Source organism: Campylobacter lari (assembly GCF_004357905.1).
GTDB lineage: Bacteria > Campylobacterota > Campylobacteria > Campylobacterales > Campylobacteraceae > Campylobacter_D > Campylobacter_D lari_D.
Genome location: NZ_SMTT01000001.1, coordinates 57,672 through 173,014, shown reverse-complemented (window position 1 = coordinate 173,014; position 115,343 = coordinate 57,672). Strand labels below are relative to the sequence as shown.

The following is a 115,343-nucleotide window of genomic DNA, read 5'->3' as shown; positions in this document are numbered from 1 at the left end:
GTAAAATATAAATGCAATAAACCACCAAGTCCTGTAGCAATTAAAGAAAAAATCAATAACTTTTTTGGTGCAAAACGATCTGCTAAATAACCTCCTAAAGCATAAGAAAACAAACCAAGCAATCCATAAGCACTACCCAAAAGCCCCATTTCGAAATTATTTAAATGATAAAGACTCATATAATCATCATAATAATACTTTCTAAAATAAGGCAAACCATAAATAATAGATCCGCAAAAGGATAATAACAATAATGTTAAAAAATTATTTTTTAAACTTTGTCCTGTATTTTGTCCCATCAAAAACTCCTTTTGCATACTATATATAATTTTTATGTTTTTTTGCTTTTATATAAGTGATTTTATGCAAAAAATATTATAATAATATATTTTTTACACATTTTAATCTACTTTATTATAAAATTTTATTAATTTAATAATTTATAAGCATAAAAAATTTATTTACAAAATAAAAATAATTTCTGTTTTTTATTTTTTATTATTGTTTTTTTGATACATTTACATAAACTAAAAATTAAAAAAGGGAAATAATGAAAATTTTTGATATGGTAGTTATTGGTGCTGGCCCTGCAGGTATTGCAGCTGGAGTAGAAGCTAAAATAAAAAATAAAGAAGTTATTGTTTTAGAAAAAGCTGATGCGATTTGTCAAACCTTAGTAAAATTTTACAAAGAAGGTAAAAGAGTAGACAAAGCTTATAAAGGTTGTGATAGCACAAATCACGGGCATATAAATTTTGAAGATGGAACTAGAGAAAGCACAATAGAAACTTTCCAAAATGCCATTAAAGAGCATAATCTTGAAGTAAAGCTTTCTAGTGAAGTTGAAAGTATTAAAAAAGATGGAGAAAATTTCATAGTTAGCACTGCAAATGAAAATTATATTTGTAAAAATGCAGTTATTGCCATAGGTAGAATGGGTAAGCCAAATAAACCAAACTATACTTTACCTATAACTTTAACTAAAATCATCAATTTTAATGCAAATTCAACAAGCCAAGATGAAAAAATCTTAGTTGTAGGCGGTGGAAATTCAGCAGCAGAATACGCTATAGATTTAGCTAAAAATAACGATGTTACACTTTGCTATAGAAGAGAAACTTTCTCAAGATTAAATGATATTAATCTTGAAGATATTCAAAAAGCTTTTGAACAAGGCAGTGTAAAAGCAAAACTCGGCATAGATATAACTGGTATTGAAGATGAAAATGGTAAAGCTAAAGTAAATTTCACTAACAATACAAGTGAAATTTATGATCGCATTATTTATGCTATTGGTGGTTCAACCCCACTTGATTTCTTACAAAAATGCTCTATAGAAGTTGATGAAAAAGGTGTGCCAAGCTTTGATGAAAATAAAGAAAGCAATGTAAAAGGATTATTTGTAGCAGGTGATATAGCGAGTAAAAACGGAGCTTCTATTGTAGTGGGTTTAAATGATTCATTTAAAATCTGCGATCATCTTTATAAATGCTAAAACTCTTTCAATATTCAAAAGGCTATCGTTATAATAATGATAGCCTTTTACTTTTTGACTTTTTATCTAAAAATAACTTAAAAGGAAATATCCTTGATATAGGATGTGGATGTGGAATTTTAGGACTTTTAGTAAAGCAAAAATTTCCAAATTCAAAAGTTTATCTACTAGATATTCAAGAGCAAAATATCGAACTAAGTTATAAAAATGCTAAAGAAAATAAACTTGAAATTCAAAGCATTTGCGAAGACTTTTTAAACTATAAAAGTGATATAAAATTTGATTTTTTGATCTCTAATCCTCCATTTTATAAAAAAAATACACAAAAAAGCCAAGATTTGCATTTATGTATATCAAGATATCAAGAATTTATGCCACTTGAGAAGATGTTTGCTAAAATAAATACTTTAATCAAGCCAAATGGTAGTTTTTTTATGTGCTATGAGGCAAGTTTTTTAGATGAAATTTGTGCTTATTTAAAGCAATTTAAATTAAAGCTAGTTTCTCTTCAATGCATTCACACCAATACACAAACTAATGCAAGGCTTGTTTTAATGCATATTAAAAAAAATAGTAAAAGCTCTTGTGTGATAATGCCTACGCTTTTTATGTATGAAAATAATGTTTTAAATCCAAAAATTAGCGAAATTTATGAAAATACAGGAACTATAAGCTATGATATGTGAAAAAAACTTTGATTATTCTTTTGATGAAAATGCTTGTAAAATATGCGGTGGAAAATGCTGCATTGGAGAAAGTGGATATATCTATGCTAGCAAAGAAGAGCTAGAAGCTATTGCTGCTTTTTTAAATTTAAACTTTGAAGCCTTTAAAGAACAATACCTTATCAAAGTTGGATTTAAATATAGTTTTAAAGAAGTAAAGCATGAAAATGGCTATCGTTGTATTTTTTTTGATACAATGTATAAAAAATGTTTAATTTACAAGCATAGACCAAAACAATGTAAAACTTTTCCATTTTGGGAGTATTTTAAAACACACAAAGAGGAGTTGAAAGAAGAATGTATAGGGGTTTGCTTTCACTAATTATCGTTTTTATCCTAACAAACCTTGCTTTGGCTAAAAGCGAAGATAAAATCTTACAAGCACTCATTTATGAAGAACATGGACAGTTTCAAAAAGCATGTGATATTTATACAAATTTATTTCATGAAAATAATGAAAGTATCTATTTACAAAAAGCATTGCTTTTAGCTTTGGGTGCTAACTTAAAACAAAAAGATGAACTTTTAAAAGCCTCTAAAGAATTTTTAAATCATACAGCTATTGCAAGATTAAATGCTTTGCATTTTTCTGAAATAGGAGATTATAAACAAGCCGAAACTATACTTTATAAACTCATTAAAGAAGAGCAAGATTATAGAAACTATGAAATACTAGGTGATATTTTTGCTAAAAAAGCTTTATACACCAAAGCTTTAGAGCAATACAATCTTGCTTATAAGCTTTTTGAACATGAAAATTTATTACTTAAAATAGTTGAAATTAATATTAAAAATAAAAATATTGATCAAGCTAAAAAAGCTTTAGAAGAATTTGTAAAAAATTCACAATGCACTCTTAAAACATGCACCCTACTTTTAAAAATTTATCAAGAGCAAAAAAACAATAAGGCAAGCATTCAAACCCTTGAAAAACTATATAAACTCAACAATGATATTAAATATATATATGCTATGATAGAATTACTAGTGCAAGAAAAAAATTATAAACAAGCTCTAAATTTAGTCCAACAATACAACATAGATCCTGATACTAAAATTTTCTTATATACACAAACAAAAAATTATAAAAAAGCTTACGAAATAGCTTTAAAACATTATGAACTTAGCAAAGATAAAAAATACCTTTCTATGGCAGGGGTTTTAGAATTTGAAATTTATATGGATTCTAAAAGTAAAAAAATCACAGATCCAAAAATTCTAGCTTCTATTATGAAAAAATTTGAACAAAGTGTAGATGTGCGTAGCGATGCTTTATATCAAAACTACTATGGCTATGCCTTAATCGAATATGATATTGATATTGCAAAAGGCATAGAATTAGTAGGCTGGGCGCTTGAACAAGAACCACAAAATCTTTACTACCTAGACTCTTTAGCTTGGGGCTATTATAAACTTAAAAATTGCAAAAAAGCTTATGAAATTTTACAAAAAACATTCCACGATAAAAAATTTGCAAATTCCCAAGAAAGCAAAGATCACTTAAAGGCCATTGAAAAATGTTTAAAACAATAGATTTAAAAGATCATTTTTCAAAAACACAAAAAATTCTAGAAAATAAAAAAGAAATTTTTCCTTATGATATGCTAGGCAGAAGCCTAGCTTCTAATGCTTTTTATCCTAAAGATATTTACACACTTTTGCTTGAAAGAAAACTTTCGCATTTTTTATATTCTAAAGATTTAAATTTTAATCATGAAAATTTTGATGCTATCGTTTTACCAACAAGTCCTTTGCTTAATCAAGACATACAAAATTTAAGTCTTTTTAGACGCTATCATGAAAAACCCATTGTGCAATTTGACTTTATTTTTGATGAATATCAAATTTTAGAAAGCTTGGTATATGGAGCTGATGCGTTTATTGTATTTCCTAAAATGCTAAAAACTATGCAACTAAAAAAACTTTATAATTTTGCAATACATCTTGGCTTAGAGGCCATTTTTTATATTGAAAGCAAAAGCGATCTTAATAATGCTATTTTAGCAGGAGCTAGAATTTTTTTATTAGAAGATGAAAAGCTATTACCTTTGATACCAAAAAATAAAGCTCTTATAAGTAAAAATATCAAAAATCTGCATGCTTGCATAAAGGAGAGTTGATGGAGTATTTATACGCACCTTGGAGGGATGTTTATTTTAATAATAAAGATAAAAATTTTTGCCCTTTCTGTCATTGTAAGTATAAACTCAATGAAGATGAAAAACTTGGGGTAATTTTTAGAGCTAAAGAATGTTTTGGCATTATGAATAAATACCCTTATAGTCCGGGTCATTTCATGATTATCCCTTATGATCATTTAGAAAATATAGAAGATTTAAATAATGATACATGGCTAGAAATTAGCCATTTTGTGCGTATTGGAGTTAAAATTTTAAAAGAAAACTTTCATGCTAAGGGTGTTAATATAGGTATGAATTTAGGCAGTGCAGCAGGAGCTGGCATAGCGCCGCATTGTCATTATCATTTAATCCCAAGATGGCAAGGGGATACAAATTTTATCACTACCATAGGACAAACTAGAGTTTGTGGGAGTGATTTGGAAAAAGTTTATACCACTTTATGCAAAGCTTTTAAAGATTATGTATAAAGAAGTTGATTTTGAAAATTTTTTAAAATTTAATTTTGATCTTTTAATTGATGTAAGAAGTCCCAAAGAATACAAACTTGCTCATATAAAATCTGCGCAAAATTACTACGCACTAAATGATAATGAATTTGAAGAAATAGGCACACTTTATAAGAAAAATAAAGGCTTAGCTAAAGCAAAAGGTGCAAGTTATATTTGTAAAAATATGAGTGAACATATTAATAAACTTTATCAAAATTATAAAATAGGTTCTTTGGTGGGAATTTATTGTGCAAGAGGTGGTAAAAGATCAAAAGCTATTGCTTTAATCTTGGCTGAACTTGGTTATAGAGTTGTAAGATTAGAAGGTGGATACAAGGCCTATAGAAGTTATGTGAGTGAGTTTTTTAAGAAAGATTTAAATATTGAGTTTTTATGTCTTTGTGGTAATACAGCAAGTGGTAAAAGTGATTTAATCGAAACTTTAAATAATGCTTTAAATTTAGAAAAACTAGCTAACCACCAAGGATCAAGTTTTGGTAAAATTTATGGAGAACAACCAAGCCAAAAAGCCTTTGAAGATAAGTTGTTTTATTTTTTAAAAGATTATACTCACAAAACTTGTTTTATAGAAGCTGAAAGCAGACAAATTGGAAATTTAACTATCCCGCTAAATTTATATAATAGTATGCAAAAAGCTAAGAAAATTTGGTGCGAGTGTGATATAAATTTACGCATTCAAAGAGCTTTAAAAAACTATACTCCAATGGATAAAAAAGTATTTTATCAATGTGTTGAGAAAATCTCACCCTATATCAGTAAAGACTTCAAGATAAAACTTTGTAAAAATTATGAAGAGGATAATTTAGAACTTTGTGTAAAAATGCTTTTTGAATATTATGATAAAGTATATAAAAAACCTGCAAAAATTGATTATTTTATAAATAGCTCTAATTTAAATGAAGCTAAAAAATATCTTATGAGTTTAAACTCATAAGATTATATTTACAAAAATTACAAAAATAATACTTGAAAGAATTCCAGCAACTGGTAAAGTAATAACCCAAGCTAAGCCAATAGGTTTCATCATACCCCATTTAGCATCTTTATTAAACACCCCTATACCTAAAATAGCACCAATTAAAATATGGGTTGAGCTAACTGGAATTCCAAGTTGAGTTGCTAAAAGTATAACAATACTTGCACCAAGTTCAGCACTAAAGCCTGTTGTTGGCTTAATTTCTGCTAGTTTTGAACCAACAGTTTGAATAACTTCTTTACCTAAAAACCAAAGTCCAATAACCAAAGCTATACCAAACATAAGCATTACAGCAAATGGCACTGGCGAACTTGGATTAATGGTATTATTTTTAAGCACATCTAAAATCGCAGCAAATGGCCCAAGAGCATTAGCTATATCATTAGCTCCATGCGAAAAAGCAAAACTAGAAGCAGTAAAAATTTGAAACCACGAAAAAATCTTTTCTATAGTTTTATTTACTTCAGTTTTTTTCATCAATCTTACAACAGCCAAAGTAACTATATAAGCAAAAATAGAAATAATAGAAACTATCCATAAATTCTGCACCATATCTAAAGTAGAAACTTTATTTAAACCTTTAAATAAAAACATTGACGCTATTATTAAAGCAGCTATCCCTGCAACCAAAGGAACATGAAATTTCATTTTAGAAAAAACATCTATGTTTTTTTCTTTTTCTTTTAATTCTTTAATTTTTAACTTATATTCACTTCTTTTTTCATCATCATCTAAAACAATGGCACTTAATTCTTTAATTTGCTCTTCTTGACTTTTGTTTTTTAAATTGATAAAAAAATTTTCTTTAAACTCCTTTTTTTCTTTTTTAATTTCTTTTATTTGCATATTAATCAAAGCCGAAGGTTGAAGTATTTTTTTATAAATATAAGCATAAATTAAATACGCCACAAGTCCACCAAGTAAAGGAGAAATAACCCAACTCATAGCTATTTTATAAATACCATTCCAATTTACCATAGAAAAAGCTTGGTCTTGATCAAAAAATACAAACCCCATAGCTATACTTGAACCTACAATACCACCTATAATGCTATGAGTAGTAGAAACTGGAAGTCCTTTTTTTGTTGCTATAAATAACCAAATACCTGAACTTAGCAAAGCTGAAAGCATAACACATACAAACACCATAGGATCAACACTATCTGGTAAAACCACTATACCACTTCTTATAGTATTAGTTACTTCCCCACCTGCAAACACAGCCCCACTTAATTCAAATACTGCTGCAATAATTAAAGCTTGCTTGATAGTAACTGTCTTAGCTCCCACGCTAGTGCCAAATGAATTTGCAACATCATTACCGCCAACATTAAAGGCCATAAAAATTCCAAATACACTAGCAAGAATAAATAATATCATGGAATTATTAGGAATGTAATTATAACCCCAAACAAAAAAACACAAAACGCTTACAATAAAAATAAAAAATGCAATGGTATTGTCTTTACTCAAGCATTCTCCTTAAAAAATTATTTTAAGAATATTTTAGTAACTTTTACTTATTTTTTTCTTTGATTTGTAAAAATTGTAAAGCAGATTTTACTGCTTGCATATAACTTTGTAAGTTTATTTTTTCATTTTTATAAGCCCTATCATAAGCTGTTCCATGATCAACACTAGTTCGAATTATGGGTAAATTTAAACTCGCATTAATGCTTTTATCAAAATATAAAGCTTTTAAAGGTGCTAAAGCTAAATCATGATACATACTGACTAAATACTTGCATTTACTTAATGCAAAAGGAGTAAAAGCACTATCGGCCACTAAAGGCTCACTTAAAAAAATATTTTCCTTATAAGAAAACTCTTTTTCTTTTTGACTTAAAAAATATTCATTTTCTAAATTTTGTAAATTTAATGCATGATCTTTTAAAAATACATTTGCCATTCTTATGGCCTTTTTTATTTCTTGCTCTTCCTCTCCACCTATTACGCCATTATCGCTTGCATGAGGATTAAAACCCAAAACTCCAATTTTTTCAAATAAAGTGCATTGATAAAAATTAATTAAAAATTTCGCAAGCTTAAAAGCCTTAATCTCTTTATAAACATCTCTTAAAGGCATATGTTCAGTATATAAAGCCACAAAAAGCTCATCACATCCTAACATCATAATAGCATCTTGTTTGAAAAAATCTCTTAGTGCTTCAGTATGACCTTTATAGCTCACTCCCCCCATTTGCCAAGTTTTTTTATTAATCGGTAAAGTTACTAAAGCATCTAAAAATAAATGCGTGCAATAACTAGCTCCTTCAAAACTTAAAAAAGAATAAACTCCACTTTTAGCGTCTAAATTTGCAGGATTTAACTCAAAATCAAAATCAATAATTTTATTAGCTTGATATGAAAACTCATAAATTAAAAAATTTTCTTTTTCTTCTTTAAAGGTAAACTGTGGTTTTAAAGCATTAGAAATTTCAACTAAATTGATTTTAGATTTAGGATTTATTTTCAAAAGTTTATTTGCTTTTTGAAATAATTCATAATGCACAAAATAATAAGGATCACAAATTTTTACTAGCTCATCATGACAAGATAATAAAATTTGCATACCTATGCCATTTAAATCCCCTATGCTAATAGCAATTTTTTTCATCTTTTAATCAAAGCTTTCATTTGCAATATAGCTTTTTCTAAGCCCACAAAAACCGATCTTGCTACTATACTTTGGCCTATATTTAACTCTTCTATTTCTAAAATATCTACAATATTTTTTACATTTTTATAATTAAGCCCATGACCAGCTGCTACTCTTAAATTTAAACTCTTAGCCAAACTTGCACTTTGTCTTAATCTTTGGAGTTCATTTTCTAAAAGCTTTTTGAGTTCATTTTTACTTAAAATTAATTCAGGCAATGCATAAGAAGTTTGATTGATATTAGTATATAGTGCATTATAAATATTAGCATACAAGCCTGTATGAAGCTCTATAAAATCAGCATTTAAAGAAGATGATTTTTTGATATCTTCTAAATTAGGATCAATAAATAAAGAAACTTCGATTTGCTCTTGCTTTAAAACATTAATAGCTTCTTGTAGTTTTTCATTGTCTAAATTTAAACCACCTTCTGTTGTAAGCTCTTGTCTTTTTTCAGGTACTAAAGTAACGCGCGAGGGTTTGTATTTTAAAGCATATTCTATCATATCAATAGAGCATTCTAAATTCACTACACACTTGCAATATTTTAAGATATTTTCTAAATCAAACTCATTAGCATGACGACGATCTTCTCTTACATGGATAGTGATTTGATCAGCTAAATTTGCACTCAAAATAGCAGCTTCAAGTAAATCAGGATCATTTACTTTTCTAGCTTCTCTTAAAACTGCTATATGATCGATATTAACCCCTAAAAGCATAAGTTTTCCTTATAAGTTTTTTGCTATTATACTTTAAATTTTTTAAGGAGAGCTAGTGCTAGGTATTGATATGGGTTCAAATACATTGAGAGCTGTTTTGATGGATGAGAATTTTAATAAATTAAAAAGCGAAGAATTTATCATAGGAGCAGCTAAAAATATGCAAAATGACACCATTAGTGATGAAGCTATAGAAAGAATTTTTAGCGCTTTGAAAATCTTAAAAGAAAAAAATTATAACTTAAGTCAAGCTAAAGCAGTCGCCACAGCTGCTTTTAGAAAAGCAAAAAATACTAAGCTTATTTTTGAAAAAATTCAAAAAGAATTTAAACTTGATATAAAATTAATCGATGCAAAAACCGAAGCAAAACTAAGCGTTTTAGGTATGCAAGAGCGTCTTAAAGCTCTTAAACTTTTTAGAAAAGACTTAAGTTATTGTGATTTGGGCGGTGCTTCTTGTGAAATTTCAAATGATAAGTTTAGCAAAAGTTATGATTTTGGAATCATTAGTTTTTATGAAAGAATGCATTTTAAAGCCATAAAACCAAGTGTTTATGTAAGATTTTTTAAAAAATATCCACAAAATCTTGTGCGTATTAAAGATGAAAAATTAAAAATTCATCTAAGCCCCTACCCTGCGCATTTAAAGCAACTTGCCTTAAAAGCTTTTAATCTTAGTAAAGATATAAAATTAAAAGGAAATTTTTTCATACTAAATTCAGGAGTACCTACCACACTTTGTGCTTATAAACAAAACATAAAATACAAAGATTATCTAGAAGAAAGTGTAAATGGCAAAATACTCAAACGCAAAGATTTTTTTGATTTTGCATTAAAAATTTGGAATTTAGAACAAGAAAAAGCTAAAATTTATCTTGGAGAAAATAGAAAAAAATACCTCATAGCAGGCTCAATGATACTTTTTGCTTTATTTAATAAGCAAAAGCTCATTGTGATTGATGATGGTGTTAGAGAAGGTGTGTGTATAGCACATTTTAAAAATATCAAATTTTAAAGGAGAAAAAATGAGTTTAAAAGATCAAATTTTAGAAGATATCAAAGAAGCTATGCGTAATAAAGATGATTTTAAAAGAAATACTTTAAGAACGCTTAATGCTAGCTTTAAACAAATAGAAGTTGATGAGAGAATCACACTTAATGATGAAAGAATATATAAAATCATTGCGAGTGAGATTAAAAAACGAAATGAAGCTGCACTTGCTTTTAGCAAAGGTTCTAGAGAAGATTTAGCACAAAAGGAACTCCAAGAAGTAGCTATTTTAAGTGCTTATTTACCAAAACAACTTAGCGATGAGGAATTAGAAAGTGAGCTAAAAAAACTTATAGAAAAACTACAAATTAGCTCTTTAAAAGAACAAGGTATTTTGATGAAAGAAGCTAAAACAGCTTTTGGTGCAAGCGTTGATGGTAAAAGACTTAATAAAATGGTAAGAAAGCTTTTAGCATGAAAAAAGTTTTAACACTTTGTGTCTTAGCTTTAAGCTCTTTTGCTTATACTCAATATGAATTACATCCTAGCTTTAAAGCTTATTTTAAAGACTGCTCTTTATTGATGGATAAATATTATTATATTAATTGTTATGATTATAATTATAAAGGCACTAAGGCAATTGCTTATAAACTAGAAGCTAAAATTTTAAATCAAGGGCACATCAAAAAACGCCCAAAATTTAAAGATGATACCAATATTCCTAAAAAGTATAGAACTTATTGGGAGGATTATCTAAGAAGTGGTTATACAAGAGGGCATGTCGTACCAAATCAATCCATGAATGCAACCCCACAAGCCCAACTTAGTACTTTTTTAATGAGCAATATCACTCCGCAAAAAAAAGATATTAATGCAGAAATTTGGAATGAAATCGAACAAAGAGAAAGATATTTAGCAAAGAAAAATAAAGAATTGGAAGTCTTAAATTTAGTACTTTATGATGATAAGCCAAAACGCATTAAAAACAACATAGCCATTCCTAGTTTTTATATCAAAATTCTTAAGGCTAAAAATTTCACTGAATGTTATAAAGTGCCAAATAATGATAATTTTGCAAGATTTGATAGAAATTATTTTAAGGAAGATTGTAAAAAATATATTGATTAAACTAGAAGCAACAAGGCTTCTAGTTTAGTTTTTACTCAACTTCAGCATCGATTACATCATCGTCTTTTTTCTTTTGAGCATTTGGTTCTTCTTTTTTATACATATTTTCTGCTAATTTATGAGAAACTTCACTTAAAGCTTTCATTTTGCCTTCGATTTCTTCTTTAGAAGCATTAGCATTTTTCAATGTCTCTTTTAACTCATCTAAAGCTTTTTGAATATTTGCTTTATCATCATCGCCTACTTTATCTCCAAGCTCACTTAAAGATTTTTCTACTTGATGTACCAAGCTATCAGCAGCATTTCTAGCTTCTACTGCTTCTTTGCGTTTTCTATCTTCTTCTTTGTGAAGCTCTGCATCTTTTACCATATTGTTGATTTCTTCTTCACTTAGTCCGCTTGAACCTGTGATTTTAATCTCTTGAGCCTTACCTGTAGCTTTATCTTTTGCACTAACTGTTAAAATACCATTTGCATCAATATCAAAAGTTACTTCAATTTGTGGCATACCGCGAGGTGCTGGTGGAATTCCTTCAAGATTGAAATTTCCTAAAGATTTATTATCACGGCTAAATTCTCTCTCACCTTGTAAAACATTGATAGTAACTGCGCTTTGATTATCTTCAGCAGTTGAGAAAACTTGCTCTTTTTTAGTTGGTATAGTTGTACCTTTTTCGATGATTTTAGTCATCACACCACCTAAAGTTTCAATACCTAAAGAAAGCGGAGTAACATCAAGCAATAATACATCTTTAACATCACCTTTAATAACCGCACCTTGAATTGCCGCACCTATTGCAACAACTTCATCAGGATTTACTGATTTATTAAGCTCTTTTCCAAAGGCTTTTTTAACTTCTTCTTGTACTAGTGGAACACGAGTAGAACCACCCACCATAACGATTTCTTTTACTTCACTTTTATCAAGCCCTGCATCTTTTACTACTTCGTTAATCTTACTAATAGTTTCAGCAACTAAACCATCAATCATACTTTCAAATTTAGCTCTTGTTAGAGTTTTAGTTAAGTGTTTTGGACCACTTGCATCAGCTGTGATAAATGGTAAATTAATATTAGTTTCATTAGCTGAACTTAATTCTTTTTTAGCATTTTCAGCTGCTTCTTTTAATCTTTGTAAAGCCATTACATCGTTTTTAAGATCAATACCTGTTTCATCTTTAAACTCATTTGCTAAAAAGTCAATTAATTTATTATCAAAATCATCACCGCCTAAAAATGCATTACCGCCTGTTGCTAAAACTTCTACAACATTATCACCTGTTTCAAGCACAGTAACATCAAATGTACCACCACCTAAATCATAAACTACAATTTTTTCACTTTCTTTTTTATCAAGTCCATAAGCCAAAGCCGCTGCAGTTGGTTCGTTAATAATTCTTAATACATTCAATCCTGCAATTTGTCCTGCTTCTTTTGTAGCTTTTCTTTGTGCATCATTAAAATACGCAGGAACAGTAATAACCGCATCTTCTACTTTCTCGCCCAAGAAAGCTTCTGCATCTTCTTTTAATTTCATTAAAACTTTTGCTGAAATTTCTTGTGGAGTATAAATTTTACCTGCTATTTCAATCGCACAAGCCCCATTTCTCTCTGTGATATGATAAGGTAAGCGATTTTTAGCTTCTTTTGCTGCTTCTTCATTAATCATCAAACCCATGATTCTTTTTATGGAATAAATAGTTTTTTCAGGATTAGTCACAGCTTGACGCTTAGCGCTATCTCCAACTAAAACTTCACCTTTATCTGTAAAAGCAACTACTGAAGGGGTAGTGTTTTTACCTTCTTTATTTGGGATAACTTTACTCTCACCTCTTTCATATACACTCACACAAGAATTTGTTGTACCTAAATCTATACCTATAACTTTTGCCATTTTTTATCCTTTTTATTAAATTTTATTTTGCAACACTAACTTTTGCTGATCTAATTACTCTATCATTCATCATATAGCCCTTTTGTAAAAGTTGGACAATATGATTACTTTCATGATCGGCGCTTTCAACATGAAACATCGCTTCATGTAAATTTGGATCAAACTCACCATTTGCTTCTATTGCTTTAACCATATGTTTTTCAAGTTTTTTCAAAAGCAAGTCTAAAGTGTTTTGAACCCCTTCTTTTATTTTCAAACTTAATTCATCATTAGCTTCTACATTAATAGCCGCCTCTAATGCATCAACTACATCAAGCAAATCTTTAGCAAAACTTTCATTTGCATAAATTGTTGCTGAAATTTTTTCTTTTTCCATTCTTTTTTTGATATTTTCAAATTCAGCATTTGCTCTTAAATAAGTATCTTTTAACTCATTATACTCTGCTTGAAGTTTTTCTAATTCATTGTTTTGATTTTCTGAATTTTCCACTGCTTCTTCTTGCATTTGCTCATTTTGCTTTTCTTCGCTCACGCAGCCTCCTTTATAATATTTAACATTGTTTTAAAATCAGAATACACACTACCGGCAAAAACCACATTAGATTCTTTGCCTAAAAATGTACTCTTAAGCTTTAATCCCATAAAACCCTCTTCAAATAAAGGATCAAATTGCAATTTATCGTTAAAATAAAATCCAATTTGAGGAGATAAAAGCTTAGCAAATTCATCATTTTGATAAATTTGATAAGCTTTACTCTCATTATATCTATAATAAACCATAGCTTCTTTTAGCATAGTTATTTTTTCCAATAACTCTTTAAACTCAACTCTAAAAGCTAAATTTTCAATACTTTTTAGATCAAGCCCTATAAGTCTTTGTAAGAAAACCAGACTATCTTGGCTAAATCTTAAAACCAACTCATTTTGTCCAAAATCAAGTATGATAAATTTATCATTAACCTTGGTAATATCTTGCAAAATAAGCTCATCGCCACCATAAACTAAGGTATAAATTTCAAACTTATCAAGCAAAAACTCCAACAATGCAAGATCGTTAATCACAATCTCATCTTCGCAAAGTTGCTCATACCAATAAGCCTTCATAGCACTAAAAGTTGGTATGCGACCACTGCTAATATGAAGTTGCGTTAATACACCTTCATCACTTAATTTTTTAAAATAAACTCTTATGGTAGAAGCAGGTATGCTAACTTTATGATTTAACTCATTAGAACCCACAGGGTTATTATCCTCTAGATAGGTTTCAATGATAGTTTTTAAAATTAAATCTTTTTTACTATAAGACTTCACTATAAAACCTTAAATTTTTTATTTTAGCACTCAATGTTTTTAAGTGACAAGATAATTATACAACTTTAGTATAATAATGTCAAGTTATTTTTAAATAAAAATATTTAAAATTATTTAGTCTATATAACTAAAGTTTATTTAGCCATTTATATATAATATATAAAAACTTATTTTTCAGTTTTTTTAAAAGAAAAGATAATATAATTGCGTCTAGCAATATTTTTTAAAAGGTTTATAATAATGAAAAATCTTACTTTAAGAGAAAAGCAAGATCTTGAAGCTTATGTGTTTTCCAATATAGAAAGAAAAAAAATGGCTTTAAGTAGAATTTTAAAGTTATATTATTTAAGATTTTTTAGATTAGTTTTTTAATTTATATTTTCTCATACCCTCTTTTGTGAAAGATAAGTCTTTAAAATCAGGGGATGAGATTAACTCCATACAAGTTTTATCCAAATTTTCCATTCCACTTACTTGCATACTAGCTTGCAGATTTTCATCTAAATATAAATCAAAAATTACACAAGCTTGATTATTGACCTTGTAGAGAATTTTTCCACCTTTCTTCTCATCTAGTTCATACGCTTGTAATTTATCATTTTTACTCATTTTCTTAATTTCATTTGCAAAAGATTGATGTAAGGTATAATAAATCATAAAATCGCGCATAATATTTTTAATATCAGCAATTTCTTTTCTTAGTTTTGATAAATCTTTAGTGTATAAACTTATAAATTGCGTATTTAAGTATTCATTTAGATTTTTTTCGTTTAAATTTTCACACAGTGGATAAAATTTAACCACGAAAGCCTTATCTTTAGTAAGCACTATATCCGCGCAAGCTTGTTTGTTTTGTTTGTATTCTAACAATAAAGCTTGACTTGAGCTTAAATTTAGCGTGTTTTGCTTATTGTAAGCAAAATCACTTAAATCTTCATAGATATTTGCATAAGAAAAAATTCCTATAAAAAGCAATAATAAATTTTTCATTCAAATAAATCTTTATGATGAATTTTTAAGTACTCCACTACTTCTAAGATCTCATCAACTCCTTCTTTTTGGGTATTTTGACAAACTTCATCAATACAATCAATATAAACTCCAATTGCTTTTTCTAATTTTGCTCTTTTTACCCCAGCAAACAAGAGCATTGCTTCTAAAACTATGCTTAATTCATATTGTAAATTTTCTATTTCTTCTTTAAAATCATGATTTGTTTTCATTATTTTCCTTTAATTCTTTGCTTTTAATTAAATCTACAAATTGTGCTTTTATGAAATCATAGTTAGAGCTATCTTTATACGCAGCAAATAATCCTCCGCTAGCATTTTTATGCCCTCCCCCATTGACCAAGCTTTTAGCCATCAAACTCACATCGATTTTATTATTTGCTCTAAAACTTAAGGTTTTTCTCGAACTAAGATCAACAAAAAAATCAAAATCAGGATTTTGCATTAAAAAATCATTTCCAATTACGGAAGTATTGCCTATATTTGAAGTTAATAAACCTTTACTTCCTTTATAAAATACACTAAATTTTTCTTTATTTACACTTAGTCTTTCTACTATAAATTTAGAAATTAAATTGCTTAAAGTATCATCATTTTCTTTTTTAAAAAAAGATTTTTTTAAGCCATGTAAATCATCATCTAAATTAATATGAGCATTTTTTTGATGAATGTATTTTCTACAAACATCAAAAAGATAAAAAAGATATTTGATATTTTCTTGTGCAAACATTACTCTATTGATTTCTTTTGCTCCAGAAACCATACCAAGTAGTACTTTTCCAAGTTCAAAATTCTCATCTTCACTCAACCAAATATCTACTGCATTTACCACATCTACAAATTCTGACAAAGCCTTATTTTCGCCATAACATTTACTAAAAAAATCATAAACAATCTTAGTAGCACATCTTTTATCATCTAAAAAATACCAAGGATATTTTTGCATACATTCTAAGCCACTTTGATGATGATCTAAAAGTAAAAGCTTAATTTTTTTTCCTTCTATGGCTTTTTGAAAATCTTCACATTGACTTAATGTTAAATTTAAATCTGTGATTAAAATCACAAATTCTTCATTAGGACTTTGCTTTAAATCTTCCTCTATATTTTTAAAAATCACATTAAAATTTTCATTAATCTCTTTACCATAATTAGAATTATAAAAATAACAATTCTTAAAATAAAAATCTAGCACATACTGACAAGCATAGCCATCTAAATCCGTATGTGAAAGATGATAAATTTTCATATTTTTCCTTTATAAATTATCAACTTTTATGATACCTTCTGTTTCAAATTTAGTATTTTCTGCAATCTCAGCAAAACTTAAAACTGTAATATTAATACCAAAATTAGAACAAATATCAGCAATGAATTTTCTAAGTTGTGGCTCAACACAAAGCAAGAAAGGTTTAATTCTTGTATTTGCCACACTTGCAAGTTCAGCTTTTAAAGCTTCTACTAAAGCACCAGTTTGGGCTACATTTATCATTAAATGATACGAACCATCTTTAAACTGCACATGCTCCATTAATTTTGCAGCTGCAGCTGCATCAAAAATATAAAAGCTAATTTGCCCTTTTTCATCCACATATAAATTTGTAATTGCTCTTGCTAAAGAAGCCCTTACATGCTCAATAATCATATCCAAACTCTTGCTTACTTCAGCTATATCACTAATTGATTCTAAAATTGTAAGCATATCTTTAATAGGAATATGCTCTTTAAGTAAAGCTTTTAAAACTTTTTGAATTAAACCTATACTAGCAACCCTTAAACAATCATCTACCACGATAGGATAATCATTTTTGATTTTATCTAATAAATTTTGCACTTCTTGTTTAGTTAAAAGCTCTGAAGCATTAGCTTTTATAAGCTCACTCATATGGGTTGAAATCACACTTGCTGGATCAATTACAATATAACCATTCAGCGTTGCCTCGTCTTTTAAAGATGATTCTATCCACAAAGCATCAGAATTAAAAGCAGGTTCTTTAGTAGCTATACCTTCGATAGGTTCAGTGATAAAACCACTATCCATAGCTAGATATTTATCAGGATAAATTTCAGCACTAGCTATACCTACACCTTTGAGTTTAAAAGTATATTCATTTGGTTTTAATTGCAAATTATCTCTAATTCTAATTTTTGGCATTAAAAAACCTAAACTTTGAGCTATATTGCGTCTTGTTGATCTAATACGCTCTGTTAATTCACTTTCTGCTAGTTTGATAAGTCCATAACCTAATTCTAATTCTAAAATTTCTAATTTTAAAATATCTGTGATTTTATTCTCTTCTTCTTTTAAGATTTCTTCTTCGCTGCGTTTTTGAGGTTTAGCTTGTTCTTCTTCATGGGTTTCTTGAGACTTTTTAGCTGAAATTGCATTGATTTGAATTTTACCTTCTTGCACTTGCTTTATCATATAACCAAGTCCTAAAAACACCAAAGCCATAAAGCCCAAAGAAAAATGTGGCAAGCCTGGTACTAAAGCAAATATAAATAAAACAAAGCCTACAATTAATAAAGTTTTGTATTCCCCTAAAAGCTGATTGATAGAACCTTCAGCAAAATTATCCTCATCTTTACTAGCACGCGTGATGATAATTGCAGTTGCCGTTGAAGTTATAAGTCCAGGAATTTGAGAAACAAGTCCATCGCCTATTGTTAATATAGTATAAGTTGAAGCACATTCTCCAAGCTCCATATCATGCTGAAAATAACCTATCATAAACCCACCAATTAAATTTACAATGGTGATAATAATCCCAGCAACAGCATCCCCTTTTATAAATTTAGAAGAACCATCCATTGCTCCATAAAAATTTGCTTCAGCTATGATTTCTTGGCGTCTTGCGCGTGCAGTTTTTTCATCAATCAAACCTGCATTTAAATCCGCATCAATAGCCATTTGCTTACCTGGCATTGCATCAAGGGTAAATCTTGCTTGAACTTCAGAAACCCTTGTACTACCTTTAGTTACAACCATAAAATTGATTAAAACCAAAATACAAAAAACAACCATACCTATAACATAATTACCGCCAACAACAAATTCACCAAAACTTGCCACTATATCACTAACAGCAGCTGGTCCTTGATGACCCTCACTCAAAATCATACGCGTTGTAGCTATGTTAAGTGAAAGTCTAAAAAGCGTGATAATTAAAATCATAGTTGGAAAAGTTGTTAAATCCGTAGGCTTTGGTATATATAAAGAAATTAAAATAATTAAAACCGAAATTGCTATACTTAAAGCAAGAAAAAAATCTAAAACTATACTTGGTAAAGGTACTATAATAATAGCTAAAATTGCAATAATTACAGCTACTATAGTTAGACTCTTTGCCTTTAAAATAGGTGCAACAAGTGGAGCAATCCAAGGCAATACTAAGCTAAAAATATCCCTTTTAGCCATTATTTTGAATAATATCCTCTAGAGTAATAGAAACTAAAAAATCATCTATCTTATTTTGAAGCTTCACCAACACAGGCATAATTTTACAATTTTCTTCTTTTTGCGAAGGACAAATTCCATTACTGCACTCAAATACATTGATAGATTTTTTCTCTACACTATTAATAATTTCTTTTAAAGTGTATTCACTTGGCTTTTTAACAAGCATAAATCCACCTTTAGCACCCTTATAAGATTTCAAAAGTGCGTCTTTGGCAAGTACTTGTAAAATTTTCGCCAAAAAACTTTTTGGTATATCTAAAACACTTGACATAGTATCTACATCTTGTGGTTCTTGGGATTTTGCTATATGAATTAAAGACAATAAAGCATATTCGCTAGCTTTGGTAAATAACACTTTTTTCCTTTCATTAAAATATTAATAAACAATATCTATTTTTAACTTTAAATAAAAATTTTAATTATATCAAAAATATGTGTTGTTAAATATTAAATTTCTTATTTTTCAAATTTCAGCATTTTTTTTGTTTTTTTAGTTATAATTGCACTTTTTATTTTAAATACCGCTCAGGAGGTCTATTATGGCTTTAGATTCGGCTAAAAAAGCAGAAATAGTTGCAAAATTTGCTAGAAAAGAAGGAGATACTGGTTCTCCAGAAGTTCAAATCGCACTTTTAAGTGCAAGAATTTCAGATTTAACAGAACATTTAAAAATCTACAAAAAAGATTTTTCTTCTCGTTTAGGTCTTTTAAAGCTTGTTGGTCAAAGAAAAAGACTTTTATCTTATCTAAAAAGAAAAGATTATCAAGCTTATTCTAAATTAATCAGCGAATTAAATTTAAGAGATAAATAAGCCTCGTGCTTATTTATCTTTAATATATTTTATTTTAGTTATTTACCACTTCTTTAATTTAAGTTTTCAAAATTTCAATATTTTATTCACAAGAGTTTCACGATGTGATTTTAGCTTCTAAGTATCTAAAAATAGCACTTTAAGTTTTATGAGTAAAAATATTTTTCACATTTAATTTTATTGATTTTTAATATTTTTTCACTTTTGCTATAAAAAACCCATCTGCATAATTATCTGGTAAAACTCTTTTGGCAAATGACAAGTCAAAATCATCACTTTTTGCATTAATGAAGTTAACATTTAATAAATCAAAATCTAGTAATTCTAATTTAAAATTTTCACTTCTTAACGCATTTTCTAAAACAGCTTCATTTTCTTCTCTTAAAAATGTACAAGTACTATAAACCAATTCCCCACCATGTTTTAAGGCTAGTAATGCTGAATGTAAAAGTTTTTTTTGTAAATTTGCTATTTGCTTAATTTCTTTTGTGTTTTTTTGTATTTCAAAACCCATTTTTGCAAAAGTTGAACAAGGCGCATCAAGCAAAATTTTATCAAATTTCAAAGGACAAGCTTTACCTATAGTGCGTGCGTCTTTTAAAAAGCATTTTGCAATTTTAACTTGATAATTTTCCATAGTTTTTTTTAAGGTAAAAAAGCGTGTTTTAGATAATTCACAACTTGCTAAATAACCCTCATTTTGCATAAAATTGGCCAAATTTAAACTTTTTCCACCAGGAGCTGCACACATATCTAATACACTCTCACCAGCTTTAACACCCAAAGTTTTAGTACATAAATACGAAGAATAATTTTGTATATAAAACTTACCCTCATTAAAAGCATTCATTGAGCTTAATTTGCTTTTAAAAATACTAGGTATTTTATAACAATACAAATCAATTTTTTCAAATTTTATATTTTTTTCATTTAGAATTTCTTCTAGTTTTTCATTGTCAATAAGCAAAGAATTTCTAAAAATATTGACATATTTTTCTTGATTAAAACTTTGAAGGATTTGTTCTTTTTGCTCTTTTGTATAAATTTCATCTAAAGCTGTATTTAAATCAAGCAAGGCCATAAAAATCCTTTAAAAATAAATATGCAGCTAAAGAATCAAGTTTGCCATCTTTTTTCTTTAAATTCACTACACCAAGCTCTTGTGCGTTTTTAGAGCTAAAACTCTCATCAACAAAAAAAACTTCTTTATCAAAATCAAGTAAAGATATGAAATGCTCTATTCTTTTTCGCATTTCGTCTTCACTAGATCCGCCCAAAGGAATTCCTACCACCAAAGTATTTACATCATAGTCTTTAATGTATTTTTTTACCTCATTTGCTGCTTGATTGCGGTTTTTTCTAATGATAGCTTCAAACGGCATGGCCATGCTTTTATTAATACACAAAGCAACACCAATACGCTTTAAACCTATATCTAACGCTAAAGTATTCATATGCAAGCTCTTATTTTCACTCCAGAAATTTCCACCAGACCCTCAAGTTCATATTCATAAACTCTATCACCAAATTTTTTCAAAACTTTTTCTAAATCATTTTCATGCTTTAAAAAGCTTAACAAATCATCCTCACTTTGCTCTTGATAAAGCTCTCCAAACATTTTTGCAAATTCCTCAAAATTATGAATTAAATTTGCTTTTTTTGCGGCTAAAAGTAAATTTGTTCCTTCACTTTCATCTTTCCTATGAGGTAATACATATATAGGTTTATTCATACTCAAAGCAAGCCTTGCACTTTGCATAGAACCACTTTTTAAATCAGCTTGAGCTATTATAACAACCTCACTTAAAGCAATAATAAGCCTATTTCTTAATAAAAAATCATATGGCTTTGCTTTATATTTTGCTTCATTTTCACTTAAAGCTAATGCATTTTCATAAATATTTAAAATTTCATTTGTATTAGCTTTTGGATAAATCTCATCAAGTCCATTAGCAAATATGGCTATAGTTTGAGGATAAGCTATTTTAGCTGCTTGGATATCCACACCCAAAGCCCCACCACTTACTACACAAACCTTAGTCTTTTTTAACAAAGATACTAACTCAATGAGACAATTTTTAGTATAAACGCTCATTTTTCTAGAACCTATAATAGCTACTTTTCTAGCATTTAAAAGCTCCAAATTGCCTTTATAATAAATCTTTGAAGGTGGATTTAAAAGATTTTTAAAATCTTCAATATTCTCAATAAATTTCATTTAAATATACAAGTTCAACTGAATTTAATAAATCTTTACTTTGCACCAAAGCTTTAAAAGTCTTTTCTCTTGGATGACCAATAGCTATAGCAAAACCTTTCTTTCTTGCCTCTTCTACTGCTTGTTTGAGTTGATTTTTAATATATGCTATATCATCTTCATTATCCAAAAAAACATCTCTAGCTATATAAGGCTGATTAAATTGACTTGCTAAATTTTTAGCTTTAGAATTTCCTATGGTTCTTGAATCTACAAAAATAAAATCATTTTGTTTAAAAGCATTAAATAATTTTTCCATAGCCTGCTTATTTGCAGTAAATAAACTTCCTGTATGGTTGTTAATAAATTTTACCTTTGGAAATTGTTCTTTTACAAAAGCTACGCGCTTGCTTATTTTTTCTATATCATCACTAGGGTGTAAAGTGTTTAATTCTGCCTTGTCATATTTTATAGCAGCAAGAGGCAAATGCACCATAAAAAAGTCAAAATCCTTTGCAAACTCAGCTGTATAAGGATGGCGTTTATCAGGTGGAAAAAAAGATGGGATTAATTTTAAATTTGTTTTTTTAAGCATATCTACATGAGTGTGACTTGCCATATCATCTATAATAATTGCTAGACGAGGCTTGGTATTTTTTTGTACTAGAATTTGAGTTTTGTTATCCTCGCTTTTATCTGATATATTTTGCTCTTCATTTTTTGATTCTTTGCTTGTATTTTGATCTATTACTTCTAAAATTGAAGTTTGATTATCTTCTTTAGTTTGATTTAACTCTGTATTTACAGGGTTTAAATTTAAAATTTCACTAATATTTTTATCTAAAAATTCTAAATTTTCATTTTCTAAAGTCAAATTTATATCATTAAAACTAAAATTATTTTCTTGTTCTATTATAGGTAATGGTTCTTTTTTGTTTATTGTTTGATTGTAATCTAAACCTTTATTTTCTTCTTTTTTTAAAAATAAAGCTCCAAATGCAAAAAGAAAAATTCCAAACACAATAAGACAAAGCGCTAGAAGCACTTTGTATTTTTTATTTATAGTTTTCAAATTAGTTTTTATCTTTATCAACTAATTTTTTAGCGCTAATCCAAGGCATCATAGCGCGAAGTTCGCGTCCTGTTTTTTCTATCAAAGAATCATTCATTAATTTACGCTCTGCGTGCATTCTTGCAAAATTTGCTCTTCTTTCTAAGATAAAATCTTTAGCAAAACTTCCATTTTGTATGTCTTTTAAAACACCTTTCATAGCCTCTTTAGTTTCTTTGGTAATAATCTTAGGCCCTGTGATATAATCTCCATATTCAGCTGTATTAGAAACAGAATATCTCATATCAGCAATACCGCCTTGATAAATCAAATCCACAATTAATTTCATTTCATGTAAACACTCAAAATACGCCATTTCAGGTTCATACCCTGCTTCAACTAAGGTTTCAAAACCAGCTTGGATTAAAGCACTAAGTCCTCCACAAAGCACCGCTTGTTCGCCAAATAAATCTGTTTCAGTTTCAGCTTTAAAAGTCGTTTCTATAATACCTGTTCTACCACCACCTATAGCACTAGCATAACTTAAAGCTAAATTTTTAGCATTTTTACTTTCATCTTGGTGGATAGCAATTAAGCAAGGAGTGCCCCCGCCTATACTAAATTCATGTCTTACAGTATGACCTGGAGCTTTAGGAGCTATCATAATCACATCTATACCTTTTGGAGCAACAATTTGTCCATAATGGATATTAAATCCATGTGCAAATGCTAAAGTTTTACCTGCTTTTAATTCAGGTTTAATTTCTTCATTAAAAATTTCACTTTGAATTTCATCAGGAGCTAAAATCATAATCAAATCTGCTTCTTTAGTAGCTTCTTTTACACTTTTTACTATAAAATTTGCTTTTTGAGCTTTTGCCCAACTTTGCCCACCCTCTTTTAAGCCTATGATCACTTCTACACCACTATCTCTTAAATTCATAGCATGAGCATGACCTTGAGAGCCAAAACCTATAATAGCTACTTTTTTTGATTTTATTAAATTAATATCACAATCTTTATCATAATAAATTGACACAGCCATTATGCACTCCTAAAATTAAAATTAAAGCAAAGATTATAACTAAAAAATATAAATTTAATCCTTTTATGATAAAATTTAAGTTTTGAAAAATTACTATAAAGAGTATTATGAAAGAATTATTTAATCAACTAAGCTATGGTCTAAATGCTGATGAAATTACCAATAAAAGCAAGCAAATCATTAGAGAGTTGCTAACTTGTGATATCATTAAATTTTATAAAAACAAATACTATTTAAAAGATGGCTTTACTTTTGGTAAGATTGATATTTCAGCTAATGGAACGGGATTTTTAGAAAGTTTTGATCCTGTTTTTAAGCGTGATTTGCTCATAGAAAATAAAAATTTAAAAGGAGCAAATTATGCTGACATAGTTGTGGCAAAATTACTTCCTCTTAAAAAAAAGCGTCCAAGTGCTAAAGTTATTTTAATACTTAAAAGAGCCCATGAAACTTCTTTGGTTATAACTAAAAAATACGGCGAAGCAGTCCTTGGAGTAAATATTCAAACAGGACTCACATGTGCCTTAAAAGCCTCTCAAAAATCCTTAAAAACTCTACCTTTAGGAACTATTTTAAAAATAGAAAATCATGATAATAATATCACTGAAGTGATAGGGCATATTGATGATGATTTTGTAGATGAAAAAATTTCCTTAGCACTTTTTAATAAAAATGCAGTTTTTGATAATTTATGTGAAAATGAAGCAAGAGCTTATGGAAATGAAGTTGATGCAAGTATGTATCCATCAAGAAAAGATCTTAGAAATTTAAATTTTTGCACCATTGATCCAATTGATGCAAAAGATTTTGATGATGCAATTTATTATGATAAAAATGAGCATGCTATTTATGTAGCCATAGCTGATGTAAGCGCTTATGTGCATGCTTATAGCGCTATTGATAAAGAAGCAAGATCAAGGGGTTTTTCGATTTATTTTCCTCATATTGCTATACCTATGTTACCAAGAGCTTTGAGTGAAAATATTTGCTCACTAAAACCTAATGAAGATAGATTAGCATTTTGTTTTAAAATAAGCTTAGATCAAAATAATGAAGTGATTAAAGAAGAGCTTTTTGAGGCTATTATCAACTCAAAACGCCGTTTTAATTACGATGAAGTTGATGAGTATTTACAAACGCAAGAAGATTTAGGCGCAATCAATTGGCTTTATGAGGTTTTCAAAATCACTCAAAATTTACGAAAAAAACGATTAAAAAATGCTTGTGAGTTTAAAACCCAAGAGCTAAGAATGACTTTAGATGAAAATAATAAACTCATAAAAACACGCCTTGAAAATGACACGGCCTCGCATAATTTAATCGAAGATTGTATGCTTTTAGCTAATAAAGCTGCAGCAAAACTCATTGATATAGGAGTTTTTAGAAATCACTTAAGTCCTGATTATAAAAAAATAGATCAATTACTAGCTGATCTTTCAACACTTAGTATAGATATTAATCCTAAAAATAATGTCATAGAATTATTTAAAGACATTCAAGTCTTAGCAAATGAGCTAAATATAAGAGAAGAAGTAGATAAACTCATCATCAAGGCGCAAAAAAAAGCAGAATATTCTAGTGAAAATGCAGGACATTTTGGCTTAGGTTTTGATAAATATACCCATTTTACAAGTCCTATTAGAAGATATTCTGATCTTATATTGCATAGACTTTTAAAAGCTAAAATCAATAATGATGAAAAAATGTTTAATTATTTGCTTTTAAATATACAAAGTACTTGCGAGGAATTAAGTTTATTAGAAAGAGAAGCAGATAAGGTTGCTTGGCATTTTATGGATAGAAAATTTGCAAGATGGGCAAAAGAAAATATAGGAAAAAGATTTAAGGCTTTAGTGGTAGAAAATCAAAGTTCATTGCAAGTAAAATTAAATGATGAAATTAAGGGAGCTTTGATTACCATCATAGGTTCAAGGGCAAATTTATTAGAAAATATAGAAGTAGAAATCACTGAAGTAGATATTGTTAGTGCTAAAATTTTTGGCAAAATCACCAAGCATTTTAGTTTAGAAAGAAACCAAAATGTATAAAAATCAACTCCAAAGCTTACTTAATAGCAATAATTTTCCTAATTATTTCTTACTTTATGGAGCGGATAATTTCCAAATAGAGCTTTATACTAAATTTATTAAAGACAAATACTCTTTTGATGAGAGTTTAAGATTTTATTTTGAAGAATATGATTTTAAGCAAGCATATGATTATTTATCTAGCGCTTCCTTATTTAGCGAAAGAAAATTGCTAGAAATCAAAACTCAAAAGAAAATCCCAAGTAAAGAACTCAAGCAACTTTTACAGCTTTGTCAAAATTCGCAAGATAATTATTTTTTACTTGAAATTTATGATGAAAACTCCAAACAAAGTGAAGCGGAGAAAATTTTTGCTAATAATTTTTGTAGATTTTATAAAGTAAATTCAGCTAAGGAAGGCATGGAATTGCTAGCTTTAAAAGCTAAAGAATTAAATATTAACATTACTCAAAATGCCCTTTATACTCTTTTTTATAATTTTAATGAAAATTTATATTTAGCGGCTAATGAGTTAAATAAATTTAGTGGTCTAAATATCGATGAAAAAATCATCCAAGAGCATTGTTATAGTTTAAGTACTATTAGTTTTGAAAGTTTTTTTGATAAATTAATGCAAAAAAAAGATTTAAGGAATGAACTTGAAAGTATTTTAGAAAATTACAATGAAATAGTATTGATTAATGCCTTATATGCAAATTTTTCTAGACTTTTTAAAATTGCACTACATGTTAAAATTTATGGAAATTTAGACTTGAAAGAAATTTTAGGCTATGCTCCACCTATTTCTGTGGCACAAAATCTTCAAAAACAAGCTCTTATGATCAAAATATCACAATATAAAAATATCTTTCTGATACTTTGTAATTGCGAATATGAATTAAAAAAGAATTCTAAAATAGAAAAAAAAGAATTTTTAATCGCAACACTTTTACAACTTAGCTCCATATTAAAAAGTTAAATTAAGAAAACTTATGGTAAAATTAAATTTGCATTTTATGCAAAATCCTTGCCTAAAATTTTAGGCTTTATATCCATAAGGAGAAATTAAATGAGACATTATGAAGTTTTATTCATATTAAAACCAACACTTACAGAAGAAGAAGTAAGTGCTAAGTTGGAATTCGTAAAAGAAGTCCTTACAAAAAATGGCGCAGAAATTGAAAGCGTAGTTCCAATGGGAACAAGAAAACTTGCATACAAAATTAAAAAATATGAAAGAGGAACTTATTTTGTGATTTATTTCAAAGCTCCTACAAATTTAATAGCAGAGCTTGAAAGGGTATTAAGAATCACTGAAGAAGTAATCAGATTTTTAATCGTAAAATATGAAAATAAAAAAGAAATTGCAGCTTGGGAAAGACTAAGCAAGGGTATCAAACAAAATAAAAAAGAAATTAAAGCTAGTGAAAGTACAGAAGGCTAATTAATGTTTAATAAAGTCGTTTTAGTAGGGAATCTTACAAGGGACATAGAAATGCGTTATGCTCCATCAGGTAGCGCAATAGGCTCTTCTGCTATAGCTGTAACAAGAAGATTTAGTACAAATACAGGAGAAAAAAGAGAGGAAACCTGCTTTATCGACATTAGCTTTTTTGGAAGAACTGCAGAAATTGCTAATCAATACCTTAATAAAGGTAGTAAAATTTTAATCGAAGGTCGTTTGAGATTTGAGCAATGGAGCGATCAAAATGGACAAAACAGATCAAAACATAGTATTCAAGTTGAAAATTTAGAAATGCTGGGTTCAACTGTGCAAAATAATCAACAAAGTAATTTTGAAAATCAAAATTATGGTTATAATCAAAATTTTAATCAACAACAAAGCTTTGATCCTTATGCTCAAGTACAAACTAGAACAAATTCATCTAATAATACCTATCAAAATCCTCAAAAGGAAGCCCCTATGAAGGAAATTGATATTGATAAATATGATGATGATACAGAATTACCATTTTAAAGGAAAAAACATGGCAGAAAAAAGAAAATACTCACGCAAATATTGTAAATATACTGAAGCTAAAGTTGATTTTATAGACTATAAAGATACAGCATTGCTAAAACATGCTTTATCAGAAAGATTTAAAATTATGCCACGCCGTTTAACAGGTACTAGCAAAAAACACCAAGAAATGGTTGAAGTTGCTATTAAGCGTGCAAGACATGTAGCACTTATCCCTTATATCGTAGATAGAAAAGAAGTTGTTACTAATCCTTTTGAAGGACTATAATTATTAAATCAAACCCAAGCTTTTTAAGCTTGGGAAAATAAAAGGTTGTTTTATGTTTTCAGATATAGAATCTGAAATTTATGTTATTTTACTTGCATCCGTTGCTATTATAGCGGTTTTAAATCCTTTTGGAAATCTTCCACAATTTATTGCAATGACTGAAGGTTTAGATGCTGATACAAGAAAAAAACTTTTTAGAAATATCATTTACACTGCATTTTGTATTGTTTTAGTTTTTTTACTTTCTGGACCATTTATCATGAAATATTTATTTAAAATAGATATTAATGATTTACGAGTTGCAGGTGGTTTGATTTTAATCATTATGAGTACAAAAAATCTACTTTTCACCCCATCAAGCACTCAATTTCAACACTATCAAGGATTAAGCCACAAAGAATTATTAAAAAAAAGTATAGTACCAATGGCATTTCCTATGCTTGTAGGACCTGGAACACTTTCTACCATAGTAGTTATTTCAGAAGATCAAAATTTAGCTATAGCCATAGCTTCTGTATTACTTACTTTTGCTTTTATTTTTGCCTTATTTCACTTTTCAGCTACTATTGAAAAAGTTATCGGTAAGCTTGTGCTTTATGTTTTTTCACGCATTGCTTTAGTTTTTATTATGGCTATGGGAGTAAAAATGATAGCTATTGGAATTCAAACTTACATTCAATCTACCTAGGATAAATAAAAAAACTTTTTTGCAAAAACACTTCTTCATTTACTGCTTTATTAGTATTTAACAACACACTAATATTTACCGCTACAATACTTTTTGCATGAATATACTTTGCAATTAATTTATTATTTTTACATTCACCCAAAGGATAAGCATAATCAATTCGTATTTTTGTATTATTATATTCAAAATTATATTCACTTAAGCATTCTTTACCCTCCAAATAGGCTTGATATAAAAAATATTTAGCAAACTCTTTAGCATCATGAAGTAAAATATTTCCTTGAGTATAAAGCGTTAAATCTTTCATAATTCTTGGTGGATATGAAGAAATTTTTATTATAAACGCCATAATAAAAGAAATAAATAAAATAAAAAATATTGTATATATCATTGCAAATGATTTTTTCACAAAAGCATCCATTTATCTAAACATCTATTTTGAGTATTACTGCAAATTGTAATTTTTAATAACTCGCCATCATGCTTGAAAATAAGTTTTGAAATATTTTGAGCTAATAAAAATACTTGTTTGTTATGATTTAAATCATCTATTTGCATATAAATATTTTCATTTTCTAAATATACTCTAACATAAGCATATAAAATAGTATAAAATCCACTAAATTTCTCATTAATAAAATGGATTTTCTCTCTATCATCAACTAATATTTTATAGATTTTTGAATTTTTTATATCATAAATATACATATAATCACTAGTATATATTTTCAACTTCTTCATACTATGCATATCTTTATAATTGCTCAAAATTCCTTCAGAAATTCCATTTTCTATAAAATGCAAATTACTTTTTGGACTAAAAAAACTTTCATTATTTTCTAAAATAATACCACTGAAGTTTAATTTTTTTAATGACAAATCATAAAAAATATCATCATTTGCGCTCATATAACACTCAAAAGAATTACTTGTAAATATTGCATTCAAGCAAGAATTATAAATTTTCTCCATGCTAAGTAAAGCTTGATTTAAATCAAAAAATATTTCACTAGATTTTTTAACATTAAAACTATAATTATAAATATACATAGCTGGATTAATTAAAATAGTAATCAAAATACCCAAAATAACAAGGCTTAACGCAAGCTCCAATAAACTAAAGGCCTTTTTCATCTACAAAAGCTTCTTTATAGGATAAATCTTTTATTTTTAAAGATTTGAGTTTAAATTCACCACTAGTGTATTCTAAAAAGTTGTAATTATTTATATTTATCTCTTTTGCTTTATATAAAGGAATTTTCTTTAGCAATTCTTTTTCTTCATTAAAAAGGGTTTGATTTTGCCATATAACATTTAAAGATTTATTTGCAAATACAAGATAATAAGATCCAAAAATAAAAGATAAAATTACAATACAAAAAGCAAGCTCTAGGAGACTAAAAGCTTGCTTCATTTATTTAAACTTGCATTAAAAGCTTCAAAAAAGGTACCGCGTAAAGCTCTTTTTTCCAAAGCTTCAATTCCTTTTATAGTTACCCCTGCTGGAGAACAAATTTTTTCTTTAATAATAGCAGGATGAGCATGATTAAACAAAGCACTAAAGCTTTCAAAACTTGCGTGAGTAAGCTCATAACTAAGCTCATTTTTTAAACCATTTTTCACACCTGCATTAGCTAAACTTTCTGCTACCAAAGCTAAAAATGCAGGAGCACAACCGCTCAAAACCATAGCTATATCAAATTCTTTTTCATTTTGCAAACTTATGGCTTTACCAAAAGTATTTAACAAAGATAAAATTTCATCTTTAAATAAATCTTTTTCCATTAAATAAGCAGTTGTAGAAGCTTTAAATTCGGCTGCTGTATTTGGCATAATTTTCACATAATTTTGTGCATCAATACAATGAAGCCGCTCAAAAGTAGTGTTTGCTAAAACCGAAATAAGCCATCTTGCCTTGCCTTTTAATTTAACAGCTACTTCTTCTAACGCATAAGGTTTAAAAGCCAAAATAATATTTTTATTATCCATATCAAACTCATCATACGATAATACTTTTAAATTTAAACCACTGGCTTTTTTTAAATCCCTAGCAACAATAACTACTTTATAAGTATCCTCTAAACCTTTAGCTATAGCACTTGCCATAGCACCATTTCCTAAAATATAAATTTCAGACATTATTTTGTTTGTTTAATAAAAGCTGAAATCTTTTCAGACTGAAAATAATTAGGATATTTGCTTGTATCTAAAATCACTTGCACTAAAGAGTTATTATCATAATTCATCACAACAGGTGCTAAAAAATTTACCGTAGATTCTTCTAATGGCTCATTAATAGCTACTATAACAAACACACCAAAATTAGTTTGCTCATTTAAAGCTAATAATTCTTGATAATAATCAGGCACTTCAAAATCATAATCAGGACGGATCATATAAGGATCAATCATCACAAAAGAAAAATCTTTACCATCAAGGCTTTTAAGTCTATAAAAAACCTCGTCTATTTTATAAAAATTCATATTTTTGGTATCTTCAAAACCTAAAATAGGACATTTAACTTCTAAGTTCATCTTGCCTCCTAAAATCTATTAACTAAGAAATTACAACTCATTAAGCAATTTTAGTTCCAATTTTAAAAATTACACTAATTAAGAGTTTTTGACTATAATTTTAGTTTTAAAAATTAACAATTTCATAAACATAAAAACATTATAATTACAATTATTAAATTTATAAGGTAACACAATGAAAAAACTTTTTATTTTTTCACTTATTATTGCAGGTTTATTTTTAGGAGCATGTAGCTCGAAAAAAGCTGAAGATTTATATAATCTAAGTTCTATGGAATGGTATCAACAAATTATAAAAGATTTACAAGAAAAAAATCTTGAAGCAGCTGATAAACACTATACTTCAATGGCAGGTGAACATATTGCTGATCCATTATTAGAACAAACTTTACTTATATTAGCTCAAGCTCATATTAGTGAAGAAGAATATGAAATGGCAAATTTTTATCTTGATGAATATTTAAACAAATTTGGTGATTCTAAAAATGTAGCTTATATAAGATATTTAAAAATCAAAGCTAAATTTGACTCTTTTGCTGTTCCAAATCGTAACCAAGCTTTAATGCTAAAAACAATAGAAGAAATCAAAGAATATAATCAAAACTATCCTAATGTACAATATAATGATTTAATCGATACTATGCTAACTAAATTTAATCTTGCAGTTTTTTACCTTGATACAAGTATAGCAGAGTTATATCAGAAAAAAAACAGAGAACAAAGCTATGAGATTTATAAGCAAAAAATCGAAAATTCCGATTTTAATAAAATCGATATGATTAAACCAGAACTTCCATGGTATAGAAAAATATTTGAAGAAGGTATAATGTAATGAAATTAGAAAATACTCAAAACTATCCAACAAAACTTCCCATTCTTGTAGAAGATGAGCTTTTTTTATACCCTTTTATGATAACACCTATTTTTTTAAATGATATGCAAAATATTAAAGCCTTAGATACCGCTTTACAAAATGAAAGTATGATTTTTGTGGCACCATCAAAAATTGAAGGTGGGCGTGGCTTTGATGATATATATGATTGTGGTGTCATTGGGAGTATTATGAGAAAAGTTCCACTGCCTGATGGTAGGATAAAAATTTTATTCCAAGGATATGCAAAAGCCAAGATTGTTGAGAGAATTTCGGATGATCCTTTATATGCTTTAGTTGATTTAATTCATCAAGAGCCAATTTGCAATACAAAAAAAGAAGCTATTATAGAAGTAGTTAGAGAAAAAGCAAAAGCTTTATCGACTGTGAGTCATTATTTTCCACCTGATCTTTTAAGAACTATAGAAGAAGATGTCGAGCCTAGCAGAATTTGTGATCTAATATTAAATTCTATTAAAATCAAAAAACAACAAGCTTATGAATTTTTTATCGAAACTAATTTAGAAACTAAGCTTTTAAATTTAATTGATTATTTAGCTAAAGAAATTGAAGCAAATAAAATCCAAAAAGAAATCAAAAATAAAGTTCATTCTAAAATTGACAAGGTTAATAAAGAATACTTTTTAAAAGAACAACTCAAACAAATTCAAAGAGAGCTTGGAAGCGATATACAAAAAGAAAGCGAAGTAGAGGAATATAATAAAAAATTAGAAAAGAAAAAAGCTTTTATGTATGAAGAGGCTTATAAAGAAATCAAAAAGCAAATTCAAAAATATGAAAGAATTCATCAAGATAATTCAGAAGCTTCTATGGTGCAAACTTACATAGAAACGGTTTTAGATATACCTTTTGAGCACTCCTCAAAGAAAAAACTAAATTTAAAAGATGTATCTTTACAACTCAATAGTGATCACTATGCCCTAGAAAAACCAAAAGAGCGTATTGAAGAATACTTTGCAGTTAAAGAACTTTTAGAAAAACGCAAGATTAAAGATAGAGATGGTGCAAAAGTCATCTTGTGCTTAGTTGGCCCTCCTGGTGTTGGCAAGACTTCTTTAGCAAATTCAGTCGCAAAGGCATTAAAAAGAGAGTTGGTGCGCATAGCTTTAGGTGGTTTAGAAGATGTTAATGAACTAAGAGGACATAGAAGAACCTATATAGGAGCTATGCCAGGACGCATTATACAAGGACTTATAGAAGCAAAACAAAGCAACCCAGTAGTTGTGCTTGATGAGATTGATAAACTAAGTCGCAATCATAGAGGAGATCCAAGTGCAGTTTTACTTGAAATCTTAGATCCTGAACAAAATACTAAATTTAGAGATTATTATCTAAATTTCAACATCGATTTAAGCAAAATCATTTTCATAGCTACTGCAAATGATGCAAGTTTAATTCCACCTGCTCTAAAAGATAGAATGGAATTTATAGAACTTAGCTCTTACACCCCTCAAGAGAAATTCCAAATAGCCAAAAACTATCTCATACCTGATGAAATAAAAAAACATGGATTAAAAAAAGAAGAAATAAGCTTTAGTGATGATGCTATAGAATTAATAGTAAATGAATATACTAGAGAATCAGGTGTAAGAAATTTAAGAAGAAAAATTGCTGAAATTTGTAGAAAATGTGTTAAAAAACTTCTTTTAGAAAAAGATATTAAAAATATTGAAATTAATGATAAAAATTTAAAAGATTTTTTAAGTAAAAAAGTCTTTGAAATAGAAAAGCACGAAAAAGAAAATAAAATCGGACAGGTAAATGGACTTGCTTGGACTGCGGTAGGTGGAGATGTATTGAAAATCGAAGCCATTAAAATCAAAGGCAAGGGTGATCTAACTTTAACAGGGAGCTTAGGTGATGTAATGAAAGAATCAGCAAAAATTGCTCAAAGTCTTGTTAAGAATTTAATCGATGATGAACAAATTAAAGTCTCAAAGAAACTTTTCTACAAAGAAGATGAAAACATATATAATCAATATAATCTTCACATTCATGTACCAGATGGAGCCACTCCAAAAGACGGACCAAGTGCAGGTATAACTATTACCACAGCCATTGCTTCTATTTTTAGCGACAAGAAAGTAAAATCAAATGTTGCAATGACTGGAGAAATTGATCTAATGGGCAATGTTTTACCAATAGGTGGTTTAAAAGAAAAACTTATTGCTGCTTATAAAGCTGATATTAAAACAGCCATTATCCCACATAAAAACTATGAAAGAGATTTGAAAGATATTCCTGAAGAAGTAGTAAAAAATATGAAAATTATTGGGGTGAAAAATTTACAAGAAGTTTTAAAAATAGCTCTTATCTAAATTAGAAGCTTTAAGCTTCTAATTTATTCATAACTACTCTACTTTCATTTTCAAGTTCTCTTATATCATTAATAATAGAGTCATAATCTTCTTTTGATATATTATCCTTTTTAGCTATTTTTATAGCTTTACTTGCCGCGCTTTGTATTTTCTCACTCTTAATCTCCATTTCATTTTGAGAAATTAAAGGACAGAAAATACTTTTTGCATCTTCATCTTTACATAAAGTTGAAATAGGATCTAGATTTTGAAGATTTTCTTGAGAACCATTTAGAGTTAAATAAACATCAGATTTATATAATATATGATCTATTTTCATTGCAGAAAGAGTTAAATCAGAAGCAAAATTAACAAATTCTTTTCCTAAATGAGAGCTTTTATCCTCTAATTCTTTAAATGCCTCACTAAAATCAGCAACTTTACTATCAGAAGAATTTGCAATATCAAACACTTTTTCGCTATTTTCTTGTATAGAAGCAATTTCTTGATTCATTACTTGAATTGCTAAAGTAATTTCACCTGTTGCTTTTTGTGTTTTTTCAGCAAGTTGTCTTACTTCATCTGCAACTACCGCAAAACCTCTACCATGCTCTCCCGCACGAGCTGCTTCAATAGCTGCATTTAATGCAAGTAGGTTAGTTTGATCTGCAATATCCCTAATTACCTCAACAATTGCATTGATACTCTGAGCATTAGATGCAAAAGTATTTACAGCATTTTTACTTTCATCAGCCACTTGCATCATTGATGAAATTGAATCCTGTAAATTACCTACTTCTAAACCATTTTTTTGTGCTGTATTTGAGATTATTCTAATATCACCAAAAACTTCTCTCATAAGTTTGATGATTTTATTTAATGCAGAAGACAAATCGTTTAAATTTTTATTTTGACTATTTAAACTCAAGTCCATAAGTTCTCTTGATAAAGCATTTTTAAAAACAGATTTTCCTGTTTTTTCTATATCATCTAAAGCTTTATTAATAAAGTTAATATTATGAACAAAAATACCTTTTAAACCTTCAGGGATAGCTCTTCTAAAATATTCACCTTTTTGAGAACAAGCAATTGAAGTATTTATCTCTCTTAAATAAGCTTCTAAACCATCTATTGTATTATTAAGATTATCAGCAATTTCTTTTAATTTTTTATTAGCACATTTAATATATACAATTCTTGAATCAAAATTACCATTTTTTAACTCTCTACTAAGATGTAAAATCTTATCGCTAAATTGTTCTTCTTTTTTTAAAATAAACAATCCATATATAAATAAACAAAACAAAACTAAAAAGAAACCTAAGGAAATAAACTCTGCATAAAACAAAGAATTAATACAGGCTACTATGCTTAAAACTATACCAAGAAACAAAATATTTTTCATAAGAAATCCTTTTTTATTTTTGAATTTTCATCATTAGTTCATTATAGGTCACCCCATAAGATTTTACTATTGCTTTTAACTCTTCTATTCCAGATTTAATACCACCATCTTTTTCTTTCAACAAAAGAACTTTATAAATTTCTTCTATTGTTTTGATAGCTTCCATATTTGGTTTTCTTCTAACTGAATAATAATTTAAAATGTTTCCATTTTCATCACATGAAGCAGTTATATTAGCAAAAACCCAATAATAATCATTATATTTTGTTTTATTTTTTACAAAAGCAAAAACTTCTTTTTTAAGCTGAATGTTATCCCATAAATATTTAAAAACCGTTCTTGGCATATCAGGATGACGCATGATACTGTGAGGTTTGTATAAAATTTCCTCAATTTTATAATCAGAATATCTCAAAAAATCCTCATTTGCATAAATAATCTCACCTTTTAAATTAGTTTTTGATGTTATTAAAACATCCGAGGTTAGAATTTTTTCTGAAGACATGACACAATCTCCTTAGTTTAAAATTAAAATGGGAGTAATTATATCTCAATATAAAATAATAATTTATAAACAAAATTTATCAAATTCATCTTTGAAGCTCTAAAATTAATTGATTATAACTCATACCATAAGAATTAACTATCTTAACAAGTTCATCCACTCCGGCTTTTATACCATCTTTTTCTTCTATTTCTAAAAGAATTTTATAAACTTGCTCTATGGTTGATATTGCCTCTCTTTTAGGTTTTCTTCTAACTGAATAATAATTTATAATATTTCCTTGTTCATCAAAAGAAGCTGTAACATTAGTAAAAACCCAATAATAATCATTTTGTTTGGTTTTATTTTTAACAAAAGCAAAAATTTCTTTTCCATCTTGTATATAATCCCATAAACATTTAAAAACAGTTTTTGGCATATCAGGATGACGCACAATATTATGAGGTTTATATAAAATTTCCTCCATTTTATAACCCGCATATTTTAAAAAATCATCATTAGCATAAATAATATCCCCTTTTAAATCTGTCTTAGAGGTTATTAATGTATCTGGTTCTAAAATTTTTTCTTGCGACATTTTTTTCCTTATAATTTATTTACAAAATATTATATTTCATTTATCATAAAATTTCATTGAAATTAAAACCTTTGTCATAAAGTATCTTTCTGACTAATTCTTGATGTTCTTTTCCTTTTGTTTCCAAAGTAATTGAAATCATCGCATCACCATATTCTAGCTTAGTGGAAAATCTATCATAATCAATTTTAACTATATTAGCTTGAGCTTCTTTTATAGCATCACTCAAAGTACTCAAAGCTCCTGGTTTATCAACCAAAGTAACATTGATAAGCATTTTTCTAAAAGCTTTAAACAAACCTTTTTCTATGATAATATTTAACATTTGTACATCAATATTTCCACCGCTTAAAATCACGCCTACTTTTTTATGATTTTTTAAATCTATTTTTTTATGTAAAAGTGCAGCAACTGCTGATACTCCAGCACCTTCAACTGTGATTTTATGTTTTTCAAGTAAATATAACACCGCATTAGCTATTTCTTCATCATCAACTTGAATAAAATCATCAACACATTCAAGAATAATATCAAAATTAATTTTATTTACATCACGCACCGCAATACCATCAGCTATGGTTCTCACAGCCTTTGAATTGATTATTTTTTTACTTTTAAAACTCTCATACATAGCAGGAGCTCCTTTAGCACTCACTCCAATAACTTTTATATTAGGATTAATCTGCTTAGCAGCACTCGCCACTCCACTAATCAAACCTCCCCCACCAACTGGAGCTAAAATCATATCTAAATCACTTATTTCATCAAGCATTTCAAGCATTAAAGTACCCTGCCCTGCTATAATACTTTCATTTTCAAAAGGATGAATAAAATTTAAATGATGTTCTTTAGCATAATTTAACGCATAAGCATAAGCCTCATCAAAATCATCTCCTTTTAAAATCACTTTTGCACCTAAATTTTTAGTCGCACTTACTTTTAGCAAAGGTGTAGCTTCAGGCATAACAATCACAGCTTCTATCCCAAATTTTTTAGCACTAATTGCAACTCCTTGTGCATGATTTCCAGCGCTTGCAGCTATTACACCTGCTTGCTTTTGTTCTTTACTTAAATTAGCAATAGCATTATAAGCACCTCTGATTTTATAAGCACCTGTTTTTTGTAAATTTTCACATTTTAGAAAAACATCAGTATCTAAAAACTCACTTAAAAAAGAAGAGTGCACCAAAGGGGTTTTTAATACAAAATCTGCAATTTTTTGCTTTGCTTGATAAATTTTATTTAACTCAATCATGATTTACCTTTTTTATCTAATTCTACTTTAATACAACGATCTTGAACACAATTTATATCAAATTTTTTACATTTTTGCATTATTTCATCGTTAATAATACCAAGTTGCATCCAAAAATTTTTAACATTTTTAGCTAAAAGATCTTCAAAAATTTCATTTGCGTAACTTGCTTTTCTAAACATTACAACCGTGTCGATTTCAAAAGGAATTTCCCTTAAATTTCTATAAACTTTCTCGTTTAAAATAAAATCTTCTTTAGGATAGATAGGATAAATTGTATAAGATAAATCTTGTAAATATTTGCTTACAAAATACGAAGGTTTTTCTTGATTAGGACTAAGTCCTATAATGGCGATATTTTTCATAGAACTTAGTATTTTATGAGTATCACACAATGCTTTTTCCTTATTTTTAAAAAGCATTGTATCTAAAATAAAATTAACAAAAAGTTTTTTTAACTATTAATAAATAATATAAAACAAGAGCAAACAAAACAAGTACAGCGCAAAGTGCATAGACATTAGCAAAACCTATACTTGGTTCAACAATACCCAACAAATAAGGACTAACTCCTATGCCAAAATCCAAAGATAGAAAAAAAGTAGAATTAGCTAACCCCATTTTTTCTTTAGGAGCTAGTTTGATAGCCAAAGCTTGTGCACTTGAAGTAGCATTTGCATAACCTAGTGCACAAAATATACCGGCGATAATAATCATATAAAAATTTTTTGCAAACGCAAGTAAAAGTAAACACAATATAAAACTAAATAATGAAAAAATTATTATAATATTAGCTCCATGTTTATCAAATACCTTTCCAGCAAGAGGTCTAAAAACTATAGAAAATCCAGCATATATTACAAAAAACATAGATCCAGCAAAGCTTAAATTTAAACTTTGAGTATAAGCACTCATATAAGCTATAATAGCTCCAAAAGGACATGCGATCAAAAAAGTAATCAAAGCCAAATTTAAAACTGATTTTTCAAAGTAATTATAAATACTAAATTTTCTTTTTACATGATAATGTTTTTTAAATCTTCTTACTTTTAAAAAAATTGATAAAACTAATGCAAAGATAATACTCACACTTGCAATTAAAAAGCTTAGTTGAAATAAGTTGATAGAGTCAAGTTTTATGGCCAAAAAAGGCCCTAAAGCTGAAGTTAAAACAACACTCGTAGCATAATACCCTATACCAATTCCTCTTTTATTACTAGGTATTATTCTAGCAATAGCTGCCCCACAAGCACAAGAACAAATTCCATAGCAAACTCCAGCTAAAAAGCGTATCAATACCAAAAAATACACATTATAAAATTTCAAATACATTAAATTAATAAAAAGATAAAATAAAAGTGAAAATATAATCACTTTTTTTATATTAATACCATCAATAATAGAACCAAAATAAAGTCTAGAAAGCAAAGCACCTATAACAAAAGCACCCATTATAAGTCCTGCGGTGCTAGTTTGAAGATTTAAAACACCCAAAACATAATCTGTACTAGAAATAGTACTCATATAAAAAACAAGACAAATAACAAAATTTATCCCAAAAATACAGAAAAAATTTACATTAAATAAATTATATTTCTTACTAAGACCCATGAAAAAACCTTTCTTAAATTTTTTCATTGATATAATCAAGTAATTTTAAAAGCACTTCTTGATCTTGTTCATCTAATATATCTAAGATTTCTTTTTCATATTTTCTTATACAAACATTTGCATCAAAAAAAATTTCTTTACCCTTGGCACTTAAAGTAATGATCTTTTCTCTTTTATCATCAGCTTTTAAAAACTCTATATATTCAAGTTTTGCTAGTTTGGAAACAACTCTAGAAAGTATAGCTTTATCCATTTGATAAAATTCACATATTGGAGCTAAAGTGCTATTTTGATGATGGCTTAAATAAACAAAAACTCTCCAATCACTTGATTTCAATCCAAATGGCTTTAAAATTTCATTGACTTTATAGAGTATTTTTCTATTTGTATAAGTAATTTTTTGAAAAAATATGAGAAATCCTTTGTAAAAATTAATTGATTAAATCAACTATTTTAATAGTAACAAAGATTACATAAATTCTAACTTATATAAGTTTTTTCCTTAAATACATTCTGCATTTAAGATAAAAAATATCAAAAAATTAAAGCTTGTAACTTTGTTATAATATTTTAAATTTACAAATATTTGTAGTATTGACAAACTCAAATTAGCTTAGATTAAACTATGACTTTAGAGACTTTATTTATACTAATAAAACTTGCATTATTATTTTATAATGCTTAACATAATTTAACATAAGTCAATAAATTTTACCACTAAGTATTATAAAATATTAAAAATTATCACAATAAAGGTTGTAATCATGATCGATATTTATCCTTATATACTAATAATACATTTATTTTGTGCTATATTTTTTATAGGATTTTTATTTACCGATGTATTCTTATTAAGAAAATTAAATTTGGATATAAAAAATACAATTAAAATAATGCCACCTATTGTATTGATTTTATTTCTTAGCGGTTTATATTTAGCTCATTTTCACTTAAATTCATTAAATTGGATATTTATTTGCAAAATATTCTTTGCTTTTTGTATTTTTATATTAATACTATTTTCTCTTTTTTATAAAATAATCTTAAAAAAACAAAATCCTTTTCATGCATATATTCATCCTATTGTATTTATTTTTACTATAATTATTGTAATATGTGCAAAATTAATGTTTTATATTGTTATTTGATTTTCAAATAAACACCACATTCAAGATGATTTGTGTTTGCAAATTGATCAAAAAATGCAAATTTGGATATTTTATGAGTTTTGCATAATTTCTCAAGGTTTTCTTTTAAAGTGATAGGATTGCACGATATATAAATGATATTTTCATAATTTTTAATAAGTTCAATCACACTTAAATCAAGTCCTGCTCTTGGAGGATCAACTAAGACATGAGATATTTTAAAACCATCTAAATCTATGTCTTTTAAGCGATTAAATTCCCTTTCTTTTTTCAATGCTTGACTTAACTCTTCACTAGAAAGCCTTGTAAAAGTTATATTTTCAATAGAATTTAAAACGCAATTTTTTAAAGCAAACTCAATATTTTTCTTAGAAATTTCAGTTGCTAAAACTTTTTTAAAATTTCTTGCTAAAGCTATAGTAAAATTTCCATAACCACAATAAAGCTCTAATAAATCTTGCTTAAAATCACTCTCTACACAAGATACAACCCATTCGATCATCTTTTCATTAATAAAAGTATTGGGTTGGATAAAACAATCATTATTAAACTCATATAAAAATTCATTTGTATTGATGTTTAAAATTTGTCTTAAATTTTCTCCATTAAATACAAGTTTTTTACCCCTACTTCTTGCTATGAGCTTAAGGTTTAATTTTTCTGCTAATTCTTGTAAATCTTGTGCAATTAGCTCTATATTTTTATGGAAAAGTAAAGTTATACTTAAATCTAATTTTGTAGCTAAAAACTCTACTCCAAAAAGCTTTTGTTTTAAATTTTCATTTAGATTATTTAATAAAATAGGCATATATTTTTGAATTTTTTCATCTGCTATATCAAAATTTTCAATAGGAATTTTTTTCTTATTTTCAAACATTGCATAAGAAATTTTCCCATTTTCATGATGATATATAGAAAATTCCGCCCTAGTTCTATAAGCTTTTAAAGGTGATTTAAAGCACTGAATTTCTCCATCATATAAAGAAGAAAACAATGCTTTGTTTAAAGCAATTTTTTCTTCAAAATACATTTACGCATCTACCTTTTTGCCAACCACAAAAAGTAAAGCTATCATAGCTAAGATTCCAAAAACAAGTCCTAGCCATACATTAAGTCCTAATGCTACCGGTAAATAACCACAAAGTATACTAATAGCACAAACACTCAAAGCATAAGGCATTTGTGTACTAACATGAGCTAAAAGATCACACTTACTTCCCATAGATGAAAGTATAGTTGTATCAGAAATTGGTGAGCAATGATCTCCAAAAATAGCTCCTGTTAAAACCCCTGAAATATTAATAATCATATATTGGTGCAACTCTGCTCCGCTTAATTCATTATGAACCCCAACAGCCATAGCTAAAGGAATAGCCAAAGGCATTAAAATACCCATAGTTCCATAACTAGTTCCCGTTGAAAAAGAAATAATAGAAGCAAAAATAAAAATTGCTGTAGGAAGCAAATAAAGAGGTGTTTTATCTGAAAATAAGTCAATTAAATATTTAGAAGTTCCCAAATCTTTAATCACAGAAGCTAATGACCATGCACAAAGTAAAATAATCACAGTCATAATCATAGTTCTCCAGCCATGAGTCCAAACCGCAATAGCTTCTTTTAAAGTAAATATTTTTCTATACATTCCCAAAATAATAGCTACTATGGTAGCTAAAAGCGCTGCTTGAAACAATACAACTGAAGCATCAGCTGCGCCAAAAGTCTCTCTAAAAGCAAATAAACTAAGCGGTGCTGCATCAATTTGTGCTTTAACACTCACATCATCTAAGGCATTATAACCACTAAAATAAAAACCTATAAATGAAAACACGATCAAGACAGCTAAAGGTATAATAGCATTAGAAGCTTGCAATTTTACATGCTCTTTTGGCTCTAAGACCTTATCTTCTATATTATCAATTTGTTCATGACCATGAGAAAATTTACCTGCTCTAGCTCTAAGTTCAGCTTTTAACATAGGTCCAAATTCCCTACCTGTATAAATAGTCAAAACAACAAAAATCAACATAAAAAGATTATAAAATCTATAAGGTAAGGTTTGTACAAAGATTTCAAAAGCGTTAATTTCTTCTTTTACTACACCTAAATGTGCAAAAGTTGCATTATCAATTAGATCATATCCGCTGCGAATTAAAGAAATTTCAAGTCCTATCCAAGTAGAAATGATAGCAAGACCGGTAATTGGTGCTGCAGTTGCATCCATTATAAAAGCAAGCTTTTCACGGCTTACTCTAAATTTATCTGTTACCGGACGCATGATAGGACCTACGATTAATGAATTGGCATAATCATCAAAGAAAATAAAAATTCCCATGCACCAAGTAGCAAATTGTGAGCTTTTTGCTTGTTTAGCTTTAGTAGAAAGCCAAAGAGCTACTGCTTTTGTCCCCCCTGTTTTGGTAATAAGAGCTACAACACCACCTATAGTTAAAACTTGCAATAAAATTCCTGCATTACCCGGACTTGCCATGGCATTTACCACTTTGGAAATAAAGCCTGTAAAAGAAGCAATGATAGCATGGTAAATACTATTTTCAATAAGTCCTAACATAAAAGTACCACTTAATGCACCAATAAATAACGAAAGTACTACATCTTTAGTAACAAAAGCTAAAATAATAGCTATCACCGGTGGTAAAAGCGTCCAAGCTCCAAAAAGTTCTGCATTTGCTTGTGCATCAGCAAATAACAACAAAGGAGCTAATAATAAATAAAAAATTTTCATAATTATCCTTAAGTTTTTATATTTTTTCGCTAAAAGTTCCTGCCCATGTTTGAGTCACAGGCATAAGCTCTATTTCGTTAATATTAATATGCTCAGGTAAGCTAACGATAAAAGTAATAATTTTTGCTATATCTTCAGCTTTGATATATTTAGTATTTTCATAAACCTCATCAGCTTTTTTAATATCACCTTTAAATCTCACTTCACTAAATTCAGTTTTACAAAGCCCTGGAGCGATATTTGTTACTTTTATATTACTTCCACGCAAATCCGTTCTTAAAGCTTTGGAAAATTGTGCCACAAAAGCCTTAGTTCCACAATAAACATTACCTCCATAATAAGGCACATTAGCTGCAATTGAGCCAAGATTAATTATGTGGGCATTTTTTGCTTTTCTAAGTAAAGGTAAAGCAGCTCTTGCTACATATAAAAAGCCTTTGATATTAGTATCTACCATGGCTTCAATATCTTCAATATCCAAAGAATCAAATTCATTTAAACCTAAAGCAAGACCTGCGTTGTTAATAAGCAAAGAAATATTGCCAAAATCTTGAGGTAAATTTTCAATTGATGCAAAAACTGCTTGTTTATCTCTGACATCAAGTTCTATGGGATAAATTTTATCCCCATAAAGCTCTTGTAGTTTTTCTAATCTATCTTTGCGTCTTGCTATAGCTATAACTTTATAATCAAGTTCTATTAAAGCTTTTAAACTCTCTAGTCCAAAACCTGAACTTACTCCAGTTATTAAAGCAGTTTTCATGGTTGTGTCTCTTCATATAGCATCAAATTCTCATTTTCCTTTAAACCAAGTTTTTTTAGATATTTAATATTTTGTTCTTTTTTTGCAATTATGGCAAAATCAAGAGCGTTAAATCCCAAATCATCAATTTCTTTATAATTTGCTTTGTAATCTATAAGTAACTTAAGCATTTTTACATCTGCATAGTTTGCTCCATGCATAAAAATATTTTTAGAAGTATGCTCAAGTGCACATAAAGTAATGAAATATGGCGTATTACTTCCCATACTAGCAATAGAAAGTTTTTCATTATCGTTAATGTATTTTTGATTTACATTAGCTCCATTTTCTAATAAAACTTTTGCAACCTTATAATTGTTGTATTCAACTGCATAAAACAAAGGTGTTTTTCCAAAAGAATTTCTATAATCAATAATAGCCCCATTTTCCAATAAAAGCTTGACATTATCTGCACTATCTAATGCAAAAAACAAAGCAGACTCATAACCTTCATTTATTTTTACACCTAATTTTATAAACTCACTTATAATTTGACTTTCTCTATTGTTTAACAAAGCAGATTTAAAACCATTATTTAATTCTAAATTGCTAATTTTTTTAGAATAAATATATTCTTTTATTTGTTCTAAAGAGTTGTTTTTATTAGCCACAAATTTTTCAAAGTCCGAAATATCTTTAAAGATTTTAGTCTCGCCAACTGCCCAATTTAAAAATTCATTCAAAGCATTACTAGCAAAGTAAATAGCACTTGCTTTATCTAGATTAAATTCGTTTTGAAAATATTTTGTTAAAGGATTAATCGCATTATTATACTCTTTCCAAAATTCCTTAAAGAGCTTAAAATTTCCTATACTTTGATAAGCCCAAAATCTAAAATAAGCTTTTAATTTTGCAAATTTTTCTTCAAGTATTATAGGATCTTGTAAAGTTTTTTGATAAACTTGCGGATCAAGCGCAATTTCTAATAATTTAAAATCAAATTTTCTCAAATCGCTAAAATATTCCCCTCCCATACAGGCACTATTACTTCCTCTAATTTCATTAGCAAGCTCATATAATCTTTTTGTAATTTGATTATTTTTTAAAGAAAAATCGCAATTTAAATCTACTTGAGCAAAATCTTGAGAAACTTGTGGTTTAAACTCTTTAAAAAAATCCATCTTATTTTCTTTGACATACCCGCAAGTGTAATCTAAAGCTAATGCATTTAAACTTATAATCAAACTAAATAATAAAATCCTCAAATATTTTCCTTTGATATAAATTAAATCACTATTTTAACTAAATTTTTGCTTTAATAACAATTAATTAATTTAAAATTCATACAATGATTATTTTAAAATGAGGAAAAAATGTATCAAAGTTTTTACAAAGCTAGTTTTGCTTATATTCTTTTGCAGAGTAATGAAAATAAACTTATCAATGTTGATTTTATAACATATAAGCCCAATTTTAGCAAAGATAAACACACTATTTTAGAACAAGCCTTAGAAGAGCTAGACCTTTATTTTAATAAAAAACTTTTTTTCTTTAATACACCCCTAGCTCTTCAGGGGAGCGAATTTGAGCAAAAAGTATATAAAGCTTTAATTAAAATTCCCTATGGACAAACTAAAACCTATCAAGAAATTGCTTCTTTTGTCAATCATCCAAAAGCTTTTAGAGCGGTAGGTAATGCAAATTCTAAAAACAAACTTGCAATTTTTATACCTTGTCATAGAGTGGTAGCTAAAAATCACTTAGGCGGATACAATGGTGGTTTATTTATCAAAGAAGCTTTACTTAAATTAGAAGGTGTGCTTTAAAATGCCAAGTTTATTACTAGCAAGTTTTATTTGGGCTTTTTCTTTTCCATTAATTGGGCATTTTATAACCTTAGAAATGGATAGTTTTTTTGCTGCATTTGCAAAAGTTTTTTTGTCTTTATTAGTATTTTTACCTTTTTTAAATTTTAAGCTGAATTTGCATTTAAAACTAAAACTCATAAGCATTGGAGCTTTACAACTTGGTGTGATGAATTTATTTTATTATCATTCTTTTTTATATTTAAGTGTAAGCGAAGTGGCACTTTTTACGATTTTTACACCTTTTTATGTTGTACTTTTTTATGGGCTTTTTTCAAAAAATCTTAGATATTTATATTTTATAAGTATTTTTATATGTATTGTAGGTGCTTTTGTAGTTAAATTTGATAATATTAACTCTAATTTTTTATATGGTTTTTTACTTATTCAAGGAGCTAATTTAGTATTTGGCGCTGGACAAAGTTTTTATAAAATTTTATTAGAAAAAAATACAAACTTAAACCAAAAAGAAGCTTTCGCTTATTTTTATTTAGGCGCAACCAGTATAACCTTACCTGCTTTTTTATTTTTTGGAGATTATAATAATTTACCATCCAATTTAAGTTCTTGGATAGCTTTGATTTATCTTGGGACTATTGCTTCAGGATTTGGATATTTTTTATGGAACAAAGGCTCCACTGAAGTAGATAACGGGGTTTTAGCTTTGATGAATAATGCTATTATACCTATAAGTATTTTTATCAATATGAGTATTTTTGGAGTAGATGTAGAGCTACTACCTTTTTGCATAGGGACCTTGATCATTCTTTTTTCATTTTTTATACATAAAAAAATCATGCATTATTATAATAAGAAATCTTACTCAAATACAAACCACTAGCAGGAGCTAAAAATCTACAATGAGCTTTTTTGGCATTGATTTGATCTAAAAGCTCATTTTTGCTCATTTTTCCTTCTAATACTTTTAAAATACTTGCCATCATCATTCTAATTTGAGATCTTAAAAAACCATTTGCTTCAAAATAAAACACAGTGTAATTTTTATAAGCATAAACTCTAGTTTTATACATTTTTCTTATACTTGTTTTATTATCAGAGCCTTCTTTTTGAAAGAGTTTAAAATTATGCTCTCCTTCAAATAAAAAAGCAATTTCCTTGGCTAATTTAATATTTATTTTTGGATAAAAATACACATATGAGGCTAAAAAGGGATTATATTTTCCATGACTTATAATATAGCGATATGCTCTTTTTTGCACATCAAAACGCACTTGGAAATTTTCTTGCATTCTTTGGATATGCTTTATATGTATAAATGGGTGTGCAAAATGATTAATTTTATTTTTTAAATATACAAAATCTTTAAAATGTTCTCCCGCTTTTACGCAAGCGACTGCATTAAATGCATGCACACCTTTATCAGTTCTTGAAGCAAATAAAGGCTTTTCATAAATACCCAAATGCGACAAGGCCTGCGCTAAGGTATCTTGAACACTAAGCTTATGTGGCTGGGTGGCTGAACCTTGAAATTTAGAACCATCATAAGAAAAAGTTAATTTTAAAAGCATTAATACTTACTTGCAATTTTTGCTTTAAAATAAAACAAAGAAGTAATTAAAAAGCTTGAAAAAATCACAGCAATAGCTACAAAAGGAGGATTATAAAAACTAATCAAAAGCGTAAAATAAGCAAAAATAATCACAAAAATTCCAAAATAAGCAAAACCTTTTTCATAACGATAAGTTACTATACCAAAAGAGAGTGCAAAAAGCACGCTAGCTAAAGGAAATAAAGCTATAAGAATATAAATAACAAATTCTTTTGCTTTTTCTTTATTGCTTGTTACATCAGACCAATACCCATAAAAACTTTGAGTATTTAATTCTTTAGAAGAAAGTTTGCTTTTAATTAATAAATTTTTAAAACTAGAAATATGCCAATCTTCTTCTTTAATCTCATAAGCTTTTCCTTCGTCTAGTTTAAAAGTAATAACACCATCATTTGTTTCTAACTTTCCTTCTTTGGCTAAAATCACTTGTTCTTTATCTTGTGGGTTTTTCTTTGGATGATACATTATGATATTTTTATAAGTTTCATCAGAATTTTTGGCATCGATAAAAACAAGCCATTCTCCATATCTTTGTCCAAATTCCCCTGTTTTTATACTTACTTTAGCACTAATTTTTTTATAATCTACAAAATTATCAAAAAGTTCAAAAGATATAGGTATAAAAACCAAAACCACCACAAGCATAAAAGTACTTACTAAAGCTGCAATTTTTGCAAAAAAACTTGCTATCATGCTTGGAGCTATACTCAAAGCAAATAACACTGTGCTTTCATTTTCCCTAGAAAGTCTATAAAAGGCCAAAGTCAAAGCTATGAAAAAAGATATGGGTAGAGTAAAAATCAATATCTTTGGTAAAAGAAAAATACATAATTTGATTAACTCAAAAAAAGTAATTTCAATATAAGCAGTAATTTTAGCAAGTTGTATAAAAAAAATAATCGAAACAATAATAAATAAAGTAAAAAATAAAGATAACATTGTACTTAAAAACTGATTAAGCAAATACTTATAAACTAGTTTCATAATATACTTTCTACACTTAGATTAATCAAAATTCCACAAAATAAAAAAGGAATCATAGGCATTTGATAATCTTTCTTGGCTATTTTTATAAACATCAAAAGACTTAAAAAACTTGCAATAAATAAAATCAAAAAGCCTTTTTCATAGCCAAAAATTCCAAAAATCAAAGCTATTATTATAACATCACCTTCCCCTAAACTTTCTAAAATTTCATCTCTTTTTTTAAAATTTTTAATAAAATTAATCACACTTTTTAGTATAAAAATTAACCCCGCTCCAAAACACACTCTAAATAAAAAGCTATCTTGAAAATCCTCTAAATTTAAACCATTTTGCAAAAAATCAAAACAAAAAGCTAAAATAAATAAAATCCAAAGCCAAAGCTCACTCACTGCTTTTAGATAATAATCCATCCAAGAAAGTGCTAATAATACAGCTAGCATACAAGCAAAAATTAAAATTTGAAAAACATCTTCAATTAAATAAAAAGCAAAGACAAACAAACACGCACAAATAAATTCATTAAAAGGATAAATCAAAGAAATTCTTTCCTTACAAAAAGCACATTTGCCTTTTAAAAATACAAAAGATAACAAAGGAAAAAGATGATAAAATTTCAAAGTTTTAAAACACTTAGGACATTTTGATCTTGGACTTATTATGCTTTCTTTATTAATCGTTCTTAAAATCAAAACATTGACAAAAGAACCCACGCAAAGTCCTAATAATAAAAAGAAAAATATCATTTACCAAAGGTTCTTTTGCGTTTTTTAAACTCAGTAATGATATTTGTGATTTCTTTTTTAGTAAGTGCAGGAAATAAGGTTTGACTAAAATAAATTTCTGCATAACTTGATTGCCATAATAAAAAATTTGAAATTCTTTTAGCGCTCCCTACCCTTAAAAACAAATCCACATCTTCACTTAAGTCAAGATTTGCTTGTATATTTACTTCATTAATTTCAAGATTTTTTTCAATCACCTTTTTAACCGCTCTAACTATTTCATCCTTGCCTCCGTAAGAAATAGCTAAATTTACGCATAATTTTGTGTAATTTTTAGTTTGTTCTTGAAAATTTTGTATTTTTTTTAAGGTTAATTCATCTAAAAGACTTAAATTTCCTATGGCTTTAAAACGCACTTCATTAGCTATAAATTTATTTAAAGATTCATCAAGATATTTATTTAACAGCTTAAAAAGAAACTCCACTTCTTCTTTTGGTCTTTGCCAATTTTCTGTACTAAAAGCATAAAGGGTTAGATTTTGAATTTTTTCATCTATACATACTTCTATAATTTTTTCAACAACTTTAGCACCTTGACTATAGCCAATTTTTTCCAAAAGTCCATTTTTTCTAGCCCATCTTCTATTGCCATCCATTACTACAGCAAGATGCTTTAACTCATTCATTCTATCCCTTTATATCCATCAATCTTTTAAAAACAAACATAGGATTGAGCGTATTAACTACTTCAAATTTAAAATACTCGTTTAAAAAATGTGCTACTTTGGCAAAAGGTGTTTGTATGCGTATGATTTTACCATTATCAATTATAATTTTTAAAGCACCAAAAATTTCAAAATACAAATATACCTCTAAAATATTTCCATTTTTCTTAGCTTCAAACAAAGCTCTATTTCCCTCATAAACAAAAGGTATATGGTAAATTCCTTCAAAAAACGCAAAAAACATTTCCTTATAAATTTCAAACTCATATGCGCTTTTGCTTTCCATAAGTCTTTGGATAATGAATTTTTTATACCAAGCTTTTTCATCACCTTCTTGTAAAAGCTTTTCTATAAGTTCAGCACCTTCTTCAAAAAGTCTAATTTTAGGCTTTTTCAAAAGATTTTTAAAAGAAATCACGCCTTTGTCTTCATAAACTTCAGCTAAATACTCCTCCCCTACTTCAAGCTCTATCAAACTTTTTGTTTCAAGCTTTTTAGTGTTTAAAAGCAATACATAGCGATTATATGCGCGTTTTTCTAAAATTTGCATTCTTACAGGTAAGGTTGAGTTGATGATATTCACCAAAGTTTCCTTAATTCTTGTGCTAAAATAAAACCAAGTTTTTCTTTGCTTTGTTTAGAACTTTGAGAGATGCTATCTTTAGTGATAAAACAAATGCTATTTTCATCACTTCCAAAGTTCATTTGCTCATTTAAGACATTTAAACACACCATATCTAAATTTTTACCAACTAAAGATTTTTTAGCATTTTCTAAAGCATTTTGCTCATCAAATTCCATTTTAAAGCCTATTTTTTTGCCTTTAAAATCTAAATTTTTTAAGATATCCTCATTAAGCTTTAATTTTAAATCAAGTCCGTTTAAATGCTCATTTTTCTTAATCTTACCCTTATAAGCCTCAAGAGTAAAATCACTCACAGCAGCAGCCATAATTAAAGCATCAAAATCTTTGTATTTTTGCAATTTTTCTTTTAGTTCTAAAGAAGATTCAAATTTTTCTAATTTATAAGGTGTTTTAAACTCTACTGAGCTAACTAACACTACTTTAGCACCTAAAAAATACAAGGCATCAGCAATTGCCTTTGCCATTTTTCCACTTGAAAAATTACTAATACATCTTACATCATCAATTTTTTCTTTAGTCCCGCCACCGCTTACAATAAAACTTTTATCTTTAAAAAAATCTTCTTGCATTAGACTTCTTTTTAAAGCATTTATAATACTATCAAGCTCAGCCAAAGCTCCCAAGCCTTCATCTTTACAAGCTAGAGTTTTAACTATAGGATCAATGATAATATAACCTTGCTCTTTTAAATTTTTTAAAGAATTTTGAGTGCTAAAATGTAAATACATGTTTGTATTTGCAGCGGGTGCGATTAGAAATGGTTTATTTTTATCTACTGCTATTAAAGTTTGAATGAATAAATTATCTGCTATACCATAGTTTAATTTATTGATAGAATTTATACTAGCAGGCGCAAAAAGCACACAATCGCAAGTCTTACTAAAAGCTATATGATTATTAGTATTTTGCCAACTTTCATTATCTTCACATAAAACTTCATCCGCTAAAGCTTCAAAGCTAAGCTTAGTGCCAAATTTTAAAGCTCCCTGACTTAGCAAAACTTTAACCCTAAAACCTTCTTTTTTTAATAAAGAAATAAGCTCATAAGCTTTATAAAAAGCTATGCTTCCACTTACTGCTAGTAAGATAGTTTTCATTTTTTGCCTAATTTTTTATAATAGTAATTTTCCACAATCTGAGCATTAGTTCTACTAATATACATAGAACCTTTTTCTACATTTTTATACACTGTGCTTCCTGCTGCGATGATTACCTCATCTTTTATCTCAACCGGAGCGATAAATTGCGTATCTGAACCTACAAAAACATTTTTACCTATTTTAGTTTTATGTTTTTTTACCCCATCATAATTACAAGTGATGGTGCCACAACCTATATTAGTTCCCTCATCTATTTCACAATCTCCTAAATAACTCAAATGCCCTGCTTTAACTCCATTTAATAAAGCATTTTTACATTCTACAAAATTTCCTATATGCGTATTTTTAAGCTGACATTTTGGACGCAAATGCGCTAAAGGCCCTACATCGCTATTTTCTACTATACTATCTTCAATCACACTTGAACTTTTAATGATAGAATTAATGATTTTTGATTTTCCTTCTATACGCACATTTTCATATACTTCACACTCACCTATAAACTCAACTTCATCTGAAATAAAAGTCGTCGCAGGCATGTGAAAAATCACCCCTTGCTTCATCCATTCTTTTTTAATCGCTTCTTGCATAAGATCTTGAGCTAAACAAAGCTCTACTTTATCATTTACCCCCATAAAATCTTGCTCATTTATAAACACCGCATCGATTTCATAGCCCTTTTCTTTTGCTAAATAAACCGCATCGGTTAAATAATACTCTTTGGCTTTATTATCATTTTTTATCAAAGGCAATACTTCTTTTAAAATTTGTGCTTTTATAGCATAAACACCACTATTGCAAATGTTTATAGTAAGTTCTTCTTTATTTGCATCTTTTGTTTCTACTATTTTTTGAATTTTATTTTCTTTTAAAACTATTCTTCCATAGCTTTTTGGATCTTTTGCTTCAAAAACTGCCACATTAAAATCACTCTCATTTAAAGCTATTTTTTCTAAATCATCTGCTTTAACTAAAGGCATATCGCCACATAAAATCAATACTTTTTCATGCTTACTCTCATAACCCCTTAAAGCCCCTGCAGTACCTGGAAAATTTTGCAAGTCTTGTTCTAAAAAGCGTGTATTTGGAAAATACTCTAAAATAACTTGTTCAACCTTTTCTTTTTGATGAGAAAGCACCACACATACATCATCACTAATTTTATATGCTTGTTTTAAAATATGTAAAATCATTGCTTTTGAGCAAATTTTTTGAAGCACTTTTGGATTTTGTGATTTCATACGCGTGCCAAGTCCAGCAGCCAAAATAAGCACAGAAATTTTCATAATTTACCTTTGTTTTAAAAATTATTGCTTATTTTAACAAGCTAAAGTAAAAATTCTTACTAGTTGTTATTTGTTTTTTACAGATTTTCATTTACTTTAAACTTAAATTTATGGGGGGGGGTATAATGCTTTTTTCAATTTAAATTTACAAGGAGTAATCAAATGAAACTTTCTTATTACACAAGTAAAGTTTTAATGGGTGTTAGCATTAGTGCTTTATTAAGCGGTGCTGCTTTAGCTCAAGAGATAAATCATGGAAATTTTTCTGATTTTTTTAACTATAAAGATGGAATTTGGAGTTTAGATTCTAAAGAAAATATAGAATTAAAAATAAGTCCGAGTATACTCCAACTATATCCTATCCAAGAAGGTATAAATGGGGCTGGAAAGACAATAAAAGAAATTAATATCAAAACAAGTGGTATTTTAACCATAGGATCTGATTCAGATTGGGTAGATCTAGGTGAAACTTCAACTAATGAAGCACGATATGATTTATATAGTGTTAATTTAGAAGCAAAAGAAATTATTTTAAATAAAGATCAAACTTCTTTAAAAGCAAATAAAGCTTTTAATATAAAAGGAAATGTTACACTTAATGGTAGCTCGCCTATAACAAATGATAATATAAGCAACGAAGAACTTGATAGACCTAGTTTAGATGTATGGAATGGATATGGCGAAAAAGATGGCTATATGAGCATACAAGGAAATTTAAATGTAAACAATTCTTTTATTGGTATATTTGATGCAAATAAAAAAGGTGGCTTAATCTCTGTAGATGGAGATGTAAATATAAAAGATTCAGCTATAGGCATAAGCACAAATAGTGTTTCAAATTTAGGTATAAACAACTATGTAGCTATAAAAACTACAGGCAATTTTAACCAAGATATAGATAAAAACATAGTAACGGCACTATATACTAAAGATATAACGAGCATGCTTGAAACAAGTAATTTACTTCCAAAAAATGTATTTTTTGAAGATACTGATTTGGCTCAATTTACAGATTATAAACTTAGTGTTTCTAATGATGGCAAAAGTCTTTTAATTAGCGGTGGTGCTAATGAAAATGTAAGAGATTTATCAAAAATATTAAAATCTGAAATTGATATTAGAAAAGAAGCTTTAGATAGCTTTAATAATATAAAAGAAGATATTAAAAGAAATGAAAATTTAGAAAATTCTGGATTTGGAACCTACCAAAAACCAGGATATATTGGCGATGATGCTATGCTTGAAGCCATAGCACAAGCAGAAAAAGAACTGCAAGAACAAATTAAAAAATTAGAACAACAAATCCAAGATATACAAGATAATGGTGGAAAATTTGATGGTAGTGATTTAGTTGAAAATATGAAAGATATTAGCTTAGAAAATAAAAATTTAGCTGTAAATATGCTAAATAGTATTTTAGATTCTAAACTTAGCAATGATGCTATCGCAGCACTCACTCTAGATACCACAGGAAAAAATCTAAACACACTTACCACAAATACAAAAGCAAGTGCAAAAGCTATAGTAAATAATGCTCAAAATTCTTCTGTCAATTCATCTATAGGTGTAGCAAATGACCTAGCAATTGGAACAAGAATAGCAAAACTTTCAAATCCTTATCAAGATAAAGCTTTAGTAGAAAAATTTGCTACAACCCATATAGCAGCACTAGCAAGCGATGTTTATAATTATTATGGAAATTCTTCATTTAATAATAGCTTTTGGGGTAATGTTTTTGGTGGTGCAAATATCATAGATGGAGATAGTGGTGCTTTATATGGATTTACACTAGGTGCTGATAGAAAAATCAATGATAATGCTTTGCTTGGTTTTTACTTTACTTATGCTGATTCAACTATCAAAGATGGAGTTATGGAACAAAAATCAGATAACTATCAATTTGGTATTTATTCTTTAATTAATCCAAACGATCAATGGGAAATTAATCTAAGAGCTTACGGGCAAATTTCTCCAACAGATCAAAGTGTTGTAATGTTAAATGATTCTAATAAGGCTGATTTTGATAGTAAATTCTTTGGTTTAAGTGCTAATGCCGGTAGAATTTTTAATCCAAATTCATCATCATTATTCATCAAGCCTTTTGCTGGTATAAATTACTACTACGCACACACTCCAAGTTATAAAGAAAGTGGTATGTTTGCAAAAGATGTTCAAAGTATGACAAATAATTCCATATCTTTAGAACTTGGTGCTGAATTTAGAAAATATATGAGCGAAACATCATATTTATTTATCACTCCAAAAATAGAACAATATGTAATGAATAATGGAGATGATTATGTAGCTGGATTTGTTGGATCAAATTCAAATTTTATCATCAAAGGTAATGATAAGAAAAAAACTTATGGACAAATCATCATAGGTGGAAATGTAGATATTAACGAGCAATTTAGCCTAAATGCAGGTATTGGAGCTAAACAAATACTAGCTGGTAAAACAGATGGTAAAAATGAAACTTATGTAAGTGGTCAAGTAGGTTTTAAATACAAATTCTAAAAAAATATTTTTTGAGAAACTCCTAAATGCTAGAGTTTTTCACTCTAGCATTTTAAAAATAAACCATTAATTCAATCATATAAATTGCATTTTTAAGAGTAAAATTGCTAAAATAATGCTTTTAATTTTAACCAAGGAAATATTTTGAGGGTTTTACTAGTTTTATTTTTATCAAGCCTAGCTCTTTTTGGCGCTGAAGCAACTATACCAACTGTAAATTTAAGCCTTAGTGCCCCAAATAGCCCTCAACAGCTCGTAACAACTTTAAATATAATTATAGTTTTAACTATACTAGCACTTGCTCCAACTATCATCTTTGTAATGACTTCATTTTTAAGACTTATAGTAGTTTTTTCTTTTCTAAGAACTGCTCTTGGCACACAAACCATGCCTCCAAATACTATCTTAGCGACACTAGCTTTGATTTTAACTTTTTTTATTATGGAACCTGTTGCTACAAAATCATACAATGAAGGCATAAAACCCTATATTGCTGAACAAATAGGCTATGAAGAAGCCTTTGCTAAAGGCGTTAAACCTTTTAAAGATTTCATGTTAAAAAATACCAGAGAAAAAGACTTAGCACTTTTTTATAGGATCAGAAATTTAGAAAATCCAAAAACCATAGATGATGTTCCTTTAACGGTTTTAGTGCCTGCTTTTATGATAAGTGAACTTAAAACTGCTTTTGAAATAGGCTTTTTACTTTTCTTGCCATTTTTAGTTATTGATATGGTAGTAAGCTCAGTGCTAATGGCTATGGGTATGATGATGTTACCACCTGTTATGATTTCCATGCCTTTTAAATTGCTTATTTTTGTTTTGGTAGATGGATGGAATTTACTTATACAAAATCTCGTCAAAAGCTTTTTAACTTAGCAATTTAGAGCAAAAATATGTGTATTATTAGCTTTATTTGTATTTTTCTAAATCAAAGATTTTAAATGGCATTTGCTATATTTGGAAAATACCTTTATGATGATCTTGCCTTCACTCTTAAAGCTCACACTCAAAAAGAAAGTAAAAAAGCTTTTAAAATCATAGAAAAATATAAAAATCAATATTATTTTTTAGGCTATATTCAATATGAATTCTATAAATATCTAGAAGATAAAAATTATAAAAGCAAAGAGCCTTTTTTATATTTTTTTGCTTTTAAATCAAAAAAAATCTTTACAAACGAAGAAAAAAATTTAGACTTTTATCCAAGTTTTTCATCCAATTTAAACCAAGAAAAGTATTTTGAAAACTTTGACAAAGTCAAAGAAGCCATAGCTAAAGGTCAAAGTTATCAAGTTAATCTTACTCAAGAACTACATTTACAATCAAATCTTAATGTGTATGAGAGTTTTTTAAGCCTTTATCCTAAGCAAAATACCCCCTATAAAGCTTATATGAAAAATGAATTTTTAGAATTGGCTTCATTTTCACCTGAACTTTTTTTTAAAATCAAAAATAAAAAAATCATCACAAAACCCATGAAAGGCACAATCAAACGCTCAAATAATCCAAAAGAAGATGAAAGTCTAAAAAACTTTTTAAAATGCGATGAAAAAACTATTAGTGAAAATGTAATGATAGTTGATTTATTACGCAATGATATTTCAAAACTCATCAAAAAACATTCTTTAAAATGCGAACTTTTTAAGGTTAAAACCTACCCTACCTTACACCAACTCATTTCAAAAATAAGTGGGAAATTAAAGCCAAAAAATGATTATTTTAAAATTTTCAAAGCCCTTTTTCCATGTGGATCTATCACAGGTGCACCCAAAATAGAAACTATTAAACTCATAGAAAATTTAGAGCAAAGAAAACGCGGGATTTATTGTGGAGCGATAGGTTTAATCCATAAAGATAAAGCAAAATTTAGCGTAGCCATACGCACTTTAGAGAAAAAAAATAATGATGATTTTTTAAGATATGGTGTGGGAAGCGGACTTGTGTGGGACTCACAAAAACAAGATGAATTTGAAGAATTAAAACTAAAAAGTAAAATTTTAAAACCTAACTTTTATTTATTTGAAACAATGTATTATAAAAATCACTCTATTTTATTTTTCAAAGAACATTTGACAAGAATTTTAAACTCAGCTAATTTTTTTGGCTTTGATACTCAAAGATTAAAACATGATTTTAAAAATATACTAGAGAGCAAAGATAAAAAATTCCATTTTAAATCTTTACAAAATTTTAACAATTTTGTTTTCAATCATCATCATTTTTTTACAAAAAGTAATTTTACTCAAAAAGGCTCAAAGGCTATTAAATTAAAACTTTTTAAAAATGGCCTTTATGAGTTTGATTTTAGCAATATACAAGAAAATTCAAGCAAAAAACTACTCATAAGTAAAGACATCATAAAAGTAAATCTTTTAACACACCATAAAACTTCTCTGCGTAGTTTATATGAGGCAAATTCTCATCTATGGAAAGAAAATATTTGCTATGACATAGTTTTTTTTGATGAAAAAGGCATACTTTGTGAGGGTTCAAGAAGTAACATTATTATAAATTTAAATGATGAGTATTTTACCCCTTATGCTAAAAACTGCCTAAATGGTATTTATAGACAAACACTCTTAAAACACAAGCTCATCAAAGAAAAAGATATCACTAAAGATGAGCTTTTAAATGCTAAAGAAATTTATGCTATTAATTCTTTAAGAGGCTTAAAAAAGGTATTTTTGTGAAAGTTTTGATTATAGATAATTATGATTCTTTTACCTACACCATAGCCTTTTATTTAAAAGAATTAAACATTACTTATAAAATTATTAAAAACGATAAATTCAAAAATCCAAAAAAGCTTAAAAAATATGATTTTACCCATCTTCTAATCTCCCCTGGACCAAATTCTCCAAAAGAATCAAAGTTAAGTTTAAAAGCTATAAAATATTTTAAAAAAGATAAAAAAATTCTTGGAATTTGTCTAGGACACCAATGTATAGCACATGTTTTTGGTGGTAAAATTTCTAAACTTCCAAAACCAACTCATGGTAAGGTAAAAACTATAAAATTTAAACCAAACCCACTTTTTAAAAATCTTAAACAAAATTTTAAAATTTGTTTATATCACTCTCTTTATGTTAATCATATAGGTAAAAAATGTGAAATTTTAGCCCATAGTGAAGATAATATCATCATGGCTTTAAAACATAAAAAATACGATATTTATGGAGTTCAATTCCACCCTGAAGCCATACTAAGTCAAAATGGCAAAAAGCTACTTAAAAACTTTCTTACTTTGCAATAATCTAATATTTATATTTTTTTCATTTACTTTAAACTTAAATTTATGGGGGGGGGTATAATGCTTTTTTCAATTTAAATTTACAAGAAGTAATCAAATGAAACTTTCTTATTACACAAGTAAAGTTTTAATGGGAGTTAGCATTAGTGCTTTATTAAGCGGTGCTGCTTTAGCTCAAGAAATTACTATTAACGGCTATGATGGCAGCATGAAGAAACATTTTGAAACAAACGATGGACGAAATTTTAATTTAAAAACAGACTATACCAATGGTGATTTAACAATAGATCTTTTTCACGCAGACCTAGCTAATGATATAGTTAATGATGAATATAAAGATCTCTCAAGAGTAAATATTAACTTAAATTCTAATAATCTTAGTTTTAAAAATACTTCCGAAGGTGCTAGTTATGTAACAAACTATACCATCAATGCTAAAAAAACTGAAGCTATAGATGTAATATTTCAAAGCACAAATGGAAAATCGATCGTTAATGGAGATTTTAGTATAAAAGGTTCATCTAGTCCTACAGAAGGTGTTTTAGATGATATAAAATCTTCAGCTATTTTAATCGGCGATGGACATGGCCTACGAGGCTCTCTTGAAGTAAATGGAAATTTTACAGCAGATCAATCTACTCTATTTACTATAGGTGGTAATAAAAGTCAAAATCATATACAAGTAAATGGTAAAGCAAATATCACAAATTCAAACTTTTCCATAGGAACAACAAGTTTTGGTGATTTAGCTTTAAATAATTATGTTTTTATGAGTGCAAGTGAAGGATTTAATGAAGATATAACAAGCTCAAACAAAGCTAGTGCAAACATAAGTAAAAATTTTGAAAGCATTGTTGGTATGAGCAACAAAGACTTAGGACTTGATTATGAAGTTGTAAGAGCTATGGATGTAAAAGATTTTGTTGAATATGAACTTTCTACAAAAGATAATAAGCTTTTAATTAGTGGTGGTGCAAATGAAAATGTAAATAACAATAAGATGATTCTAGAAAGCGATAAAAAATATCTAGAATTAGTTAAAACTGATTTAGAAGATGCCAAAGATGATGAAGGTGCTAATAAAGAAAAATTTGATGAAGCTATTGCAAAAATTAATGAGCAAATAAAACAAATTCAAGATATGATTAGCAATGCTGGAAGTGGAGAAATCTCTAATGATGATTATATTAAAAACGATTCTAGTGTTTCAGCTTCTAACAAAGACTTTGTTTCTAAAATTTTAGATGGACTTAAAATTGGTGGAGATTTAAATGCAATAGGTAGTATTAAATTTGATAAAGTCGGGGAACAAGTAGCAAATGATATAAAAGATTCAGCTAAATCTATCTCAAATGTAAATCAAGCCTCATCAGGTATAAACTCGACTATCAATGTATCAAATGATGTATCCATAGGTTCTCGTGTAGCTATGTTAAATAATCCTTATGGAAATTACGCTACAAAATTATCTCAAATAAGATTTGCTACTAATGATTATAGAGGAAATTATGTTGATAATTATAATAACAGCATTTGGGGTAATGTAATAGGCGGTGCAAACATCATAGATGGAGATAGTGGTGCTTTATATGGAGCCACTATAGGTATGGATAGAAAAGTCAATGATGATGTTATTATTGGTGCTTATTTTACTTATGCAAACGCTGAAATAAAAGATAATCTTTTAACCCAAAAATCAGATAATTTCCAATTTGGTGCTTATTCTAATATCCATATAAGTCCAAAGGTAGAAGTTAATGTTAAGGCTTATGCTCAAATTTCTCCAACAGATCAAGATATTGTAAATAGAGGATTTAACACTACAAATAGTGCTGACTTTAATAGAAAATTCCTTGGTTTGAGTGCTAACATGGGATATATTTTTGATTTTAGTAATAATACCTTATTTATCAAACCTTTTGCCGGAGCAAACTACTACTATGCATATACCCCAAGCTATAAAGAAAATGGAATTGCAGGAAAAGATGTCAATAGCGCTAGTAATAATTCTATTTCTTTAGAACTTGGTGCTGAATTTAGAAAATATATGAGCGAAACATCGTATTTATTTATCACTCCAAAAATAGAACAATATGTAATGAATAATGGAGATGATTATGTAGCGAGTTTAAATGGAGTAGCGCTACCTAGCGTAAAAAGTGATGATAAGAAAAAAACTTATGGACAAATCATCATAGGTGGAAATGTAGATATTAACGAGCAATTTAGCCTAAATGCAGGTATTGGAGCTAAACAAATACTAGTTGGTAAAACAGATGGTAAAAATGAAACTTATGTAAGTGGTCAAGTAGGTTTTAAATACAAATTCTAAAAAAATATTTTTTGAGAAACTCCTAAATGCTAGAGTAAAAACTCTAGCATTTTAAAAACTCTCATATTCTTTAGCTATAAAAACTTCATCATCTTTTACAATTAATGGGCGTTTTATAAGCGTTGGATTTTGCAAAATCATCACTTTAATTTCATCTTGGTTTAAATTTTGAAGTTTTTCTTTATTTAACCCTAATTTTCTAGCACTCATACCCGCTGTATTTACAAGCTCTAAAACACTCCTTTTGCTAAACCAAAAATTTAAAGTTTCTTCATCTAGCTTTTTAATATCTAAAAATTCAAATTCAATTTGCTTAGAATTTAAATAATCCATGGCCTTTTTAACACTATTACAATTTTTAATACCATAAAATTTTAACATTTTCTTGCCTTTTTAACTAAGTCTGCTATGATAAATGCTAATTCTAAAGCTTGGTCAGCATTTAATCTTGGATCACATTGTGTTTCATAGCGTTTAGAAAGTTCTTCTTGAGTGATATTTAAAGAGCCTCCTACACATTCTGTTACATTTTGCCCTGTCATTTCCAAATGTACCCCACCAGGATACACTCCTTCACTTATAGCTATCTCAAAAAACGCACGCACTTCTTGAATAATTTTATCAAATTCTCTTGTTTTAAAATTACCTGATTTAACCGTATTTGCATGCATAGGATCTATGCTATAAAGTATATTAAACCCTTCTTGTTTTAACTCTTTAAATAATTTTGGCAAGGCATTTTCTATCTTATCACATCCCATACGGATGATGAAATTTAATCTTCCTGCTTCATTATGTGGATTTAAAATACTTACTAGCTTTTTTATTTCATCTAAATCATAATTAGCACTAAGCTTAACACCGAGTGGATTTTTTACTCCACTTAAAAAATGCACATGTGCTTCATCTGCTTTTCTAGTACGCTCACCTATCCAAAGCATATGTGCTGAACAATCATAAATTTCCCCGCTTAAACTATCTACTCTAGTTAAAGCTTCTTCATAAGGCAAAAGCAAGGCTTCATGGGAAGTATAAAAGGCTGTTTGGGAAAGATTTGGGGTATCAGTGATACCACAAGCTTGCATAAAAGCTAAAGCTTGAGTGATTTTTTCACTAAGTTCATTATATTTTTTCCCAAGCTCTGCTTTTTTTAAAAAACCCAAATTCCACTTATGCACTACTCTTAAATCCGCTAAACCACCTCTTGAAAAAGCTCTTAATAAATTTAAAGTTGTAGCACTTTGATAATACGCTTCTAGCATTCTTTTAGGATCGGCTATTCTTGATTTTTCATTAAATTCAAAACCATTAATAATATCCCCACGATAACTTGGAAGTGTTACTCCATCTACTTCTTCAAAATCACTACTTCTTGGCTTTGCAAATTGTCCTGCAACACGCCCTACTTTAACGATAGGACAAGATCCTGCAAAAGTAAGCACTATGGCCATTTGAAGCATAACTTTAAACATATCTCTTATATTATCAGCACCAAAATTTACAAAACTCTCTGCGCAATCTCCTCCTTGGAGTAAAAATGCTTGAGAATTTACAACATTAGCAAGAGATTTTTTTAACTTATCTACCTCACCTGCAAAAACAAGTGGTGGTAATTTTTCTAATTTTTTAACAACATCTTGTAGTTCATTTTCATCAGGATATTGCGGCTGTTGCTGAATTTTATAATTTTTCCAAGAATCTTTAGTCCATTTCATAGCTTAACTTCCTAATTTTAAGTAAGCTAAAATTATACAAAATGAGACTTAAATTAAGATTTCAAAACGCTCTCAACGCGTTCAAGGCTATCTTGTTTATATAGAGTTAAACGCACTATAGAATCTTCTAGTGCTAAAAGATTATGAATTTCATTAGCTTTCAAACTAATGCTATCTAAAGATTTAAGTAGAATTTGCTGATTTAAAACTCCAAAATCAATAGAGCCTTTTAATACTTGTATAGTAATATCAAAAGGTGCTTTATGATCTTTCATAAAGCTATCCTTTGACATATTTATGCATATTTCCTTAGCATAAGCATTTTCTATTTTTTTAGATATATTTATGCCATTTTCAATTTCTTGTTCCCAAGAAATTACTTCATGCATTTGAGTTCTAAATTTCATTTTATTTTTTAAGTTCTTTAATACGAGCTGCCTTACCCCTTCTATCTCTTAAATAGAATAATCTAGCACGGCGTACACGACCTCTTCTTAATACTGTAATACTTTCTAAACTTTCACTATAAATAGGGAAAATTCTTTCAACACCTACATTGTTAGCGCCTATTTTACGCACAATAAAAGTTTCATCTACACCATTTCCTCTACGCGCTATACAAATACCTTCAAAATTTTGAATTCTTGTTTTATCGCCTTCTTTAATGCGAATAGCAAGTCTTAAAGTATCTCCAGCACGAAATTCTGGAACATTTTTACCTTCAATTTGTTTTTGCTCAAATTGCTCAATGTATTTATTTTTCATAACGATATTCCTTAAAATTTGCGTTCATGCTTTTGATACAAATCAGGACGAAAATATTTCGTTTTGCAAGACGCCAAAGTAGTTTTTAAAGCTGTAATTTTAGCGTGATTTCCCTTTAAAAACTCTGAAGGAACATAAAATTTTTTATTTTCCTTTTCAAAAACAAATGGCTTAGAAAATGATGGTGCTTCTAATAAATCATTTTCAAAACTTTCTTCACTTAAACTTTCACTATTTCCAAGAACATCTTGAATATTTCTACTAATAGCATCACACATCACCAAAGATGCTAACTCTCCACCTGTAAGTATAAAATCTCCTATAGAAAACACTTCATTAGCAAATTCTTCCACAATACGCTCATCTAAACCCTCATATCTACTACATACAAAACAAATATGCTCTTTGACGCTTAATCTTTTAGCATCTATTTGCTTAAAAGTTTTAGCACATGGCAAAAGAAAAATAAAATGCGTATTTTTATCTTGGCTTTTAATATGCGTTAAACAATCATATAAAGGCTGAGCTTGTAATAAAAGTCCCGCACCACCGCCTATTTTATAATCATCTACTTTTAGATGTTTATTTGTAGTAAAATTTCTAGGATTAACAAAATCAAATTCTAAAATTCCTTTTTCTTTTGCCCTTGCCAAAATAGAAGTTTTAAAATAAGGCTCAATAAGCTCTGGGAATAAACTTACAAAAGTATATTTCATGAATTTTCTAAAATATCTAAAGCAGATTGTGTGAATATTTTTTTATTTTCTATATCAACTTTTTGAATATATTTATCAACATAAGGAATATAAAAGTTTTTAACCTTTGTCTGTAGTTTTTCATCGCATTTTATACAGAATAAAAATCCAGCTCCATTTTCTAAAATATCTTCAACTATACCTAATTTTTGTTCATTTTCAAAAATTTCACAGCCTATAATATCAAAATAAAAATACTCATCTTTTTTTAACTTACAAGTTTCTTTTGTAGTTTTTATGCTTTGAAATAGTGTAATATTAGTTAGTTTTTTTGCAGATTCTAAATTCTCAAAATCTTCAAATAAAACCAAAGATCTTGTTTTATCGAAAGCTTTTATGGTGTAAATTTTTTGATTACCATCAAAAAATTTAGCACCTGCTTTAAACTGCTCATAAAAATCACTTAAATTATGTAATTTTACATAACCTTTCAAACCAACACTTTTCCCAAGTTTAGCAACTTGGACCAAATCATTCTTCAATAGCTTTTACCGTTATACGATATGAAGTTGCATCTTTAACTTTATAAGCCATAATAACTGTTTTTATTGCGTTGATTAATTTCCCGTTTTTTCCGATCAACTTACCAGTATCAGTTGGATCAACATAAATGATAATTTCAGCAAAATTGTTTTCTAAATTTTGTTTTTGTATATCAACTTTTTCAGGAAAATCAACAATTAATTTTGCGTATTCTCTTAAAAAATTTTCAACCATTTTTATTTGCTTGTAATAGCTGCTACTCTATCGCTTAATTTAGCACCTACGCTCTTCCAATAAGCTAAACGCTCAGCATCAAATTTTACTACTTCAGGTTCAACCATAGGATTATAATATCCAATGCTTTCTATCCAACTACCATCGCGTCTTTTTCTACTATCAGTTACAACTATACGATAAAATGGTCTTTTTTTGCGTCCCATTTTTGTAAGTCTGATTACTGTCATTTTAATACTCCTAAAAAAATTAAAATTTTGTTATAGATATTTTAACTCATATATCCATAAAAAAGCTTTAATTATTGCGGTCTTTTAGCTTGCTGCAACATATTCATAAAATTTTCCATTCCTTTTTTGTTTGAAAATTTCTTTGCCAACTTAGCCGCATTACTAAATTGTTTTAAAAAGCGATTTACTTCCATTTGAGATAAACCAGCACCCTCTGCAATACGACGCTTTCTTGCGTTGTTTAACAAATCAGGATTTTCTCTTTCTTTTGGCGTCATTGATGAAATCATTGCTTTAATATGAATAATTTCTTTAGAATTATCCAAATCAATATCTTTAATATTTGCTGCCATAGATGATAAACCAGGTATCATACCAATGATTGATTTCATACTACCAAGTTTTTTAACACTTTCCATTTGATTTAAAAAGTCATTGAAATTAAATTCACCTTTTTTGATTTTTTTATTAAGTTTTTTTGCTTCTTTTTCATCTATAATAGCGGCAGTTTTTTCAGCCAAAGTCGCCAAATCACCCTCACCCATGATACGATTAACAATCCTATCAGGGATAAATACTTCTAAATCAGCTACTTTCTCACCAACACCAATAAATCTTAAAGGCACACCAATTTGTTTAGCTATACCTAGCGCAACACCACCTTTAGTATCTGCATCAAATTTACTTAAAATAACCCCAGTGATTTCTAAAGCTTCATTAAAGCTACTTGCTGTTTTAACTCCATCTTGACCACTCATAGCATCAGCTACATAAAATACTTCATCAGGATTTAAAATAGCTTTTACTTCTTTAAGCTCATTCATCAAAGCTATATCAATTGCCAGACGACCGGCAGTATCTACAAGCAAAACATCATACATAGAATTTTTTGCTTTTTCCAAAGCTTGTTTAGCTACATTTAAAGGATTGCTTTCATTTTCTATGAAAAATAAATCGAGCTCATTAGCCTGAGTGAGTTGTCTTAATTGCTCTACTGCAGCTAATCTTTGCAAGTCACATGCAGCAATTAATACTTTTTTATTTCTTAGTTTTAAGTAATTAGCAATTTTTACCGTAGTAGTAGTTTTACCACCACCTTGCAAACCACACATCAAAACAACCGTAGGTGGCTTACTAGCAAATACAAAACCTTGATTTTTACCTTTAACACTAAGAATTTCTTCTAAATTTTTCTTAATTGAGTCTAAAAATTGCTTTTGGCCTATGCCATTAGTTTTTACATCATTTTCTACTAAAGCGAGTAATTCTTTCGTAGCTTTATGATGCACATCTGCTTTTAAAAGGGCTTTTTTTAAAGTGTCAAGAGCATTTTTTAAAGCTTTTTCATCATCAACAAAACGAAGTTTATTAACCGCGGATTTAAATGACTCACTAACTATTTCAAACACTTTATTTTCCCTTTATTAAAATTTTAAAAAGCTAAATTATAAACCCTTTTAGCTTTAAACGCCTTTAAAAATTTAAATTTTTTATTTCAAAACCATAAGCATTAAAACTCTCATCAAGTAAAGCTTTAAATTGATAATCAAAAATATGCGTTTCATAAGAATGCAAATACATTCTAGAAGAGCTATTTTTTGCATATTTTTCATCGCCAATAATACCATGTTTTATATGATTTAAATGCACTCTGATTTGATGTGTTCTACCTGTTTTAATGACTGCTTTTATTAAAGTTTTTTTTGCATTTACCATTAAAGGTATAACCTGAGTATGAGCTTCTAAGCCAAATTTATCGATTTTACTAAAAGCTCCGGATTTATTTTTTATAGTAGTTATTTTTTCACAAATTTCAAGTTCTTCAGCAATTACTCCATCGACAATAGCTAAATAGCTTTTATAAACATTTTGTTTTTTGTACTCTTGAATGCATTTTAGTCTAAATTCCTCATCTTTGCTTAAAAGCAAAACCCCGCTTGTTTCTTTATCAAGTCTATTAATTAATTTAGCATTATAAATACCTTCTAAATTCTCGCTAATTTCCCCATAAGGCTTATTTAAAACTATGATTTTATCATCTTCAAAAAGTATTTTTGCTTTTTTTATTTTTTGCACGACAAATCTTGTTTTTGAGCTCATCAAAGCTCTAGCTATAACAACCTTTTTTCCCATAGCAAAAACACAACCTTTATCAATCAAATCCTTTGCTGCATTATTAGAAATTTTTTCTTGCATTGCAAGCAATTTATAAGCTTTTTCTTGCATCTAAACCTTCTTTTATACTTAATATAATTTCATTTAAATCATTTTGCTCTTTGACTTGCGCTTGTGATAATTTTTGCTTTAAAAAATCATTTATATCTTTTACACTCTCACAAATATACAAATCATCAACTTCTTGATATAAACTTTCTTGATTAAAATAATATTTCCCCGAGATAATAACATTATTCCATCTAGCCGCTTCTATAGGATTATGCCCACCTATATTTTTTACAAAAGAGCCACACAAAAAAACTACATCACTAATCTTATAAAAACTTTCTAGCTCACCCAAAGTATCTAGTAATAAACACTTGGTCTTAAAAAAATTTGCAAAATCATTTTCACTTAAAGTAAAGTCTGAAAATTTTTGCATATTATAATGATTTTTTTGGCAAAAATCTTTTAAAATCCCCTCAACCTCGCCAAAACGCTCCGGATGTCTTGGAGCGATAATTAATCTATCATTTTCTTCTAGTTTAATCTCATTAAGCAATAATAGTTCTTCATTTTCATGCGTACTAGCAAATATAATAACCCTAGCCTTAGGTTTTGAATAATTTTTCACTTGTTCTTGTTTTATATATGCTTTGATATTTTTATATGCTGCAACATTTTTAGCACCCAAACACTCTAACCTTTCTTTGTCTTTTTGACTTTGCGCAAACACAACATCAATATATTTAAAAATCAAACGATAAAAAAAGCTAAAACGCTTGTAGTTTTTTAAAGATCTATCACTAATCCTAGCATTTAATAAAATAACTTTTGCATTATAAAATTTAGCCATCAATACAAGCATAAGCCAAAGCTCTGCTTCAAAAATAATCAAAACTTTGCAAGGTTTCATCCAAAATGGTATAAAAATTTCAAATGGTAAAAAATTTACTTTTTTAGAATGTCTTAAAGCTTCATTAAATCCGGTTTGCGTGATAGTTGAAATTTTACAAGTTGGAAAAAGTTTTATTAAGGGAACAATGCTTTTAATCTCCCCAAAGGAGCAAGCATGAAAATATATATCTCCTTGTTCTTGTTTTAAGTTTTTGTAAAGAAAAAATCTAGATTTTAAAGACGCTTTATATTTTTCTTTACAAAAACTTAAAATCAACAAAAAAGGAACTGCGATTACATATATAATCACAGCAAAAATGTAATAAAAAAAAATCAATTTTGATTTTCTTCTTTTTCTTTATATAAAATTCTTCCACAATGCGGACAAGTTACGATTTCATCACCTTTTAAAACTGCTAAATAAGTTTTATCATAAATTCTCATAAAACAGCCATAACAAGCATGTTTTTTCACAGGAACTACAGCACTATTTCCCGCCCATTTTCTAATTTTCTCATAAAAAGTTAAAACTTTTTGATTTATTTCGCCAACCAGCTTTACTTTTTTATCATAAATCTCTAATCTTTCTTTTTCAATATCAACTAATACAACTTTTGTTTGAGCATCTATTTGATCCACTTCATTTTCAAGTTCAGTTCTCTTAGTTTGCAATTCTTGTATAAATTTTTCTTTGTTTTCTAAAATTTTATCTAATCTTTCTATCTCTTCATTTGCTGCATCAAGTTGCTCTTTAGCTATATCTTCTTCGATTTTTAAAGCATTTGCTTCTTTTTCAGTTTTCACTGCAGCACTTTTTTTGGCTATTTCTTTAATTTTCACACCAAATTCTGCAATATGGTTATTGTTTTGTATTTTTTGATTTTCTATATCTTTAATATCTTTTTCAAAACCTGCAATTTCTTCTTCAGTTTTATCAAGCAAATTACGCTTTTCTTTTAAATCCTTTGTAGCATCTTCTACTTTATTTGCAAAACCATCTAACTCTTTATCAATTTGCGATAAAGCTATAAGTTGTTCTAAATATTTATTCATTGATTTTTTCCTTAAAAATATTGAAATGGATTTTTTGAAACTGATATTATAACTTCTAAATGAAATTTTTGCAAATCTTTTGCTAAAATTTCACCAAAGTATGACTCACTTTCATAGTGACCTATATCAATCAAATTGAGTTTATTATGATAACTTTCTAAGGCCTGATGATACTTAAAATCTCCACTTAAAAAACAATCTGCTTTTACACTAGAAATCAAATCTCCACCACTGCCTGTACATATTGCTAAAGTTTTTATTTTTTCTTGATGAGCATTAACAACCCTAATATGATTAAGCTTTAAACACTTTTTAACATGATCAACTAATGTATCTAATTGAAAATCTACATCACAATAGATCAAAAATTCATTTTGTTCTTTGATCTTAAAACCCAAAATTTCGCTAGTAAAATAAGTATTTAAATGACTTAAATCAAAATTTGTATGCATAGCAATCAAGGCTATATTTTTTTGTATCATTTTTGTAAGAAGATTTTGCGGATAAAGCACTCCACTTAAATTCTTCAAACCTTTAAAAATTAAAGGATGATGGACTATAAAAAGTGAATTTTCGCTTGCATTTTCAATTAAATGCATATCTACATCAAGCGCAAGATAAATCTTATTTACATCTTGATCGAAATTTCCAAGCAATAAACCACTATTGTCCCATGAACTTTGCGTATTAAATGGACTAATAGTATCTAAATAATCATAAATTTCTTTAATTTTCATCTAAACTTTCTTTATATACTAAAGCACAACTTTTAGATAATTCTCTAATTTTAAGCATAAAATCTTGTCTTTGAGTTACTGAAATAGCTCCTCTTGCATCAAGCAAGTTAAAAGTATGTGCTGCTAACATACAATAATCATATGCTGGTAAAGCAAGTTTTGCATCTAATGCATTTTTACACTCATTGTAAGCATTTTCAAATTGTATATTTAAAGTTTTTACATCACTTACTTCAAAATTATATTTACTAAATTCAAACTCACCTTGCTTATGAACATCTTTATAGGTAATTTTTTCGCCGTTAAATTCATTCCAAACTATGTCATATACATTATCTACATCTTGTAAATACATTGCAAGTCTTTCCAAGCCATAAGTAATTTCAGCACTAACTAAATCTACGCTTATACCACCAACTTGTTGAAAATAAGTAAATTGTGTAACTTCCATACCATCAAGCCAAACTTCCCAACCCAAACCCCAAGCACCTAAACTTGGACTTTCCCAATTATCTTCAACAAAACGAATATCATGTGATTTTAAATCAAAGCCTAAATTTTCTAAACTTTTTAAATATAATTCTTGGATATTATCAGGGCTTGGTTTAATTAAAACTTGAAATTGATAATAAGCACCCAACCTATTAGGATTTTCACCATATCTTCCATCAGTTGGTCTTCTACTTGGTGCTACATAAGCAGCCGCCCAAGGTTTTTTACCTAAACTTCTTAAAAAAGTTGCCGGGTGAAATGTCCCTGCACCTGCTGGAAAATCATAAGGTTGCATAATAGCACAACCTTGCTTTTGCCAAAATTCTTGTAAATTTAAAATCATTTGAGAAAAAGTCATTTTTCTTCCTTTAATTCTTCAGACTTCTCAGGCGAATTTGCATATAATTCCACTGTTTTATTCCACATCATTTTATATTTTCTTTTTAGAAATTCAACTTCATTACGCGCATATTTAAGTTGCTCGTTAAGATTTTCTATAGTTTTTCTATCCTCATCATAAAGCTCTTGCATAGAATAAAGAGCATCTTTTAAAAATTTATTTTCACCCTTTAAAGCTTCTAAGGTTTCATCCTTAGCATCAAGAACTTTTTCATGTAAATTTAAAATAGTCCCTATAGTTTTTTCTACAAAACTTTCTCCTGCCAAGGTCATAGAATTTAACATAGCAGGTTGCTTTGAACTTGAAGGAACTACGCTAAAAGTACCTTGATTAGCTTCTATATAAATTTTACCTTCTTCTTCTTTGAAATTTAAAGCACCATTTGCCATCATTCCTTTTACAACATCTTCGGATAAATGTACTAACTGACAAAATTCTTTTAATTCCAAGTAAGTTTGCATATACGCTCCTTAAAGAAAAACTTCAATTGTATTAGAATCTTGGATTAATTTTTCTTGTTGTTTTTGTCTATCTTCTAATAATTTTTGCGCTAAAGACTCATCTTCTATTGCTAAAATTTGCACTGCCAAATAAGCTGCATTAATAGCCCCTGCTTTACCTATAGCCACAGTTGCTACAGGAATTCCACTTGGCATTTGCACAGTAGAAAATAAAGAATCCATGCTAGCTAAATTACTTCCTGGCATAGGTATACCTAAAACAGGTTTTGTTGTATGTGCTGCAACAGCTCCTGCTAAATGAGCTGCCATACCCGCTGCAGCAATAAATACTTTTGCACCTTTTTCTTCAGCATTTTTGATGTATTCTTGGGTTCTTTGAGGACTTCTATGAGCTGAAGTGATCAAGACTTCATATTTTACATCAAATTTTTCCAAAATTCCTAAAGCTTCTTTTACTATATCATAATCACTCTTACTTCCCATCAATATGGAAACAAATTTCATTCAACACTCCTTCTTAAAAAGCTAAATTCTGGAAGTTTAAATGGCAAAGCAATTTCATTTTCATTACCACTATGAATTTCACTAAATTCTTTATTGTTTTTTGCTAATAATTGTTTAAACACTATGAATTTTTTTCCTTCATTTTCATATACTAAACCTAGTTTATTTTCCCCTAATTCTATATTAGAATCAACCGGAGCTAGAATTTCATATTCTTTGTTTAATTCTATCTTACCCTTACATTTAAAAAATTCACCATCTTCGCTAATAGCATGCACTTGATGGGTTCCTTCTTCTATACTTGTATTATGATTTATTGAATCGGTTTTTTCATAAGCTCTTGAAACTAAATATCCATCTGTAAAACCTCTGTGTTTTAAAGTATAAATTTCTTTTTCATACTTAGCCGCATCAAAAGTATTTTGCAATACATCTTGCACTGCCATTTTATAAGTTCTTGTAGTCAAAGCTACATAATACTCACTTTTCGTTCTTCCTTCTATTTTAAAAGCATGAATGCAATCTTCTTGCATAATTTTTTGAATATACGAGCTTAAATTTAAATCTTTAGAATTAAACACATGCGTGCCATTCTCATCTTCTTCAAGTCTAAAAAGTGTATTAGTTTCTGGGTTCTTTGCATAAAGTTCATAGTTAAATCTACAATCATTTGCACATGATCCACGATTACTCATGCGTCCACTTTGCACTGAGCTTATCAAACATCTGCCAGAATACGCAAAACACATAGAACCATGGACAAAACTTTCAAGTTCTATGTCACAATTATTTTTCAAATCTTTTGCATCTTTTAAACCAAGTTCCCTTGCTATAACAACACGCTTAGCTCCCATATCTTTATAAACTTGAGCGTCTAAGTAATTTAAAATATTAGCTTGGGTTGATACATGAAGATTGATTTCAGGTGCAAGCTCTTTAACCAAACACATAGCACCTACAGAAGCTACTATAAAAGCATCGGGTTTCATTTCTTTTAATTTTAAAATATGCCTTTTCAAACCTTCAATTTGTGAGCTAAAATGAAATCCATTAATCGTTACATAAATTTTTTTTCCTTTTGCATGCGTATAATCAATAGCTTCTTTAAAAGTTTCATAATTAAAATCTCTAGCAGTTCTTGCTCTTAATGAAAAATTACTCACACCTGCATAAACAGCATCAGCTCCATAAGCTAAAGCTATTTTTAATTTTGTAAAATTACCTGCAGGAGCTACTATTTCAGGAATAATCATTTTTTTCCTAAACTTGCGATTAATGCCTCAATATCATCATTACTTACAACATCTGCAGTTGTATCTCCTTCGATATGCACAGCAGATCCCACGCGTTTTTCATCATCAATTTTACCTTCAAACAAACTACTCATATATCTACTTAAAGCTCTCATAACATTAATAACACGCTCAATTTTTTGACGATGAATATCTTGATATTGCATAGCATCCATTGCCATCATAACTTCATCTTGTCCAGTTTGCAAACAACCTGTAATCTCATCTATGATATTTTTAGCATTGTTATTTATTTCAATAGCTTCTTTAAAGCTTACCACATTAGGAAATTTTGCATTTAATTTTTCAAAAATTTCTATATTTTTATTTAAAGCATCACTGATTACACAAAGATCACTCTCAGAATTTGCAAAAAAATCGTTAATAGCTTCTAATTTTTCCATCATCTCTGTGGCTTTTATTTCACTATCTCTTGTAACATCATCAAGTTGATGTACAACTTTATGTTCTTTACTAGGTGGTGGTGGTGGCCAAGCCATATCCGCTCTTGCTTTATAATCACCATTAATCATATCATTAACAATTTGCTTATTTTTTTCCTCATCTTCATAATCTGTATCTGGTTTTTCTTCTGCTTCTTCTACAGAATCAAGATCTAAGTCTTCAGTGCCATTCATTAAAGCATCTAATTCTTCTTGAGTCATTGTTACACCTTTTTTAATAAAAAAACTAATGCGAGATTATATTACAAAAAAATATAAATCAACATTAATTTTACCAATTAATTATTTTTTTACACAAAATAATCTTTTTTTTAATTTGATTATAAAAAAAATATTAATTTAAACTTAATTTAAAAAAAATATACTACAATCTATAAAATAAATTAAAAAACCCAAAAAATAAAAAGGAGAAAAAATGGGTAAATTTGTAAATAACATTGATGAGTTTTTTAGTTATTGTCAAGAACATGAAGTTTTATTTGTTGATTTTAGATTTACTGATATGATAGGCACTTGGCATCACATCACTTATAATATAAAAGCAATTGATGATAAAACCTTTGAAAACGGAATTCCTTTTGACGCAAGCTCTTTGCATGGTTGGCAGCCTATAGAAAAATCAGATATGATTTTAAAACCTGATGTGGAAAGTGCGTTTTTAGATCCTTTTACAGCTGATCCTACTATCATAGTAATTTGCGATGTATATGATATTTACAAAGATCAAATGTATGAAAAATGTCCAAGAAGTATTGCTAAAAAAGCAATGCAACACTTAAGCACAAGCAATATCGCTGATACTGCTTATTTTGGTCCTGAAAATGAATTTTTTATTTTTGATAATGTAAAAATAGTTGATTCTTCTCACTGTGCAAAATATGAAGTAGATACCGAAGAAGGTGAATGGAATGATAATAAAGATTTTACAGATAGTTACAATAGTGGACATCGCCCAAGAAATAAAGGTGGATATTTTCCTGTAAGTCCTATTGATTCTAGTGTGGATATTAGAGCTGAAATGGTACAAGTTTTAGAAAGAGTTGGTTTAAAAACTTTCGTACATCATCATGAAGTAGCACAAGGACAAGCTGAAATTGGTGTAGAATTTGGAAATTTAGTTGAAGCTGCTGATAATGTACAAATTTATAAATATGTAGTTAAAATGGTAGCACATTTAAATGGAAAAACAGCGACCTTTATGCCAAAACCACTCTATGGAGATAATGGAAGTGGTATGCATGTGCATATGAGCCTTTGGAAAGATGGAGTAAATTTATTTTATGATAAAGAAGGATATGGAAAATTAAGTGAATATGCGATTAATTACATCGGTGGAATTTTAGCTAATGCAAGAAGTGTTGCTGCATTTACCAATCCTAGTTCAAATTCTTATAAAAGAATAGTTCCAGGTTTTGAAGCACCTTGCATACTAACTTATTCTTGCCAAAATCGCTCTGCAAGTTGTCGCGTGCCTTATGGTATTAATGAAAAAAGCGCAAGAGTTGAAATAAGATTTCCTGATAGCACTTCCAATCCTTACCTAGCTTTTACAAGCTTGCTTATGGCAGGACTTGATGGTATTAAAAATAAAACCATACCGGTAGGTCCTATGGATGAAAATTTATTTGCACTAACCCTAGATGAAATTAGAGAAAAAGGTATAGAGCAATTACCTCACACTTTAAGAGGATCTTTGGAAGCACTCATTAGAAAAAATGCCTTTTTAAAGCCTGTTATGAGTGATGTATTTATTGATGATTATCAACATATGAAATTTGAAACTCAAGTATGGCCTGTAGAAGCTAGACCAACTGCATATGAGTTTAAAACTTGCTATTCATGCTAATCTTGATGCTTTTTAGCATCAAGATTAAAATACTATTGTTTTATTATCATATATAAAAATCCTATCATCAAACACTAAATCCAAGGCCTTAGAAAAAACATTTTTTTCTACATTACGCCCTGCTTGTTGCATAGCTTGCCAAGAATATTCATGAGTAACTGGTATAACATCTTGGGTAATAATTGGCCCCTCATCTAAGTTATTATTTACAAAATGTGCTGTTGCACCTATAATCTTTACCCCTCTTTCATAAGCTTGCTTATAAGGATTAGCTCCTATAAATGCAGGTAAAAAAGAATGGTGGATATTAATAATCTTCCCCTCAAAATTCTCTACAAAAGATGGAGATAATATTCTCATATATTTTGCTAAAACAATATAATCAAACTCATATTGTTTTAAACACTCTAGTAGTTTTTTTTCATGCTCTTGTCTGCTTAAATCCTGTGCTAAAATAGTATGAAAAGGTATGTTAAATTTATCCACTAAAGGTTTTAATACATCATAATTTGCAATAACTGCCTTAATATTTGCATTAAATTCTCCACTAAATTGACGGATAAGTAACTCACCTAAACAATGAGTTTCTTTAGTAGCTAAAACAATAATATCTTTTTTTCTTTTTGAGGTAATTTCAATTTGTGCATTATCAGGAAGCATAGCTTCAAGCGTTCCTTTAAAAGCTTTTATATCAAGCTCACCTTCTAAATGCGCCCTAAAGAAAAAACGATTTTCTCCAACAAATTCATCATTTTTTATAATATTGATTCTATATTTAAAAATAACATCTGAAATTCTATAAATCAATCCTTTTTCATCGCTGCATGAAATTTTTAAAATATACTCATTCATTTTTACTCCTTTATATAGTTTTTTAATTCTTGTAATTTTCTTTTTTCAAGTTCAATTCCAAGTTCTTTCCCGCTAAATCCTTCCTTTAGTAAGTCATTGGCGCTAATTTTACTTTCAAAAGCATGATAGTATAAATTTATTTTTTTTGCTTGTGTTATACGCTCATTATTCCAAAGTCCAAGCCATTTGCAAAGTGGTATTTTTAAAGCAATTTTAGCTAAATTAAAATCATCAATTTTACCTAAAATAAATTCTTGTTCGCATTTTTTTAAAAGCTCTTTTTTTAATTTTGTTTTTTTAAAAAATTCCTCTTTATTTATATGAAAAAAATTCAAATACAAATACAAAAACAAAGCCTCATCACAAATTAACTTTTGGCTATACTCTAAAAGTCTCTCAAATTCTTTATTACAGCTTTGATAAAAAAAGATTTTTTCTTCTAAATTTAAAATTTTAAAATACTCATAAGCTTTATTCAGTCTTGAAGTTTTAAAAATTTTATAAAGTTCATTATTAATACGCTCTTTAGATAAATCACTTATATCCATAGTTTGCATTAATTTTAAACTTTCTTTTGCAATTGTTAAATCAAACCTACACGCAAAAGAAATTCCACGAAACACTCTTAAACTATCTTCAATAAAACTTTTATCATCAATATGTCTTATAGTTTTTTCTTGTAAATCTTGCAAACCATTAAAAAAATCTAAAAATTCAAAATCAAAAATATTTACCATCAATGCATTAATGGTAAAATCTCTTCTTCTTGCTCCTTCTTGCTCATTATTACAAACTTTAACTTCAAAACCTCTATGGCCTGTAGAAATTTTATTTTCATAACGCGCTAGAGCTAAATCAAATTTTTTGTATTTATATACAAAAAAACTTTTTCCTACTCCATTTGCGCCAAGTTTTTGCATAAGCTCATCAAAAAGCTTAGGCTCAATATCATAAATTTCTATATCATAATCATCGCTAGATAAATCTAAAAAAGAATTCCTTACACAACCACCTACTAAATAAACCCTTTGTGTGTAAGGCTTAAGTATATTTTTAATTCTTAAAAAATCTTGGTCATTTTTTAAGTCTATCTTCAATCTTTGCAAGCAAAAACTCTAAAAAAGTAATGGTCATATCTAATCTTTTTTCCATATGCTCATCTTTGGTATTTTTTAATCCTTCAAATAAAACCAAGATACGCTCTCTAAGATTTTTTAAGAAAAATTCTTCATTGTTTATAATACTTTCTTCTTTTTCTTCTAAAGCTTCAACCTTGATAACGACATTTTGTTTATCATCTTTTACTTTTACTTCTAAATCATCTAATTCTTGAATTAGCTCTTGCGCAACCTTACTAATTTCCTCTTTGATTTTTTTCTCTTGAGTATTAACACTTTTTTCTTGAGTAATTTCTTCTACCATAGGAGCAAATTCATCATTTTTACTTTTTTTGTTATCTAATTGCGAATTAACTTCACTAATAGCCATTTTTGCTAAATCTTCTATATTCATAGTTTTATCAACCACCTTTTAAATTCATTAATTTCTTCTTCACTTTTCATATTGACAAAAAAATCAAGCATATCATAATTTAAATCTTCATGATTAGAACGCAAGCCACTCAAACGCCTTATAGCATCAATGGCATTTTTATTTTGCGGATCTTGTTTTAATATATTTTTATAAATCTCCAAAGCCTCATCTTTTAAGCCTTGTGCTTCATAAATAGAAGCCTCTGTTACTGTATATCGCATTATTAACTCACAAAAATAAAATCCTAAAATTCTAACAAAAAAGGCTTTAATTTATTTTTAATTTTCACTTAATCACAGGAGCCTTATATGCTAAAAATACAAAAATGTTAAGTATTATAGCTACCACAATAAGCATAATAAAGCCTGAAGTGAAATTTCTAAAATTATCATGAAGCATGCCTATAATCCAAGGTGATTGAGCAGCTATTAAATACCCTATACCTTGCGACATAGCAGAAAGTTTAGCCGCTATGATAGAATTTGAGCTTTTGATAGCAATAAATAATAACGAAATTGTAAAAACTCCACTAGAAGCAAAACCTAAAAAAATAGCCGCTAAAAACAAAATCGCTTTTACCTTAAAAAGAAAAATCATCATAAAACTTAAAAAATACAAAAACCCTAACATCACTATAGCAAAACTTTTAGCACGAGATCTAAGCTTTCCTAAAATGATAGGTAGTAAAAATGCCACGGGCATCCCTATGATTTGAGATAATAATAAAACATTAGAACCAAAGTCAATTCCAAAGCCCTTTTCACTAATCATCACACTAAGCCATGCAAAAAGACTATAAGATAAAAAACTTTGCAATCCCATTACAATAGTAACTTTCCAGGCTGTTAAGTTTAAAAAGATATTCACTTTATTAATATTTTTCTTTTTAGGGCGTAATAATCTTTTATTTTTCAAATGTGGAAAATAAAAAATCAAAGCAATTAAAGCCAATATAGCCCAAAAAAACATAGCTTGAGGTACATCAAAAAATTTAAGCAAAGGAAGCGATAAGGCCACGCCAGCAATTGAAGATAAGCCTATAATTGATCCATATAAACCCATTATCTTATAAGTATTTTTAGAAAATTTTTCTTTTACAAAAGAAGGTAATAAAACATTAGCTATTGCAATGCCTGCTCCTATCAAAAAAACCCCAGAAAATAAACCTATAGTTCCTCCATAACTTCTAATAACTTCTCCAAAGACAATCAAAATTAAGGCAAAAAACAAAGCTTTAATTTGTGAAAAATACGCTACAAAAAACGATATAAGACCAAAAGCTATTAAAGGTAAGGTTGTTAGCATACCTGCTAAAGTAGAATTGATATTGTAATATTCTTGAATATGTTCTATCATAGGACCTATGGAAGTTATAGGTGCTCTTAAATTTAAAGCAAGAGTAATCACAACTGAAATATTAATCCAAAAGAATTTTTTATATGAAATTTGTGTGTACATGATTATTTTTGATTTAATATATTTTCAAGATATCTTTGTTTATCAGAATCGGTGTTTTTTTGCACTACTTGTTTTTTTTCTTTTACAACTTCATTCTCTTTGGAAAAATAAAAGTGATCAATGATAAAAATAGAAGAAATAATCACAATTAAAGGAATTAAAAAAATCATAATCAATACTTTCTAAAAACATTACCATAGTATTCTAAATTATCTTTTTTTAAATTTTCATCAAAAGTATTTGCCTCAAAATTTGCTTTTAAAATTTTTTCTCTTTCTTCATCCAAATCTTGATACGAAAATACCATATTAATACTTATCACCCCATCAAGCTGTTCTAATTGTTTATATGCTTTTAACTCATCATCTAAATTTTCACTTTCTATTACCACTATAATTTTTTCTTCTTGAGCTAATTCCACACTACAACATGGTGTTTGTTGAATTTGCTCTTTAAGTTTTTCTAATTTTTCCTCTTTAGTTAAAATCAATACACTAGAAAGATTCATCTATACTCCAAAATATAATTTTATCTTCATAACCAGTACTAATAAATTCATGCTCGTTTAAAAATATAAGATATTCTAGCAAAAAATCTTTATTTTGGAATTTTTTTATTGTTTTTAAATTTTTAGTATCTATAAGCTCTATAATATTTTTTTCATTATCTCCAAAAACCGCTATAGAACCACTTTTATTTAGACTACAAGCATATATTAAAAAGTCTCTTTCTATGCTTTTTTCTTGATCATTTCGCACTATGCCTAATTTTCTATCAGTGCTACAACTTGTAATAATTGCATTTTTAAAATCAAGTTGATAAATATTATCTTTATGAAGATTTTTATAACTTTTTATTTTTTGCCACTTTTTCACATCAAAAAGTACTATTTCACCACTTTCAAAACCTGCTACTAATTGAGTTTTTGCCTCATTTAAAACCACATCACTTAAACTTGAGTTAGAGAAAGTAAAATTTTTTATAATATTTTTTGTTTTTAGATCAAAAAGCTCTATATTAGAACCTAGCAAGGCTAATAAAATAGTATCATCATCTAAAAACAAAGCTTTTTTTACTCCATCACTTAAAAGCTTATAGTTGTAAAGTTGTTTATTTTTATAAATACTAAGCCTTTTACTACCAAAATCACCTTCACTTAAAATCAAAATAGCCCCATTTAAGTAATCAATACTATAAATTCTAGGGCTAAGATTTTCTTCGTAAAAATTTTTAATCTTATCAAGTTGAGTGATTTTTTGCATTTTTTTGTCTTTAATAAAGTACTGATTTAATTCTCCATTATCAAGTCCTATAAGCAAACTACTATCAACAAGTTTTAAGGCATTTAAATTTGAATCAAGTTTAAGCTCATAACTAAATACATATACACTCATTAGTAAGATTAAAAATATTTTTTTCATAGTTTTATTTTACGCCTTCATTTAAAACATCTAAAAGATTAGATTTTTTCTTTAGTTCCTCATTTTTAAATTTAGCTTCAAAACTATTTCCTACTAAAGGTTTTGCATCGCTTTGTGGCACATGGCATTGTGTACAATTAAACCTTGCATCACTTATCATATCTTTAGTAGATTTGTTTTTTCTTAAGTCAAAATAATGGCTACTTGGAAGCGGAGTGGCCCCAACATCTTTAGCTATAGCTTTATCATGACAGCTTAAACAAATATTATTATCCTTAGTAATTGGAAGCATATCCTCTAAAGTATGTGGAATTAATGGCGGAGCATTTTCAAATGATCTCTCAATTAAAACAGATTCTCCAGCCATTGCTTGAGAATACTTTGCATCCAATAACTCTACATTTTCACTTTCTAAACTTGTTTTTCTTAAACCTATATCTTTTGAATCAACACTTTTAACAGCAAGTCCGCAAGCACTTATTAAAACAGCTGCTGCTAAGGATAAAAAGATTTTATTTTTCATTTTCTCTCCTTAAATTTATTATACTAAAACCTAAAGCATCATCACCGCAAACATCAACACATTTTCCACATCTTATACACTCACCTGATTTTACATCTTGATTTTCTTTACCTATCATCCAAAGCACTTGCTTTTCAGGACATATCCCAAGGCATTTATAACACTTAGTACATTTTTGTAAGTTATATCTTACTTTTAGTAATGAAAAATGCGAACTTAAAGCCCAAAAAGCTCCTAAAGGACAAAAATGCGAGCAAGTAAATCTTGGACTAAAAAATGTATCTATACAAAAAACAATCAAAGCTACAAAAAGCCAAGAAATACCGCCGAAAATAATTCCTCTTTGGATTATTCCTATATAAGAAAATTCCTCAAAAACAGGAAAGGAAAAAAGAAAAGAAAAAATCAAAACAAAAGCCAAAACATAATAACGCAAATTTTTATTTACATTAAAAATCCTTGCTTGATTAAAACCTAATTTACTTCTAATAAAATAAGCAAAATCAGTAATGATATTTACAGGACAAACCCAAGCACAAAACGCTCTTCCAGCAAAAATAGCATAAAATAAAAATACTATCAAAGCACCACTTAAAGCCATTAAATCTACTTGCAAACTTGCTAAAGCAAGTTGAATAAACGCAAAAGGATCGCTTAGCGGCACCGAAGAAAATAAAACTGAAGAGCTTAAATTTCCTTTTAATATAAAATTAAATACACCAAAAGAAAAAAAAGTTAAGATAGACAATTGCACTATTCTTCTTAAAATAAGATATTTCATAACAATTCTCCATCATTAAGATAATCTTTAGCCTTGTTTTTATTGAAATTTTTATCTGTGTTTACATCTTGCAAGCGTTTTTCATCTTTTTCATCCCAACCTTTGATGTAATTATCCCCAGCTTTTCCCAAGACAAATTCTCTAGGTAAAACTCTAATAGCAGCTTTTTGCGTTATACAGGCTTTCTCACAAATCCCACATCCCACGCATACTTCATGATCTACTACAGGTAATAAAAATGCGTGCTTTGCAGTTCTTTCATTGCGTTTTATTTCAAGCTTTAATGCCTTATCTATCAATGGACAGGCTCTATAACAAGCATCACATTGAATTCCCCAATAAGCAACACAACTTGCACTATCAATTATAGCTATACCCATTTTTGTTTTATAAATTCCATCATTTTGCTCTAAATATTTATGATCTAGCGCATTTGTAGGGCAATCTCTTATACAAGGTATATCCTCGCACAATCTACAAGGATTTTCTCTTGCTATAAAAAAGGGTGTGCCATTTTTAGCACTATTTTCTAAATTTGCTAGTTTTAAAACATCATAAGGACAAGCTTTTACACAAAGTCCACATCGTATACATTTTGATAAAAATTCTTTTTCATCATCTGCCCCAGGAGGTCTTAAAAAATACTCCTGATTTGAGCTAAATGCTAAACTTGCTAAAAATGCACTTCCGCTTCCTATACATAAAAGCTTAAAAGTAAAGGCTAAAAATTCTCTTCTATTTTTCATTTTTATGCTTTAGTAATTTTTACGGCACATTTTTTGAAATCTGTTTGATTAGACAATGGGCAAGTTGCATCTAATGTAACTTTGTTTATATATACATTTTCATCAAACCAAGGCACATACACAAGCCCTTTAGATGGTTTATTTCTACCACGAAAATCTACTCTAGCTTTTACTTTACCACGGCGTGATTGTACCCATACGATATCACCTTGATTAATTTTCATTGCCCTAGCATCATCTTCATTCATATAACAAAGTGCTTCAGGTACTGCACGGAAAAGCTCAGGAACTCTCATAGTCATAGTTCCACTATGCCAATGCTCTAAAACCCTACCAGTACATAACCAAAATGGATACTCTTCACTCGGTCTTTCAGGAGCTTTCATAAATGGTCTAAAGAAAATTTTCACTTTGTTTTTCAAGCTATATTTTTCTTTAGTCTGCGGAGCCAGTAAATCTCCTTTTGGCAGTTCTTTAGCGAATTCACCATAAAATGCAAAATCTGAATTTGGAGCTGCTTTTTTAGCATAATAATCAAATTTAGTATTAAATCTCCATTGTGTTTCTTTACCATTTACCACAGGCCATCTTAAACCTCTTACTTTATGATAAGTATCAAAATCAGCTAAATCATGCCCATGACCTAAACCAAATTTGCGGTATTCTTCCCAAAGGTATTTTTGCACAAAAAAGCCATAACCTTCAAATTCTTTACCATCGCTACCTATAATTTTTCTTTCATCGCCATTAACATCACTATTATCAAATCCTTTTGCAATAGAATCGTTTGCTTTGAAAGATTTTGCTTCTTTGTTTGCAAATAATACATCATATAAAGTATCATCTTCACTATAACCCATAGCTTTAGCTTCTTCTAAAACACTTGGCAGAGTAAGTTTATCATTTACCTTAGTTTCACCCCAAACTTCTTTTAATTTAAAGCGTTTTGCAAATTCCATAATTTGCCAAGTATCACTCATAGCCTCACCTACAGGCAGCACTTGCTGTTTCCAGTGTTGAGTTCTTCTTTCAGCATTACCATAAGCACCCCATTTTTCATAAATCATAGCACTTGGTAAAATTAAATCTGCCACCTTAGCACTAATTCCTGGGTAGCAATCACTCACAACAATAAAATTATCCATTTCTCTAGCCGCTGCTATCCAGTGATTTGCATTAGCAGTGTTTTGCCAAGGATTATTTACTTGCACCCAAGCAAATTTGATATTTCCATCTTCTAAATCTCTCATGATTTTTAAGTATGGAGCACCTGGTTTAGGATTGATTGTTTTTGCCGGAACTTTCCAAATTTTTTCGCTAATTTCTCTGTGCTTAGGATTTGCAACGACCATATCAGCAGGTAAACGATGCGAAAAAGTCCCTACTTCTCTTGCAGTTCCACAAGCACTTGGTTGCCCTGTCAATGAAAACGCACCGCTACCTGGCTTAGCTTGTTTACCAAGTAAGAAATGCACCATATAAGCTTGTTCATTCACCCAAGTACCTCTTGTGTGTTGATTAAAGCCCATAGTCCAAAAACTTACAACTTTTCTATTTTTTTCTATATATAAATTTGCTAATTCTTGAAGTTTTTTCTTAAATTCTTCAATGCTTTCATCTTCATTACCTTTAGCAACTTTAGCAACATAATCAAGCGTATAAGGCTCTAATGCTTTTTTGAAATCTTCAAATGAAATTTCCCAATGCGCATCAGGAGCACTTTGGTGTTTCATTTCAAATTTATCACCTGCTTTTACTCCTAAATAAGCCAAAGATACCGCTTCTTCTTCATCTACAATAATAGCATTTTGTTTTGCTACTGTATCTTTCTCACTTGCTTTAAATTTAGGATGGTTTGGATTATTTCTCATTCCATAACCAATATCAGCATAGCCTGTTGTAAAGATACAATGTTTTTCAATAAATTCTTTATCCATAGCTTCAGGATGATTATAAACAATCTCTCTAGCGATATAATTCCAAATAGCTAAATCAGTATTTGGCTTGAAGATGATTTCAGTATCTGCTATATGAGAAGTTCTATTAGAAAAAGTAGATAAATTTACAATTTTGACTTTATCTAAATTACTTAATTTTCTATCACTTACCCTTGACCATAAAATCGGATGCATTTCTGCCATATTTGCACCCCAAGTAATAATAGTATCAGTAAGCTCTATATCATCATAACAGCCAGAAGGCTCATCAACTCCAAAAGTTTGCATAAAACCAACAACCGCACTAGCCATACAATGGCGTGCATTTGGGTCTATATTGTTTGATCTAAAACCAGCTTTTACTAATTTTGCAGCAGCATATCCTTCTTGTATAGTGTATTGACCGCTTGCAAAAATTCCAATTCCTTCAACACCTTTTTCTTTGTAAGCTTTTTTAAATTGTTTTTCCATTTCATCAAAGGCTCTTTGCCAAGAAACTTGTTGAAATTTTCCATTTTTATCAAACTCACCTTTTGCATTTACGCGAAGTAAAGGTGTTACTAAGCGATCTTCTCCATACATAATTTTTGCATTAAAATAACCTTTAATACAATTTAATCCACGATTTACAGGAGCTGCTGGATCTCCTTTTACAGCAACAATTTTACCATCTAAACTTGCAACTAAAATTCCACAGCCTGTACCACAAAATCTACAAACAGCCTTATCCCAACGCCATTTATTCTCAGTATTAGCAAGTACACTACTTGGAACACTAAGACCTGCAACACCACAAGCACTAGCAATAGCGGTGTTTTTAATGAAGTCTCTTCTGTTCATTATATCCCTCGTTATTGTTTATTCAATGTATTTTAATACATCTAAAAAATATTACTACATTAATGATAAAATTTAAATTATAAAAAAGAATATTTTATAAGTATTTATAAATAGGAGTTTTTTAGTATATTTTTAAATATTTTTACATATTATAAACGCTAGTTAATTCTAGCGTTTTAATTGATTTACAATTCCAAGCATATCATCACTTGTAGTGATTGCCTTTGAGCCTGCCTCATAAGCCCTTTGCCCTGTGATAAGATCTGTCATTTCTTCTACAAGCTGAACATTACTAAGCTCCACAAAGCCGTGTTTGATGACAGAAAAACCGTTCTCGCCCGCTATACCTGCAATAGGCGCTCCACTTGCATCAGTTTCTACTAAAAGGTTATCCCCTAAAGCATGTAAACCTGCAGGATTGATAAAATTTACAAGTTCAATTTGTCCTATTTGAGTTTCAGCTGTATTTCCTGGCTGCATTACTGAAACTGTTCCATCACTTGCCACATTTATAGCAATAGCATCTTCAGGTATAGTCATTTCCGGTAAAAGTCTATAACCATCTGAATTTACTATGTTTCCTTCAGCATCTTTAGTAAATTGACCATTTCTAGTATAAGCTATAGTTCCATCAGGCATTTGAATTTGAAAAAAGCCATTATTACCAGCAATTGCCATATCAAGACCTGAAGTTGATGTTTGTTTTAAACTACCTTCACTAAAAATTTTACTTACAGCTGTTACTCTTGCTCCAAGCCCTACTTCAATGCCACTTGGATGTTTTGTGGTACTTGAGGTTGAAGTTCCTGCGTATTTCATCGTTTGATACATCAAATCTGCAAATTCTGCACGCGATTTTTTATAACCTACTGTATTAACATTTGAAATATTATTTGAAGTCACATCAATTTGTGTTTGTTGCGATACCATCCCTGATGCTGCTGTGTATAATGATCTTAACATTTTATCTATCCTTAGTTTATTTAGTACTTGCTAATTTATTAATAGCTTCTTGATTTAAATCATCCATATGAGATGTCATAACTTTTTGATACATCTCAACCATTCTATTTGCCTCAATTAACCCTACCATTTCTGTAACTGGATTAACATTTGATCCTTGAGTAAAACCTTGCTTAATGGCATTTGAATTTGGTAAATCTCTAATCTTGTTTAAATTATCAATTTTATACATATTATCGCCATCTTTTTGCAAATCTCTTAAATCATCAACTTGTGCTACAAATAATCTTGCAATATTTTGATTAGCTGCACTGATAATTCCATTTTTATCCACATTAATAAAAGAAGTAGAATCTCCTATGCGGATGCCATCATTTTCGGGATTATTAAAATAATCACTGCTTAAAACTCTGTATCCTTGACGGTTTACCAAATAACCCTCATCATCAAGTTGGAAATTTCCATCTTGACTTAATCTTATTTCACCATTATTTGTTTTAATCAAGTAAAAAGTATCTTCGCGAGTAAGAGCTAAATCCAAAGGATTATGCGTCATTTTCATAGAACCTACGCTAAAATTTGTATAGACATGATTAACCTGCGGAACTCTATCTATAGTTGTATTAACAAATCTTGCAGCATCTCTTGTGTGATTTTGTATAGGTAACTCATCTTGAGTTTCTTTAAAAATCCTTTTAAAATCTGCAATAACAACATTATCTCTTTTATAGCCACTTGTATTTACATTTGCTAGATTGTTAGTTACAACATCTAAACGATTAAATTGCGTAACCATAGCACCGGTGGCTTGATAATACCCATTTTGCATTATTTTTCCTAACTAAAATCTTAATTTTTCACTAATAAAGCAAAAGTCGTTCCAAAATATTTTTATTTGTTTTTAATTAATTTTTAGGCATAATATTTAGTTTTACACTCATTACTTAAATACAAGGGGTATCCATGGCTAATGAAACTAATGTTTTAGAAGAACTTTTCAAAGAAAATTCTAAAGATTATATCACATATGAAAAACTTGTCAAGTATTTTGCAAAGCTTCCAAACGCAACAAGTGCAAAAAAAATCCGTGATCTAATGGATAAATATAAAGTAGAATTAATCTCTTCAGCTGAAATTGCCAAAAAAAGAAATTTAGAAGAAGCAAAAAAGCTACAAGAGGAAAAACAAAAATTACAAGATACAAGTTTGGAAAATGAATTTGATTTAGCCAATGAAAATGATTTACTTGAGTGGAGCAGATCAGACTCTCCTGTAAGAATGTATTTAAGAGAAATGGGACAAATTGCTCTTTTAAACAAAGATGAAGAAATTGAAATTTCTAAAAAGATTGAGCTAGGCGAAGACATTATCATCGATGCTTTTTGTTCTGTGCCTTATTTGATTGATTTTATACTTGATTATAAAGAACCTTTAATTAATAGAGAAAGAAGAGTGAAAGAGCTTTTTAAAAGCTTTGAGGATGATGATAAAAGCGATGATGATAAAAGCGATGAAGAAATAGATTCTGAAGAAGAAAACGAAAATGAGGAAAATGAAAATTCTAATGAAAAAAAACCTAAAAAAACAAATAAAAAAGAAGATGAAAGAACTTTAAAAGTCATAGAAAGCTTTAAAGCATTAGAAAAAGCAAAAAAAGAATGGTTAAAAACTATATCTACTATTAATGCAGAAAAAAATGATGATGAACTATTAGATAAACTCATAATTGCTTTTAAGAAAAATATACTAAAAGAAAAACTAATGGATCTAGGTCCAACATCAAAACTTATTTCTGAAATAGTAAAATCTATGGAAACAGCATTAAAAAGTGATGAGGAATTTGATAAAGAATTAAAACGTTTAGAGTATCGCTTACCAATGTTTTCAGAAGAATTAAAACAAAGACACCAAGATATTTTAAAAGATATTACCAAACTTAGCAAAGAAGAAATTGCAGAGCGTGCCCTAGAAACTACCATGGTAAGCACTTATATGGAGATTAAAAAACTCATTCAAACTAAAGAAGCTAGTCAAAATTCTTTTGATTTAGAAAAAGATCAATTAAAAGAAATTCTAGAGCAAATCAAACGCGGTAAAAAAATATCTGATGAGGCTAAAACTAGAATGGCAAAATCAAATTTACGCTTAGTTGTAAGCATTGCCAAAAGATATACTAACCGCGGATTACCATTTTTAGATTTAATCCAAGAAGGCAACATAGGCTTAATGAAAGCAGTAGATAAATTTGAATACAAACGCGGTTATAAGTTTTCAACCTATGCAACTTGGTGGATTAGACAAGCTATTTCAAGAGCAATTGCTGATCAAGCAAGAACTATAAGAATTCCTATTCATATGATAGAAACTATCAATCAAATCAATAAAATCATTCGCGAGTATTTACAAAAAGAAGGTAAAGAACCGGATGTAAGTATTATTGCAAAAGAAGTAGGACTTAGTATAGATAAAGTAAAACAAGTTATTAAAATTACTAAAGAACCAATTTCCCTAGAAGCACCTATTAGCAACGAGGATGATGGTAAATTTGGAGATTTTGTAGAAGATAGAACCTCAATTTCACCTATGGATCACATCTTAAAAGATGATTTAAAAGAACAAATTGATGAAGTTTTAGATCAGCTTAATGATAGAGAAAAGGCTGTTATTAGAATGCGTTTTGGCTTAATGGATGATGAAAGTGATAGAACTTTAGAAGAAATCGGTAAAGAATTAAATGTCACAAGAGAAAGAGTAAGACAAATAGAAAGCTCAGCTATAAAAAAACTTAAACACCCAAAAGTTGGTAGAAAACTTAAAAACTACATAGAAGGTTGGAAATAATCCTTGCTAAAAAGCAAGGATTAGCTATCTCTAAAAAGCTTCGTTGCTAAGTGCGTCGCCCTGCTGTGATCAGTATCTTTTTTCAAGGTATTAAAAATTCTACTAATATACTCTTCTAAAGTTTGTTGAGAATTGTTGATTTTTTCTGTCTCATTTAAAACAACCTTACGATATCTTCCCTCGTTGTCTAACTCATAAGCTAAATCATTGTCGCTTAATTGTAGTTTTAAAATTTGAGCCAATTTTGCACGAGAATGCTCATCAAAAATAGGAGTCATTAATTCTAGTCTTCTTTCTAAATTTCTTGGCATCCAATCAGCGCTTGAAATAAAATAATTTGGTGTTGTATGTTTAAAATATAAAATTCTAGCATGCTCTAAATATTTTCCCACTATACTTCTGACTCTTATATTTTCACTATATCCTTTTACTCCAGGTCTTAAACAACAAATTCCACGCACAATAAGATCTATTTTAACACCTTTATTTGAAGCCTCATATAAAGCTTTAATCACATCACCATCTACCAAAGCATTCATTTTGGCTATGATTACTCCATCTTTTCCATAGCTTGCTTCAGTAGCTATCATATCTAAAATTCTTTCTTTGATTTGCTTTGGACTCATTGATAAAGTCTTTAAACGACGACTTTTGCTATATCCTGAAAGTATGTGAAAAAAAGTTGTAGTATCTTGAGAATATTCTTCTTTTGAAGTAAAATAACTCACATCAGTATAAATTTTAGCTGAACTTGCATTGTAATTACCCGTACTTAAATGATTATAAATTTTTAATTTATCCCCTTCTTTTCTAATCACTTGAGCTACTTTTGCATGCACCTTAAAACCAGTGATTCCATATACCACATGAGCCCCTGCATTTTCTAATGATTTTGCCCAATGCAAGTTATTTTCCTCATCAAAACGCGCTTTTAATTCTACCATTACAGTAACTTGTTTGCCATCGCTTGCTGCATCAATTAAAGCTTGAACTATGTTTGAATTTTTTTCTACTCTATAAAGAGTCATTCTTATAGAAACAACCTTAGGATCTTTACTTGCCTCTTTGATAAATTGATATACAGGCTCAAAACTCTCATAAGGCTGTATAGCCAAAATATCTTGTTTATCTATTGCACTAAATATAGATACATTATCCCCAAAAGGTGGTAAAATTTTTGGTGTATACATAGGATTTAGCAAATGTGTAAATTCTTTGTTGGAAATGATTTGCCATAATGAAGCTAAATTTAAAAGTATATTATACTCATAAATATCTTTATGAAAAATATTCATATGAGAACTTAAAAATTCAATCAACTGCTCATCTGCGCCTTTTTCTATTTGCAAGCGTATAAAAGCACCTTTTCTACGAAGTTTTAAACCCTGCTCTAAAATCAACATAAAATCATCAGCTTCTTCTTCTTCTATTTCCATATCTGCATTTCTAGTTACTCTAAAAGCAGCAGAAGATAAGAGCTTGTAGCCAGGAAAAATATGCTCAGTATGATAGCGTACTATACTTTCTATAGGCACATAAATATTAGAACTTACTTGATAAAATCTTGGTAAAACCCTAGGTATGCGTATCATGCCAAATTTTAAAAGTTCAGGGTGCATAGGATCACAAAGTTTTACCGCTAAAGAAAATGAAAGGTTATTTAAATGCGGAAAAGGATGAGTTGCATCAACTGCAATTGGAACTATCACAGGAAAAATATTAGAAAAAAAATGCTCATTACATTGCTGTTTTAAATCCTCATCAAGTTCTTCGTATGAGCGAATAAACAAATTTTCTTTTTCTAAATCTTGGGTAATTTTAGTAAAATACTGCTCTACTACATATTTTTCTTCATGTAGATAATTTCTAATAGCTTTAAGTTGCGCAAGAGGAGTCATTTCATCATTGCTTGTTGTGCTTATTCCTGCCACAAAAAGTTGTTTTAATCCAGCCACTCTTATCATATAAAACTCATCTAAATTTGTACAGTATATAGCAATAAATTTAAGTTTTTCAAGCAAAGGAAGATCTTTAGAGCATTGATCTAAAACACGAGAATTAAACGCAAGCCAAGAAAGTTCTCTGTTAATATACATTGATGGTTGAATTTGCATGATATACCTACCTTTATTTCTAGATATTTATATTTTAGTATTTCTTTCATTAAAATTTATTTTATTTGTATAATAGTAAATATAATTATATAAAAAAATAATACTTTTTTTATCTTATTAAAAAAATAATAAATGATTAATAAATATATATTTACTTTTTTGCCTTTATGGTGTTATATAATTATACACAAGTTCTTGTAACTTAAACTTCATTCAAAGGAGAGACTTTGAAAAAAGCAAACTCAAAACTTTTTGCTGTTTTCCTCTTCTTACTTGTAATTTTAGCAGGAGTTGGAATGTATACTTTCCATAATGCTAAGGGCACTTCTTATTTTAGCGATGCTAGTGAAAGCTGTAATAATTGCCATATTATGAACGAGGTTTATAATGATTATTTAAAAGCTTCGCACTCTAAAGAAGTTGATGGTAAACCAAGAGCAACCTGTAATGATTGCCATTTGCCACATAGCTTTTTTGAAAAATGGATTGCTAAAGCTCAAAGTGGCTTAGGACATGCTTATGCATTTACTTTCAAACTAGATTCTTTACCTACACATTTGAGTGCAAATGCAAAAAGTAAAGAAATAGTCCAAAATAACTGTATAGAATGTCACAAAGAAATTGCGAGTAACACTATCAACCCTACCCTAGATCCACATAAAGATAATGCTTTAAGTTGTGTATCTTGCCACCAAGGTGTTGGTCATAAGAGAGGATTTTAAATGAAAGGAGTATTTAATGAATAACAAAGGCATTTTATATAGTGCTATAAGTGCTACTATAGTAGCTATTGCAGGTGTATTATGGCTTAATCAGGACATTACAGCTAAAACAAATGATTCAGTAGGTGGGATCATTTCACAAGAAATTGTAAAACTTGGTGATGAAAATCCTACTTTTGATTACTGGGGAAAGAACTTTCCTGATTATTTAGACATGCACACAGCAGTAGAAAAACAAACACCTAATGCAACAGAATTTGGTGGAAATTTAGCTTATTCAAAGCTTATTCGCTATCCACAACTAACTGTTCTTTGGGCAGGTTATCCATTTAGCATTGATGCAAATGAAGAAAGAGGACACTTTTGGGTTCAAGTAGATCAAATGGATACAGCTAGAAATAATAAAGATTTCTTAAATGCACATGGTTTTACAGGATTTGGCGGTCAACCAACAGCTTGTATGAACTGCCATAGCGGATGGACTCCATGGCTTTTAAACAACACTGCAAAAGGTGATTGGGTAGCATTTAACTCTGCAAAATATTGGACTATGGTTAAAACTATCCCAGCTGTAAATGGAGCTAAAGAAAACTCACCTGAACACAGCGGTCCTCATGGTGGAAAAAGAATGGGTGTAACATGCGCAGATTGCCACAACCCAACAGATATGAGTTTAAGACTTACAAGACCAGCTTTAATTAAAGCATTAATTTCAAGAGGTTATGAAGCAGACGAAAAACAAGGTGTTAAAGCTTCAAGAAGCGAAATGAGAACTTTAGTATGCTCTCAATGTCATGTTGAATACTACTTCAAACCAACAGGCACTAAAGTGAAAACTATAGGCGAAAGTATTGCTAATGATAGTTCTAAAAAATGGTGGAATGGCACTCAAAAAACTTATGATGAGTTTGATTCTTGGAGAGATGGTAACAAGCCAATTGAAATCGAAGTTGATGGTATAGAGCTAGCATTTCCATGGAGTGAGTGGAAAAAAGGCGAGCCATTTAGAATAGAAATGATTGATGATTATTATGAAAAAAATAGAGAAAATTTTCCAAGTGATTGGGTTCATAAAATCACAAAAGCGCCAATGATTAAAATTCAACACCCAGAAAGCGAACTTTATAGTGGTGGAGTGCATGCTGCAAATGGTGTAAGTTGTGCAGATTGTCATATGCCTTATATTAGAAAAGGTGCAAAAAAAGTTACTAACCACAATATTACTTCACCTTTAGTTGATATTAACTCAGCTTGTAAAACTTGTCACACTCAAAGCGAAAGCTATCTAGCTAAACAAGTAAAAGATATTCAAAATTCAGTAGCCCATAATTTAAGAACAGCTGAATATTCTTTAGTAAGCTTGATTAAAGATATAGAAACTATTCGTGCAGAACTTGGAAAAATGCCTAAATTTCAAACTGATGGCAAAGCAGATGATGCTAAAATTTCGACTGAATTAAAAGAAGTATTAGAACTACATAGAAAATCTCAAATTAGAGCGGACTTTGTAGGTGCTGAAAACTCAACAGGTTTCCACAATCCTAGAGAAGCTTCGAGAATGCTTTTACAATCAGTTGATATGTCAAGACAAGGACAAACTAAGCTAGCAGAAATTGCAGCCAAAAATGGCATTAAAGATTTCAAAACTTCAAATTTAGGTTTTGAAGATATTCAAAAATTAAATCCAGGTGAAATTCACTATAAAGTAGATCTAAATGGTAATAAAGCAGGTGATCGCTACTATAAACACCAAGAAGTAAATGGTAATCCACCAGCAAAACTTCTTGAAGATGATAAAAATCTAAAACCTTATAATTATAAAGTAATAGATTAATCAAAATAAACCCTCGCAATCGAGGGTTTATTCTTTTATCAAACTTACATCCTCACCTTTTAAAATTTTATTCATAGTGTTCATAGCACACATTTTTCCACACATTGAACAAGAATTAAGTTCTTCAGGCTTTCTTTCATTAAACATTTTCTTAGCCTTTTCTCCATCAATTGTTAATTTAAACATTTTTTCCCAATCAATATCTTGTCTTGCTTTACTCATTTCATCATCTATTTTTCTTTCTTTGGGAAGCTTGGCTATATCTCCTGCATGAGCTGCTATTTTAGTTGCTACTATACCATCTCTTACATCTTCTAAATTTGGAAGTCTTAAATGTTCAGCAGGAGTTACATAACAAAGTATATCAGCACCAGCTGCTGCTGCAACTGCTCCACCAATTGCTCCACTTATATGATCATATCCTGCACCTATATCAGTAACTAATGGTCCTAAAACATAAAATGGAGCTCCATTGCAAATTCTTTTTTCAAGTTGCATATTAGCTTCTATTTCGTTAATAGCCATATGACCGGGTCCTTCTATCATCACTTGTACATCTTGAGTCCATGCTCTTTTGGTTAGCAATGAAAGTTCTATAAGTTCAGCAATTTGAGCTCCATCACTTGCATCATGAGTACAACCAGGTCTTAGTGCATCACCCAAAGAAAGTGTCACATCAAATTCCTTACATATAGCAAGCAAATCATCATAATATTCATAGAATGGATTTTCAGCATCATTCATTTGCATCCAAGCATAAAGAACTGAACCTCCTCTTGAAACTATATTAGTAATCCTATCACACTCTTTAAAAACCCTAGCAGCACGAGAATTTATCCCTGCGTGAATTGTCATAAAATCCACTCCACTTTTAGCATGATGATATACTACATCTAAAAAATCTTTTGCTTTAATATCTTTTAAATCTTTTTCTAAAAAACCTACCGCATCATAAACAGGCACAGTACCTATCATAGCTTTTGAAGTAGCAATTAGCTCATCTCTAAAACGACTAGTTTTACCATAATTACTAAGATCCATAATAGCTTCTATATTAAATTTGTGAGCCAATTCTACCTTTTTCATCTCTTCACTATAATCTACACAATCATTTGAAACACCTAAATTCACATTTACCTTTGTTTTAAGTCCATAACCAATACCATTTGGATCTAATGCTTTATGGTTGATATTTGCAGGAATGATGATTTTTCCACATGCTATATTTTCAAGTAAAAAACCTTCACTTACTTGTTCTTTTTGTGCAACAATTTGCATTTGCTTTGTGAAAATTCCTTCTTTTGCATAAGACATTTGAGTTTTCATTTGAATTTATCCTTGAAATAAATTTGGATAAATGAAGGGTATGTGAGTAGTTGATAAATTATCCCAACGCTAGCATTACCTAGTTCTGGTGCGGTCTAAGCTTTTAGCTTACTCTCAGCCTGTATCACAAGCTCCCGTCATTTATGCAAAAGAAGTATAGCAATAAATACAAAACAAAGTTTATTTTTTTGTTTGATTTTTAGCTTGCTTGCTAAAATGTAACAATTCTTCAGTAGTTTTAATGTAAAAAGGAATTTTTTTAAGACAGTATTTTAAAATTTCACTTGCAGCCAAAGCATCACTTAAGGCTCTATGATGCTTACTTTCAATACACAAAAACTCTTTTAGAGCATCAAGGCCGTATTTGGGACTTTCAATGCATTTTTTAGCTAAATCAATAGTACACAATCTTCTATTTAAAAGCACTCCAAAATCATTTTCATACATAGCTTTAGATATAAAATGATAATCAAAACGCACATTGTGTGCTACAAAAATGCTATCTTTTAAAAATAACTTAAAATCATTTAACACAGCTTTCAAAGAAGGAGCATTTTCTACCATATCTAAACTAATCCCGGTTAATTCTGTAATATTTTCAGGTATGCTTTCTACTTTTACAAAACTCTCAAATCTATCAATTTCTTTATAATTTTGAATTTTTACAGCACCTATTTCTAAAATTTGACCACTTTTTATCCCGCCAGTACTTTCAATATCTACAACACAAAATATCTCATCTTTTATTTTTGTATTTTTACTTTTTAAACACAAACAATTTTGTGCATTAAGCTCTACCCCTAGTCCTAAAAGCTCAAAAATATATAAATCAAAATCATAGTGGTTTAATTCTTCTATTTTTGCAAGTTCTTTTAAAACCCAAGGAAAAGGTTTATTTTCTTTGCTTAGTTTGATGATTAAATCATCGATTTGTTGTTGGCTCAAAATTCAAGCTTTAAAGAATTAATTGCTGTTTTTTTATCTTGCGAAGAAAAAATATAACTACCCGCGACTAAAATATCAGCTCCTGCTTCATCCAAATCAGGTGCATTTAAGCCATTTACCCCACCATCAACCTCTATAAAAACTTTAAGATTTTTTTTATCTATCATTTCTCTTAACTGGCGAATTTTATTATACACCAAAGGTAAAAAACTTTGCCCGCCAAAGCCTGGATTAACACTCATTAAAAGCACCATATCTACAAATTCTAAAATATGTTCTATGCTTGAAACTGGAGTATGTGGATTTAATACAATAGCAGGATGAATGCCGTTTTTTCTTATATACTCACACACCCTAATAGGATGGTTTTCAGCTTCTAAATGAAAACTAATAAATTTTGGTTTTATAGGTATAAATAAATCTACAAAACTACTAACATTATGCACCATTAAATGCACATCTAAAGGTACTGAAGTAATTTTTGAAATATTTTCAATCACACAAGGACCAAAAGTAAGATTTGGCACAAAATGTCCATCCATCACATCAATGTGCAACAAATCAGCTCCCGCTTGAGATACTTCTTTAATCTCATTTTCTAAGTTTAAAAAATTTGCAGACAATAAACTTGGCGCTACATACATTATATATCTCCAATAAAATAAAAAATAATTTTATCATACTTATTATCAAATTTTCTTTATGTATTTTTAATAATATTTGATTTTTTTAAGCTTGCTTTAGATATAATGCTAAAAATTATTTTTATTTCATAAGGAAAAATTTATGTCAAGAATTTGCCAAATTACAGGAAAAGGACCTATGGTAGGTAACAATGTTAGCCATGCTAACAACAAAACTAAAAGACGCTTTTTGCCAAATTTAAGAACAGTTCGTATTACTTTAGAAGATGGAACTACTAGAAAAGTTAGAGTTGCTGCTTCAACTTTAAGAACACTTAAAAAACAGAGTAGCAAATAATCCTTAATATAAACGAGGAATTATTATGTCTTTTTTGAAAAAGCTACAAAAATTCCTCAATTGGTCCCCTTCTCCAAAACCTTCAATCAACCTCAATGAAGAGCTTTACGAGCAACTTAGATTTTTAAGAATTCCTCTTATTGCTGTCGTAATAATGACACTAATTGGAGCTTTTGGTTATATGCTTACAAGTAATTATAATCTCAATGATGCTATTTACCAAGCTGGTATGACATTTACCACTTTAGGCTACACTGAAGTCAATCCCATACCAACAGCGGGTAGAATTTTTACCGTTATATATGTATTATTAACTTTTACAATATTTACTTTTTGCATGGGTTTAGTGATAGAAATAGTAAAAAAAGGAATCTTGTCTAAAATAATCAAGGAGAGAAGAATGCTTCATAAAGTTGCAAGATTAAAAAATCATTTTGTAATATGCTATCACAATGATTTTACCATAGAACTAGCACAGCAATTCAAAGAAAATCACATTCCTTTTGTTGTTGTTGATGAAATAGAAAATTTTAGCGAGATAGCTGAAAAATATAATTATCCTTATTATATAGAAAGTGCTCCACATACAAATATAGCCTTTTTAAAGACCAATCTTTCTAGCGCAAAAGGTGTAATTACTCTTAGCAATAACATAGCAGATAATATAGCCATCATTGCTTCAGTGAGATTGTTTGAAAAAGAATTACAAAGAATCAATCCTTATTTTATACTAGCTAGCTCAAGCAATGAAGACGAAACTGAAAAACTAAAAAAACTTGGAGCAAATTCCATAGTTTCTGCTACAAAATTGGTCGCACAAAGACTTAGTGCTATGTCAGCAAGACCTGATATGGAAAATTTATTAGAAAATTATCTTTACAAAAAAAATAGCCCTATTGATTTAGAAGAGGTTAAAATTCCTGACGAGTCATGGGTAAGATTTAAAAGACTAAAAGAAATCCATTTAAGAGATATGGCAAATGTTAGCATAGTAGGAATTTTGGAAAATAAAAAATTTACCCCTATGCCAAGAGGAGACACTTTAATAGGCACTGGTGCAAAATTGTTAATCGTTGGTACAGCAGATAGTATAAAAATAGCTAAAAAGATTATTAAAAATAAACAAAAACCTGACGAGTTAAAATACATTTAACTTATTTAAGCTATAATCAATAACAATAAAATTTCAAAAAAGGAGGCTTACATGCTACATGAATTTAGGGATTTAATCACCGAGTTAAAAGGCAAGGATATGCATTTTGATAAGTTGTTTGAAGAGCACAACAAACTTGATCACAAAATCAAAGATGCAGAAGAAGGTAGAATTCATCTAGATAGCTTAGAAATAGCAAATCTAAAGAAAGAAAAGTTAAAATTAAAGGATGAATTAAATACTTATTTATCAAATTATAAAAAATAATTTCTACCGATTTTTTTAACTTTTAAGGATTAAATATGTTTGGAAAAAAAAGTCAATTATCACAAGACTTTGAAAATTTACAAAATAAAATCAAAGAACTAGAAGAAGAAAACAAAAGACTTCTTTCAGAAAAACAAGAATTAATTAAAAATTATGAAAAACAACTTCAAGGAAATTGCGGAAAAACTGAACTTGAAACAAATCTTTTGGAAATGCTATTAAATGGTGTTTTAAAAGGTATTGCAAATGTTCAAAGTGATATGCAGGAAAATGTTAATAAAGCGGAAATGATTTCTCAATATTCTGATTCCTCTTTAAAAGATATGCAAGAGTTAAATTCAATAACTCACTCTATCATATCTTCACTTCAAAGCATTATAGAATCAGCTAATCGCTCAAGAGATACAGCGGGAAATTTACACCGCAGCGTTGATGAGATCACTAATGTTATTAACTTAATCAAAGATGTATCTGATCAAACCAATCTTTTAGCACTAAATGCCGCAATCGAAGCTGCTAGAGCAGGAGAACACGGCAGAGGCTTTGCTGTTGTTGCTGATGAAGTAAGAAAACTTGCTGAAAAAACACAAAAAGCAACTTCTGAAGTAGAATTAAATATTAACCTATTAAAACAAAATGCTGATGAGATGTATGGACAAAGTGAACAAGTAGAAAAAGTATCATTAGAATCTAATGAGCATATAGTAAAATTCTCTAGTAATTTTGCTCAATTAATTTCTAATGCAAATTCAACTAGTTCTCACGCTAAAAGCATTACCTCTGAAATATTCATATCACTAGCAAAACTAGATCATATTGCATTTAAATTAAATGGATATAATGAAATTATTCATGCTTCAGGAAAAACTTTATCTGATCATTTAAGTTGCAGACTTGCAAAATGGATTGCTGGTATTGGCAAGGAAAGATTTTCTGGCGGAAGAACTTTTGGTAAGTTAAATTTACCACATCAAAAAGTACATGAAAATATGAACCAAGCCGTTGCTTTAGCACATAATGAAGATACAAGTGATAAACTAGTACAAAATCAAATTTTAGATAAATGCTCTAATGCTGAAAAGGCTTCTGAAGATTTATTTGGAATCTTTAAAGAAATGCTTGATGAAAAAGATCTAAATATTGAAAATAAAGAGGAAAAATAAAAAGAGGTAAGATTAATTCTTACCCTTAAACCATAAATACGCATACTCAAGTAAAGGAGTTTTTATAGGATTTTCTTTAGAAAACTTTTCAAAATCTTTTCTTTTTATCCATACTGCTTGGATATCTTCCCCCTCAATTCCACCACCATTACCAATTTTATCATCTTCATTAATTTCAGCAAAAAATAAAAATTGTCTACTAACACCTGAACCAAAACCTGTATAAAATTCCCCTATTTTTTCTACAACCTTAGGAGCATAACCTAGTTCTTCAATACATTCTTCTTTAGCTATTTCCTCTAAACTCAAATCTTTATCAACAAGACCTGAACAAAGCTCTATGCTAAATCCCATCTCGTTTAAATTTAAGTTATTGCGTTTTTGATAATCCCATAAAGGAATTCTAAATTGCTTTACAAAAACAAAAGAATCTTTTTGAGTATGATATAAAAAAACAGAAACACTATCTAATGCTTCTATAAAATCCCAAGTGTATTTTTTGTTATCTTTACCTATATAAGTATATCTTTTAGGTTTAATATATTTTGAGTTAGAAAATTGCTCTTCTTGTAAATTTTTCATGTAAAATCCTTATAATTTTACATCTATTATAACAAAATAAAACGAGTATGAAAAAATATGAAAGAATTTAAAAGAGTTGCTACAAAAAGCAACTCTATAAAGAAAGCTAAAGAATATAAAGGCGGTTATTACATCATACCACCCATGCCTCCCATACCACCCATGCCACTCATATCAGGCATAGCAGGTTTGTCTTCTTTAATTTCGCTAATTGTAGCTTCAGTTGTTAAAAGCATGCTAGCTACCGATACCGCATTAAGTAAGGCTACTCTTTCTACTTTAACAGGATCGATAATACCGCTTTCAAGCATATTTACATATTCACCTTTTGCAGCGTCAAAACCAGTATTTTCTTCTTTACTATTTTCTACTGTATTTACAACTACACCAGCATCAAATCCAGCATTTTCAGCAATTTGTCTTAAAGGTGCTCTTAATGCTCTTTCTACAATAGCTGCACCAATAGCCTCATCGCCTTGCAAATTCAAGCTGATTTTTGATTTTGCTTTGATTAATGCAGCGCCACCACCTATTACTATACCTTCTTCAACTGCAGCTTTTGTAGCACTTAATGCATCATCAACTCTATCTTTTTTCTCTTTCATTTCAGTTTCAGTAGCCGCACCAACTTTAATCACCGCTACACCGCCGCTTAATTTAGCTAATCTTTCTTGTAATTTTTCTCTATCATAATCTGAACTTGTTTCAGCAATTTGAGCTTTGATTTGGTTAATTCTTGCATCAATATTTGCTTTTTCACCTGCACCATTTACAATAGTTGTATTGTCTTTATCAATAATCACGCTTGAAGCTTGACCTAAATCTTGAATACTAGCACTTTCTAAAGTTCTTCCAAGCTCTTCAGAAATCACTTCACCACCTGTTAAAATAGCAATATCTTCAAGCATAGCTTTTCTTCTATCGCCAAAACCAGGAGCTTTAACTGCTGAAATATTTAAAACACCTCTTAATTTATTTACAACTAAAGTTGCCAAAGCTTCGCCTTCAATATCTTCAGCTATAATTAAAAGTGGTTTTCCTGTTTTTTGAATTTGTTCTAAAATTGGTAATAAATCTTTTAAGTTGGCAATTTTTTTATCAAATAACAAAATAAAAGGATTTTGCAATTCAGCTGTCATTTTTTCAGTATTTGTAATGAAATATGGGCTTAAATAACCTCTATCAAATTGCATACCTTCAACTACATTTAATTCATCATTGATTGATTTTGCTTCTTCAACAGTGATAACACCATCTTTTCCAACTTTTTCCATAGCATCAGCGATTAAATTTCCGATTTTCTCGTCTGAATTTGCAGAAATTGTCGCAACTTGAGCTATTTCTTTTTTATCTTTAACTTCACGAGAAAGTTTTTTAAGTTCAGCTACTATAGCTTCGCAAGCTTTATCCATACCTCTTTTAACTTCGATAGGATTAGCACCTGCTGTAATATTTCTCAAACCTTCTTTAAAAATAGCATGCGCTAAAACTGTTGCTGTTGTTGTTCCATCGCCTGCTTGATCAGCTGTTTTACTAGCTACTTCTCTAACTAAAGAAGCACCCATATTTTCTAAAGAATCTTTTAATTCCACTTCTTTAGCTACACTCACACCATCTTTTGTGATAGTTGGAGCACCAAAACTTTTTTGGATTAATACATTACGACCGCGTGGCCCCATAGTGACTTTTACAGCATCATTAAGTTTTTTAACACCTTCATAAAGTTTATTTCTTGCTTCATCTGAAAAAAATATTTCTTTTGCCATTTTTTATCCTTTTTTATTTAATAATCCCTAAAACATCTTCAACATTAAGAACTAAATACTCTTCATTATCAAGTTTAATTTCAGTTCCACCGTATTTTGCAAACATTACTTTATCATTTACCTTAATATCTTCTATTTCTTTGCTTACTGCAACAACTTCACCATTTAATGGTTTTTCTTTAGCATTATCTGGTATAATAATCCCAGAAGCAGTAGTTTTCATTTCTTCTAAGCGTTTTACTAAAATACGCTTTCCTAGAGGTTGAAAATTCATTTTTTATCCTTTCTAAAATGTGCCATTTTTAGCACTCTTTGTTTTTGAGTGATAGAATTATACATTAAAGAAAGTTAATTGTCAATAAATTAAGTAAAATATATCATATAAGTTTAGTCTATATCACTAAATTTATATGATATATTATTATAAAGGTTTCTCATGAAAAAAATTCTTTACATTCTTTTAGGTGTAGTGTGTATAGTATTTCTAGCTATATATACATTATTATTTACAAGCATGGGTAATGCTTTTTTAAAGCCAAGAATCGAAACGATTATTGCTCAAAAAAGTGGTATGAATGTTAAATTTGAAAATTTTAAAATTAGTTTTTCACAACTTGACATTAAAGCAAATATTGATGATAAATTTTTTGCTAACATAGAAGGTGGCATATCACCTTTAAGACTAGGATTTAATTTAAACTATCTTTTAGGACTTAAACAAAACTATATTCAAAATCTTGGCTTAAAAAGTGATAAAGATTTTACATTTAAAGGTAGTGCTGTAGGTAAAAGTAGTGATTTTTTAGTAAAAGGTAATGGGTTTTTGTTTGATTCTAATCTTAGCTTAGATGCAAAAATTGTTGATTTTTCTCCTATAAATCTTGAATTTATTGGTAAAAATATAGATTTGGCTCAAATTTTAGATTTTGCTAATCTACCAAGATATGCTCAAGGAAAAATTAGTATTATAAGTGATATACAAGCTAAAGATTTAAAACCAAATGGTAATGCTTTGATTAATTTTTACACAAGTTCTATCAACAATACTCTAATTGAAAAAGATTTTAATCTAAGCTTACCAAAACAAAGCTATATAAAAGGTGAAATAAGATCTTTAATCCAAAGCAATGAAGTTATTTCTAAAAGTGAAATTTTAAGCAACTTCTTCAAACTTTATATACAAAAAAGCATTTATGATATAGCAAAACAAAGCTTAACTAGTGATTTTGATATCAAAATAGATGATTTTAATCAATTTTCATCTCTAGCCAAAATGAAACTCCAAGGTAAAAGTCAAATTCAAGGTAATTTACTTTTTGCAAACAATCAATTACAAAAATTAGATGCTGACTTACTTGGATTTGGTGGTAGCTTAAAAGCTGTTTTAGAAAATAATAATCTTAATATCAATACAACTAATATAGAAGTAGCAGAACTTTTAAAAACCATATCCATACCTGCCTTTATTAATTCTAAATTAGTTTTAGATTTAAAAACACAAGGGCTTGATTTTAAAAATTTCAATCTAAACACTAGGTTAAACAATGCAAATATAAATGTTATGGAATTTAAAAAACTAAGCAATCTTGATTTTCCAAAAACAAATTTTAACTTACAAGCTAAAGCAAATGCGAAAAATTCTTTGATTGATTATGAAGCTTTACTTGATTCAAACTTAGCAAAAATACCTCAACTAAAAGGTTCATATAACCTTACAAACAAAGATTTAAATGTACAAATCAGTGCTTTTATAGATAATCTTAACAAATTAAAACCTTTAACCAAACAAGATCTCAATGGACCTTTAAATTTAGATGCCAAAGTTGATCTTAAGTCAAATCAAATTCAAAATCTTGATGCAAATATTAAAATCATGCAAGGGCTTATCAATGCAAAATCCAATGGAAAAAGTTTACAAGCAAAAATTGATAATATAAAATTAGAACAACTTTTTCCTTTGATAGGACAAAAAGTTTTAGCATTTGGTAATGTAAATGCAGATATTGACTTAAAGTCACTTGATTTTAACAATATTAATGGTGATTTTAAAGCAAATATTAATTCTTCTTTTAATGAAGTAGAATTATCCAAGCTTTTAGAGAAAAAATTTCCAAAGAATACTTCAGCAAAAATCAATCTTGATGGAAAAATTTCTAAATCAATCATTGATTTTAACGCTAAAGTTTTAAGTTCATTTGCAAATATTAATTCATTAAAAGGTAAATTTGATCTTAATCAAATGGATCTAATAAGCACTTATAATATATCATTGCAAGATTTTTCTAAGTTAGGATTTTTAGTTGATAGAAACTTAAAAGGCAAGGCTGATTTTGAAGGAAAATTTGATTTTAAAAACGCTTTAATAGATGCAAGTATTAATAGTAAAAATATATTTAACGGCTCATTAAATGCCACTTTAAAAAATAATATTTTTAACGCTAAAATGCAAAATACCGATCTTTCAAATTTAACTCAAAGCTTAGATTTACCTGATTATTACCAAGCAAAATCAAATTTAAGCATTGATTATAATCTTTTAAAAGAAAGTGGTGTAGTGCTAATGAATTTAGCCGATGGGCAACTTAAGAAAAATCTCATCACAGGTGCTTTAATGTTACTTTTACAAAAAGATATCACTCAAGATGTATATCGCAACGGTGAAGCCAAAATAAATATCAACAAAAATCTTATAGATTTAAATTTAAACCTAGTGGCTGATAGAAGCAATATAAATATTAGCAAAGGTAAGGTTGATACAAAAAGTACCAAATTAAACATTCCTTTTAATATCGTCATTGATAGAGCAAACTTCAAAGGTGTTATAAAAGGAACAACGCAAGATCCTAAAGTAAGTCTTGATACAAAAAGTGTTGTAAATTCTATTGTTAATACAATAGGTGGAAATGCTAGTGATGGTGCTAAAAATACAGGTAAAAAAGTAGATCAAGCAATAGATAAAATTTTTAACAAACTCTTCTAATAAATCTAGCCTTTAAAAAAGGCTAGATTTTTATTAAAATAAACCAAATTTACCATCTTTTTTCTTATATAACACCCTCATTTTTGCATCTATGTCATTAAAAACTAAAAATATATCTTTACTTGCTTTTAATTTTTCCAATGCTTCTTCAATTTCCAAAGGCTTATATAGCTCAAGTTCTGTTGGAACTATCTCATCTTCCTCAATCAAGCTCGGTAATACTAAATTTTCTTTTATCTCATCTTGATGTTTATGGGTAATATTTTTATCATGCAATCTTCTTAAAACCTTAGAAATTCTATCAATGGCTAAATCTATAGCAGCATATAAGTCTTTATCTTTTTGCTTTACAACCACTGTATTAATACCGGCTAGATTAATGCTAAATTCAGCCCAAAATCCTTTCTTTCCATGCCTTTCATCAGCACTTATAACACAACGCGCAGAAATCACATCTAAGCCATATTTACTTAAAGCATCAAAGCTTTTTTCCACATACTCTTTTATAGACTCAGTTAGCTCAAATTGCTTTCCAACTATACTTGTATTCATTACTTCTCCTTTTTATGAAGTTAAATACATTATAGCACTTTAATCGTAAAAAAATAACTTTTTAAATAAAAAATAAATTTAAAATTTTAAAGGATCTAGAATAAGTACACCATCCTCTGAAAGTTTTTTACCTTGAAAGTGTGTTTTACAAAAAGAAACAATTAAAGCATGAAAAATTTGATAAAGCTCATATAATTTACATTCTTTTTTTAATAAAACACACAATTCTTGTTGATTTTTAGTTATGTCTTTTTTTAAAAAATCTGCCAACTCATCATAACTTTGACACTCATAGCCTAAATAATTAGCTATTTTTGCACTATAAGCATCAACTACTAAAACTTCTTTTTTGCATATATAATTTAAAATTCCATCAGCACTTTCTTGACCAAAACCCTTAATATCCAAAAGCCATTCTCTATCAACTTCTTCTTTAAAAAGCTCAAAAGAATTAAAGTATTGAAAATATTTTTGAGTAAAATTTTTAATATATTTTGCCTTAGTATTATAAAATCCACTTGGCTTTATTAAAAACGCTAAATCTTGAGTGTTTAACTTTGATAAATCTTCTATCTTAGCAATATTTGCTTGTTTTAAATTTGTCAAAGCTTTCAATACATTTTTCCAGTTTGTATTTTGAGTTAAAACTACAGAAATTAAAATTTCAAACTCACTTAAAGTATTATTTTCTAGCCATTCAAAATCTTTATAATCAATATTTGCATTAACTAAAGCTTTAAAAATTTCATATCCACTCATGCTTTTTCACTCTTTCTTAAATGCATCAAAATAGCCTCAATTACATCATCATCGTCTTTACTTTTTGCTTTAATGACTTCTTTGCTCTCATCATCTTTTACAAAACAAATATTTTGTTCATAATTGCTCACTAATTTATAATGTTTGCTAGCTAAAATTTTTATGATAATTAAATCCAAAAACTGCTTTGTGAAGATATCAGGCCTTCCAAAACGATCATTCATCTCACTTTCTATCTCATAAACTTCATTAGCACTCATACACTTACTAAGTCTTCTGTAAAGTTCTAATCTCAAACGATCTTCACTAATATACTCACTATTTAAAAAAGCATTGATATTAAGCTTTAGATCTATTTTTTTCTCTTTAATTTCTTCTTTTTTACTTAGCTTATTAATTTCATCTTCTAACATTTTAAGATACAAACTATAACCAATTTGTTCTATATGTCCACTTTGATCCACACCTAATAAATTTCCACCCCCACGAATTTCTAAATCATGGTAAGCAAGCACGCTTCCTGAGCCTAAATAAGAATTGCTCTCTAAACTCATAAGTCTTTTTAAAGAATTTTTTGTGATTTTTTCCTTATCTTCAATCAAAAAATAACAATATCCTTGCTTAGCACTACGCCCTACTCTTCCTCTAAGTTGGTGCAAATCAGCCATACCAAAGCGATCTGAATTTTCTACTATAATAGTATTTGCATTTGCTAAATCAATACCACTTTCAACTATAGAAGTACAAAGCAATAAGTCATATTCTTTATTTTCAAATTTAATCATTTCTTCTTCAGTAGTTTTTGCATCAATTTTAGAATGCAAGATTAAAATTTTTAGATTTGGAAACAAATCTAAAAGATATTTTTTACACCCATCAATACTTGCTATATGATTGTGTATATAAAAAATCTGTCCTGCTCTTCTTAATTCTCTTGAAATAGCTTCTTTAATCAAAGCGTCATTACTTTCTCTAACAAATGTACGCACATCCAAACGATCCTCAGGTGGAGTTTGTAAAACACTATATGACTTTAAAGAGCTAAGAGCTTGATTTAAACTTCTTGGTATAGGCGTTGCCGACATAGATAGAATATGTGAATTTTTACTTAGTTCCTTGAGTTTTTCTTTTTGTTTTACACCAAATTTATGCTCCTCATCTATCACGACTAAACCCAAATTTTCACACTCAACCCCTAAAAGAGAATGCGTTCCAACCACTACACAAGGCTTATTTTCTTTTAAAAATGCTAAAACTTGTTTTTTTTCTTTAGCACTAGTAAAACGATCTAGCTTAAAAACCTCTATATCAAAAGAATCAAATCTTCGTTTTAAGGTTTTAAAATGCTGGGCTGAAAGCAAAGTAGTTGGCACAAAAAATAAAGCCGTATAACCACTTTTTACACAAGTAAATATAGCGTTCATAGCAACTTCTGTTTTACCAAAACCCACATCGCCACTTAAAAGCCTATCCATCACCTGCATACTTTTTAAATCTTGAGTGATTTCTTGACAAACTTGACTTTGATCTTTAGTGTAAAAAAATCCTGCCTTATTGATAAATTCATCTTGTAATTCTTGAGAAATTTTTAATTCTTTTGCTTTTATCAAAGCTCTAGCCGCTGCTAAAGAAACTATATTTGAAGCAATGGCAAATAATTTTTCTTTTAATCTTTCCTTGATTTTTAAAAAACTTCCTTTTCCAAGCTTATCAAGTAAAGGCACGCCACCACTTGCACCGATATATTTATCAATCATATATAAATTTTCAACAGGCAATAAAAGCTTATCGTTATTTAAATACCCAAGAGCGACAAATTCTTTTTTTGCTCCCGCTATTGCAATAATCTCAAGACCTAAAAATTTAGCTACACCATAATCTTCATGCACAACAAAATCGCCAACTCTAAGCTCATCTATTACCAAACTTGCTTTTCTAACTCTTTTGTTTTTTTCTTTTTTATTTAAAGATATGATAAGCTCATCTTGAGTACTTAAATTAATTCTTTCTTGGGATATTTTTAATTTAATATTTGAAAATTCTTCTAAATTTAAAGCTTTAAACAAAGCTTCATTTTTTGCCAAAATAGTAATTTTTTTATCTTTGTGAAAAGTGAAAAAATCATAATTATAAGAACTTACCAAATCTTTATAAAATCTTGGTTCAGATAAAATATTTTGATTGATTTTGCTAATATCTTCTTCAAAATCATTTACATCAAATTTTTTTATGCTTACAAAATTTAAATCTAAATAATCACAAAAATCATCAACACACCAAAAACCTAAAGAATTAACATCATTTATAATGCTTTGACTTTGGAAATTTTGAATTTTTTCTTGTAAATTTTCATATTGCTCTTGACTAAAAGCACTCAAAAAAGGACAAATTTCTATATTGGAGAGTTCAGTAGGGATTGATTTTTGTGTATGTATATCAAAATATCTTATACTTTCTATCTCATCTGAAAAAAGTAAAATTCTAAAAGGTTGTTCTTCATTAATCGCAAAAATATCTATAATATCCCCGCGTATTGAAATTTCACCCTTATCTTGAACTATATCTACAAACTCATATCCACTATGTAAAATTTCTTCTTTAAATTTCTCTAAAGCAAGAAGTGAATTTCTTTTAAGAATAATGTTTTTTAGATGCTTTTTACCTGGTAACTTTTGCAAAATTGTTTTTATAGGAGATATTAAAATTTTATTTTCATTTTCTTTATGATAAGCATTTAATACTTTACAAATTTCAAAAAGTTCTTTAGAAAAAGAGCGTAAATCGCTACCAAATTCTGCTCTAAAATCAGGTAAAATAAAAGTTTTTAATTTTAAAAATAAGCAAACTTGAGCTAATTCATCTGCTTCTTTATCATTCTCACAAATTATTAACTCAGTTTTATTACTTAATAAATATTCATATAATTTAGCTTGCATTTTCTGAATTTTCTATACTCACATCAATAGTTGCAAGCTCTTCTTCTTTTTCAATTATTTTACTACTTCCGTTAAATTTCCCACCATTTTCAATACTTAATTGTTTAACTATGATATTACCATTAAGTACACCGCCGGATAAAATTTCTAAAGAATCAACTTGCATTTCTCCCTCAAAAACTCCATTGATTACTATCTTACTTGCCTTAACTTGTCCTTTTAAAACACCACTTTTACCTACCACTATCACATTAGAAGAATTAATTACTCCTGTGATTTCTCCATCTAAATGAAGCATAGAATCAAAATAAAATTTTCCTTCTATTTTTGCTCCGTTTGAAATGACTGTAGTTTCGGATACTGCAGCAATAGAGCCTTTATTAAAGATTGCCATGGCACTCTCCTTTCTTTTTCAAAAATTTGTTCATAGTTTTTTCGGTTTAAATCTATAAAAATCTTAGGATCTAAAAGTTTATTAATAAATCTAACCTCATAATGCAGATGCGGCCCCGTAGAAAGACCTGTATTTCCTGTATAACCCAACAAATCACCTTTTTTTACAAATTGCCCTGCTTTGACAACATCCTGACGCGTCATATGCGCATAAACCGTTTTAAAACCAAAATTATGGATCAAAATCACTGAGTAACCATAACCATTATTGCTATATGCAGCGTATTCAACCACTCCATTTGCAGGCGCATAAATAGGAGTTTTTAAAGCTGCTCTTAAATCAATACCTGGATGAAATTCTTTTTTATTTAATATAGGATGATGACGCCATCCGAAATTACCTGTGACTCCATTATCTTCTATCACATGACCATTTGGAATTTGTGTTAAAAATAAATAAGCTTGATCATTAGTAAGTTTGACTTTTTCTAATCTTTCTGGTATATCTAAACTTTCATCTTGCTTTAAGCCTAAATTATCCTCAATATCTGCAAGTTGGGTTTGGAGTTCATCATATAAGGCTGTTTTTTCCTCTAAACTTTTTTGCATACTCTCATTTTGAGAAAACAATTTAGTATTCTTTGAAGATAATATTTCTTGTTCTTTTAAAAGCTCTGAACGCTTATCTGCTAGATAATTAATATATAAAGCACCTAAAACTATAACAACAAAAACAAAAGTAGTAAAATAAATTATTACTTTTTTTATAATCTGACTTAATAAAAAATGTCTAGAACCATTTACATCTGTAATAGTTAGCGTAAATTTATCTTTCATTATAGCCTCTTAAAAATTTTTCTACCAATACAAAAGAACCAAAAACTAAATATAACTCATCCTTTTTTATTTGTTCAAATTTTTGATAAACAATATCTAATTTTTCTAAATTTTCTAGCAAAACAGAACCCGCCAAAGGTCTATCTTTACTTTCATAATCATAAATTTCAACTATTTTTATTATAGGTTTTAAGACCTTTAAAAGTTTATAAGAATCTTTATCTAAAAAGCAATTATAAACTAAATGAACTTTTTTTTCCTTGAAAATTTCAACTAAAGCTAAAGCCGCCATTTCATTATGTCCTACATCAATAAAAATATTTTGACTTATTTGCTCGCACCTTCCTTTTAAATCAAGTTTTGGTAGATTTTTGATACTTTGAATCAATTCTTTTTCATTTTTAGCACAAATTTTAGAAAAAGCTTCTAAAGCTAAAAAAAGATTATCTTTTAAAAAAGTTGCAAAATTGTGCTTTTGAATATATTCTTGCACATAAGGATAAATAAAATTATTTTTTTCTAGCAAACTGATACTTAAACTAGCTTGTTTTAAATTTGCTATTTTTTGAGCCAAATTTAATACTTTTGCTTCTTGCTTATGATTAATTAAAGCTTTAGCACTCATGGCTTTTAATTTTGTTCTTGCTATTTCTTCTAAATTTTTACCTAATAAATCTTGATGATCAAATCCTATTTTAGTAAAAATACTAAAATCTATTTCAAAAACACTTGTCGCATCATACTCCCCACCTACTCCGGCTTCTAAAATCACATAATCACAATCTTTAAAAATAAAAAAAGCTAAAAAAGTAGCGTATTCAAAATAACTAAGTTTTTTTACATCTTCCAAAAAAACACTTTCTAGTTTTTCATGCGCTTTTTCTAAAAGTTCATTGCTTGCAATTTTACCATTTAACCAAAATCTTTCATTAAATTCAAAAATATGTGGACTTGTATAATGACCTACTTTATATCCTTGCTCTAAAAGTAAAAGCGCTAAAAATCTACCCGTACTTCCTTTACCATTAGTGCCAATAATTTGGATATTTTTAGTTTTTGGAATAAATTTTTTATACTTCTCATACATGCTAAACATAAAAAATCTACTAATTTTTTGCACATACATAGTTTTTTGTGAAAGTGTTTGTTGAAATTTCATGCTAAGCTTTTTGGATTAATTCTTTTAAAATATCACCATCTGGAAATTCTTTTTTTTCTATGTAAGAAGATGATAAAATAAGTTTAACCACTTCTTCTTTATAAATAAATTTATAATCATCTATAAGCTTTAAGGCTTTTTCTATAAAAATCTGAGCACTTTCTAAATTTTTACCTGGAAGTATAACCAAATAAGAACTTTCATCTAAAATCCAAATTTCACCCATATCTTTACATAAATCTTTAAGTATCTTTTTAAACTTTCCACTAATTGCCTTAAAACTATCAACACCATAAACATTAATAACATGCTCTATATTATTAATTTTAAAAAAACATAATGCATAATTAACAGCATAAAGCTTATAGTTTTCATCAAGTTTTTTAAGTTCTTGAGCAAGACTCCACTGCTCTCTTTGCTCATCATCACTTGTAGCTTGAATTTGAGTTTTAATTTGCGCTATTTGCTCGTTTGCATACAAAAGTTTATCTTTTAGTGTATCAAAATTAATTTGAACATTACCATTTTCATCTTTAGTTAAAGCATTAATAAATTTCACATCTTCTTGGCTGTTATCATAAAGCTTTGATACCATTTCATTTAAGCTTTCTAAGTGCTGATTAAAAAAAGAAAGGTTTTTTTGTATATAATATTTATCTGTTGCTTCTTTTTTTTGCAACATTAAATAATACTCATGTGCAAATTCTTTCCTGGCAATTAATTTAGGATTTTCTTTTAAATTTTGTTTAAACTGCTCAAGCTCTTTACTTGCTCCAAACAAAGACTCCAAAGAAGCTAGTAAAAGTTCAGCCTGCTTCTCATAAGATCTCTCCTTTAACATAACAATGAGTTTTTCAACTAAAGTGTGAAAATCCAAAAACGCTCGAATATTAAATTCTTCTAATTTTTTTAAAAGCTCATAATCCTCATAAGATTTTTCAAGCTCTCTCCATTTAGCCCTTAAAAGATATATGGTTTCTAAATCCATAGCTTGAGATAATCTGTGTTGAGTAATTTTTGCTAATTCTTTGATTTTTTTATCTTTGCTAATACTAAGCTGTTGCACAATCAAATCAAGCAAAGCATAAACATCTTCATATTTTCTACTTACTTGCCTATTAAGTCTAGAAACTAAAAACATCAAAAACTCATCAATAGTTCGAATGCTTTTTCCTTTTAGCTCTTGCTTATAAATATCATCTAAAAGATTAGTATATTTTTCTATCCTTGCTTTATTAAAACTCATCACTCCCGCTTTTTTAGCACATTCTTCAAATACCTCACTATAATTTTCAGGAGTTGGATGCAACTTACGCTCTTTTAATTTTATCAATGTTTCTTTTGCAATCTCATTGATATGACTTGCCATTTATTTATAACCCCTAATAGCTATGATAGAAACAAATTCATCAAAAGCCTCACTTGATGCATTTTTAATTGCTTCAAATCTAGCTTGATCGCTAATAATAGAATTTGGATTAATATCAAAATTATAACTTCCCTTGGTATTTACAACTTCTTCTTTACCATTTTTATAACGCATAAGAAATTCCAAGTAAAGCTCTGCTTTATAATTAACTACATAACCATTTCTATCATACACCATAGGATGAAATTCTAACTTTTTCATCGTAACTATAATAGAACTATCTGCATTATGCTCATCTGTGACTTTTCTGCCAAGCTTATTAAGCATAGCTTCTCTTAAAATATCTGTTATATAAACACTATTTTCGGGATCTTGTTTACTAATATTGATTTTCAAAAATACATTTTCACCCAAAACCCTACTTGCCATTTGAGATGATGGGATATATCCACAAGATATAATAAAAAAAGCAAAAAAAGATATTAAATATTTTTTCATTTAACCACCAAATTTACCAATTTCTTATCAATATAAATTTCTTTTACAATGGTTTTTCCTTCTAGCCATTTTGCAACATTTTCTTTAGCCAAAGCTAAAATCTCATCTTCTTTAGCCTCTGAATTTATTTCAATCTGTGCTCTTTTTTTACCATTAACACTAATAGCTATATTAAAACTATCTTTTACAAAAACTTCTTCTTTTATTTTTAATACTTTAAAATTTTCACATTTAAACAAATGCTCGCTAAGCTCAAAACAAACATGAGGGATAATAGGCTCTAAAATATTTAAAATAATATAAAAAGCTTCTTTTAAAACTTCTTTATGATTTATAGCATTTAAGGCATTTAAAGCTTCCATACATGCAGCTATTAAGGTATTAAAGGCAAAACTTTCTTCATAAACTTCAAAAGATTTTTTCAAAGCTTCATATACTTTTAATCTAGCATATTTTTCTTCTTTATTTAAACTTTGATGATCAATTTCTTGTAATTTTCCACATTCTAAACTCATAGCCTTTTCATAAAGCCTATTGATAAATTTAAACGCACCCTCTAGCGCACTATCGTTCCATTCAAGTTCTTTAGCAGGTGGTGCAGCAAACAATATAAACAATCTTGCGCTATCTGCTCCATATTTTTCTATAATATAATCAGGATCTACTACATTACCCTTAGATTTACTCATCTTAGCACCATCTTTAGTGACCATTCCTTGGGTTAAAAGTCTATTAAAAGGCTCATCATCTTTTAAATAACCCAAATCTCTAAGTGCTTTTTGGAAAAATCTAGCATAGAGTAAATGCAATATCGCATGTTCAATC

General features: G+C 28.8%; 124 protein-coding genes, 1 pseudogene and 1 riboswitch (2 of these 126 cut by a window edge). Of the genes and pseudogenes, 37 read left to right on the top strand and 88 right to left on the bottom strand.

Annotation, left to right across the window (positions count from 1 at the left end; translation table 11 throughout):
• Positions 1-299: the 5' portion of an MFS transporter gene (locus E2O22_RS00925; RefSeq protein ID WP_133318814.1), read on the bottom strand. It extends 952 nt beyond the left edge of the window; only the first 299 of its 1,251 coding nucleotides appear in the window; its start codon is at positions 297-299; its stop codon lies beyond the left edge, outside the window.
• 251 nt (positions 300-550) lie between these two features.
• Between E2O22_RS00925 and E2O22_RS00920 the strand changes: the two genes are divergently transcribed.
• Genes E2O22_RS00920 through mnmH form a run of 7 tightly spaced genes read left to right on the top strand, consistent with a single transcriptional unit; the run spans position 551 to position 5,804 of the window.
• On the top strand, positions 551-1,495 hold the full coding sequence (locus E2O22_RS00920) for an NAD(P)-binding domain-containing protein (protein WP_133318813.1): 945 nt from the start codon (positions 551-553) through the stop codon (positions 1,493-1,495).
• Positions 1,489-2,181 carry a tRNA1(Val) (adenine(37)-N6)-methyltransferase gene (locus E2O22_RS00915; protein WP_133318812.1) on the top strand — a complete coding sequence of 231 codons (693 nt, stop codon included), beginning with the start codon at positions 1,489-1,491 and terminating at the stop codon, positions 2,179-2,181. The genes E2O22_RS00920 and E2O22_RS00915 overlap by 7 nt, the downstream gene beginning before the upstream one ends.
• On the top strand, positions 2,171-2,542 hold the full coding sequence (locus E2O22_RS00910; RefSeq protein ID WP_133318811.1) for a YkgJ family cysteine cluster protein: 372 nt from the start codon (positions 2,171-2,173) through the stop codon (positions 2,540-2,542). Before E2O22_RS00915 ends, E2O22_RS00910 begins: the two co-directional genes overlap by 11 nt.
• Positions 2,518-3,753: a tetratricopeptide repeat protein gene (locus E2O22_RS00905; RefSeq protein WP_133318810.1), complete on the top strand. Its 1,236-nt coding sequence runs from the start codon at positions 2,518-2,520 to the stop codon at positions 3,751-3,753. The genes E2O22_RS00910 and E2O22_RS00905 overlap by 25 nt, the downstream gene beginning before the upstream one ends.
• On the top strand, positions 3,738-4,340 hold the full coding sequence (locus E2O22_RS00900; RefSeq protein WP_133318809.1) for a beta/alpha barrel domain-containing protein: 603 nt from the start codon (positions 3,738-3,740) through the stop codon (positions 4,338-4,340). Before E2O22_RS00905 ends, E2O22_RS00900 begins: the two co-directional genes overlap by 16 nt.
• Positions 4,340-4,828: an HIT family protein gene (locus E2O22_RS00895; RefSeq protein ID WP_133318808.1), complete on the top strand. Its 489-nt coding sequence runs from the start codon at positions 4,340-4,342 to the stop codon at positions 4,826-4,828. The genes E2O22_RS00900 and E2O22_RS00895 overlap by 1 nt, the downstream gene beginning before the upstream one ends.
• A complete protein-coding gene (mnmH, locus tag E2O22_RS00890; RefSeq protein ID WP_133318807.1) occupies positions 4,821-5,804 on the top strand; it encodes a tRNA 2-selenouridine(34) synthase MnmH in 984 nt (327 codons plus the stop codon). The genes E2O22_RS00895 and mnmH overlap by 8 nt, the downstream gene beginning before the upstream one ends.
• Here mnmH and E2O22_RS00885 read toward each other — a convergent pair.
• Genes E2O22_RS00885 through E2O22_RS00875 form a run of 3 tightly spaced genes read right to left on the bottom strand, consistent with a single transcriptional unit; the run spans position 5,799 to position 9,227 of the window.
• A complete protein-coding gene (locus tag E2O22_RS00885) occupies positions 5,799-7,319 on the bottom strand; it encodes an inorganic phosphate transporter (protein WP_133318806.1) in 1,521 nt (506 codons plus the stop codon). The genes mnmH and E2O22_RS00885 overlap by 6 nt on opposite strands.
• Positions 7,320-7,362: 43 nt before the next feature.
• Positions 7,363-8,463, bottom strand: a complete 1,101-nt coding sequence (gene pdxA / locus E2O22_RS00880) for a 4-hydroxythreonine-4-phosphate dehydrogenase (RefSeq protein ID WP_133318805.1) — start codon at positions 8,461-8,463, stop codon at positions 7,363-7,365.
• Complete coding sequence (locus E2O22_RS00875) at positions 8,460-9,227, bottom strand: pyridoxine 5'-phosphate synthase (RefSeq protein WP_133318804.1); 768 nt, start codon at positions 9,225-9,227, stop codon at positions 8,460-8,462. Before E2O22_RS00875 ends, pdxA begins: the two co-directional genes overlap by 4 nt.
• A 55-nt stretch (positions 9,228-9,282) precedes the next feature.
• Between E2O22_RS00875 and E2O22_RS00870 the strand changes: the two genes are divergently transcribed.
• From E2O22_RS00870 to E2O22_RS00860, 3 genes are read left to right on the top strand one after another with little or no spacing between them, the layout of a single operon-like run.
• Positions 9,283-10,242, top strand: a complete 960-nt coding sequence (locus tag E2O22_RS00870) for a Ppx/GppA phosphatase family protein (protein ID WP_133318803.1) — start codon at positions 9,283-9,285, stop codon at positions 10,240-10,242.
• 10 nt (positions 10,243-10,252) lie between these two features.
• Complete coding sequence (locus E2O22_RS00865; RefSeq protein WP_133318802.1) at positions 10,253-10,696, top strand: GatB/YqeY domain-containing protein; 444 nt, start codon at positions 10,253-10,255, stop codon at positions 10,694-10,696.
• Positions 10,693-11,346 carry a DNA/RNA non-specific endonuclease gene (locus tag E2O22_RS00860; RefSeq protein WP_133318801.1) on the top strand — a complete coding sequence of 218 codons (654 nt, stop codon included), beginning with the start codon at positions 10,693-10,695 and terminating at the stop codon, positions 11,344-11,346. The genes E2O22_RS00865 and E2O22_RS00860 overlap by 4 nt, the downstream gene beginning before the upstream one ends.
• Before the next feature lie 31 nt (positions 11,347-11,377).
• On the opposite strand, the gene dnaK is transcribed toward E2O22_RS00860, so the two are convergent.
• Genes dnaK through E2O22_RS00845 form a run of 3 tightly spaced genes read right to left on the bottom strand, consistent with a single transcriptional unit; the run spans position 11,378 to position 14,551 of the window.
• Positions 11,378-13,240, bottom strand: a complete 1,863-nt coding sequence (dnaK, locus tag E2O22_RS00855; protein WP_114640400.1) for a molecular chaperone DnaK — start codon at positions 13,238-13,240, stop codon at positions 11,378-11,380.
• Between the two features lie 22 nt (positions 13,241-13,262).
• The gene (gene grpE, locus E2O22_RS00850) at positions 13,263-13,772 is read right to left on the bottom strand and encodes a nucleotide exchange factor GrpE (RefSeq protein ID WP_114640401.1); all 510 of its coding nucleotides are present in this window, start codon (positions 13,770-13,772) and stop codon (positions 13,263-13,265) included.
• Positions 13,769-14,551, bottom strand: coding sequence for an HrcA family transcriptional regulator (locus E2O22_RS00845; RefSeq protein ID WP_133318800.1), 783 nt, complete (start codon positions 14,549-14,551; stop codon positions 13,769-13,771). The genes grpE and E2O22_RS00845 overlap by 4 nt, the downstream gene beginning before the upstream one ends.
• A gap of 240 nt (positions 14,552-14,791) precedes the next feature.
• Here E2O22_RS00845 and E2O22_RS08100 point away from each other — a divergent pair, with 240 nt between their 5' ends.
• Positions 14,792-14,923, top strand: a complete 132-nt coding sequence (locus E2O22_RS08100) for a hypothetical protein (RefSeq protein WP_256374638.1) — start codon at positions 14,792-14,794, stop codon at positions 14,921-14,923.
• Here the strand turns inward: E2O22_RS08100 and E2O22_RS00840 are convergent.
• Genes E2O22_RS00840 through E2O22_RS00820 form a run of 5 tightly spaced genes read right to left on the bottom strand, consistent with a single transcriptional unit; the run spans position 14,912 to position 19,376 of the window.
• The gene (locus E2O22_RS00840; protein ID WP_133318799.1) at positions 14,912-15,541 is read right to left on the bottom strand and encodes a hypothetical protein; all 630 of its coding nucleotides are present in this window, start codon (positions 15,539-15,541) and stop codon (positions 14,912-14,914) included. The two genes, E2O22_RS08100 and E2O22_RS00840, sit on opposite strands and share 12 nt — an antisense overlap.
• The gene (locus E2O22_RS00835; RefSeq protein ID WP_133318798.1) at positions 15,538-15,774 is read right to left on the bottom strand and encodes a hypothetical protein; all 237 of its coding nucleotides are present in this window, start codon (positions 15,772-15,774) and stop codon (positions 15,538-15,540) included. The genes E2O22_RS00840 and E2O22_RS00835 overlap by 4 nt, the downstream gene beginning before the upstream one ends.
• Positions 15,758-16,810, bottom strand: coding sequence for a DHH family phosphoesterase (locus tag E2O22_RS00830; protein ID WP_133318797.1), 1,053 nt, complete (start codon positions 16,808-16,810; stop codon positions 15,758-15,760). The genes E2O22_RS00835 and E2O22_RS00830 overlap by 17 nt, the downstream gene beginning before the upstream one ends.
• A 9-nt stretch (positions 16,811-16,819) precedes the next feature.
• Positions 16,820-18,979 carry a flagellar biosynthesis protein FlhA gene (gene flhA / locus E2O22_RS00825; protein WP_133318796.1) on the bottom strand — a complete coding sequence of 720 codons (2,160 nt, stop codon included), beginning with the start codon at positions 18,977-18,979 and terminating at the stop codon, positions 16,820-16,822.
• Positions 18,972-19,376 carry an Rrf2 family transcriptional regulator gene (locus tag E2O22_RS00820; protein WP_133318795.1) on the bottom strand — a complete coding sequence of 135 codons (405 nt, stop codon included), beginning with the start codon at positions 19,374-19,376 and terminating at the stop codon, positions 18,972-18,974. The genes flhA and E2O22_RS00820 overlap by 8 nt, the downstream gene beginning before the upstream one ends.
• A gap of 184 nt (positions 19,377-19,560) precedes the next feature.
• Here E2O22_RS00820 and rpsO point away from each other — a divergent pair, with 184 nt between their 5' ends.
• On the top strand, positions 19,561-19,833 hold the full coding sequence (rpsO, locus tag E2O22_RS00815; protein WP_012661650.1) for a 30S ribosomal protein S15: 273 nt from the start codon (positions 19,561-19,563) through the stop codon (positions 19,831-19,833).
• Between the two features lie 187 nt (positions 19,834-20,020).
• On the opposite strand, the gene E2O22_RS00810 is transcribed toward rpsO, so the two are convergent.
• Genes E2O22_RS00810 through ilvC form a run of 5 tightly spaced genes read right to left on the bottom strand, consistent with a single transcriptional unit; the run spans position 20,021 to position 24,126 of the window.
• A complete protein-coding gene (locus E2O22_RS00810) occupies positions 20,021-20,914 on the bottom strand; it encodes an RsmB/NOP family class I SAM-dependent RNA methyltransferase (RefSeq protein WP_133318794.1) in 894 nt (297 codons plus the stop codon).
• Positions 20,901-21,287 (bottom strand): Holliday junction resolvase RuvX, encoded by a 387-nt coding sequence (gene ruvX, locus E2O22_RS00805; protein WP_133318793.1) that lies wholly within the window; start codon positions 21,285-21,287, stop codon positions 20,901-20,903. The genes E2O22_RS00810 and ruvX overlap by 14 nt, the downstream gene beginning before the upstream one ends.
• Positions 21,284-22,051: a DNA-processing protein DprA gene (locus tag E2O22_RS00800; RefSeq protein WP_133318792.1), complete on the bottom strand. Its 768-nt coding sequence runs from the start codon at positions 22,049-22,051 to the stop codon at positions 21,284-21,286. Before E2O22_RS00800 ends, ruvX begins: the two co-directional genes overlap by 4 nt.
• Positions 22,038-23,093: a divergent polysaccharide deacetylase family protein gene (locus E2O22_RS00795; protein WP_133318974.1), complete on the bottom strand. Its 1,056-nt coding sequence runs from the start codon at positions 23,091-23,093 to the stop codon at positions 22,038-22,040. Before E2O22_RS00795 ends, E2O22_RS00800 begins: the two co-directional genes overlap by 14 nt.
• A gap of 10 nt (positions 23,094-23,103) precedes the next feature.
• The gene (gene ilvC / locus E2O22_RS00790) at positions 23,104-24,126 is read right to left on the bottom strand and encodes a ketol-acid reductoisomerase (protein ID WP_012661655.1); all 1,023 of its coding nucleotides are present in this window, start codon (positions 24,124-24,126) and stop codon (positions 23,104-23,106) included.
• Between the two features lie 107 nt (positions 24,127-24,233).
• Between ilvC and E2O22_RS00785 the strand changes: the two genes are divergently transcribed.
• The 6 genes from E2O22_RS00785 to E2O22_RS00760 all read left to right on the top strand — a co-directional run bounded on the left by E2O22_RS00785 (position 24,234) and on the right by E2O22_RS00760 (position 29,090).
• The gene (locus E2O22_RS00785) at positions 24,234-26,174 is read left to right on the top strand and encodes a VacB/RNase II family 3'-5' exoribonuclease (protein ID WP_133318791.1); all 1,941 of its coding nucleotides are present in this window, start codon (positions 24,234-24,236) and stop codon (positions 26,172-26,174) included.
• Positions 26,167-27,132, top strand: a complete 966-nt coding sequence (gene holA / locus E2O22_RS00780; protein ID WP_133318790.1) for a DNA polymerase III subunit delta — start codon at positions 26,167-26,169, stop codon at positions 27,130-27,132. Before E2O22_RS00785 ends, holA begins: the two co-directional genes overlap by 8 nt.
• Before the next feature lie 90 nt (positions 27,133-27,222).
• Positions 27,223-27,597, top strand: a complete 375-nt coding sequence (gene rpsF / locus E2O22_RS00775) for a 30S ribosomal protein S6 (protein ID WP_133318789.1) — start codon at positions 27,223-27,225, stop codon at positions 27,595-27,597.
• Between the two features lie 3 nt (positions 27,598-27,600).
• Positions 27,601-28,131, top strand: a complete 531-nt coding sequence (locus E2O22_RS00770) for a single-stranded DNA-binding protein (protein WP_133318788.1) — start codon at positions 27,601-27,603, stop codon at positions 28,129-28,131.
• Positions 28,132-28,141: 10 nt separating this feature from the next.
• Positions 28,142-28,402 (top strand): 30S ribosomal protein S18, encoded by a 261-nt coding sequence (gene rpsR, locus E2O22_RS00765; RefSeq protein ID WP_039618521.1) that lies wholly within the window; start codon positions 28,142-28,144, stop codon positions 28,400-28,402.
• Positions 28,403-28,454: 52 nt separating this feature from the next.
• Positions 28,455-29,090, top strand: coding sequence for a MarC family protein (locus tag E2O22_RS00760; protein WP_133318787.1), 636 nt, complete (start codon positions 28,455-28,457; stop codon positions 29,088-29,090).
• On the opposite strand, the gene E2O22_RS00755 is transcribed toward E2O22_RS00760, so the two are convergent.
• The 5 genes from E2O22_RS00755 to fliW all read right to left on the bottom strand — a co-directional run bounded on the left by E2O22_RS00755 (position 29,083) and on the right by fliW (position 31,624).
• Positions 29,083-29,397 carry a hypothetical protein gene (locus E2O22_RS00755; RefSeq protein WP_133318786.1) on the bottom strand — a complete coding sequence of 105 codons (315 nt, stop codon included), beginning with the start codon at positions 29,395-29,397 and terminating at the stop codon, positions 29,083-29,085. The two genes, E2O22_RS00760 and E2O22_RS00755, sit on opposite strands and share 8 nt — an antisense overlap.
• Before the next feature lie 98 nt (positions 29,398-29,495).
• Positions 29,496-30,224 (bottom strand): prepilin-type N-terminal cleavage/methylation domain-containing protein, encoded by a 729-nt coding sequence (locus E2O22_RS00750; RefSeq protein WP_133318785.1) that lies wholly within the window; start codon positions 30,222-30,224, stop codon positions 29,496-29,498.
• Entirely contained in the window at positions 30,208-30,504 is a 297-nt protein-coding gene (locus tag E2O22_RS00745) for a hypothetical protein (RefSeq protein WP_133318784.1), read from the bottom strand. The genes E2O22_RS00750 and E2O22_RS00745 overlap by 17 nt, the downstream gene beginning before the upstream one ends.
• Positions 30,501-31,229 (bottom strand): pyrroline-5-carboxylate reductase, encoded by a 729-nt coding sequence (locus tag E2O22_RS00740; RefSeq protein WP_133318783.1) that lies wholly within the window; start codon positions 31,227-31,229, stop codon positions 30,501-30,503. Before E2O22_RS00740 ends, E2O22_RS00745 begins: the two co-directional genes overlap by 4 nt.
• Positions 31,229-31,624: a flagellar assembly protein FliW gene (fliW, locus tag E2O22_RS00735; RefSeq protein WP_012661666.1), complete on the bottom strand. Its 396-nt coding sequence runs from the start codon at positions 31,622-31,624 to the stop codon at positions 31,229-31,231. The genes E2O22_RS00740 and fliW overlap by 1 nt, the downstream gene beginning before the upstream one ends.
• 175 nt (positions 31,625-31,799) lie before the next feature.
• Here fliW and bamD point away from each other — a divergent pair, with 175 nt between their 5' ends.
• Both bamD and lon read left to right on the top strand, forming a co-directional pair.
• Positions 31,800-32,456, top strand: coding sequence for an outer membrane protein assembly factor BamD (bamD, locus tag E2O22_RS00730; protein ID WP_133318782.1), 657 nt, complete (start codon positions 31,800-31,802; stop codon positions 32,454-32,456).
• Positions 32,456-34,834 (top strand): endopeptidase La, encoded by a 2,379-nt coding sequence (lon, locus tag E2O22_RS00725; protein ID WP_133318781.1) that lies wholly within the window; start codon positions 32,456-32,458, stop codon positions 34,832-34,834. Before bamD ends, lon begins: the two co-directional genes overlap by 1 nt.
• A 10-nt stretch (positions 34,835-34,844) precedes the next feature.
• Here the strand turns inward: lon and E2O22_RS08170 are convergent, their stop codons facing one another.
• The 11 genes from E2O22_RS08170 to E2O22_RS00665 form a co-directional block, all read right to left on the bottom strand.
• The gene (locus tag E2O22_RS08170) at positions 34,845-35,579 is read right to left on the bottom strand and encodes a methyl-accepting chemotaxis protein (RefSeq protein WP_412174898.1); all 735 of its coding nucleotides are present in this window, start codon (positions 35,577-35,579) and stop codon (positions 34,845-34,847) included.
• A 652-nt stretch (positions 35,580-36,231) separates the two neighbouring features.
• Positions 36,232-36,723, bottom strand: a complete 492-nt coding sequence (locus E2O22_RS00715; protein ID WP_133318779.1) for a PAS domain-containing protein — start codon at positions 36,721-36,723, stop codon at positions 36,232-36,234.
• A gap of 85 nt (positions 36,724-36,808) precedes the next feature.
• Positions 36,809-37,300, bottom strand: coding sequence for an energy taxis response protein CetC (gene cetC, locus E2O22_RS00710; protein ID WP_133318778.1), 492 nt, complete (start codon positions 37,298-37,300; stop codon positions 36,809-36,811).
• Between the two features lie 43 nt (positions 37,301-37,343).
• Positions 37,344-38,555 carry a threonine ammonia-lyase gene (ilvA, locus tag E2O22_RS00705; protein WP_133318777.1) on the bottom strand — a complete coding sequence of 404 codons (1,212 nt, stop codon included), beginning with the start codon at positions 38,553-38,555 and terminating at the stop codon, positions 37,344-37,346.
• The gene (locus E2O22_RS00700; RefSeq protein ID WP_243705625.1) at positions 38,552-38,920 is read right to left on the bottom strand and encodes a CoA-binding protein; all 369 of its coding nucleotides are present in this window, start codon (positions 38,918-38,920) and stop codon (positions 38,552-38,554) included. The genes ilvA and E2O22_RS00700 overlap by 4 nt, the downstream gene beginning before the upstream one ends.
• A gap of 73 nt (positions 38,921-38,993) precedes the next feature.
• Positions 38,994-40,166, bottom strand: coding sequence for an MFS transporter (locus E2O22_RS00695; RefSeq protein ID WP_165955254.1), 1,173 nt, complete (start codon positions 40,164-40,166; stop codon positions 38,994-38,996).
• Positions 40,167-40,179: 13 nt separating this feature from the next.
• Complete coding sequence (locus E2O22_RS00690) at positions 40,180-40,503, bottom strand: MarR family winged helix-turn-helix transcriptional regulator (protein ID WP_133318774.1); 324 nt, start codon at positions 40,501-40,503, stop codon at positions 40,180-40,182.
• An 803-nt stretch (positions 40,504-41,306) separates the two neighbouring features.
• Complete coding sequence (gene trmA / locus E2O22_RS00680; RefSeq protein ID WP_133318772.1) at positions 41,307-42,344, bottom strand: tRNA (uridine(54)-C5)-methyltransferase TrmA; 1,038 nt, start codon at positions 42,342-42,344, stop codon at positions 41,307-41,309.
• Entirely contained in the window at positions 42,345-44,057 is a 1,713-nt protein-coding gene (locus E2O22_RS00675; protein WP_133318771.1) for a Na+/H+ antiporter NhaC family protein, read from the bottom strand.
• A 16-nt stretch (positions 44,058-44,073) separates the two neighbouring features.
• The gene (locus E2O22_RS00670) at positions 44,074-44,820 is read right to left on the bottom strand and encodes an SDR family NAD(P)-dependent oxidoreductase (protein ID WP_133318770.1); all 747 of its coding nucleotides are present in this window, start codon (positions 44,818-44,820) and stop codon (positions 44,074-44,076) included.
• Complete coding sequence (locus E2O22_RS00665) at positions 44,817-46,064, bottom strand: ankyrin repeat domain-containing protein (protein ID WP_133318769.1); 1,248 nt, start codon at positions 46,062-46,064, stop codon at positions 44,817-44,819. Before E2O22_RS00665 ends, E2O22_RS00670 begins: the two co-directional genes overlap by 4 nt.
• Before the next feature lie 108 nt (positions 46,065-46,172).
• Between E2O22_RS00665 and E2O22_RS00660 the strand changes: the two genes are divergently transcribed.
• On the top strand, positions 46,173-46,625 hold the full coding sequence (locus E2O22_RS00660; RefSeq protein WP_133318768.1) for a methylated-DNA--[protein]-cysteine S-methyltransferase: 453 nt from the start codon (positions 46,173-46,175) through the stop codon (positions 46,623-46,625).
• Position 46,626: 1 nt separating this feature from the next.
• A complete protein-coding gene (locus E2O22_RS00655; RefSeq protein ID WP_133318767.1) occupies positions 46,627-47,505 on the top strand; it encodes an EamA family transporter in 879 nt (292 codons plus the stop codon).
• Here the strand turns inward: E2O22_RS00655 and truA are convergent.
• From truA to glmU, 7 genes are read right to left on the bottom strand one after another with little or no spacing between them, the layout of a single operon-like run.
• The gene (truA, locus tag E2O22_RS00650; RefSeq protein ID WP_133318766.1) at positions 47,459-48,193 is read right to left on the bottom strand and encodes a tRNA pseudouridine(38-40) synthase TruA; all 735 of its coding nucleotides are present in this window, start codon (positions 48,191-48,193) and stop codon (positions 47,459-47,461) included. The genes E2O22_RS00655 and truA overlap by 47 nt on opposite strands.
• On the bottom strand, positions 48,193-49,218 hold the full coding sequence (locus E2O22_RS00645) for an LptF/LptG family permease (RefSeq protein WP_133318765.1): 1,026 nt from the start codon (positions 49,216-49,218) through the stop codon (positions 48,193-48,195). Before E2O22_RS00645 ends, truA begins: the two co-directional genes overlap by 1 nt.
• Positions 49,215-49,964, bottom strand: coding sequence for a prepilin peptidase (locus E2O22_RS00640; RefSeq protein WP_133318764.1), 750 nt, complete (start codon positions 49,962-49,964; stop codon positions 49,215-49,217). The genes E2O22_RS00645 and E2O22_RS00640 overlap by 4 nt, the downstream gene beginning before the upstream one ends.
• A complete protein-coding gene (gene uppS / locus E2O22_RS00635; RefSeq protein ID WP_133318763.1) occupies positions 49,961-50,629 on the bottom strand; it encodes a polyprenyl diphosphate synthase in 669 nt (222 codons plus the stop codon). Before uppS ends, E2O22_RS00640 begins: the two co-directional genes overlap by 4 nt.
• A 1-nt stretch (position 50,630) precedes the next feature.
• Complete coding sequence (locus E2O22_RS00630; protein WP_165955253.1) at positions 50,631-51,251, bottom strand: hypothetical protein; 621 nt, start codon at positions 51,249-51,251, stop codon at positions 50,631-50,633.
• Positions 51,248-52,411, bottom strand: coding sequence for a bifunctional phosphopantothenoylcysteine decarboxylase/phosphopantothenate--cysteine ligase CoaBC (gene coaBC / locus E2O22_RS00625; RefSeq protein WP_133318761.1), 1,164 nt, complete (start codon positions 52,409-52,411; stop codon positions 51,248-51,250). The genes E2O22_RS00630 and coaBC overlap by 4 nt, the downstream gene beginning before the upstream one ends.
• Entirely contained in the window at positions 52,408-53,700 is a 1,293-nt protein-coding gene (gene glmU / locus E2O22_RS00620; RefSeq protein WP_133318760.1) for a bifunctional UDP-N-acetylglucosamine diphosphorylase/glucosamine-1-phosphate N-acetyltransferase GlmU, read from the bottom strand. The genes coaBC and glmU overlap by 4 nt, the downstream gene beginning before the upstream one ends.
• A gap of 162 nt (positions 53,701-53,862) precedes the next feature.
• Here glmU and E2O22_RS00615 point away from each other — a divergent pair, with 162 nt between their 5' ends.
• From E2O22_RS00615 to E2O22_RS00595, 5 genes are all read left to right on the top strand, one after another.
• Positions 53,863-56,217 carry an autotransporter outer membrane beta-barrel domain-containing protein gene (locus E2O22_RS00615; RefSeq protein WP_133318759.1) on the top strand — a complete coding sequence of 785 codons (2,355 nt, stop codon included), beginning with the start codon at positions 53,863-53,865 and terminating at the stop codon, positions 56,215-56,217.
• Positions 56,218-56,361: 144 nt separating this feature from the next.
• Positions 56,362-57,096, top strand: coding sequence for a flagellar type III secretion system pore protein FliP (gene fliP / locus E2O22_RS00610; protein WP_133318758.1), 735 nt, complete (start codon positions 56,362-56,364; stop codon positions 57,094-57,096).
• Positions 57,097-57,161: 65 nt separating this feature from the next.
• Entirely contained in the window at positions 57,162-58,910 is a 1,749-nt protein-coding gene (locus E2O22_RS00605) for a chorismate-binding protein (RefSeq protein ID WP_133318757.1), read from the top strand.
• Positions 58,907-59,473, top strand: coding sequence for an anthranilate synthase component II (locus tag E2O22_RS00600; protein ID WP_133318756.1), 567 nt, complete (start codon positions 58,907-58,909; stop codon positions 59,471-59,473). The genes E2O22_RS00605 and E2O22_RS00600 overlap by 4 nt, the downstream gene beginning before the upstream one ends.
• A gap of 94 nt (positions 59,474-59,567) precedes the next feature.
• Positions 59,568-61,802, top strand: coding sequence for an autotransporter domain-containing protein (locus tag E2O22_RS00595; RefSeq protein WP_133318755.1), 2,235 nt, complete (start codon positions 59,568-59,570; stop codon positions 61,800-61,802).
• 51 nt (positions 61,803-61,853) lie between these two features.
• On the opposite strand, the gene E2O22_RS00590 is transcribed toward E2O22_RS00595, so the two are convergent.
• The 18 genes from E2O22_RS00590 to E2O22_RS00505 form a co-directional block, all read right to left on the bottom strand.
• On the bottom strand, positions 61,854-62,183 hold the full coding sequence (locus E2O22_RS00590; RefSeq protein ID WP_133318754.1) for an arsenate reductase family protein: 330 nt from the start codon (positions 62,181-62,183) through the stop codon (positions 61,854-61,856).
• On the bottom strand, positions 62,177-63,517 hold the full coding sequence (locus E2O22_RS00585; RefSeq protein ID WP_133318753.1) for a class II 3-deoxy-7-phosphoheptulonate synthase: 1,341 nt from the start codon (positions 63,515-63,517) through the stop codon (positions 62,177-62,179). The genes E2O22_RS00590 and E2O22_RS00585 overlap by 7 nt, the downstream gene beginning before the upstream one ends.
• A gap of 53 nt (positions 63,518-63,570) precedes the next feature.
• Complete coding sequence (locus E2O22_RS00580) at positions 63,571-63,924, bottom strand: cupin domain-containing protein (RefSeq protein WP_243705616.1); 354 nt, start codon at positions 63,922-63,924, stop codon at positions 63,571-63,573.
• 1 nt (position 63,925) lies between these two features.
• Positions 63,926-64,282 carry a 50S ribosomal protein L19 gene (gene rplS / locus E2O22_RS00575; RefSeq protein WP_012661698.1) on the bottom strand — a complete coding sequence of 119 codons (357 nt, stop codon included), beginning with the start codon at positions 64,280-64,282 and terminating at the stop codon, positions 63,926-63,928.
• An 11-nt stretch (positions 64,283-64,293) separates the two neighbouring features.
• Positions 64,294-64,998 carry a tRNA (guanosine(37)-N1)-methyltransferase TrmD gene (trmD, locus tag E2O22_RS00570; protein ID WP_133318752.1) on the bottom strand — a complete coding sequence of 235 codons (705 nt, stop codon included), beginning with the start codon at positions 64,996-64,998 and terminating at the stop codon, positions 64,294-64,296.
• Positions 64,995-65,519: a ribosome maturation factor RimM gene (gene rimM / locus E2O22_RS00565; RefSeq protein ID WP_133318751.1), complete on the bottom strand. Its 525-nt coding sequence runs from the start codon at positions 65,517-65,519 to the stop codon at positions 64,995-64,997. The genes trmD and rimM overlap by 4 nt, the downstream gene beginning before the upstream one ends.
• Complete coding sequence (locus E2O22_RS00560; protein ID WP_043019956.1) at positions 65,509-65,754, bottom strand: KH domain-containing protein; 246 nt, start codon at positions 65,752-65,754, stop codon at positions 65,509-65,511. Before E2O22_RS00560 ends, rimM begins: the two co-directional genes overlap by 11 nt.
• 2 nt (positions 65,755-65,756) lie before the next feature.
• The gene (gene rpsP / locus E2O22_RS00555; RefSeq protein WP_012661702.1) at positions 65,757-65,984 is read right to left on the bottom strand and encodes a 30S ribosomal protein S16; all 228 of its coding nucleotides are present in this window, start codon (positions 65,982-65,984) and stop codon (positions 65,757-65,759) included.
• A 71-nt stretch (positions 65,985-66,055) separates the two neighbouring features.
• Positions 66,056-67,393 (bottom strand): signal recognition particle protein, encoded by a 1,338-nt coding sequence (ffh, locus tag E2O22_RS00550; RefSeq protein WP_133318750.1) that lies wholly within the window; start codon positions 67,391-67,393, stop codon positions 66,056-66,058.
• A gap of 64 nt (positions 67,394-67,457) precedes the next feature.
• Positions 67,458-68,210, bottom strand: a complete 753-nt coding sequence (locus tag E2O22_RS00545) for a pseudouridine synthase family protein (protein ID WP_133318749.1) — start codon at positions 68,208-68,210, stop codon at positions 67,458-67,460.
• Positions 68,191-69,375 carry a lipid IV(A) 3-deoxy-D-manno-octulosonic acid transferase gene (waaA, locus tag E2O22_RS00540; protein WP_133318748.1) on the bottom strand — a complete coding sequence of 395 codons (1,185 nt, stop codon included), beginning with the start codon at positions 69,373-69,375 and terminating at the stop codon, positions 68,191-68,193. Before waaA ends, E2O22_RS00545 begins: the two co-directional genes overlap by 20 nt.
• Positions 69,372-70,091, bottom strand: coding sequence for a zinc ribbon domain-containing protein (locus E2O22_RS00535; protein WP_133318747.1), 720 nt, complete (start codon positions 70,089-70,091; stop codon positions 69,372-69,374). The genes waaA and E2O22_RS00535 overlap by 4 nt, the downstream gene beginning before the upstream one ends.
• A gap of 11 nt (positions 70,092-70,102) precedes the next feature.
• The gene (locus tag E2O22_RS00530; protein ID WP_133318746.1) at positions 70,103-70,828 is read right to left on the bottom strand and encodes a Nif3-like dinuclear metal center hexameric protein; all 726 of its coding nucleotides are present in this window, start codon (positions 70,826-70,828) and stop codon (positions 70,103-70,105) included.
• Positions 70,818-71,678 (bottom strand): glycine--tRNA ligase subunit alpha, encoded by an 861-nt coding sequence (gene glyQ / locus E2O22_RS00525; RefSeq protein ID WP_133318745.1) that lies wholly within the window; start codon positions 71,676-71,678, stop codon positions 70,818-70,820. Before glyQ ends, E2O22_RS00530 begins: the two co-directional genes overlap by 11 nt.
• Positions 71,675-72,181: a DUF3972 domain-containing protein gene (locus tag E2O22_RS00520; protein ID WP_133318744.1), complete on the bottom strand. Its 507-nt coding sequence runs from the start codon at positions 72,179-72,181 to the stop codon at positions 71,675-71,677. The genes glyQ and E2O22_RS00520 overlap by 4 nt, the downstream gene beginning before the upstream one ends.
• 9 nt (positions 72,182-72,190) lie before the next feature.
• Positions 72,191-72,685 (bottom strand): 5-(carboxyamino)imidazole ribonucleotide mutase, encoded by a 495-nt coding sequence (purE, locus tag E2O22_RS00515; protein WP_133318743.1) that lies wholly within the window; start codon positions 72,683-72,685, stop codon positions 72,191-72,193.
• Positions 72,682-73,938, bottom strand: a complete 1,257-nt coding sequence (locus E2O22_RS00510; RefSeq protein ID WP_133318742.1) for a peptidase U32 family protein — start codon at positions 73,936-73,938, stop codon at positions 72,682-72,684. The genes purE and E2O22_RS00510 overlap by 4 nt, the downstream gene beginning before the upstream one ends.
• Positions 73,935-74,642: a chemotaxis protein gene (locus tag E2O22_RS00505; protein WP_133318741.1), complete on the bottom strand. Its 708-nt coding sequence runs from the start codon at positions 74,640-74,642 to the stop codon at positions 73,935-73,937. The genes E2O22_RS00510 and E2O22_RS00505 overlap by 4 nt, the downstream gene beginning before the upstream one ends.
• Positions 74,643-74,856: 214 nt before the next feature.
• On the opposite strand from E2O22_RS00505, the gene glnA reads away from it, so the two are divergent.
• Positions 74,857-76,287 (top strand): type I glutamate--ammonia ligase, encoded by a 1,431-nt coding sequence (gene glnA / locus E2O22_RS00500; protein WP_133318740.1) that lies wholly within the window; start codon positions 74,857-74,859, stop codon positions 76,285-76,287.
• Positions 76,288-76,311: 24 nt separating this feature from the next.
• Here glnA and purU read toward each other — a convergent pair whose 3' ends face one another.
• From purU to E2O22_RS00435, 14 genes are all read right to left on the bottom strand, one after another.
• Positions 76,312-77,139: a formyltetrahydrofolate deformylase gene (purU, locus tag E2O22_RS00495; RefSeq protein ID WP_133318739.1), complete on the bottom strand. Its 828-nt coding sequence runs from the start codon at positions 77,137-77,139 to the stop codon at positions 76,312-76,314.
• Between the two features lie 2 nt (positions 77,140-77,141).
• Positions 77,142-78,245, bottom strand: a complete 1,104-nt coding sequence (locus E2O22_RS00490; RefSeq protein WP_133318738.1) for a tRNA nucleotidyltransferase/poly(A) polymerase family protein — start codon at positions 78,243-78,245, stop codon at positions 77,142-77,144.
• On the bottom strand, positions 78,214-78,651 hold the full coding sequence (ciaD, locus tag E2O22_RS00485) for an effector protein CiaD (RefSeq protein ID WP_133318737.1): 438 nt from the start codon (positions 78,649-78,651) through the stop codon (positions 78,214-78,216). The genes E2O22_RS00490 and ciaD overlap by 32 nt, the downstream gene beginning before the upstream one ends.
• On the bottom strand, positions 78,648-78,896 hold the full coding sequence (locus E2O22_RS00480) for a hypothetical protein (protein WP_087691144.1): 249 nt from the start codon (positions 78,894-78,896) through the stop codon (positions 78,648-78,650). Before E2O22_RS00480 ends, ciaD begins: the two co-directional genes overlap by 4 nt.
• Positions 78,897-78,957: 61 nt before the next feature.
• The gene (locus E2O22_RS00475) at positions 78,958-80,130 is read right to left on the bottom strand and encodes an MFS transporter (RefSeq protein ID WP_133318736.1); all 1,173 of its coding nucleotides are present in this window, start codon (positions 80,128-80,130) and stop codon (positions 78,958-78,960) included.
• A 2-nt stretch (positions 80,131-80,132) separates the two neighbouring features.
• Positions 80,133-80,300 (bottom strand): hypothetical protein, encoded by a 168-nt coding sequence (locus E2O22_RS07910; protein ID WP_087699327.1) that lies wholly within the window; start codon positions 80,298-80,300, stop codon positions 80,133-80,135.
• A 2-nt stretch (positions 80,301-80,302) separates the two neighbouring features.
• Positions 80,303-80,638: a chaperone NapD gene (locus E2O22_RS00470; protein ID WP_133318735.1), complete on the bottom strand. Its 336-nt coding sequence runs from the start codon at positions 80,636-80,638 to the stop codon at positions 80,303-80,305.
• Complete coding sequence (locus E2O22_RS00465; RefSeq protein WP_133318734.1) at positions 80,625-81,551, bottom strand: WD40 repeat domain-containing protein; 927 nt, start codon at positions 81,549-81,551, stop codon at positions 80,625-80,627. Before E2O22_RS00465 ends, E2O22_RS00470 begins: the two co-directional genes overlap by 14 nt.
• A 4-nt stretch (positions 81,552-81,555) precedes the next feature.
• Positions 81,556-82,074: a nitrate reductase cytochrome c-type subunit gene (locus E2O22_RS00460; RefSeq protein ID WP_133318733.1), complete on the bottom strand. Its 519-nt coding sequence runs from the start codon at positions 82,072-82,074 to the stop codon at positions 81,556-81,558.
• A complete protein-coding gene (gene napH, locus E2O22_RS00455; RefSeq protein WP_133318732.1) occupies positions 82,064-82,855 on the bottom strand; it encodes a quinol dehydrogenase ferredoxin subunit NapH in 792 nt (263 codons plus the stop codon). Before napH ends, E2O22_RS00460 begins: the two co-directional genes overlap by 11 nt.
• Positions 82,852-83,601: a ferredoxin-type protein NapG gene (gene napG, locus E2O22_RS00450; protein ID WP_133318731.1), complete on the bottom strand. Its 750-nt coding sequence runs from the start codon at positions 83,599-83,601 to the stop codon at positions 82,852-82,854. Before napG ends, napH begins: the two co-directional genes overlap by 4 nt.
• A gap of 2 nt (positions 83,602-83,603) precedes the next feature.
• On the bottom strand, positions 83,604-86,378 hold the full coding sequence (gene napA, locus E2O22_RS00445; protein ID WP_133318730.1) for a periplasmic nitrate reductase subunit alpha: 2,775 nt from the start codon (positions 86,376-86,378) through the stop codon (positions 83,604-83,606).
• 168 nt (positions 86,379-86,546) lie between these two features.
• Positions 86,547-87,341, bottom strand: coding sequence for a flagellar basal-body rod protein FlgG (gene flgG / locus E2O22_RS00440; protein ID WP_133318729.1), 795 nt, complete (start codon positions 87,339-87,341; stop codon positions 86,547-86,549).
• 16 nt (positions 87,342-87,357) lie between these two features.
• Positions 87,358-88,170, bottom strand: a complete 813-nt coding sequence (locus E2O22_RS00435; RefSeq protein ID WP_133318728.1) for a flagellar hook-basal body protein — start codon at positions 88,168-88,170, stop codon at positions 87,358-87,360.
• A gap of 134 nt (positions 88,171-88,304) precedes the next feature.
• On the opposite strand from E2O22_RS00435, the gene rpoD reads away from it, so the two are divergent.
• Positions 88,305-90,182, top strand: coding sequence for an RNA polymerase sigma factor RpoD (rpoD, locus tag E2O22_RS00430; protein ID WP_133318727.1), 1,878 nt, complete (start codon positions 88,305-88,307; stop codon positions 90,180-90,182).
• Between the two features lie 20 nt (positions 90,183-90,202).
• Here the strand turns inward: rpoD and E2O22_RS00425 are convergent, their stop codons facing one another.
• Positions 90,203-92,296, bottom strand: a complete 2,094-nt coding sequence (locus E2O22_RS00425) for an RNA degradosome polyphosphate kinase (protein WP_133318726.1) — start codon at positions 92,294-92,296, stop codon at positions 90,203-90,205.
• Between the two features lie 227 nt (positions 92,297-92,523).
• Here E2O22_RS00425 and nrfH point away from each other — a divergent pair, with 227 nt between their 5' ends.
• The gene (nrfH, locus tag E2O22_RS00420; protein ID WP_039618639.1) at positions 92,524-93,018 is read left to right on the top strand and encodes a cytochrome c nitrite reductase small subunit; all 495 of its coding nucleotides are present in this window, start codon (positions 92,524-92,526) and stop codon (positions 93,016-93,018) included.
• A 16-nt stretch (positions 93,019-93,034) separates the two neighbouring features.
• Positions 93,035-94,852: an ammonia-forming cytochrome c nitrite reductase subunit c552 gene (locus E2O22_RS00415; protein WP_133318725.1), complete on the top strand. Its 1,818-nt coding sequence runs from the start codon at positions 93,035-93,037 to the stop codon at positions 94,850-94,852.
• Between the two features lie 27 nt (positions 94,853-94,879).
• Here the strand turns inward: E2O22_RS00415 and thiC are convergent, their stop codons facing one another.
• From thiC to rpe, 3 genes are all read right to left on the bottom strand, one after another.
• On the bottom strand, positions 94,880-96,178 hold the full coding sequence (gene thiC, locus E2O22_RS00410; protein WP_133318724.1) for a phosphomethylpyrimidine synthase ThiC: 1,299 nt from the start codon (positions 96,176-96,178) through the stop codon (positions 94,880-94,882).
• Positions 96,179-96,222: 44 nt separating this feature from the next.
• A riboswitch (TPP riboswitch) is annotated at positions 96,223-96,326 on the bottom strand.
• Between the two features lie 32 nt (positions 96,327-96,358).
• Positions 96,359-97,123: a 3'-5' exonuclease gene (locus E2O22_RS00405; RefSeq protein ID WP_133318723.1), complete on the bottom strand. Its 765-nt coding sequence runs from the start codon at positions 97,121-97,123 to the stop codon at positions 96,359-96,361.
• Positions 97,120-97,767, bottom strand: coding sequence for a ribulose-phosphate 3-epimerase (rpe, locus tag E2O22_RS00400; RefSeq protein WP_133318722.1), 648 nt, complete (start codon positions 97,765-97,767; stop codon positions 97,120-97,122). The genes E2O22_RS00405 and rpe overlap by 4 nt, the downstream gene beginning before the upstream one ends.
• A 142-nt stretch (positions 97,768-97,909) precedes the next feature.
• On the opposite strand from rpe, the gene rpmB reads away from it, so the two are divergent.
• The 5 genes and pseudogenes from rpmB (at position 97,910) to E2O22_RS08160 (ending at position 100,687) form a co-directional block, all read left to right on the top strand.
• Positions 97,910-98,104, top strand: a complete 195-nt coding sequence (gene rpmB / locus E2O22_RS00395) for a 50S ribosomal protein L28 (protein WP_012661734.1) — start codon at positions 97,910-97,912, stop codon at positions 98,102-98,104.
• 25 nt (positions 98,105-98,129) lie between these two features.
• Positions 98,130-99,257: a potassium channel family protein gene (locus E2O22_RS00390; RefSeq protein WP_133318721.1), complete on the top strand. Its 1,128-nt coding sequence runs from the start codon at positions 98,130-98,132 to the stop codon at positions 99,255-99,257.
• Positions 99,258-99,308: 51 nt separating this feature from the next.
• On the top strand, positions 99,309-99,524 hold the full coding sequence (locus tag E2O22_RS00385; RefSeq protein WP_133318720.1) for an HP1242/YdcH family protein: 216 nt from the start codon (positions 99,309-99,311) through the stop codon (positions 99,522-99,524).
• Between the two features lie 431 nt (positions 99,525-99,955).
• A pseudogene (locus tag E2O22_RS08165) lies at positions 99,956-100,240 on the top strand (methyl-accepting chemotaxis protein); the annotation flags it as partial.
• Positions 100,226-100,687 (top strand): CZB domain-containing protein, encoded by a 462-nt coding sequence (locus tag E2O22_RS08160; protein ID WP_412175096.1) that lies wholly within the window; start codon positions 100,226-100,228, stop codon positions 100,685-100,687. The pseudogene E2O22_RS08165 and the gene E2O22_RS08160, both read left to right, overlap by 15 nt.
• A gap of 12 nt (positions 100,688-100,699) precedes the next feature.
• Here the strand turns inward: E2O22_RS08160 and E2O22_RS00375 are convergent, their stop codons facing one another.
• From E2O22_RS00375 to groES, 3 genes are all read right to left on the bottom strand, one after another.
• Positions 100,700-101,269: an NUDIX domain-containing protein gene (locus E2O22_RS00375; protein ID WP_133318718.1), complete on the bottom strand. Its 570-nt coding sequence runs from the start codon at positions 101,267-101,269 to the stop codon at positions 100,700-100,702.
• A 128-nt stretch (positions 101,270-101,397) separates the two neighbouring features.
• Complete coding sequence (groL, locus tag E2O22_RS00370) at positions 101,398-103,035, bottom strand: chaperonin GroEL (protein ID WP_070256698.1); 1,638 nt, start codon at positions 103,033-103,035, stop codon at positions 101,398-101,400.
• A 13-nt stretch (positions 103,036-103,048) separates the two neighbouring features.
• Complete coding sequence (gene groES / locus E2O22_RS00365) at positions 103,049-103,309, bottom strand: co-chaperone GroES (protein ID WP_039626536.1); 261 nt, start codon at positions 103,307-103,309, stop codon at positions 103,049-103,051.
• Between the two features lie 162 nt (positions 103,310-103,471).
• Here groES and E2O22_RS00360 point away from each other — a divergent pair, with 162 nt between their 5' ends.
• Entirely contained in the window at positions 103,472-106,015 is a 2,544-nt protein-coding gene (locus tag E2O22_RS00360; protein WP_133318717.1) for an AsmA family protein, read from the top strand.
• A gap of 33 nt (positions 106,016-106,048) precedes the next feature.
• On the opposite strand, the gene hpf is transcribed toward E2O22_RS00360, so the two are convergent.
• From hpf to leuS, 9 genes are all read right to left on the bottom strand, one after another.
• Positions 106,049-106,567 (bottom strand): ribosome hibernation-promoting factor, HPF/YfiA family, encoded by a 519-nt coding sequence (gene hpf / locus E2O22_RS00355; RefSeq protein WP_133318716.1) that lies wholly within the window; start codon positions 106,565-106,567, stop codon positions 106,049-106,051.
• Between the two features lie 78 nt (positions 106,568-106,645).
• A complete protein-coding gene (locus E2O22_RS00350) occupies positions 106,646-107,326 on the bottom strand; it encodes an endonuclease III domain-containing protein (protein WP_133318715.1) in 681 nt (226 codons plus the stop codon).
• Positions 107,323-110,262: a transcription-repair coupling factor gene (gene mfd, locus E2O22_RS00345; protein WP_133318714.1), complete on the bottom strand. Its 2,940-nt coding sequence runs from the start codon at positions 110,260-110,262 to the stop codon at positions 107,323-107,325. The genes E2O22_RS00350 and mfd overlap by 4 nt, the downstream gene beginning before the upstream one ends.
• Entirely contained in the window at positions 110,252-110,656 is a 405-nt protein-coding gene (locus E2O22_RS00340) for a bactofilin family protein (RefSeq protein WP_133318713.1), read from the bottom strand. Before E2O22_RS00340 ends, mfd begins: the two co-directional genes overlap by 11 nt.
• The gene (locus E2O22_RS00335) at positions 110,584-111,495 is read right to left on the bottom strand and encodes a M23 family metallopeptidase (RefSeq protein ID WP_243705623.1); all 912 of its coding nucleotides are present in this window, start codon (positions 111,493-111,495) and stop codon (positions 110,584-110,586) included. Before E2O22_RS00335 ends, E2O22_RS00340 begins: the two co-directional genes overlap by 73 nt.
• Positions 111,482-112,651, bottom strand: coding sequence for a Mur ligase family protein (locus E2O22_RS00330; RefSeq protein WP_133318711.1), 1,170 nt, complete (start codon positions 112,649-112,651; stop codon positions 111,482-111,484). The genes E2O22_RS00335 and E2O22_RS00330 overlap by 14 nt, the downstream gene beginning before the upstream one ends.
• 1 nt (position 112,652) lies before the next feature.
• Positions 112,653-114,020 (bottom strand): hypothetical protein, encoded by a 1,368-nt coding sequence (locus E2O22_RS00325; protein WP_133318710.1) that lies wholly within the window; start codon positions 114,018-114,020, stop codon positions 112,653-112,655.
• Complete coding sequence (gene lptE / locus E2O22_RS00320; protein WP_133318709.1) at positions 114,021-114,518, bottom strand: LPS assembly lipoprotein LptE; 498 nt, start codon at positions 114,516-114,518, stop codon at positions 114,021-114,023.
• Positions 114,515-115,343, bottom strand: partial view of a leucine--tRNA ligase gene (leuS, locus tag E2O22_RS00315; protein ID WP_133318708.1) — the 3' portion only. 1,604 nt of this gene lie beyond the right edge of the window; 829 of the gene's 2,433 nt are visible here — the last part of the coding sequence; its start codon lies beyond the right edge, outside the window — the gene reads right to left on this strand; its stop codon occupies positions 114,515-114,517. Before leuS ends, lptE begins: the two co-directional genes overlap by 4 nt.

What these genes read in the sequence shown, in the direction of transcription:
- E2O22_RS00920 (WP_133318813.1), top strand. Translation starts at nt 551, where the DNA reads ATGAAAATTTTTGATATGGTAGTTATTGGTGCTGGCCCTGCAGGTATT.
- E2O22_RS00915 (WP_133318812.1), top strand. Translation starts at nt 1,489, where the DNA reads ATGCTAAAACTCTTTCAATATTCAAAAGGCTATCGTTATAATAATGAT.
- E2O22_RS00910 (WP_133318811.1), top strand. Translation starts at nt 2,171, where the DNA reads ATGATATGTGAAAAAAACTTTGATTATTCTTTTGATGAAAATGCTTGT.
- E2O22_RS00905 (WP_133318810.1), top strand. Translation starts at nt 2,518, where the DNA reads ATGTATAGGGGTTTGCTTTCACTAATTATCGTTTTTATCCTAACAAAC.
- E2O22_RS00900 (WP_133318809.1), top strand. Translation starts at nt 3,738, where the DNA reads ATGTTTAAAACAATAGATTTAAAAGATCATTTTTCAAAAACACAAAAA.
- E2O22_RS00895 (WP_133318808.1), top strand. Translation starts at nt 4,340, where the DNA reads ATGGAGTATTTATACGCACCTTGGAGGGATGTTTATTTTAATAATAAA.
- mnmH (WP_133318807.1), top strand. Translation starts at nt 4,821, where the DNA reads ATGTATAAAGAAGTTGATTTTGAAAATTTTTTAAAATTTAATTTTGAT.
- pdxA (WP_133318805.1), bottom strand. Translation starts at nt 8,463, where the DNA reads ATGAAAAAAATTGCTATTAGCATAGGGGATTTAAATGGCATAGGTATG.
- E2O22_RS00875 (WP_133318804.1), bottom strand. Translation starts at nt 9,227, where the DNA reads ATGCTTTTAGGGGTTAATATCGATCATATAGCAGTTTTAAGAGAAGCT.
- E2O22_RS00865 (WP_133318802.1), top strand. Translation starts at nt 10,253, where the DNA reads ATGAGTTTAAAAGATCAAATTTTAGAAGATATCAAAGAAGCTATGCGT.
- E2O22_RS00860 (WP_133318801.1), top strand. Translation starts at nt 10,693, where the DNA reads ATGAAAAAAGTTTTAACACTTTGTGTCTTAGCTTTAAGCTCTTTTGCT.
- dnaK (WP_114640400.1), bottom strand. Translation starts at nt 13,240, where the DNA reads ATGGCAAAAGTTATAGGTATAGATTTAGGTACAACAAATTCTTGTGTG.
- E2O22_RS08100 (WP_256374638.1), top strand. Translation starts at nt 14,792, where the DNA reads ATGAAAAATCTTACTTTAAGAGAAAAGCAAGATCTTGAAGCTTATGTG.
- E2O22_RS00840 (WP_133318799.1), bottom strand. Translation starts at nt 15,541, where the DNA reads ATGAAAAATTTATTATTGCTTTTTATAGGAATTTTTTCTTATGCAAAT.
- E2O22_RS00835 (WP_133318798.1), bottom strand. Translation starts at nt 15,774, where the DNA reads ATGAAAACAAATCATGATTTTAAAGAAGAAATAGAAAATTTACAATAT.
- E2O22_RS00830 (WP_133318797.1), bottom strand. Translation starts at nt 16,810, where the DNA reads ATGAAAATTTATCATCTTTCACATACGGATTTAGATGGCTATGCTTGT.
- flhA (WP_133318796.1), bottom strand. Translation starts at nt 18,979, where the DNA reads ATGGCTAAAAGGGATATTTTTAGCTTAGTATTGCCTTGGATTGCTCCA.
- rpsO (WP_012661650.1), top strand. Translation starts at nt 19,561, where the DNA reads ATGGCTTTAGATTCGGCTAAAAAAGCAGAAATAGTTGCAAAATTTGCT.
- E2O22_RS00810 (WP_133318794.1), bottom strand. Translation starts at nt 20,914, where the DNA reads ATGGCCTTGCTTGATTTAAATACAGCTTTAGATGAAATTTATACAAAA.
- ruvX (WP_133318793.1), bottom strand. Translation starts at nt 21,287, where the DNA reads ATGAATACTTTAGCGTTAGATATAGGTTTAAAGCGTATTGGTGTTGCT.
- E2O22_RS00800 (WP_133318792.1), bottom strand. Translation starts at nt 22,051, where the DNA reads ATGAAATTTATTGAGAATATTGAAGATTTTAAAAATCTTTTAAATCCA.
- ilvC (WP_012661655.1), bottom strand. Translation starts at nt 24,126, where the DNA reads ATGGCTGTGTCAATTTATTATGATAAAGATTGTGATATTAATTTAATA.
- E2O22_RS00785 (WP_133318791.1), top strand. Translation starts at nt 24,234, where the DNA reads ATGAAAGAATTATTTAATCAACTAAGCTATGGTCTAAATGCTGATGAA.
- holA (WP_133318790.1), top strand. Translation starts at nt 26,167, where the DNA reads ATGTATAAAAATCAACTCCAAAGCTTACTTAATAGCAATAATTTTCCT.
- rpsF (WP_133318789.1), top strand. Translation starts at nt 27,223, where the DNA reads ATGAGACATTATGAAGTTTTATTCATATTAAAACCAACACTTACAGAA.
- E2O22_RS00770 (WP_133318788.1), top strand. Translation starts at nt 27,601, where the DNA reads ATGTTTAATAAAGTCGTTTTAGTAGGGAATCTTACAAGGGACATAGAA.
- rpsR (WP_039618521.1), top strand. Translation starts at nt 28,142, where the DNA reads ATGGCAGAAAAAAGAAAATACTCACGCAAATATTGTAAATATACTGAA.
- E2O22_RS00760 (WP_133318787.1), top strand. Translation starts at nt 28,455, where the DNA reads ATGTTTTCAGATATAGAATCTGAAATTTATGTTATTTTACTTGCATCC.
- E2O22_RS00755 (WP_133318786.1), bottom strand. Translation starts at nt 29,397, where the DNA reads ATGAAAGATTTAACGCTTTATACTCAAGGAAATATTTTACTTCATGAT.
- E2O22_RS00750 (WP_133318785.1), bottom strand. Translation starts at nt 30,224, where the DNA reads ATGAAAAAGGCCTTTAGTTTATTGGAGCTTGCGTTAAGCCTTGTTATT.
- E2O22_RS00745 (WP_133318784.1), bottom strand. Translation starts at nt 30,504, where the DNA reads ATGAAGCAAGCTTTTAGTCTCCTAGAGCTTGCTTTTTGTATTGTAATT.
- E2O22_RS00740 (WP_133318783.1), bottom strand. Translation starts at nt 31,229, where the DNA reads ATGTCTGAAATTTATATTTTAGGAAATGGTGCTATGGCAAGTGCTATA.
- fliW (WP_012661666.1), bottom strand. Translation starts at nt 31,624, where the DNA reads ATGAACTTAGAAGTTAAATGTCCTATTTTAGGTTTTGAAGATACCAAA.
- bamD (WP_133318782.1), top strand. Translation starts at nt 31,800, where the DNA reads ATGAAAAAACTTTTTATTTTTTCACTTATTATTGCAGGTTTATTTTTA.
- lon (WP_133318781.1), top strand. Translation starts at nt 32,456, where the DNA reads ATGAAATTAGAAAATACTCAAAACTATCCAACAAAACTTCCCATTCTT.
- E2O22_RS08170 (WP_412174898.1), bottom strand. Translation starts at nt 35,579, where the DNA reads ATGATGCAAGTGGCTGATGAAAGTAAAAATGCTGTAAATACTTTTGCA.
- E2O22_RS00715 (WP_133318779.1), bottom strand. Translation starts at nt 36,723, where the DNA reads ATGTCTTCAGAAAAAATTCTAACCTCGGATGTTTTAATAACATCAAAA.
- cetC (WP_133318778.1), bottom strand. Translation starts at nt 37,300, where the DNA reads ATGTCGCAAGAAAAAATTTTAGAACCAGATACATTAATAACCTCTAAG.
- ilvA (WP_133318777.1), bottom strand. Translation starts at nt 38,555, where the DNA reads ATGATTGAGTTAAATAAAATTTATCAAGCAAAGCAAAAAATTGCAGAT.
- E2O22_RS00700 (WP_243705625.1), bottom strand. Translation starts at nt 38,920, where the DNA reads ATGAAAAATATCGCCATTATAGGACTTAGTCCTAATCAAGAAAAACCT.
- E2O22_RS00695 (WP_165955254.1), bottom strand. Translation starts at nt 40,166, where the DNA reads ATGGGTCTTAGTAAGAAATATAATTTATTTAATGTAAATTTTTTCTGT.
- trmA (WP_133318772.1), bottom strand. Translation starts at nt 42,344, where the DNA reads ATGTATTTTGAAGAAAAAATTGCTTTAAACAAAGCATTGTTTTCTTCT.
- E2O22_RS00675 (WP_133318771.1), bottom strand. Translation starts at nt 44,057, where the DNA reads ATGAAAATTTTTTATTTATTATTAGCTCCTTTGTTGTTATTTGCTGAT.
- E2O22_RS00670 (WP_133318770.1), bottom strand. Translation starts at nt 44,820, where the DNA reads ATGAAAACTGCTTTAATAACTGGAGTAAGTTCAGGTTTTGGACTAGAG.
- E2O22_RS00660 (WP_133318768.1), top strand. Translation starts at nt 46,173, where the DNA reads ATGTATCAAAGTTTTTACAAAGCTAGTTTTGCTTATATTCTTTTGCAG.
- E2O22_RS00655 (WP_133318767.1), top strand. Translation starts at nt 46,627, where the DNA reads ATGCCAAGTTTATTACTAGCAAGTTTTATTTGGGCTTTTTCTTTTCCA.
- truA (WP_133318766.1), bottom strand. Translation starts at nt 48,193, where the DNA reads ATGCTTTTAAAATTAACTTTTTCTTATGATGGTTCTAAATTTCAAGGT.
- E2O22_RS00645 (WP_133318765.1), bottom strand. Translation starts at nt 49,218, where the DNA reads ATGAAACTAGTTTATAAGTATTTGCTTAATCAGTTTTTAAGTACAATG.
- E2O22_RS00640 (WP_133318764.1), bottom strand. Translation starts at nt 49,964, where the DNA reads ATGATATTTTTCTTTTTATTATTAGGACTTTGCGTGGGTTCTTTTGTC.
- uppS (WP_133318763.1), bottom strand. Translation starts at nt 50,629, where the DNA reads ATGAATGAGTTAAAGCATCTTGCTGTAGTAATGGATGGCAATAGAAGA.
- coaBC (WP_133318761.1), bottom strand. Translation starts at nt 52,411, where the DNA reads ATGAAAACTATCTTACTAGCAGTAAGTGGAAGCATAGCTTTTTATAAA.
- glmU (WP_133318760.1), bottom strand. Translation starts at nt 53,700, where the DNA reads ATGAAAATTTCTGTGCTTATTTTGGCTGCTGGACTTGGCACGCGTATG.
- E2O22_RS00615 (WP_133318759.1), top strand. Translation starts at nt 53,863, where the DNA reads ATGAAACTTTCTTATTACACAAGTAAAGTTTTAATGGGTGTTAGCATT.
- E2O22_RS00605 (WP_133318757.1), top strand. Translation starts at nt 57,162, where the DNA reads ATGGCATTTGCTATATTTGGAAAATACCTTTATGATGATCTTGCCTTC.
- E2O22_RS00595 (WP_133318755.1), top strand. Translation starts at nt 59,568, where the DNA reads ATGAAACTTTCTTATTACACAAGTAAAGTTTTAATGGGAGTTAGCATT.
- E2O22_RS00590 (WP_133318754.1), bottom strand. Translation starts at nt 62,183, where the DNA reads ATGTTAAAATTTTATGGTATTAAAAATTGTAATAGTGTTAAAAAGGCC.
- E2O22_RS00585 (WP_133318753.1), bottom strand. Translation starts at nt 63,517, where the DNA reads ATGAAATGGACTAAAGATTCTTGGAAAAATTATAAAATTCAGCAACAG.
- E2O22_RS00580 (WP_243705616.1), bottom strand. Translation starts at nt 63,924, where the DNA reads ATGAAATTTAGAACTCAAATGCATGAAGTAATTTCTTGGGAACAAGAA.
- rplS (WP_012661698.1), bottom strand. Translation starts at nt 64,282, where the DNA reads ATGAAAAATAAATACATTGAGCAATTTGAGCAAAAACAAATTGAAGGT.
- trmD (WP_133318752.1), bottom strand. Translation starts at nt 64,998, where the DNA reads ATGAAATATACTTTTGTAAGTTTATTCCCAGAGCTTATTGAGCCTTAT.
- E2O22_RS00560 (WP_043019956.1), bottom strand. Translation starts at nt 65,754, where the DNA reads ATGGTTGAAAATTTTTTAAGAGAATACGCAAAATTAATTGTTGATTTT.
- rpsP (WP_012661702.1), bottom strand. Translation starts at nt 65,984, where the DNA reads ATGACAGTAATCAGACTTACAAAAATGGGACGCAAAAAAAGACCATTT.
- E2O22_RS00545 (WP_133318749.1), bottom strand. Translation starts at nt 68,210, where the DNA reads ATGCAAGAAAAAGCTTATAAATTGCTTGCAATGCAAGAAAAAATTTCT.
- E2O22_RS00535 (WP_133318747.1), bottom strand. Translation starts at nt 70,091, where the DNA reads ATGAATAAATATTTAGAACAACTTATAGCTTTATCGCAAATTGATAAA.
- E2O22_RS00530 (WP_133318746.1), bottom strand. Translation starts at nt 70,828, where the DNA reads ATGAAAATTAAAGAAATTTATGATTATTTAGATACTATTAGTCCATTT.
- glyQ (WP_133318745.1), bottom strand. Translation starts at nt 71,678, where the DNA reads ATGACTTTTTCTCAAATGATTTTAAATTTACAAGAATTTTGGCAAAAG.
- E2O22_RS00520 (WP_133318744.1), bottom strand. Translation starts at nt 72,181, where the DNA reads ATGCAAACTTACTTGGAATTAAAAGAATTTTGTCAGTTAGTACATTTA.
- purE (WP_133318743.1), bottom strand. Translation starts at nt 72,685, where the DNA reads ATGAAATTTGTTTCCATATTGATGGGAAGTAAGAGTGATTATGATATA.
- E2O22_RS00510 (WP_133318742.1), bottom strand. Translation starts at nt 73,938, where the DNA reads ATGATTATTCCTGAAATAGTAGCTCCTGCAGGTAATTTTACAAAATTA.
- E2O22_RS00505 (WP_133318741.1), bottom strand. Translation starts at nt 74,642, where the DNA reads ATGACTCAAGAAGAATTAGATGCTTTAATGAATGGCACTGAAGACTTA.
- glnA (WP_133318740.1), top strand. Translation starts at nt 74,857, where the DNA reads ATGGGTAAATTTGTAAATAACATTGATGAGTTTTTTAGTTATTGTCAA.
- purU (WP_133318739.1), bottom strand. Translation starts at nt 77,139, where the DNA reads ATGAATGAGTATATTTTAAAAATTTCATGCAGCGATGAAAAAGGATTG.
- ciaD (WP_133318737.1), bottom strand. Translation starts at nt 78,651, where the DNA reads ATGAATATAGAAGATTTAGCAAAAATGGCTATTAGTGAAGTTAATTCG.
- E2O22_RS00475 (WP_133318736.1), bottom strand. Translation starts at nt 80,130, where the DNA reads ATGTACACACAAATTTCATATAAAAAATTCTTTTGGATTAATATTTCA.
- E2O22_RS07910 (WP_087699327.1), bottom strand. Translation starts at nt 80,300, where the DNA reads ATGATTTTTTTAATTCCTTTAATTGTGATTATTTCTTCTATTTTTATC.
- E2O22_RS00470 (WP_133318735.1), bottom strand. Translation starts at nt 80,638, where the DNA reads ATGAATCTTTCTAGTGTATTGATTTTAACTAAAGAGGAAAAATTAGAA.
- E2O22_RS00465 (WP_133318734.1), bottom strand. Translation starts at nt 81,551, where the DNA reads ATGAAAAAAATATTTTTAATCTTACTAATGAGTGTATATGTATTTAGT.
- E2O22_RS00460 (WP_133318733.1), bottom strand. Translation starts at nt 82,074, where the DNA reads ATGAAAAATAAAATCTTTTTATCCTTAGCAGCAGCTGTTTTAATAAGT.
- napH (WP_133318732.1), bottom strand. Translation starts at nt 82,855, where the DNA reads ATGAAATATCTTATTTTAAGAAGAATAGTGCAATTGTCTATCTTAACT.
- napG (WP_133318731.1), bottom strand. Translation starts at nt 83,601, where the DNA reads ATGAAAAATAGAAGAGAATTTTTAGCCTTTACTTTTAAGCTTTTATGT.
- napA (WP_133318730.1), bottom strand. Translation starts at nt 86,378, where the DNA reads ATGAACAGAAGAGACTTCATTAAAAACACCGCTATTGCTAGTGCTTGT.
- flgG (WP_133318729.1), bottom strand. Translation starts at nt 87,341, where the DNA reads ATGTTAAGATCATTATACACAGCAGCATCAGGGATGGTATCGCAACAA.
- E2O22_RS00435 (WP_133318728.1), bottom strand. Translation starts at nt 88,170, where the DNA reads ATGCAAAATGGGTATTATCAAGCCACCGGTGCTATGGTTACGCAATTT.
- rpoD (WP_133318727.1), top strand. Translation starts at nt 88,305, where the DNA reads ATGGCTAATGAAACTAATGTTTTAGAAGAACTTTTCAAAGAAAATTCT.
- E2O22_RS00425 (WP_133318726.1), bottom strand. Translation starts at nt 92,296, where the DNA reads ATGCAAATTCAACCATCAATGTATATTAACAGAGAACTTTCTTGGCTT.
- E2O22_RS00415 (WP_133318725.1), top strand. Translation starts at nt 93,035, where the DNA reads ATGAATAACAAAGGCATTTTATATAGTGCTATAAGTGCTACTATAGTA.
- thiC (WP_133318724.1), bottom strand. Translation starts at nt 96,178, where the DNA reads ATGAAAACTCAAATGTCTTATGCAAAAGAAGGAATTTTCACAAAGCAA.
- rpe (WP_133318722.1), bottom strand. Translation starts at nt 97,767, where the DNA reads ATGTATGTAGCGCCAAGTTTATTGTCTGCAAATTTTTTAAACTTAGAA.
- rpmB (WP_012661734.1), top strand. Translation starts at nt 97,910, where the DNA reads ATGTCAAGAATTTGCCAAATTACAGGAAAAGGACCTATGGTAGGTAAC.
- E2O22_RS00390 (WP_133318721.1), top strand. Translation starts at nt 98,130, where the DNA reads ATGTCTTTTTTGAAAAAGCTACAAAAATTCCTCAATTGGTCCCCTTCT.
- E2O22_RS00385 (WP_133318720.1), top strand. Translation starts at nt 99,309, where the DNA reads ATGCTACATGAATTTAGGGATTTAATCACCGAGTTAAAAGGCAAGGAT.
- E2O22_RS00375 (WP_133318718.1), bottom strand. Translation starts at nt 101,269, where the DNA reads ATGAAAAATTTACAAGAAGAGCAATTTTCTAACTCAAAATATATTAAA.
- groL (WP_070256698.1), bottom strand. Translation starts at nt 103,035, where the DNA reads ATGGCAAAAGAAATATTTTTTTCAGATGAAGCAAGAAATAAACTTTAT.
- groES (WP_039626536.1), bottom strand. Translation starts at nt 103,309, where the DNA reads ATGAATTTTCAACCTCTAGGAAAGCGTATTTTAGTAAAACGCTTAGAA.
- E2O22_RS00360 (WP_133318717.1), top strand. Translation starts at nt 103,472, where the DNA reads ATGAAAAAAATTCTTTACATTCTTTTAGGTGTAGTGTGTATAGTATTT.
- hpf (WP_133318716.1), bottom strand. Translation starts at nt 106,567, where the DNA reads ATGAATACAAGTATAGTTGGAAAGCAATTTGAGCTAACTGAGTCTATA.
- E2O22_RS00350 (WP_133318715.1), bottom strand. Translation starts at nt 107,326, where the DNA reads ATGAGTGGATATGAAATTTTTAAAGCTTTAGTTAATGCAAATATTGAT.
- mfd (WP_133318714.1), bottom strand. Translation starts at nt 110,262, where the DNA reads ATGCAAGCTAAATTATATGAATATTTATTAAGTAATAAAACTGAGTTA.
- E2O22_RS00340 (WP_133318713.1), bottom strand. Translation starts at nt 110,656, where the DNA reads ATGGCAATCTTTAATAAAGGCTCTATTGCTGCAGTATCCGAAACTACA.
- E2O22_RS00330 (WP_133318711.1), bottom strand. Translation starts at nt 112,651, where the DNA reads ATGAAATTTCAACAAACACTTTCACAAAAAACTATGTATGTGCAAAAA.
- E2O22_RS00325 (WP_133318710.1), bottom strand. Translation starts at nt 114,020, where the DNA reads ATGGCAAGTCATATCAATGAGATTGCAAAAGAAACATTGATAAAATTA.
- lptE (WP_133318709.1), bottom strand. Translation starts at nt 114,518, where the DNA reads ATGAAAAAATATTTAATATCTTTTTTTGCTTTTTTTATTATATCTTGT.